Genomic DNA, 90,193 nt, shown 5'->3' with positions numbered 1-90,193 from the left:
CACCGCCCGCGACTCCGGCGGCAGGGTGTCGGCGGTCGCGCAGATGATCCGGCCCGCCTCCCACCGCAGCCTCGCGCCCGCGAGCGCCTCCCGGGTGCGCGGGAGGTCCTCGATCAGCAGTCGCGCGTCCTCCAGATCGCGCGACACCACCCGCTCCGACACCCCGCATCCGACCGCGAGCTCCGCCCGGACCGAGCGCTCCACGAGGTCCGCCGACCCGCCCCGCGGCACACCCCGCGCGAACGCCTCCGGACACGACACCGCCGCTCGATACGCCGCATGCAACTCGACCGCCGCCGAGAGCAGCACCGGCGACGCCGACCGCGCCAACTCACCCGCCCGATCCCCGCGCTCCCGCACCAGCGCGAGCACCTCCACCACTTCTGATCCCGTCATACGAGCACAGAACCAGCCACCACTGACATCCGCTCACGTTCCCCCAACGCGACGAGCGGTTCACGCCAGCGGACGCGCCAAGCGCCGGTTCCGCTCCGGGCCCAGCGCGAGCGAACCCCTCAGGACTCCTGCACAGCCCGGTCCGACTCCTCCACGATCGCGCGCATCGCCGCCTCCGCCGCCGCTCCGTCCCCCTCCGACACCGCCACCGCGACGGCCCGGTGCAGCCGCAGCGCCTCGCTGTCGGCCTCCCGCGGCATCAGGGCGTTGCGCGTGCGCCCCGCCAGCACCTCCGCGACCAGGTCGGCGAGCTGTGCGAGCATCCGATTGCCCGATGCCGACAGCAGGGTGCGGTGGAACGTCGTGTCGGCCGCCAGGTACGCGCCCTGATCGGCGGACCCCGAGTGGGCCGACATCACGCGCACGGCGTCCGTCAGTGCCTCGCGGTGCACCGCCGTCGCGTTCGCCGCGGCCAGCCGAGCGGCCAGCGGCTCGACGCCCAGGCGCAGCTCGCTGAGCTGGTGCAGCTGGCGCTGGCGGTCCGGCCCGTCCAGGCTCCACGCGACGACGCGCGGATCGAGGGCGTTCCACGACTCCGGCGGCTGCACCCGGGTCCCCGCCCGGCGGCGCGAGGTGACCAGGCCGAGCGACTCGAGGACCCGCACCGCCTCGCGCATGACCGAACGGGACACTCCGCGCCGCTCGGCCCGCTCGTCGGCGCTGAACGCGGTCCCCGGGGCGAGCTCCCCGCGCACGATCTGCGAGCCGAGCTCGTCGAGCACCGAGTGGTGCAGGGAGGGCGGCGGCGTCGCGGTCATGGGCCCATCCTCCCAAGCCGACGCTCGACTCCGCGCCATTCATCGGACATACTCGTCGAGAACACCGGTTATGTCGGACATATCGCGCCCCCGCGAGGCATGTCCGCGAGCCGTCGGACCGATCAAGGATGCTCATGACACCGACTCTCCCCTCCCTCCTCCGCGCCGCGGGGGAGGAGGTCGCCACCACCGCCCCGCAGGGGCAGCTGATCCTCGCCGCGATCCTCGGCATCGCCGTGATCGTCGTGCTGATCACCTGGCTGAAGCTGCACCCCTTCGTCTCGCTGCTCATCGGCGCGCTCACCACCGGCCTCGTCGCGGCGATGGCCCCCGCGGACGCCGTCGCCAGCTTCGCGCTCGGCTTCGGCAACACGATGGGAGGCGTCGGCATCCTGATCGGCCTCGGCGCCATGTACGGCAAGCTCCTCGCCGACTCCGGCGGAGCCGACCGCATCGTCGACACCCTCATCGCCCGCTCGAGCACCCGCGCGCTGCCCTGGATGATGGGCTTCGTCGGAGCGCTGATCGGCCTGCCCATGTTCTTCGAGGTCGGCCTCGTCCTCCTCATCCCCGTCGTGATCCTGGTCGCGCGCCGGAGCGGACTGCCGCTGATGACGATCGCGATCCCCACCCTCGCGGGCCTCTCGGTCATGCACGGCCTCGTGCCGCCGCACCCCGGTCCGCTGGTCGCGATCGACGCGCTCGGCGCGAACCTCGGAGTCACGCTCGCGTTCGGCGTCCTCGTCGCGATCCCGACCGTGGTCGTCGCCGGTCCGCTCTTCGGCCGCCTGGCCGCGAAGTGGGCACCCGTCGAGACCCCGCCGCTCTTCGGCGAGGGCGCCGGCGACACCCGCGAGCACCGCCCCGGCTTCGTCGCCGCGGTCGCGAGCATCCTGCTCCCCGTCGTGCTCATGCTCGGCAAGGCCGTCGCCGACATCGCCGCCCCCGAGTCCGAGGCGGCGTGGAAGGCGGTCCTCGACTTCCTCGGCACCCCGACGATCGCCCTGGGCATCGCCCTGCTCGCCGGTCTGGGACTGCTGGGCCGCGGCGGCCGGATGAACCGCTCCGAGCTCCAGGACTCGCTCTCCAGCTCCCTCCCGCCCATCGCGGGCATCCTCCTGATCGTCGGCGCGGGCGGCGGATTCAAGCAGGTCCTCGTCGACACCGGCATCGGCAGCGTCGTGGCCCAGCTGGCGGAGGGCAGCGGGGCGTCCGCGCTCCTCCTCGCCTGGCTCGTCGCGGTAGTGATCCGCATCGCCACCGGCTCCGCGACCGTCGCGACGGTGACGGCCGCAGGAATCCTCCAGCCGCTGACCGAGACGATGGACGGACCGATGGTCGCGCTCATGGTGCTCGCGATCGGCGCAGGCTCGGTGTTCCTCTCGCACGTGAACGACGCCGGGTTCTGGCTCGTCAAGGAGTACCTCGGACTCAGCATCGGCCAGACGCTGAAGACGTGGACGGTGATGGAGTGCCTGGTCTCGGTGACCGGGCTCGCCGGCGTCCTCGTGATCGGCCTGTTCGTAGGAGGACTCTGATGCAGCACCCGACCACCGCCCCCGTCCGCGCGATCGTCGTCATGGGCGTCTCCGGCAGCGGGAAGTCGACCGTCGCCGCCCTGCTCGCCGGCTTCCTGCACTGGAGCTTCCTCGAGGGCGACGATCTGCACCCGCGCGCGAACGTCGAGAAGATGGCGGCGGGCATCCCTCTCGACGACTCCGACCGCGCTCCCTGGCTCGCCGAGATCGCCCGGGTGGTCGACGAGCGGATCGGGAGCGGCCGCCCCGTCGTCGTGACCTGCTCGGCGCTCCGCCGCGCCTACCGCGACATCCTGCGGCGCGACGACCTCGTCTTCGTGCACCTCGCCGGGTCGAAGGAGGTCGTCGCCGGGCGCCTCGCCTCGCGGCTCGACCACTTCATGCCGACGACGCTGCTGGACTCGCAGTTCGGCCTGCTGGAGCCCCTCGGTGACGACGAGCGGCACATCACGGTCGACGTCGGGAACGCCCCGGAGGAGGAGATCGCCGAGATCGTGGAGCGGCTCGGTCTGAGCTGACGCCGTTCCCGGCACGCTCGGGCCCTCGATCAGGGCGGCGCTCCGGCCGCAGAGCGAGGCGGACTTGCACACAGGACCGCGACACGGAACTGTCGTCCCCGGGGAAGAGATCACGGGAGATCCATGGACGACGAGAACCTGCTCGCGGCGCTGCACCGCGGACGCCCGGCCACGATCGTCGAGGCGGCCGAGCTCACCCAGCTCGCCCCCGATCTCCTGCGCTCGAGCGTCCATCGGCTGCGCGAGCGCGGCCTGCTCGGGGGACAGGACGACCTCCTCGCGTACGTCCCTCCCGCGGAGTGGGCGGCCGCGAGCATCGCCCGGCACACCGACGCCGTCCGCCGCGCCACGGAGGAGTCGGTCGAGGGCATCGAGCGCGTCATGGCCGGACTGCCGGGGCTGATGGGCGCCTGGTCGGTCGGCGAGGCGTCGGCCGATCTCGTGCCCACCCTGCTCCGGCACGGACGGCACGCGTCCGAGGATCTCTGGTTCGACCTCGTCCGCCGCGACTCCGGAACGCTCATCGCCGTCCTTCCCGACGTCGAGCGCTTCCTCGATCCGCCCACCGAGCGCGCGATCCGCTTCGGGCAGGCCCTGGCGGCGAAGGACCGCGTCCGCGTGATCATGCCCGCCTCCTGCGTGAGCGACCCGCGCGTCCTCGCCCGCATCGAGGCCTACGAGAAGGCAGGGGTCGAGTACCGTCTGCTCGAGAACCCGCCCAGCTGGTTCTGGGTCGACGGCGAGCACCTGGCGGTGCCGTTCGAGTGGGGCGAGACGCGGCCGACCAGCGTCGTGGGCGTTCGTCACGCCGCCCTCGCGGGTCTGGTCAGCGCGTACTTCGAGGAGCTGTGGCGGCAGGCCGTCCCGGTCGCGGCCGTCGAGGAGTCGTGGACGTCGCTGCTGCGCCTCATGCGGACCGGGATCACCCTCGAGACCGCCTCCCACCGCCTGGGGATCAACCCTCGCACGGGGCGCCGACGCGTCGCGGCGGCGATGGAGCACCACGGAGTCTCGACCCTGTTCGCGCTCGGCACGGCGTGGACCGCGGACAGCGGCGCCGCGCCCGCGAGCGAGTAGCCGTCACTGCCGGCCACTCGCGGAGCACTGCGCGAGTGACCGGCCTTCGCCGACCGGGTGCCCCCAGTGTCGTGACCGTCCTCCGCCGCCCGCAAGAACCTCTAGAGGACACGTCCGGAAGAGGACACGACCGCTCAGCGGCGCTCCCGTCGCAGCGCCAGGAGGAGCGCTGCGGCGCCGAGGCCGAGGCAGAGCAGCGTGAGCACCGCGGTTCCCGGAGGGACGAGGTCGACCCCGTCCGTGCAGAGGATCGCGGTCGGCAGGGAGCGCTGCTCCGCCAGTCCGCCGTGGCCGCCCACCGCGCACTCCTCGTCCGGATCCCAGACCATGCCCGCCGCGACGTTCGAGACCGTGCCGACGACGAGGAGGACGATGCCGAGCACGATCCACGCGGACCGGTCGCCGGGTCCGCCGGCCGCCCCGTGACGCGTCCTCGCGTCGGCGGGCCGGTCCTCGTCGCCGCCGCCGAGGAGAGGTGTCCCGTCCACGCGCGGATCACCGGCTCAGTGCGCACCGTCGTTCCCCATCGCGTGCACGACGGCGCCGTGGCAGCCCGCCCGTGTCCAGTCGTAGGGCCCGTCGGCGTCGTCGCCGTAGAGCGCGATCCACGCGGCACCGCCCGCCTCGGGCAGTCCGGAGCCGTGGCTCTCGGGCGATCGCTCCCACGGGAGCTGGAAGGTGTAGTCGTGTCCCGACTCCGTCATGCACTCCGCGACGAGGAACTGCATGTCGACCCAGGAGCGCATGTGCTCGAGTTCGTCGCCGACCAGGGCCGCGGGGAACTCGATGACCGCGGCCGCGTCCGCATCGCCGTACAGGCGCACGCCCCACTGGTCGTAGCGCGCTCCGTCGGGCGCTGCGGTCGGAGTCGGCTGCTCAGCGGGCTCCCGCGGCTCGCGGGGGAGCGGCTCGTCGGACCGGACGACGCCGGGAACCGCCGCGAGCGCCTCGTACTGCCGCACCGACGCGCTCGCCCCGACGATCAGCGCGGTCCCGATCCCGACGGTCAGGAGCACCCCGGCCACGGTGAGAGCGACGGCCGCGCGGAACCGGGTCCCGCCCTGCTGCCGGGTCACGCCGCCACCACGCCCTCGGGGCGACGACGCTCGATCGACCAGCAGAGGACGGCCGCGAGGAGGATCAGCCCCTGCGCGTTGCCGAGCAGGAGCAGGCCGAGATCGAGCGCGGGGACGGTGGACACGAGCACCGGCACCGTCGCGCTGACGTACCAGAGCGCGTCGACCGCGACCGTGGGCAGCACGCTGACGCCCACCGCGCCCAGGAGCGCACCCGCGATCCTCGTCCTCCTGCCCGCCAGCAGCAGGAGCCCGACCGCCGCGACCAGGGTCGCGACGGGAACGGGCAGCAGGGTCGGGAGCGGCACCGTGCTCTCGGTCGTCACCCGGATGCTCGCCCACCCGCCGACGAGGACGGAGGCGAGCACGAGCAGCAGTGCGATCGCCTGCAGTCCCGCCGAGAGCGAGCCGACGCGCGCGTCGAACAGGGCCTCCGCACTGCCCTCGCGGAGCCGCGCGCGTCGCCAGAGCAGATCGGCGCCCGCTCCCCGCAGGATCCGGGAGCGGATCGCACGAGCGGTCCGCGCGGGGCTCTCCCCGCGCTCCTGCGCCCACAGGGCGTGCTCGTGCAGATCGGAGGCGATCTCGTCCGCCCGATCCGATGCGGCCAGGGGGTCGAGTCCGCGGGTGTAGAAGCGGCACCACCGCAGAGCCGAGAGCGTCGAGCGGCGGACGGCCGAGGATCGGCGGTTCACGCCGTTCCTCCCGCGAGGAGGGGCGACGACGGCGCGGCTCGGGACGCCGCCACCGCGTGCGCGACGGCCCGCCCCTCGCCGGTGACCTCGTAGCAGCGCCGGCGCGGTCGCCCCTGCGCGGTGGCCTCGGCTTTGTCCTCCCACGACGACGTCACCAGGCCGCGCTCCTGCATCCGCCCGAGCGCCTTGTACAGCGTGCCGTGGGCGGTCAGCGCCCCTGGGTCCCGATCGGCGATCGAGGCCGCGAGAGCGAAGCCGTGCACGGGCTCGGCGGCGGCGAGGAGCGCCTCGAGGAGGTCGAGCTCGAGGGGGAGGAGCGTCCCCGGTCTGCGTCTGGGCATGCTCCGAAGAATAGGAAGATAGGGGTCGAGCGTCAAGACGCGCGGCTACGCTCGCTGCATGGGGGCACGGGCGATCTACGTCGAGACGGTCATCGACGCCGATCTCGAGACGGTCTGGGTCGCGACGCAGGATCCCGTCTCGCACGTCCGCTGGGACGTGCGCTTCTCGCGCATCGTGCCCGAGCCGCCCGGCAGCGGAGGGGAGACCCGCTTCACCTACCTGCGGCGCACTCTGCTCCACGACGTCCACGGGACAGGAGTGAGTCTGGGCGAGCGGCGCCGCGCGGACGGCACGTGCACGTCGGCCCTGAGCTTCGCCACCGACGACCGCCTCTCGCCGATCCGCTCCGGTCGCGGCTACTGGCGCTACGTCCCCACCGACGACGGGCGCACCCGCTTCCTCACCGGCTACGACTACGCGCCCGGGTGGGGTCCGCTCGACGTCGTCGTCCGCCCGCTGCTGGGCTGGGCGACCGCGTGGAGCTTCGACCGCCTGCGGATCTGGCTCGAGGGCGGCGCAGAGCCCGAGGACTGGCCGCTGATCAGCGTCCTGCAGGTGTGGCGGAAGGACCGGCCGCGGGCGTCCCGCGTCCTGCGCGCTCCGATCGGCGGTCGGCGCCGCGACGACCACCTGCGCGACGCCCCGAGCACGCTGGCGTCGCTGCCCGCACCCGGGAGCGCGCGGTGACCTCCGTCTTCGAGGCCGCTCTCGGGTCCGACTTCGCCCGCCTGCACCCGCTGATGCAGCGGCGCTTCGGTGTCGGGCTCGACTCGGGCGAGGCCTGCGTCGGCCGCGGCGTGCTGTCGATCCGCCGCGGCCCCTGGTGGACCGTGCCGTTCCTCCAGCTCGGACGGCTCCGACGCATCCTCGTGCCGGACGTCGGCACCGACGTGCCTTTCACCATCGAGAACTACCCGTACCGGGACTCGTTCGGGCGCGAGACCGTCACCTTCGTGCGCACGTACGCGACGCGGCCCGGCCGCAGCGCCCGCTTCGACGCGACCATGGTGCTCGTGGACGGCCGCGTCGTCGACTACCTCGGGACCCACCAGCATCTGGCGGTCGACCTCGATCTCCGCGTCGACGACCGGGGCGGACTCGTCCTGACCTCCGGTGCGCAGCGCTTCTACGAGGGGCCGATCGCCTTCCGCTTCCCGATGCTCCTCAGCGGCCGGGCGACGCTGCACGAGTACTGGTCGGAGGAGGACGAGGCCTTCCACATCAATCTCGAGGTGCGCAACGCCGTGTTCGGCGTCCTCTTCGGCTACACCGGGAGCTTCCGGTGCGAGTGGGTCCCCGCGACCGACGCGCCCGATCGACTGAAGCCCGTGCGGACGGAGGCGCGCACGTGAGCGCTCCCCGGTCGGGACGATCGCAGGCGTACCTGCAGGAGCACCCGTGGGCGCTGGCGCTCGTCAGCGGCCTCTTCGTCGCAGGGATCGTCCTGCTCGCCTCCGACGCCGGCTGGGACCTCACCGCCGACATCGGCGGCAGCCGCCGGCACGCTCCGCTGTGGCTCGTGCTCCTGCTCGGAGTGCCGTTGTTCGGCGCCGGAGTCGTCCTGGGCGTCGTCCAGCAGATCCGGCTGCTGATCCGCCCGCCGGCCCCGCCGCCGCCGTCCGCACCGGACCCCGACGGCCCGGGGTGGCTGAGCCGGGGGAGCGGCGAGGACGACCCGCGTGCATAGGGCGGCCCGCGCCACTCCGGCCGCCGTGGCCGTGGCGCGCCTGCTCGTGTCGGTGGTCGTGCTCGCGGTGCTCGGCTACGCCTACGGCCTGAGGGTGGCGGCGGGCGAGGCGAGTGCCGTCGACTACTTCGGCTACTTCACGAACCAGACCAGCCTGATCCTGAGCGTCGTGCTGCTCGTCTCGGGGGCGATGGCGCTGCTCGGGCGCACGCCCTCGGAGTCGGCGGGCCTCGTCCGGGGGATCGCCACCGCCTACCTCGTCGTCGTCGGAGTCGTCTACAACACCCTCGTGCCGGGCACGGGATCCGCGCCGCCGTGGGTCAGCGCTCTGCTGCACGTCGTCCTGCCCGTGCTCGCCGTCCTCGACTGGACCCTCGTCGCCGACCGGCCGCCTCTGCCGTGGCGAAGGCTCCCGCTGGTCCTGCCCTACCCGGTGGTCTGGCTGGTCGTCGTGCTCGTCCGCGGCCGGACGGACGGCTGGGTCCCCTACGGCTTCCTGCTGCCCGGGAACGGTCTGCCGTCGCTGATCGCGCACGTCCTCGGTCTGATCGCCGCGGTGCTCGCGGCGGGTGCGCTGATCTGGGTCCTCAGTCGGCGCTCCGGCCGCCGAGCAGGTCCTCGACGCGCGTGACCGGCAGGTCGAACGCCTCGGCGACGGCCGCGTTCACGACCTGTCCGTCGTGGGTGCTGAGTCCCCGCGCGAGTGCGGGGTCGCTCCGCAGTGCCGCCTCCCAGCCCTTGTCCGCGAGCGCGACGACGTAGGGCAGCGTCGCGTTGGTCAGCGCCCGCGTGGAGGTCTCGGGCACCGCGCCGGGCATGTTGGCGACGCAGTAGTAGACGCTGTCGTGCACGGCGAACACCGGGTCGTCGTGGGTGGTCGGCCGCGAGCCCTCGAAGCAGCCGCCCTGGTCGATAGCGATGTCCACGAGTACCGAGCCCGCCTTCATCGTCGCCACCATCTCGTCGGTGACGAGCTTCGGCGCCCGGGCGCCGGGGATCAGCACCGAGCCGACGACCAGATCGGCGTCGGCGACCTGCGCCGCGATCTCGTACGTCGACGACGCCCGGGTCTGGATCGCTCCGCCGAACCGGTTCTCGAGCTCGCGCAGCCGGGGGAGCGAGAGGTCGACGATCGTCACGTCGGCTCCCATCCCGAGCGCGTTCGCCGCCGCGTCCTCGCCGGCGACTCCTCCGCCGATCACGACGACCTTCGCCTTCGGAGTGCCGGGCACGCCGCCCAGCAGGGTGCCGCGCCCGCCCGCCGCGCTCATCAGGTGGTACGCGCCGACGGTGATCGACAGGCGCCCCGCGACCTCGCTCATCGGCGAGAGCAGCGGCAGCTGACGGTTCGGCAGCTGCACCGTCTCGTAGGCGATCGCCGTGGTCCCGGAGGCGAGCAGCGCGTCGGTGCACGGGCGGGACGCGGCGAGGTGGAGGTAGGTGAAGAGCACCTGACCCGCGCGCATCCGCGGGTACTCCGCCTCGATCGGCTCCTTCACCTTCAGGACGAGATCGGCCTCGCCCCAGACCTCGTCGGCGTCCGCAGCGAGCCGTGCTCCGGCCGCGGCGAAGTCCTCGTCCGTGAGGCGGGAGCCCAGGCCGGCGCCCGACTGCACGAGCACCTCGTGCCCGCGCCGGACGAGCTCGTGGACGCCCGCGGGCGTCGCGGCGACGCGGCTCTCGTTGTTCTTGATCTCGCTGGGGATCCCGATGCGCATGACGGCTCCTCGATTCGCGGGCGCCCGAGGTGCAGCGCCCGACGGTGGACGCCGATCCTGCGCCGACGTCGCTCCTATCGTGCGAAGATCGTGTTTCCGACGGGTGACGTTCCGCAGGATCGTCGAAGAACGCGCGCAGTTCCGCACGATCGGCGGTACGAGGAGAGGTGGCGGCGATGAGACCGAAGGATCTGCACGACCTCGGCGACCTCGATCCGGTCGATCGCGCTCTGGTGCGGCTGCTGCGAGCGGATGCGCGGACGCCGAACAGCCGCCTCGCCGAGCAGGCGGGCATCGCGCCCTCCACCTGCGTCTCGCGCGTGCGCTCGCTCGTCGAGCGCGGCATCATCACCGGCTTCACCGCCGAGCTCGACCCGGCCGCCCTCGGACTCACGCTGCAGGCGCTGATCAGCGTGAGCATCCGGGTCGGTCAGCGCCAGGCGATCACCCGGTTCGCCGACGAGATCCGGGCGCTGCCCGAGGTCGTGCAGCTCTTCTTCCTCGGCGGCTCCGAGGACTTCATCATCCACGTCGCCGTCCGCGACTCGAACGACGTGCGCGACTTCGTGGTCTCTAACCTGTCGGCTCACCCCGCGGTCGCGTCGACCCGCACCAGCATCGTGTTCGACCACCACCGCAAGGGCCCGGCGGTCCCGGAGTAGGTCAGTGCGCTCCGGGATTCATCTCGCCGTTGCTGCGGTCGGTCAGCCCGGGGATCCGCTTCGCGAGCCCGGGGATGCTCTCCTCCGAGAGCTCGATGCGGGTGTCGCGCAGGCGCTGGCGCAGCAGCGCCTCCGGGTCCTCGTCGGGCCGCAGCTGCAGATCGCCGGCGACCTGCAGCAGGATCCCCCGCAGCTTCTCGTCGAGCACCGCGTCGTCGCTGCCGTGCTGGATCGGGTGGTCCTGGGATGCGTTCGTCATGGCTCCATGCTTCCACCCCCGTGGGGCGTCGGCGACTACTTGCGGCGGGGCGTCCGGGGGAGGATGGAGCCGTGCCCTTCACCCGCGCCCAGCTCGCGTCCTTCCGCGACCGCACTGTCGAGGATCTGCTGGGCCCCGACGTCCGCCTGCTCTTCGTCGGCATCAACCCCGGCCTCTGGACGGCGGCGACGGGCGCGCACTTCGCGCACCCCGGCAACCGCTTCTACCCGGCCCTGCTCGCCGCCGGGATCCTCGAGCGGCCGATGCGCGTGTCGGAGGGGATGAGCGACGAGGACCGCCGCCTGCTGATCGACCGCGGGATCGGCATCACGAACCTCGCGCCGAGGGCCACCTCGCGCGCCGACGAGCTGAGCGACGAGGAGCTGCGCGCCGGGGCGCGGCGGCTGGTCGCGACCGTCGAGCGGGTGCGACCCTCCGCCGTCGCGATGGTCGGCATCACCGCGTACCGCGCGGCGTTCGGTCGGCGCTCGGCGAAGCAGGGGCGTCAGGAGGAGGGGATCGCGGGTGTCCCGCTGTGGGTCCTGCCGAACCCCAGCGGTCTGAACGCGCACGACACCACGGAGTCCCTCGGCCGCGCCTACCGCGAGCCCGCCGTCGCGGCCGGGATCGTCCCGGATCCGCCGCAGGAATAGCCCACGACCTCGGGAGGTTGCAGAAGTCCATGAGTATGCATGAAGTGAAGTTCGGCGTCGACACGTTCGGCGACGTCACCCGCGGCGCCGACGGCGCCCTGCTCCCGCACGGCCAGGTCCTGCGCGACGTCGTCGAGGAGGGCGTGCTCGCCGACGCCGTCGGCATCGACTTCTTCGGGGTGGGCGAGCACCACCGCGCCGACTTCGCGGTGAGCGCCCCCGACGTGGTCCTGGCCGCGATCGCGGGCCGCACCGAGCGCATCCACCTCGGATCCGCCGTCACCGTCCTCTCCTCCGACGACCCCGTCCGCGTCTTCCAGCGCTTCGCGACCCTCGACGGAGTCTCGAACGGGCGCGCGGAGGTCATCCTCGGCCGCGGCTCCTTCACCGAGTCCTTCCCCCTCTTCGGCCTCGACCTCTCGCAGTACGAGCTCCTGTTCGAGGAGAAGCTGGAGCTCTTCCACGCCCTCCTCGAGGGCGGGCCGGTGACCTGGGAGGGCCGCACCCGCGCCGCGCTCACCGAGCAGAGCGTGTTCCCCTCCGTCGAGAACGGGCGCCTGCGCACCTGGATCGGCGTCGGCGGCAGCCCGGAGTCGGTCGTCCGAGCCGCCCGGTTCGGCTTCCCGCTGGTGCTGGCGATCATCGGCGGCTCGCCGGCACGCTTCCGCCCGTACGTCGATCTCTTCGGCCGCGCCCTCGACCAGCTCGAGCAGCCGCGCCTCCCGGTCGCCGTGCACTCGCCCGGCTTCGTCGCCGACACCGACGAGGAGGCGCGCGAGCTGTACTTCCCGCACTACAAAGGGATGGCCGACGCCATCGGCCGCGAGCGCGGCTGGTCTCCGCTCACTCCCGAGCGCTTCGCGGAGGAGGCCGGCCCCGACGGCGCGCTGCACGTCGGCTCGCCCGAGACCGTGGCCCGCAAGATCGCGAACACGGTGGGCGCCCTGGGCATCGACCGCTTCGACCTGAAGTACAGCGCCGGCACCCTGCCGCACGCGGCGATCATGCACAACCTCGAGCTGTACGGCACCCGCGTCATCCCGCTGGTGCGCGAGATGCTCGCCGAGGGCTGAGCCGTCCGGGAGCGCCCACCCGGGTGCTCCCGACCCCGGCGGCTTCCGAGCGCACGCCCTGCGCGCTCCCATCGGCCGCTCGGCCGCCGCCGATATGCTCGAGGGCTCGCACCGCTCCTCGACCCCTCCGGAAGACCATGCCCGACAGCCACGCCGCCCGCACGCCCTACGAGGTCCTCGGCGTCCCCGCCACCGCGTCCGACGACGAGCTGCGGAAGGCCTACCGGCGGCTGCTCCGCGAGACGCACCCCGACACCGGAGGCGACGCCGCCTCGTTCCACGCGGTCCAGCTCGCCTGGGAGCGGATCGGCAGCGCCTCGGCCCGCACCGATTACGACCGCGGTGCTCCGGCCCCGGGCGCGCAGTCCCCGCAGTCGCCCTACACCGGGTCGCCCCGGCCGCAGACCGCCTCGGCCGTCCGCGCCCGCTCCTACGGCCACCCGGGCGGAGCCGCCCGCGAGTACTACCTGCGCCTCGTGCGGGAGTGGCTCGGCCGCGGCGTCGACATCGACGACCCGTTCGATCCGGCGATCGTCCGCTCCGCGCCTCGCGAGGTGCGGCGCTGGCTCGCGAAGGCGCAGGCCGAGGAGGCCACCGCCTCCCTCGTCGCCTCGCTGGGCATCGCCTACACGATCTGGAACGACGTGGCCGTCGGCGACGGCGGGCTCAAGATCGACCACGTCGTCCTCGGCCCGTCCGGGCTGCTCGCCCTGACCTCGGCCGACTGGGGCGACTCGGTGCGCCTGCGCAAGGGCGAGGTCGAGGGCGCCGGAGTCGCCGACGACGAGAAGCCCATCGCGTCGCTCTCGAAGGCGGCGAGGCGTCTGGGCCGCGAGCTCGGCGTGCGCTTCTCGGCGAGCGTCGTCGTCGTGCCCGACGACGGCCTCGAGCAGCCCTACGAGCAGGTCGAGCGCGGCCGGCACCAGGGCGCCGTGCTGATCCGGCGCTCGCTCCTCCCGCAGCTGCTGCGCTCGGGCACCGACGACCGCCTCGGCGGCTATGGAGAGTCCTTCGAGGTCCGCACGCGCGTGCAGAGCCGCGTCCGCTTCGTCTGAGCGCTCCCGCTAGCCCCCGCCGGTCGCCCGTGCAAGGGGTTAGCAGCCGCCCCGACCGCCGCGCACCATGGGACCGTGCCCCCGGGCACGCGACGCCGAGCGAACGAGGAGCGACCATGGTGCGATTCGGATACACCCTGATGACCGAGCAGAGCGGACCCAAGCAGCTGGTCGGCTACGCCGTCGACGCCGAGAGGCACGGCTTCGAGTTCGCCGTCTCGAGCGACCACTACTCGCCCTGGCTGACCGAGCAGGGGCACGCCTCCTACGCCTGGACCCTCCTGGGCGCGGTCGCGCAGGCGACGTCCACGATCGATCTCACCACCTACGTCACGGCCCCGACGATCCGGTACCACCCGGCCGTCGTCGCCCAGAAGGCCGCCACTCTCGCCCTCCTCTCGGACGACCGCTTCACGCTCGGTCTGGGGTCGGGCGAGAACCTCAACGAGCACGTCGTCGGCGAGGGCTGGCCGGCCGTCTCGGTCCGTCAGGACATGCTCGAGGAGGCGGTGCACATCATCCGCGCGCTGCACACCGGCGAGCTGGTGACGTGGGAGGGCGAGTACTTCCGCGTCGACTCCGCGCGCATCTGGGACCTGCCGGAGAAGCCCGTCGAGATCGGCCTGGCCGTCTCGGGCGAGAAGTCGATCGAGCGCTTCGCGCCGCTCGGCGACCACCTGATCACCACCGAGCCCGACGCCGAGCTGATCTCGCAGTGGACGGCCGTCCGCGGAGCCGATGCCGCTCCGTCGCGCACGATCGGGCAGATCCCGATCTGCTGGGCTCCGGACAAGGAGCAGGGTATCGCCCTCGCGCACGAGCAGTTCCGCTGGTTCGCCGGCGGCTGGGCCGTGAACGCCGACCTGCCCACCCCGGCCGGCTTCTCCGGAGCGTCGAAGTTCGTGCGCCCCGAGGACGTCGCGGAGCAGATCGCCTGCGGACCCGACCTCGACGAGCTCGCCGAGAGCTTCGTGCCCTACATCGAGGCCGGATTCACGGACATCGCGCTGGTCCAGGTCGGCGACGAGCTGCAGCAGCGCTTCCTCGACGAGGCGGCCGACGGCCTCCTCGAGCGCCTGCGCGCCCTCGCGCCGTGAGCGATCCCGTGACGCTCAGAAGCCGCGCAGCCGCTCGATCTCGCGGCGGTCGCGCTTGGTCGGCCGTCCGGCACCCCGGTCGCGCTCGATGATCGCGGGTGCCGATTCGCGCGGCGGGGGCGGCGGAGTGAGATCCTCCGCGCACTCCGCGGCGATCGGCGCGCCGACCCGCTTCACGATCAGCCCGCGCACGATCAGGCGCCGGTCGAATCCGGCGATGCGCGCGCGGACCTCGTCGCCGACCTTGACGGTCTGCGCCGCCTTCGCCCGCTCGCCGTTGACGCGGATGTGGCCCGCGCGGGCCGCCGAGGTCGCGGCCGACCGCGTCTTGTACACGCGGACCGCCCACAGCCAGGCGTCCACGCGCACGGCGCCGGTGACCGGGATCTGCATCCGTCCAGTCTACGAACCCGGGAGCCGGGTGGTCCCTCCGGGCCGCTCGGCGGACCCGCACACCCCGCGGTCCCCAGGACCGCCCGACAAGGAGGTCTCCTCATGAGCACCGACCACGGCAACACCGGCTCGAACCCCAACGGCAGCACTTACACCGGTCAGGAGGACGCTCCCGTGGCCGAGGCGACCGCCACGAGCACGGCCGCCGGCACCCCGGGCGACGTCGGCATGAGCACGACGAGCGCGCGCTCCTCCGAGGGCGGCGCCGGCGTCCCGACCCGCGGCGCGCCCCCGCACAGCGGACTGCCGTCCGAGCTGCGCGACACCGCCTTCGAGCACGCGGGCGCCGAGTACGCGCTCGTCCCGTCCGGCCACGAGGAGTGGCAGGTCCGCCACCCCGACGGCCGCGCCGTCGGGAAGCTCGCCGTGATCTCGCACGCGGGCGAGGAGGCGGAGGCCGTCTTCGTCTCGAGCCGCCTCGGCTCCGAGGACGCCGTCGCCGAGGGCACCGACTGGCGCGGACTGGTGTCGGCCGTCATCAACGACGAGGCCGCCGACCAGCGCGAGGGCGTCGACGTCGACCCCGCCGCCGTCCGCGTGCGGGGCGGGCTGATCAGCCGCGAGGCGACCGACGTGACCGACCTCTCCTAGGACGAGGCGCTTCCGGGCGCCGCGTCAGCGTGCGAGCAGCGCCGCGTTGATCCGGGCCGAGAGCTCGGCGTCGACGCGGCGCTCGCTCCCGTCGACGGCGCGGATCGGAGCGGCGTTCCGCGCGCTCGAGACCAGCCAGGCGGCGTCCGCGGCGTCCAGGTCCTCGCGGCGCAGGGCCCGGTAGGCGGTCTGCAGACCGAGTCCGCCCGCCAACGCGAACAGGTCGGCCTGCGTCGTCCCGGGCAGCAGGCCCAGGCTCGGCGGCGGAGTGAGCAGCGCGCCGCCCGTGAGCAGCACGAGGTTCGAGGTCGGCCCCTCCAGCAGGAGCCCGTCGCTCGAGACGAAGAGCGCGTCGTCCGCCCCGCGCCGCACCGCCTCGCGCGACGCCGCGCGGTTGACCGCGTACGAGAGCGTCTTCGCCCCCGCGAGCAGCCAGGGCGAGGTCTCCCGCACGTCCGAGCGCAGCCCCCGGTCCAGCAGCACGATCCGCACTCCGTCCCGCCGCGCGGGGCCGAAGTCCGGACTCGTCTGGACGAACACCACGCCCGTCGGCCGTCCGTCGCCCTCGAGCCCGCGCGTCAGGATCGTCTTCACCATCGCCTCCGGCACCCGCGGATGCGAGGCGACCGCCGTGTCGATCGCGTGTCGCCATGCGGCGCCGTCGGGCTCCGGCAGCTCCAGCATCCGGGCCGAGGCCGCGAAGCGGTCGAGGTGGGCGTCGAGCGCCTGCAGCCGCCCGTCGACGAGGTTGATCGTCTCGAAGACGCCGTCGCCCCGGGTGAAGCCGAGATCGGTGACGTCGATCCCGCCGACGCCCGTCGGATCGACGACCGCCGCCGCGGCGAGGCCGTGGCCCGGTGACGCCTCGGAGGGGCGGTCGAGCAGGACGAGGGTGTCAGCGGGCATGGGCGGTGCGGTCCTTCCGGAGGGAGCGGCGAGCGGAGGAGCGGAGCAGCGCGATCGTCAGCAGCGCGCCCAGGAGCGAGCCGAGTCCGTTCGAGACGAGGTCGCGGACGTCCGAGACGCGCGACGGCAGCCAGAGCAGCTGGATCGTCTCGACGAGCACCGAGACGCCGAGCCCGATCAGGGCGGCGAGCAGACGGCGGCGCGGAGGCAGCTGCGCGGCCAGCAGCGCCCCGAGCGGCACGAGCATGAGCACGTTCGCGGTGAACTCGGCGACGTCGTAGTCGAACCACGAGGTCAGCGGAGTCGAGCCGAGGAAGGCGATGATCGAGCGGACGAGCGTCGACGGCTCCCCGGCCGGGTACGGCGCAGGGGTCAGCGTGATCAGCGCGATGACCGCGAGCCAGAGCACCGTCGCGAGACGGAGGACTCCTGAGCGGCGCATCGTCCGATTCTGCCAGCCACGGGGAGTCGCACCGTCCGGTCGTCCCGGCGCGGTGTGTCAGGCTGGAGGGCATGACGGGCAGCGACAGCGGCGGCGACGCCGCGCTTCCGCGCCACCCCTTCGACGCGTCGCTCGGCGACGGCTGGGTCGAGGTCGGGGACGGGCGCCGGTTCTGGGGCCGTTTCGGCGCGGCCGGTCTGCTCCTGCGCGATCCCGACGGCCGGGTGCTGCTGCAGCACCGCGTCGCCTGGAGCCACTTCGGCGGCACCTGGGGGCTTCCCGGGGGAGCCCGCCACCCCGAGGAGTCGGCCTTCGAGGCCGCCCTGCGCGAGTCGGGGGAGGAGGCGGGCGTCCCGCCCGAGCTCGTCGTTCCCGATGCCGCGAGCATCGTCACCATCGGCCCCTGGAGCTACACCACCGTCCTCGCGCACGCGCTCGAGCACTTCGAGCCCCGCATCGCCGACGCCGAGAGCACCGAGCTGCGGTGGGTCGCCCCCGACGACGTCGAGGCGCTGCCGCTGCATCCCGGCTTCGGCGCCTCCTGGAGCGGGCTGCGCGAGCTCGACGCGGCGATCCCCGTGCTGGTCGTCGACGCCGCGAACGTCGTCGGGTCCCGGCCCGACGGCTGGTGGCGCGACCGCGCGGGAGCCGCCGAGCGACTCCTCGACGGCCTGGCCGCTCTGGCGGTCGCGGGTCTGCCCGGAGAAGTGCTCGGAGTCGCCGCCGACCGCGTCTGGCCGCGGATCGCCGTGGTCCTCGAGGGCGCGGCCCGTGACGCCGACACCACGGCGGCCCTCGCCGCAGCCTCGGCGCGGCGCCTCCGCATCGAGTCCGCGGACGGCTCGGGCGACGACGCGATCGTCGCCCTGGTGCGCGCTCTCGAGGACCCCGCCGCAGTGGCCACCGCCGACCGCGAGCTGATCGCCCGCGTGAGCGCCCTCGGAGCCGCCGCCCTCGGCCCCCGCACCCTGCTCGACCTCCTCGCACTCCGCGACCCGCGCGGGGAATAGCCGGGCGGCCGCCCGGGTTGGAGTCGGCATGGCTACGACCACGATGACCCTCGACTCCCACGACCAGACCGTCTCCGACGGCATCGTCCTCATCGACTTCTGGGCGGCCTGGTGCGGCCCGTGCCGCCAGTTCGCCCCGGTCTTCGAGGCGTCGAGCGACAAGAACGCCGACATCACCTTCGCGAAGGTCGACACGGAGGACCAGCAGCAGCTCGCCGCGAGCTACGGCATCTCCTCCATCCCGACCCTCGTCGTCTACCGCGACGGCATCCCGCTGATGGCTCAGCCCGGCGCGCTGCCCGCCCCCGCCCTCGACAACCTCATCGAGCAGGTGCGCGGTCTCGACATGGTCGAGGTCCGCCGCCAGTACGACGAGGCGAAGGCCGCTCAGGAGGCGGCCGGGACCGAGAAGTTCGCCGACGGCGCCCAGGTCTGACGCTCGCACTACAGAACCCCCGCCGACCACGTGGTCGCGGGGGTTCCGTCGTTCCGGGGCGCGCCCGGATCAGCCCGTGTTCTGCAGGCCGGCGGCGACTCCGTTGACCGCGAGCAGCAGCAGGCGCTGGTTCTGCTCCGTCCCCGAGCCGCCCGGATCCGTGCGCAGCGCGCGGAGCGCCCGCAGCTGCAGCAGCGAGAGCGCGTTGACGTAGGGAGTGCGCAGCCGCACCGCCCGGCCGAGCACGCGGTGTCCGGTGAGCAGGCTCTCCTCGCCCGTGATCGAGAGCACCCAGCGCCGGGTCGCCTCCATCTCGTCGAGGACGAGGGCCGCCAGGTCGTCGCGCGAGTCGAGCGCCAGGTAGCGGCGCGCGATGCCCTCGTCGGTCTTCGCCAGCGACATCTCGACGTTGTCGATCATCGTCGTGAACAGCGGCCACGAGGCGTACGCCGAGCGGAGCAGCTCGAGGTCCCCCACGGCCTCCAGTGCGCTGCCGAGTCCGAACCAGCCGGTCAGGTTGACGCGCGCCTGCGTCCAGGCGAACACCCACGGGATCGCCCGCAGGTCCTCGAGCGACTCGACCGAGAGGCCGCGGCGCGCGGGACGCGAGCCGAGCGCGAGCAGGCCCACCTCCTCCTGCGGGGTGACCCGGGCGAACCAGGGCGCGAAGCCGTCGGCCTTCACCAGCTCGAAGAAGCGCTTGCGCGACTCGCGGTCCATCGTCTCGGCGACCTCGCGGAAGCGGTCGGCCGCCGCGGCGTTGCGCTCGCCCACCGAGGGGGAGGAGGCGAGGAGGGTCGCGCCGGCGACCTGCTCGATGTGCCGGGTCGCGATGTCCGGGTTGCCGTAGCGCGCGAAGATGACCTCGCCCTGCTCGGTCAGTTTGAAGCGGCCGTCGACCGATCCCGGCGGCTGCGCGAGCACCGCGCGGTTGGCGGGTCCGCCGCCGCGCCCCAGCGCGCCTCCGCGGCCGTGGAACAGCGTGAGGACGATGCCCTCGTCGGCCGCCCACTTCGCGATGCGCGCCTGGGCGTCGTAGAGCGCCAGCGTCGCCGAGACGGGCCCGACGTCCTTCGACGAGTCGGAGTAGCCCAGCATCACCTCGAGGCGGTTCCCGGTCTCGTCGAGCCGCTTGCGCACCTGGGGCAGCCGGATCATGTCGGCGAGAATGTCGGTCGACGCGTCGAGGTCGGCGAAGGTCTCGAAGAGCGGGATCGCGTCGATGACCGGAGGGTGCCCCTCCGTCGCCGCGTCCGCGAGCTCGAACACGGTCCGCAGATCGTCCGAGGACTGGGTGAACGAGACGATGTAGCGGCGCGCGGCGGCGACGCCGAAGCGCTCCTGCACGGTCGCGATCGCGCGGAACACCGAGAGCACCTCCTCGCTGCGCTCGTCGAGTGCACCGCCGGCCCGGATCGCCGCGATCGTCTCGCGGTGCACCTTCGAGTGCTGGCGCACCTCGATCTCGGCCAGGTGGAAGCCGAAGGTCTCGACCTGCCAGATCATGTTCTGCAGGTCGCCGTAGGCCGAGCGGGCGTCGCCGGCGGCGAGGAGCGACTCCTGCAGCGTCCGCAGGTCGCCCATCAGCTCGGCGGCGGAGGAGTACGCGAGCGCGGAGCCGTTGCGCGTCGCCGCCAGTCGCTCGGCCGCGAACAGCAGCACGCGTCGGTGCGTCTCGTTGGGGGAGCGGTCGGCGATGTCCTCGGCGAGCTCCGGCGCGCGGGCCGTGCACGCGTCCCAGAGCGCCAGCACCTCGTCCGACGGCGGAGTGGTCGACGCGTCGAGCGTCAGGGCGCGGCCCACGCGGCGCGCGACCCGCTCGAGCCCCATCAGCACGTGCTCGGACGCGATGCCGACGGCCTCGAGGGTCGTCTCGGCGGTGACGAACGGGTTGCCGTCGCGGTCGCCGCCGATCCAGGTGCCCAGCCGCACGAAGGCGGGGGCGATCGGCGCGCGGGTGCCCGACGCCTCGCCCTGGAGAGCGTCGTCGAGACGGCGGTACACGCGGGGGAGGACCGAGAACAGCGACTCGTCGAAGACGCTCATCGCGGTGCGCACCTCGTCCAGCGGCGACGGCTTCGACTCGCGCAGCGGCGCGGTGCGCCAGAGCGTGTCGACGTCGGCGAGCAGGCGTCGGCGGTTCTCGAGCAGGACCACGCCGCCCGTGCGCGGGTCGTCGCGCTGCTCGAGCAGCGCGCTGATGCGCCGGATGGTCGAGGCGACGGCCCGGCGGCGGGCCTCGGTGGGGTGCGCGGTGAGCACGGGGCGGAACTCGAGGCGCGAGAGGCGCTCGAACGCCTCCTCCTCTCCGAGCTCGGCGGTGAGCGTCGCGACCGACGCGGTGATCGAGTCCTCGGGCGACTGCGCGCCGGCATCGGCCTCGCGCCGGCGCAGCACGCGCACGCGGTGGAACTCCTCCGCCACGTTGACCAGGTGGAAGTAGCAGGTGAAGGCGCGCGCCACCTCCTCGGCGCGCTCGGCCGAGAGCGACGCGACGAACTCCTCCGCATCGGCGAGGTCCTCGGGTCGTCCGCCGTCGTACGCGCTGATCGTCAGCGCGCGCAGGCGCTCGACGTCGGTGTAGAGCGTCGGGTCCCCGGATTCGCGGAGGACCTGTCCGAGGAGCTCGCCCAGGAGGTGGACGTCCGCACGGATGCGGTCGTCCAGGGGCGGCGCGACGGTGCCGTCGGCGGAGGTGGGGGCGGGTGCTGCGGTCGCGGCTGGCGCGTCGGAGATCGGAGGCACCTGACAGACATTAGCGGCGCCTCGTATCCGGGAGATGACGCCCGGGTCTCGTTTCGCAATGGAATGATCGGAGGTGTGACCGTGACACCCGCACCCTCCGCTCCCGCCGTCCAGACAGAGCAGGCCGCTCCTCACGTCGTCGTGCTCTTCGGGGCGGTCGGCGATCTCGCGCGGCGCAAGCTCATCCCCGGCATGGCGCATCTGGCGCTGTCCTCGCTCGCGCCCGACGTGCGCATCGTCGGGACCTCGCTCGAGGAGCACGACGACGAGTCGTTCCGCGCCTTCGCGAAGCTCGCGTACGACGAGTTCGGCAGCCGCTCGCTCACCCGCGCGCAGTGGGACGAGTTCGCGTCGAAGCTCTGCTACGTGCCGCAGTCGGCGGGCCCCGCCGCCCTGGCCGAGGCCGTGAAGTCCGCCGAGAAGGAGCTGGGCCCGGACGTCAGCCGCCTCCACTACCTCAGCGTGCCGCCCAGGGCCGCGCTGTCGGTCGTGCGGATGCTCGCCGAGGCGGGCCTCGTCGAGCGCTCCCGCATCATCATGGAGAAGCCCTTCGGCGTCGATCTCGAGAGCGCCGTGGTCCTCAACGCCGAGCTGCACGAGACGTTCGACGAGGAGCAGATCTTCCGGATCGACCACTTCCTCGGCAAGGAGCCGGCGCAGAACATCCTCGCCTTCCGCTTCGCCAACGGCCTCTTCGAGCCGATCTGGAACCGCAACTTCATCGACCACGTCCAGATCGACATCCCCGAGAAGCTGACGCTCGACCGTCGCGCCGAGTTCTACGAGTCCACCGGCGCCTACAAGGACATGGTGGTCACGCACCTGTTCCAGGTCCTCGCCTTCATGGCGATGGAGCCGCCGACCGCGCTCGAGCCGCAGGCGATCAGCGAGGAGAAGAACAAGGTCTTCCGCTCGATGCGGCCGCTGAACCCCGAGAACGTGGTGCGCGGCCAGTACATCGGCTACCGCGAGGAGCCCGGCGTCGCCCCCGACTCCGAGACCGACACCTTCGTCGCGCTGAAGTGCGAGATCGACAACTGGCGCTGGGCGGGCGTGCCGTTCTACCTCCGCACGGGCAAGCGCATGGCGGAGGGGCAGCGCATCATCTCGATCGCCTTCCGCGAGCCCCCGAAGAGCATGTTCCCGCAGGGCTCCGGAGTCGGCGCCCACGGCCCCGACCACCTCACCTTCGATCTCGCCGACGCCTCCAAGGTCTCGCTGTCCTTCTACGGCAAGCGGCCAGGGCCGGGCATGCGCCTGGACAAGCTCAGCATGCAGTTCGCGCTGCAGGAGACCGATCGCGCCGGCGACGCCCTCGAGGCGTACGAGCGGCTGATCCTCGACGCGATGCGCGGCGACCACACGCTCTTCACCACCGCCGAGGGCATCGAGCGCCTCTGGGAGGTCTCGGCGCCGCTGCTGCAGGATCCGCCGCCCGTGCGCCTCTACGCCCCCGGCTCCTGGGGCCCGAACGCGATCCACCAGCTGATCGCGCCGCACGCCTGGCGTCTGCCGTTCGAGCGGGTCTGGCGCGACAAGCGCTGACCCGGCGCGCGGGGCCCGCCCGTAGGCTGAGCGCATGGCGCGCGCGGGGGAGGACCGGATCTGGACGGTCCCGAACGTCCTGAGCATGGTGCGCCTGGCGCTCGTCCCCGTGTTCCTCGTCCTCGTGATCGAGGGGGAGGACGCTCTGGCGCTGCTCACCCTGGTGGTGTCCAGCCTCACCGACTACCTCGACGGCTGGATCGCGCGCCGCTTCGACCAGATGACGCGTCTCGGGCGCATCCTCGATCCGGCCGCCGACCGGCTCTACATCTTCGCCACGGTGCTCGGCCTCGCGTTCCGCGAACTCGTGCCGTGGTGGCTGGTCGCCGTGCTGGTCGCGCGGGATCTGATGCTCGTCGTCCTCGCCGTGATCCTCGCGAACACCGGCTACGGGCCGCTCCCGGTGCACCATCTCGGCAAGTTCGCGACGTTCTGCCTCTTCTACGCCCTGCCGCTGATCATGCTCGGACAGGCCTTCCCCGATCTCGCGTCGGCCTCGCTGCCCATCGCCTGGGCTTTCGCGCTCTGGGGCGCCTTCCTCTACTGGTGGGCCGGGATCGTCTACGCGGTGCAGACGGCCGGTCTCGTCCGGGGTGTCCGCTCGCAGAAGTCCGGGTCCGGCGGGCCCCCGGATTCCGATACGCTGAACGGATAGGAGGTACGTCTTGGCCGAGCCCGTGCGTGGAGCATCATCCACCGAACCGCTGAAGTCCGAGCCCGTCGAGCCCTCGACGGACACGACGCTCACGTTCACCGACGACATCGGTGCGCAGCTCGCTGCGCTCGACAACCGCGCCTCCCGCGACGAGGCCGAGGCGGTCGGCGCGCTGCCGTCCGGATCCGCCCTGCTAGTCGTGCGCCGCGGGCCGAACACCGGAGCGCGCTTCCTCCTCGACACCGACTCGACGACGGTCGGCCGGCACCCCGACGCCGGCATCTTCCTCGACGACGTCACCGTCTCGCGCCGCCACGCGGAGTTCGTCCGCCGCGGCACGGGTTTCGAGGTCCGCGACCTCGGCTCCCTCAACGGCACCTACTTCGACGGCGTGCGCATCGAGTCCGCACTCCTGACCGACGGCTCCGAGGTGCAGGTCGGCAAGTTCCGGCTCACCTTCTACGCGTCCCGCGCCGACCTCGTCGCCGCACCGGACGCGTAGACCGTGGGGCGCTCCACCGCCCGGGCCCTCCCGTCCGGTCCGGCCGCTCTGCTGAGCATCGGACAGGTCCTGTCCCGTCTCACGACCGAGTTCCCCGACGTCACCCCGTCCAAGCTCCGCTTCCTCGAGGAGCAGGGTCTCGTCTCACCCGCTCGCACCGACTCCGGGTACCGCAAGTTCTCCGGAGCGGACGTCGAGCGGCTCCGCATGATCCTCGGGCTGCAGCGCGATCACTACCTGCCGTTGAAGGTCATCCGCGGCTACCTCGACGACGTCGACGCCGGCCGCGAGCCGGTGCTCCCGAGCGGTGTGGGCGGGGCGCCCGCCTCCCTGCTCGCCCCGGCGTCCCGGCTCACCCGCGAGCAGCTCGCGCAGGAGTCCGGAGCGAGCGGCGCGCTCCTCCAGGAGGCGATCGGCGCGGGACTCGTCCGCGGTGGCGAGTTCTACGGCGAGGAGGCCGTGACGACCCTCAAGGCGCTCGTCGAGCTCTCGCGGTCGGGCATCGAGCCGCGCCACCTCCGCCCGCTGCGGGTCGCGGTGGAGCGCGAGATGTCGCTCATCGAGAGCGTCGTCGCATCGAGCGCCCGCCGGGGCGACGTGTCCGGCTCCGCGAGCGCGACCGAGAACGCCATCGGACTGGCCGCGCAGCTCGGAACGATCCGCAGCGCCATGGTCCGCAGCGCCCTCACGCGGATCGCCCGTTCGTGATCCCGCGGCCGCGACGACACGCCGCGGCCGTCGAGCCGATGTCGTTTACTCGGCACCCCCGGGTGAGTACCGTAGGGAGCGCGTTCGGACGATCCGGCGTTCGGATCCGGAAGGCCACGGGATGAGAGAAGTCCGCCGCGACGTCAGCGGCCAGCGCGACCTCGTCCTGTTCACCGACGGACTCCCCGATCTCGACGCCAGCGCGGGCTACCGCGGTGCCGTCGCCGCCCGCGCGGCAGGGATCACCTACCGCCAGCTCGACTACTGGGCCCGCACCGAGCTCGTCGAGCCGACGGTGCGCGGCGCCTCGGGCTCCGGCACGCAACGCCTGTACGGCTTCCGCGACATCCTCGTGCTCAAGCTCGTCAAGCGACTGCTCGACACCGGCATCTCCCTTCAGCAGATCCGCACCGCGGTCACGCAGCTGCGCGAGTCCGGAGTGGACGACCTCGCCCAGACGACGCTGATGAGCGACGGAGCGAGCGTCTACCTCTGCACCTCCAACGACGAGGTCATCGACCTCCTCAGCCGCGGTCAGGGCGTCTTCGGCATCGCCGTCGGCAAGGTCCTCCGCGAGGTCGAGTCCAGCCTCGTCGACCTCGGCAGCCAGTCCGTCGACCCGATGGACGAGCTCGCCCAGCGCCGCGCCTCCCGCAAGGTCGGCTGACCGCCGCTCCGGTCACCTGCAGGCTCCCGCCTGCCCCTGCTGATCCGTGGTTCCGCGGCCTCTGCTGATCGAGTAGCCCGCGCAGCGGGCGTCTCGAGATCCACCAGCGCCAGGAACCGCTGTCGCCGCGCCGACCACCCCGCCCGACGACGACGGCGCCGCAGCCGGAGCTGCGACGCCGTCGTCGAGAAGAGGTCGCCCCTACTTCCCCGCCGGCACCTGCTCGCCGATGCGGCCGGTGCGGATGACCCGGTCGAGCAGCAGGTCGAAGTTGTGCGCCATCTCCTGCGCGCTCTCACCCGGCCAGACGTGCACGGGCTTCGCCGCGCCCTGCGCCTGCTGCAGCGAGGTGCGCTCCGGAAGCTGCGGGCTGAGCACCAGCGGGCCGAACATGTCGCGCAGCTCCTTGATCCGGAACTGGTGCTCGAGCGACTGCACTCGCGCGCGGTTCACGATGATGCCGAGGGGCTGCAGGCGCGGGCTGAGACCGCGGCGGATCTCCTCGATGGCGCGCAGGGCGCGGTCGGCGGCCGCGACCGAGAAGAGCCCGGGCTCGGTGACGACGGCGACGCGGTCGCTCGCCGCCCACGCGGTGCGGGTCAGCGCGTTCAGCGACGGGGCGCAGTCGATCAGCACGAGGTCGTAGTCGGCCTCGACGCTCGCGAGCGCCTCCTCGAGTTTCCAGATGTCGCGGATGCTGGGGTGCGGTCCGTCGAAGTTGATCGCGGACGGGCTGCCGATGAGCACGTCGATGGTGCCGTGGTGCTCCTTCGTCCAGCCGGAGGGGGCGATCGCCGAGCGGACGATCTTCTCCTTCGGCGACGTCAGCACGTCGGCGATGTTGAGGTGGCCGGCGACGTTGATGTCCATGCCGGTGGAGACGTCGGACTGGGGGTCGAGGTCGACGACGAGCGTTCGCAGACCCTTCGAGAACGCTGCGGACGCGAGGCCGAGGGTCACCGTGGTCTTGCCGACGCCGCCCTTGAGGGAGCTCACGCTGAGTACATGCATGGCTGGTTACTTTACTTTCACTAGGGTGGGAGAACCTAACCGTTCCCTGCGCGCCACCCGGCCCGGGATGCGGATACGGGGGCGCGACGTCGCACTCCCGGCTCCCCGTCGCCCGCGGAGGACCGACCCGAAGGACTGCCGTGTTCTCGAAGATCCTTGTGGCCAATCGCGGAGAGATCGCGATCCGGGCGTTCCGCGCCGCGTACGAGCTCGGGGCGCGCACCGTCGCCGTGTTCCCGTACGAGGACCGGAACTCGATGCACCGGTTGAAGGCCGACGAGGCCTACCAGATCGGCGAGAAGGGGCATCCGGTCCGGGCCTACCTCGATGTGGCCGAGATCATCCGGGTCGCCCTCGAGTGCGGTGCCGACGCGATCTACCCCGGCTACGGGTTCCTCTCCGAGAACCCCGAGCTCGCCCGAGCGGCGGCCGACGCCGGCATCGCGTTCATCGGTCCTCCGGCCCGGGTCCTCGAGATGGCGGGCAACAAGGTCACCGCGAAGGAGCACGCGCGGGCGGCCGGCGTCCCGGTGCTCCGGTCCACGCCGGCGTCACGGGATCTCGACGAGCTGCTCGCGGGCGCCGAGGAGATCGGCTTCCCGATCTTCGCCAAGGCGGTCGCCGGAGGAGGCGGTCGCGGCATGCGGCGCGTCGACGCTCCGGAGGACCTCCGCGCGGCCCTCGAGGCCGCCATGCGCGAGGCCGACAGCGCGTTCGGCGATCCGACGATGTTCCTGGAGCAGGCGGTCGTCCGGCCCCGGCACATCGAGGTGCAGATCCTCGCCGACGCCGACGGCGAGACGGTCCACCTGTTCGAGCGCGACTGCTCGGTGCAGCGCCGCCACCAGAAGGTGGTCGAGATCGCGCCCGCGCCGAACCTCGACGAGACGACCCGGCAGGCCATGCACCGCGACGCCATCGCCTTCGCCCGCTCGATCGGGTACGTCAACGCGGGCACGGTGGAGTTCCACCTGGACACGGCGGGGGAGCGGGCGGGCGAGCACGTGTTCATCGAGATGAACCCGCGCATCCAGGTCGAGCACACGGTGACGGAGGAGGTCACCGACGTCGATCTGGTCGCCTCGCAGATGCGGATCGCCGCGGGGGCGACCCTCGCTGAGCTGGGTCTGACCCAGGGCGAGCTGCGACTGCACGGGGCGGCGCTGCAGTGCCGCATCACCACCGAGGACCCGGCGGCCGGCTTCCGTCCGGACACCGGCAAGATCACGACGTACCGCTCGCCGGGCGGCGGCGGGATCCGCCTCGACGGCGGTACGATCAACCCGGGTGCTCAGATCAGCCCGCACTTCGACTCGATGCTCGCGAAGCTCACCTGCCGCGGTCGCGACTTCCCGGCGGCGGTGGCCCGTGCCAAGCGCGCTCTCGCCGAGTTCCGGATCCGCGGCGTCTCGACGAACATCCCGTTCCTGCAGGCCGTGCTGGACGACGCGTCCTTCGCCGCGGGAGACCTCAGCACCTCCTTCATCGACGAGAGGCCGGGGCTGCTCGCCGGACGCGAATCGCGCGACCGCGGCACGAAGCTCCTGACCTGGCTCGCCGAGGTCACGGTGAATCAGCCGCACGGCGCCCGCCCGCCGGGCCTGCCGCCCGTCGACAAGCTGCCGGCCGTCGACCTCGCGGCTCCCGCCCCCGCCGGCTCGCGTCAGCGCCTCCTGGAGCTCGGTCCGAAGGGGTTCGCCGACGCCCTGCGTGCGCAGACCGCCCTCGCGGTCACGGACACGACCTTCCGCGACGCGCACCAGTCGCTCCTCGCGACGCGGGTCCGCTCCCGCGACCTCGTGGCCGTCGCCCCGTCCGTCGCCCGGCTCACTCCGCAGCTGCTGTCGGTCGAGGCCTGGGGAGGCGCGACCTACGACGTCGCGCTCCGCTTCCTCGGCGAGGACCCGTGGGAGCGGCTCGCGGCGCTTCGAGCGGCGCTGCCGAACGTCGCGATCCAGATGCTGCTCCGGGGCCGCAACACCGTCGGCTACACGCCCTACCCGACGGAGGTGACCGACGCGTTCGTCCGCGAGGCCGCCGCCACCGGCGTCGACGTCTTCCGCATCTTCGACGCGCTCAACGACGTGTCGCAGATGCGGCCCGCCATCGACGCCGTGCTCGCGACGGGCACCACCGTCGCCGAGGTGGCGGTCTGCTACACCGGCGATCTGCTCGATCCGGCCGAGGATCTCTACACCCTCGACTACTACCTCCGACTCGCCGAGCAGATCGTCGAGGCGGGAGCGCACGTGCTCGCGATCAAGGACATGGCGGGGCTGCTCCGTCCGTACGCCGCCGCTCGCCTCGTCGAAGCGCTGCGCGGGAGGTTCGACCTGCCGGTGCACGTGCACACCCACGACACTCCCGGCGGTCAGCTCGCCACCCTGCTCGCCGCGGCGGAGGCGGGTGCCGACGCCGTCGACGCCGCGTCCGCGCCGATGGCGGGCACCACGAGCCAGCCCTCGCTCTCGGCCCTGGTCGCCGCGCTCGCGCACACGCCCCGCGACACCGGGCTCGACCTCGACGCGGTCTCGGATCTCGAGCCCTACTGGGAGGCGGTCCGCCGCCTCTACCGCCCGTTCGAGTCCGGGCTGCCCGGACCGACCGGGCGGGTGTACCGCCATGAGATCCCCGGCGGCCAGCTCTCGAACCTGCGCCAGCAGGCGATCGCGCTCGGCCTCGCCGACCGCTTCGAGGTCGTCGAGGACCTCTACGCCGCCGCGAACGGGATCCTCGGACGGGTTCCGAAGGTCACGCCCTCCTCCAAGGTCGTCGGCGACCTCGCACTCCACCTCGCCGCGGTCGACGCCGACCCCGCCGACTTCGCCGAGAACCCGCAGGCGTACGACATCCCCGACTCCGTCGTCGGCTTCATGGCGGGCGAGCTCGGCGAGCTGCCCGGCGGCTGGCCCGAGCCGTTCCGCACCCGGGTGCTCGAGGGCCGCGACGTGCGCATCGGAGTGGCCGACCTCTCGCCCGAGGACCGCGCGGTGCTGCTCGGCGAGGACGCGGGCGCCCGGCGCGCGACCCTGAACCGGCTGCTCTTCCCAGGCCCCGCCCAGCAGTTCCTCGACGTGCGGGAGTCGTACGGCGACGTCTCGGCCCTCGACACGGCCGACTACCTCTACGGACTGCGGCAGGGCGAGGAGCACGTGGTCGAGATAGCCCGCGGTGTCCGCCTCTATGTGGGGCTCGAGGCGATCGGCGACGTCGACGACAAGGGCATGCGGACGGTGATGACCACTCTCAACGGGCAGCTGCGGCCGGTGTTCGTCCGCGACACGACCGTCGCGGTCGACGCGACGAGCGCCGAGAAGGCGGACCGGACCGTGCCCGGCCAGGTCGCCGCTCCGTTCGCGGGGGTCGTGACGCTCAAGGTCGCCGTGGGCGACGTCGTGGCGGCGGGAGCGGCGATCGCGACGATCGAGGCGATGAAGATGGAGGCGGCCATCACGACCCCGGTCGCGGGCACCGTCCGTCGGCTCGCCGTCCCCGTCACGCAGCAGGTCGACGCGGGCGATCTGCTGGTCGTCGTCGAGGCGTCCTAGGACTCGTGTTCACCAGGCCCTAGCAGTCGGAGCCCGGGGGCTCCAAGGCCCGGCGCCCCCGAACGGGCCGCCGGTACACTGACGGCAAGCGGAAGGAGGCTCGTTCGCATGGATGAGCGCAACGACGAACAGCCCGACACCGGCCCCGTGCCCCGCACCGCGCTCGACGCGGTGAGGGACTCGACGCAGTACGTGCCCCGCGAGAGCGACACCGCTCCGACCCGGATCCCCGAGGGCGTGCGGGTCGACCCGCCGCTGCGGCGGCGGTCCACCGCGCCGGCGCCCGTCGAGGACGACTCCGTCGACGTCGGCACGCTCGGCATCCCCTCGGCCCGTCCGTCCCGCTCCTCGCACGTCGCGCCTCCGGAGCCGGACCCCGCCTCGGGCGCCGGACCCGTGTCCGCCGGGTCCGCCTCGCGCGACGAGGTCTCCGTGCTGCCCGAGGAGCCGGGCGAGCGTCCGCGCGGCCGGGGAGAGACTCCCGCCGCGGAGTCCGCCGAGGCCGCCGCGGCCGAGCAGACCCGCAGCGCCACGCGGCGCGACCGTCTGCGGGCCGAGTCCGAGGCGTCGTCCGGTCCGGGATTCTCCTCCGGTTCCGCCTCCGGCCCCGAATCGTCGTCGATGCTGACGGCCGATCGCCTCCTCGAGGTGAACCGCCGCACGCGCCCCGCGCCGACCTCCGGCTGGAACCGCTTCGTCTACACCGTGACGTTCCACACCGTGAACCTCGGCGACTCCGCGAAGGAGCAGGCCTGGAAGGCGATGGGGGAGCGGATCAGCCGTCAGTTCGAGGGCGGCACCCGCTTCGTGCCGGTGATGACCCGCAAGGGCGGCGTCGGCAAGACGACCGTCACGACCCTGCTCGGCATGGCGCTGGCCGACGCCCGCGAGGACCGCATCATCGCGGTCGACGCCAATCCCGACCGGGGCACTCTCGCCGAGCGGGTGCCGAAGCAGACCCGCGCCACCGTCCGCGACGTCGTCAACCGGGCGTCCGGGGTCACCGGCTTCACCGACTTCTCGACGATGGTGTCGCGCGACGAGACCCGACTGGACGTCCTCGCCTCCGACACCGACCCGATGCTGTCCGAGGCGTTCGACGAGGACGACTACAACGTGGTCGCGGACCTCGTGGAGCGGTTCTACTCGATCATGCTCACCGACTGCGGCACCGGCATCGTGCACTCCGTGATGCGTCCGACGCTGCAGCGCGCCGACACGGTCGTCATCGTGTCGGGCGGGAGCATCGACGAGGCGCGCCTCGCCTCCGAGACCCTCACCTGGCTCGATGCGAACGGGCACGGCGCTCTCGTGAAGAACGCCGTCGTCGCGCTGAACACCGCCACGCAGGGGACGAGCCTCGTGAAGCTCGAGGAGATCGAGTCGCACTTCCGCTCGCGGGTGCGCGACATCGTCCGCATCCCGTACGACCCGGTGCTGGCCGCCGGCTCGGTCGTGAAGTGGGAGCACCTGCGTCCGGCCACGAAGGACGCGGCGCGGCTGCTGGCCGCGCTCGTCGTCGAGGGCATGCCGGTCCGGCGTGCCTGAGGCGGCGGTCGACGCCGCCGAGCAGTTCGATCTGATCGTCATCGGGGCCGGCTCCGGCAACTCGATCGTCGGTCCCGAGTACGACGACTCCCGCGTGGCGCTCCTCGACGACGGGGAGTGGTTCGGCGGCACCTGCCTCAACGCGGGCTGCATCCCGACCAAGATGTTCGTGCACGTGGCCGACGTCGTCACCGACGTCGACCAGGGAGCGCCGATCGGTGTGCGAGGAGCCGTCGCGCGGCCCGAGTGGGCGGCCGTCCGCGATCGCGTCTTCGGCCGGACCGACACGATCAGCCGGGCTGGACTCGAGTACCGGGACGAGCGATCCCCGAACGTCACCGTGCTGCGCGAGAGCTTCGGCTTCGAGTCGCTCGGCGACGGTTCCCGTCCGCACGTGCTGGTGAGCGCGAGCGGCACCCGGATCAGCGCGCCCCGCGTCGTCATCGCCGCCGGCTCCCGGCCCCGCCCTCTGCTGGCGGCGTACGCGCCCGATGCGCGCATCCACGACTCGTCCTCGATCATGCGCCTCGACGAGCTCCCCGAGCGGATGGTGATCCTGGGAGGCGGAGCCGTCGCCGTCGAGTTCGCCCACGTCTTCTCCGCCTTCGGCACCGCGGTCACCGTCGCCGTCCGGAGCGACCTCCTCCTCCGCTCGCTCGACGAGGACATCGCGCGGCGGTTCACCACGATCGCCCGCGAGCGCTGGGACGTCCGCACCGGCGTCACCGCCGAGCAGGTCGATGCGGGCGACGGCGGGCTCGTCGTCACGTTCAGCGACGGGTCGAGCGTCGAGACGGACGTCCTGCTCGTCGCCCTCGGACGCGACCCCAACAGCGACACCCTCGCCGCCGCCTCCGTAGGGATCGATCTGCATCCGGACGGACGGGTCGCGGTCGACCTCGAGCAGCGGGTCCTCTCGGGCGGTGCGCCCGTCCCCGGTCTCTACGCGCTCGGAGACGTCTCGTCGGAGTGGCAGCTCAAGCACGTCGCGAACCACGAGGCGCGGATCGTCGCCCACAACCTCCTGCACCCGGACGACCCTCAGCGGAACACGCTCTCGCCCGTGCCCGGAGCGATCTTCGCCCACCCCCAGATCGCCCACTTCGGCATGACGCTGGCCGACGCGGAGGACGCCGGCGTCGCCGCGATCTCGGTCAGTCAGGAGTACGGCTCCACCGCCTTCGGCTGGGCACTCGAGGACGACTCCAGCGTCTGCATCCTGGTCGTCGGGCTCGATGGAGCCCTGCTCGGCGCGCACCTGATGGGCCCGCAGGCGAGTATCCTCATTCAGCCGCTCGTCCAAGCCGCCAGCGTCGGACGCGGCATCCACGGACTCGCCCGCAGCCAGTACTGGCCGCACCCGGCGGCGAGCGAAGTCGTCGAGAACGCCCTCCTGAAAGCGGAGGAGGCCCTGAGGGAGCGCACCACATGACCGAACGCCAGATCCGGATCTTCGGCGATCCCGTCCTGAAGACCCCGTCGGCACCGATCGAGGCGATCGACGACGGGATCCGCGGACTGGTCGAGGACCTCGTCGACAGCGTCCGTCCTCCGGGACGCGCGGGCGTCGCCGCGCCGCAGATCGGCGTGAACCTCCGCGCCTTCAGCTACAACGTGGACGGCGTCATCGGGTACATCCTGAACCCCGAGATCGTCGAGCTGACCGGCGAGCCCCAGCCGGTCGACGAGGGCTGCCTCTCGGTGCCCAACCTCTGGTACCCGGCGATCCGCTACCCGCACGCCAAGGTCCGCGGAACCGACCTCGACGGCAACGAGGTCGTCCTCGAGGGCGACGGCCTGATGGCACAGGCCCTGCAGCACGAGTGCGACCACCTCGACGGCCGCCTCTACCTCGACCGCCTCTCCAAGGAGCACCGCCGCGCCGCCATGAAGGACGTCCGGGAATCCCCCTGGTTCTGAGTCGATTCGGACGCCCGTCCTTGCCGGGCGTCCCGCGGTCGGCTCGCGCGGAGGGGCGCGTTCCGCAGAGCGTCCTGCGTTCGCCGACGGGAAAGCGCTGACACGCGCTTTCCCGGATACGGCTCGACCTTCTGAGGAGCCGGTCCCTGCCCGGCTCCTCGCGGTCGGCTGGTGCAGAGGGCCGCGTTCTGCAGACCGTCCAGCGTTCGCCGTTGGGAAAGCGCTGGGACGCGCATTCCCGGATACGGCTCGACCTTCGGCGGAGCCCGCGGTGGCCGGTCGGATCGAGCTTCTGCTGCTGATCGAGTAGCCCGCGGAGCGGGCGTATCGAGATCCACGTCACTGTGGTCGGTCTCTGACGAGCACAACCTCGGCCAGAAGTGCAGCTCAGCCGCCATCGTCGCTGACCGCCATTCACACCTGCGGCTCTGCATCCGACCGCTCGTCAGACGCAGAACCGCCGCCGCCCGAGCACCGGGCGGCACCGCCGCTCAGCGGAGGCTGATGCCCTCCGTGGCCGGGGCGGCGGAGTACAGCGCGGAGATCGTGTCGGCGTAGTCCGAGAGGATCACGGCGCGCTTGATGCTCATCTTGGGCGTCAGGTGTCCGCTCGCCTCCGTGAACTCCGTCGGCAGGATCACGAACTTGCGGATCGACTCCGCGCGCGAGACGGACCCGTTGGCATGGTCGACGGCTCGCTGGATCTCGGCGAGGACCGCCGGATTGACCGCCGCGTCGTCGAGGGAGAGCGTCGGATCCTGTCCGTTGTTGCCGAGCCACGTCGGCAGCATCTCGCTGTCGAGCGTGACCAGCGCGGCGATGAACGGCCGCTGGTCCCCGACCACCACGACCTGGCCGACCAGCGGATTCGCGCGGATCGGGTCCTCGAGCGCCGCCGGCGCGACGTTCTTGCCGCCGGCCGTGACGATGATCTCCTTCTTGCGGCCGGTGACGCGCAGGTACCCGTCCTCGTCGAGCGAGCCGAGGTCGCCCGTGCGGAACCACTCGCCGTCGAACGACTCCGCCGTCGCCTGCTCGTTGTTCCAGTACCCGCCGAAGACGCAGATGCCCCGCACCTGGATCTCGCCGTCCGCCGCGATCCGGATGGACGCCCCCGGCATCGCCGGTCCGACGGTGCCGATCTTGAACAGCTCGGTCCGGTTCACGCTCGCGGGGGCGGTCGTCTCGGTCAGGCCGTAGCCCTCGAGGATCTTGATCCCGAGGCTGTGGAAGAAGTGCCCGAGCCGGTCGCCGAGCGGCGCCGAGCCCGACACGGCGTACTTCACGTTGCCGCCCATCGCCGCCCGCAGCTTCGAGTAGACCAGGCGGTCGAACAGCAGGTACTGCAGCTTGAGCGCCAGGGGCACCGACCCGGCCTCGACGGCGATCGAGTACGCGACGGCGACGTCCGCGGCGCGGCGGAAGATCGTGCCCTTCCCTCCGGCCTCGGCCTTCTGCTCCGCCGAGTTGTAGACCTTCTCGAACACGCGGGGCACCGCGAGCAGGAAGGTCGGCTTGAACGAGGCGAGCGAGGGGAGGAGCTGCTTGGTATCGGCCTGGTGGCCGACCTTCACTCCGCCGTGCACGCAGAGCACCGAGATGAAGCGGGCGAACACGTGCGCGGTGGTGATGAAGAGGAGCGTCGAGGCGCCCGGCTGATGGATCAGCTCCGTGAGCGCGACGGCCGAGTTGCGGCTGAGCTCGACGAAGTTCGAGTGCCGGATGATGCAGCCCTTGGGCCGGCCGGTCGATCCCGAGGTGTAGATGATCGTGGCGATGTCGGAGCCGGTGGCGAGCGAGCGGCGGCGCTCGATCTCGGCGTCCGGCACGTCGACTCCGCGTGCCGCGAGCTTGTCGAGGTCGCCGAGCCCGATCTGCCAGGCGACGCGGACGTCCGGGACGTCGGCGCGGATCTCGTCGAGCCGCGCGAAGTGGTCCGCCGTCTCGACGATCACGGCGTGGGCACCGGAGTCGATCAGGTTCCACTGCACCTGGGCGGGCGACGAGGTCTCGTAGACCGGGACGAGGATCGCGCCGGCGAACCAGACGGCGAAGTCGATCAGCGTCCACTCGTAGCGCGTCTTGCAGATCAGTCCGATCTTCTCGCCGGGCTCGATGCCGGCGGCGACGAGGCCCTTCGCGAGAGCCGTCACCTGGTCGAGGAACTCCTGCGCGGTGACGTCGCGCCAGCCTCCGCCCTCGGGCAGGGCGAACAGCACGCGGTCGGGGGTCTCGCGGACCCGGTCGAGCAGCAGATCGGCGGCGTTCGCCTGGGGATCTGCGGCCACCACGGCGGGTGAATCGAACTGTTCCACGGCAACTCCTTCGGCACCTGAACGAACGTCGAGCCCACTCTATCGGCGGGATCGAAACTGTGGATCCGTTCAGGGTAACGATCCGGCCGATGGTCGCGATGCCGTCTCCTCCGGCGCCCGGCCCGCCTGAGCCTGCGCGCTGTCCGCGGTCACTACACTCGATCCAGTCGCCGGAGAAGGCGGCTCCACCGGCGCGGATGCGCCGACGGCGGAGGGAAGGCGGTTCGCGTGCACGCGATCGGGATCGACATCGGCGGCACGAAGATCGCAGGGGCGCTGGTCGACGAGTTCGGCGCGATCCTCCGCGAGGACCGCCAGCCGACTCCCGCCGGGCACCCCGAGTTGATCGTCGATGTCGTCGTCGAGATGGTCCAGCGTCTGCGCGAGGGCCTCGAGCCCGGCGACGTCGCCGCGGTCGGAGTGGCCGCCGCCGGGTTCATCGACGCCTCGCAGTCGATCGTCTACTACGCCCCCAACATCAACTGGCGCAACGAGCCCTTCCGCGAGAAGCTCTCGGCGCGGATCGACCTGCCGATCATCATCGAGAACGACGCGAACGCCGCCGGCTGGGCCGAGTTCCGCTACGGCTCCGGCCGCCTGGTCAGCGACATGGTCATGCTCACCATCGGCACGGGCGTCGGCGGTGCGATCGTCATCAACGACCGCCTGCTGCGCGGCGGCTTCGGCGCGGCCGCGGAGGTCGGGCACATGCGCGTCGTCCCCGGCGGGCTGCCGTGCGGCTGCGGCGCCCGCGGCTGCATCGAGCAGTACGGCTCCGGTCGCGCCCTGCAGCGCTTCGCGGGCGAGCTGGCCGACGCCGGCGGCATCGGCCAGGGCATCGCCGACGCCCGCAGCCGGAACGGCGGCGAGCTCAACGGCCACATCATCTCCGACCTCATCGTCGCGGGGGATCTCGGCGCCCTCGCAGCGCTGCGCCAGCTCGGCCACTGGCTGGGCGAGGCCGCGGCCAGCCTGAGCGCGGTCCTCGACCCTCAGCTCTTCGTGATCGGCGGGGGAGTGGCGCAGGCCGGCGACCTGCTGCTGGACCCGATCCGTCAGGCCTACCTCGACAACCTGCCGGCGCGCGGATACCACCCGGAGCCGGAGTTCCGCATCGCGGAGCTCGTCAACGACGCCGGAGTCGTCGGCGCGGCGGATCTCGCCCGCCTCCACGCGAACTCGCTCTGACCCCGCTCCGCCCGCCCCACCCCCGACCCTGCACTCGCTGAGGAGCCGCACGATGTTCTACTGGTTCATGAAGCACATCGTGGCGGGACCGCTCCTGAAGACGATCTTCCGCCCGTGGGTCGTGAACGCCGACCGGGTGCCGCAGACCGGCGGAGTGATCCTCGCGAGCAACCACCTGTCGTTCATCGACTCGGTGTTCCTGCCGCTCGTGATCGACCGCAACATGGTCTTCCTCGCCAAGAGCGACTACTTCACCGGCAAGGGCCTGAAGGGCTGGGCGACGCGCCTGTTCTTCACCGCCACGGGGATGCTGCCCATCGACCGCTCCGGCGGGAAGGCCTCCGAGGCGTCCCTCAACACCGGGCTCCGGGTCCTCGCGCGCGGGGAGGCGCTCGGCATCTATCCGGAGGGCACCCGCAGCCCCGACGGCCGGATGTACCGCGGACGCACCGGTGTCGCGCGGATGGTCCTCGAGGCGCGCGTGCCCGTCGTGCCCGTCGCGATGGTCGACACGGCGCGGATCATGCCGATCGGCAGCCGCCTGCCCAAGCTCGGCCGGATCGGCATCGTCTTCGGCGAGCCGCTCGACTTCAGCCGCTTCGAGGGCATGGAGGGCGACCGCTTCATCCTCCGCTCGATCACCGACGAGATCATGTACGAGCTCCTCGCCCTGAGCGGCCAGGAGTACCTCGACGTCTACGCGACGTCGGTCAAGGAGAAGCGCGCCGCGCTCGTCCGCTGACCGCCGGCTGTGCGCGGGTGCCTCCTCCTCGGAGGCGTCCCGCGAGGCGATAAGCTCGTCAACCGCTGCCGTCCGACCGGGCGGCACCCGCTCGCGCGCCTCCCGGCGCCCGTCAGAACCAGGAACCCCCGTGGTCATCGATCCGAACGAACCGTACGTCCTCGCCGCCCCCTCCGTGGTCGCCGGCCTGGACTATTGGCGCGAGCTCGAGATCAAGCAGCAGCCGCAGTGGCCGGACGCCGAGGCGGTCCGCGCCGCGTCCGCCGAGGTCGCCGCGCTGCCTCCGCTGGTCTTCGCGGGCGAGGTCGACCAGCTCCGCGAGCGCCTCGGTGCCGCGGCGCGAGGCGAGGCGTTCCTGCTCCAGGGCGGCGACTGCGCCGAGACCTTCGCCGGTGCCACGGCCGACCAGATCCGCAACCGCGTCAAGACGGTGCTGCAGATGGCGGTCGTGCTGACCTACGGCGCGAGCATGCCGGTGATCAAGATGGGCCGCATGGCCGGCCAGTTCGCCAAGCCCCGCTCGAGCGATCTCGAGACCCGCGGCGACGTCACGCTGCCCGCCTACCGCGGCGACATCGTGAACGGCTACGACTTCACTCCGGAGTCGCGCACAGCCGACCCGCGCAGGATCGTGCAGGGGTACCACACGGCCGCGTCGACCCTGAACCTCATCCGGGCCTTCACGCAGGGCGGCTTCGCCGATCTGCGGCTCGTGCACTACTGGAACAAGGGGTTCACCGAGAACCCGCAGAACCAGCGCTACGAGCAGCTCGCCCGCGAGATCGATCGCGCAGTGAAGTTCATGGTCGCGTGCGGAGCCGACTTCGAGGGGATGAAGCGCACCGAGTTCTACACGGGCCACGAGGGCCTGCTGATGGACTACGAGCGCCCGATGACCCGGATCGACTCGCGCACCGGCACCCCGTACAACACGTCCAGCCACTTCATCTGGATCGGCGAGCGCACCCGCGAGCTCGACGGCGCCCACGTCGACTTCCTGTCGCGCGTGCGCAACCCGATCGGCGTGAAGCTCGGCCCCTCGACGAGCCCCGAGACGATGCTCGAGCTGATCGACAAGCTCGACCCGGATCGCGAGCCCGGTCGCCTCACCTTCATCACGCGGATGGGAGCGGGCAAGATCCGCGACGCCCTGCCGCCGCTGCTGGAGGCCGTCAAGTCGAGCGACGCCCTGCCGCTCTGGGTCACCGACCCGATGCACGGCAATGGTCTGACGACGCCCACCGGCTACAAGACCCGTCGCTTCGACGACGTGGTCGACGAGGTCAAGGGCTTCTTCGAGGCGCACCGCGCCGCGGGCACCCACCCGGGCGGCATCCATGTGGAGCTCACCGGCGACGACGTCACCGAGTGCCTCGGCGGCTCGGAGCAGATCGACGAGGCCACCCTCGCGACCCGCTACGAGTCGGTCTGCGATCCCCGCCTCAACCACATGCAGTCCCTCGAGCTCGCCTTCCTCGTAGCGGAGGAGCTCCGCGGCTCCGCCGTCTGAGCCCCGTCTCGGCGAGGCGGTCCTCCGGCTGGAGGCCGTGGATCCCGATACGCCCGCTGCGCGCGCTACTCGATCACCAGAAGCCCGCTGGTCGAGTAGCCGCGCAGCGGCATATCGAAACCGGCCCTCCTGGAGTACGTGGATCTCGATCCGCCCTCTGCGAGGGCTACTCGATCAGCGAGGGATGCTGCTGGTCGAGCAACTGCGGAGCGGCCGTCTCGAGCGGTGAAGCCGCTTCGCGGCTCCATGGTTGAGGGAGAAGTCGGCTGCCGCCGACCACGTTGTCACGCAGGTGAGCTGACTTCTCCTCAGAGACCCGCCCCGACCTCAGAAGCAAGGCTCCACGACCCGATTCCGCCGTGTCCGCTCGAAGCTGCGCGCTCAGCCTTCGTTGTGCAGGCGGAGCTGTGCGCAACCGAGGTCAGGAGCCGCTCGGACGACTCGAAGGGACTCGGCAGGCCGCCCCTACCTCGGTTGCGGGCACGACGACGGCTCGGACCGCATAATCAGCCGCGGCGGCGGCCCGTTCCTGCCGGTCGAACAGCCCCGCAGGGGCGTATCGAGCGGCGAAGCCGCTTCGCGTCTCAGTGGTCGAGAGAGAAGTCGGTTGCCGCCGACGACGTCACCACATGAGTGGACTTCTCCTCGGAGACCCACCCTCATGAAAGTCGTGTATCTCGATGCGCCCTCTGCGAGGGCTACTCGATCACCAGGGGCTCGAGTTCGATCGACTCCCAGGCACCCGAATCGTCCCCCTCCTCGAGGCGAACGGGTGGATCGCGTGCGAGCGATCCGCACTAGCCGGTCGCGACCCGCTCTGCAAGACCCGGCCGTCCCGGGAAGCCGACCGCGGCGATCGGGGGAGGGGACCCCGATCGTGGACGGCTACGTCGTGATGGTGATCGACAGCTGGATTGAGGTGCCGCGCTGCACGGCCTCGCCGGCGGGGTCCGACTGCGCGGTGACCCTCGTGATCTCGTTCGGGGCGGCATCGATGAGCGCGCCGAGGGTCGAGAGTGAGTAGCTCCACTTCAGGTCGACGGCGTCGAGGGCCGCCTTGGCCTCGTCGCGGGTCAGACCGACGACGTTCGGCACGGCGACCGGCTCCGGACCCTTGGAGACGACGACCGAGATCGTGCCGCCGGTGGTGGCCGGTGCCTCCGGGTTCGCCTGGATGAGGACGACGCCGGCGGGCACGGTGTCGCTCCAGTCCTCGCCGTTGCGGTCGAGGGCGAGTCCGGCGTCCTTCGCCGCCGCGGTCGCCTCCTCGACGGTCATGCCGACGACGTTCGGGATCGACCCGAGGCTGACGGTCAGGGCGATCGTCGACTGCTCGGCGAGGACGGGCGGGAGCGGCGAGCCGTCGGGGAGGGCGGCCGAGATGACCCGGCCCTCGTCGACGTCCCCGTCGAACACGCGGGTCGTGTCGCCCAGGGCGAACGGGGCTGCGGTGATCGCCGCGGTCGCCTCCTCCTCCGTGAGACCGGTGAGAGCCGGGACCTCGAGCTGCCGGGGGCCGCTGGAGACCACGAGCGTCACGACCGAGTCCTTGTGGATGGCCTGGTCCGGCGCCGGGTTCGAGCTCATCACCGTGCCCGGAGGAACGGTCAGGTCGGGCGCCTGCTCCTGCTCGGCCCGCAGTCCGCTGGACTCGAGCAGCTCGACGGCGTCGTCCTGCGGGAGGCCGACGACGCTCGGAATCGTGCGCAGCGCGCCCGGGCCCTCGCCGAACCAGTAGGCGGTGCCGCCGCCGAGGAGGGCGAGGAGGATCACGGCGACGACCAGGAGCACGCCTCGTCGGCGGCGGACCTTCCGCTTCGCAGCCAGCCGCGCCACAGCGGTCTCGTCGTCGTCCTCGACGACCTCGGCCTCGCTCCCGGGTCCGTCGAGGACGGTCGTCTGGCCCGGAGTCGCCGCATCGAAGAGCGCGGTCGTCGCTGGCGGCGGGGCCGACTCGGGCAGGGGGGTGACGGCCTGGGTGTCGGCGACCCGACGGTCCGTCGGCGTGATGCCCATCAGCCGCTCGGCCTCGAGCAGCTGCGCGAGCATCACCCCGGCGTCGCGCGGACGCATGTCCGGATCGCGCTCCGTCGCCCAGAGCACGAGCTCGTCGAGCGACGTCGGGACGGAGGCGACCTTCGCACTCGGGTAGGGCACCGAGTCGTTGGCGTGCTGGTAGGCGATCTGCATCGGCTGCTCGCCCGTGAAGGGCTGCTCGCCGGTGAGCATCTCGTAGATCATGATGCCGATGGCGTAGATGTCGCTGCGGGTGTCGGCGGTGCCGCGGGTGACGAGCTCGGGGGAGAGGTAGGCGATCGTGCCGAGCAGCGCCTGCCCCGACGCGGTGTTCGCCGACGCGGCCCTGGCGAGTCCGAAGTCGCCGATCTTGATCCGGCCGTCGTCGGCCAGCAGCACGTTCTCGGGCTTGAGGTCGCGGTGCAGGATGCCCGCACGGTGCGCCGCGGCGAGACCCGACAGCACCGAGTGCATGATGTCGACGACCTGCTGGGCGGTCAGCCGTCCGCGCTCCTTGAGCAGATCCCGGAGGGTGATGCCCGGCAGGTACTCCATGACGAGGTACGCCATGTCCGAGTCCTGCCCCTGGTCGAAGACGCTCACGACGTTGGGGTGCGCCAGGCGGGCGGCGGAGCGGGCCTCCTGGACGAAGCGGTTCTTGAAGGTCGCGTCGTCGGAGAGGTGGCCGTGCATCACCTTGATGGCCACGCGCCGCTCGAGGCGCTGATCGGTCGCGAGGTAGACCGTGGCCATGCCTCCGCGGGCGATCCTCGAGCGCACCTCGTAGCGGCCGTCGACGAGACGGCCGAGGAGGGGGTCGAGCTGGCTGGTGGTCACGCGACGAGTCTAGGCAAGACCGTTCGGCGAACCCGTGTGCAACGCGGGAGCGGCGCCTCGCGCGACCCGGACGGGCGTGCTCGGAGGCGCGGGGCGTGGCACTCTTGAGGGGTGACCGACTCGTCCGCCCCCGCCCCGTCCTCGACCGCCTCCGAGATCGAGTGGCTGACCGTTCCCGACCTCGTCGAGCGCACCGGCCTCGGCGTCAGCCGCATCCGCCGGATGCTCGAGGAGCGCTACCTGCTCGCCACGCGCCGCGACGGCAAGCTCGTCGTGCCGTCCGTGTTCCTCCGCGACGGGGAGCCGATGTCCGAGATCCGCGGAACGGCGATCCTGCTGTCCGACTCCGGGTTCTCCGACGACGAGGCCGTCGAGTGGCTGCTCGCCGACGAGGAGAGCCTGGGCACGAGCCCGGTCCTCGCCCTGCAGGCCGGCCGCAAGGCCGAGGTGCGCCGCGTGGCTCAGGCTCTGGCCTGATCGGCTCGGCGGCGGTGTGAGCGCCTCCCGCCTCAGGCCGTCCGGACGCTGACCCGGGCCGCGAGGTCCCGCAGCTCGTCGAGTCCCTCTTCGCGCAGCGGCGATCCCGGTAGCACCGCCAGCGCCGCCTCCACGTCGCGGCCGATCCGCTCCTCGAGCCGGTCCAGGGCCCCGCTCTCGGCGACGATCGTCTGCGCGCGGGCGATGTCCTCGGCGCCGGCGTCGCTGCGACCCACGACGGCGTCGAGCGCGTCGCGCGCCGACGCGGAGGATCCCGCGCGGGCGAGGCCGAGGAGCACGGTGCGCTTCCCCTCGCGCAGGTCGTCGCCCGCGGGCTTGCCGGTGAGGGCCGGATCCCCGAAGACGCCGAGGACGTCGTCGCGCAGCTGGAACGCGATGCCCAGCGGGAGCCCGAACCGCCGGAGGGCGTCGATCTGGGCGTCGTCGCCTCCACCGAGGGAGCCGCCGATCGCGAGCGGCGCCTCGATGCTGTACTTCGCGCTCTTGTAGACGACGACGCGCTCGGCCCGGGCGAGGTGCTCCTGCTCGTCGTGCCCGGCCCAGGCGCTCTCCTCGAGGATGTCGAGGTACTGGCCCAGCGTGACCTCGGTGCGCATCAGGTTGAACTCGGTCCGCGCGCGGGAGGCGCTCGTCCGGTCCTCCAGGGCCCATTCCGCGTCGGCGAAGATCTCGTCCGACCACACCAGGAGCAGGTCCCCGAGCAGGATCGCGGAGGAGCGGCCGAACTCGTCGCCCGAGCCGGCCCAGCCGCCCGCCGAGTGCATCCCGGTGAAGCGGCGGTGCGCCGAGGGGGCGCCCCGGCGGGTGTCGGAGTTGTCGATCACGTCGTCGTGGACCAGGGCCGCGGCGTGGAACAGTTCGAGCCCGGCGCCGACGCTCGCGACGGGGTCGGAGCCGCTCGGATGGGCCTCGCTGGGGACCGCCGAGACGGCCGTCCAGCCGGCCTCGCAGAAGCGCGCGCGGAACCGCTTCCCGCCGCTGAGAAAGTCCCGCGAAAGGTCGCCGAGGGCGGAGACGTCCTCTCCGATGGAGCGCAGAATTGGCGTGCGCCCGGTGAGGAATTCATCGATTCGGAACTGGACGCGATCGACCAGACGAGTGCTGTTGTTCACCCGACCAGCCTATGCATCGACGCCGCCTAGCGCCTGTGCCGGGCTCGGTCTACACTGAAGCGCCACCCGCCCCGTCGACCACACCGTGTCGCCAACCTGGTGTCGTTCCCGAGAGGATCGGCGCCGCACCCTTGAAGGGGTCAAGATGCCGCTTTCCGAGCACGAGCAACGGCTCCTCGACGAGATGGAGCGCAACCTCTATCAGAACGACGCCGATTTCGTGGCGGCGGTCAGCAAGGGGCGCGGCGGCACCAACTACCGGGCCCTCGTGCTCGGCATCCTCCTCTCGCTCCTCGGTCTCGCGATCCTCGTGACCGGCGTCATCGTCCAGGTCCCGCTCGTCGGCGTCGGCGGCTTCGCCGTCATGCTCGCCGGAGTCGTGGTGGCCATGCGCCCGGCCGCCGGGGGAGTGGAGGAGCCCGGACTGCCCGGCGCGGCCCGTCCCGCGAAGCCCCGCTCCACGGGAGCGCGTCCGAACTCCACCTTCATGGATCGTCTGAACGATCGATGGGACAACCGGGGCGACGGTCGCGGCTGACACCCCACTCCGCACCACCCACAGGGTCGATCCTCACGGATCGGCCCTTTTTTCATGCCCGGATCCTCCCTCTGAGCGCTGAGTCCCTCCACTCCGCTCCACCTGTGATCCGCCGCGCGATCCCGCGGATGACCGGGCAGAAACCGAAGCGTCGCCGCGCGCCGCGGGGTTGTGGGTGGGGGGAAGTGGAGTACTGTGGAGGACACACCATCCGGGCCGGAAGAAGTGGGGGGACGTCCGTGTTCCTCGGCACCTATTCCCCCAAGCTCGACGAGAAGGGCCGCGTGATCCTCCCCGCCAAGTTCCGCGACGAGCTCTCCTCCGGAGTCGTCGTCACGCGCGGTCAGGAGCGGTGCCTCTACGTCTTCAGCCAGAGCGAGTTCGAGACGATGCACGAGAAGATCCGCCAGGCGCCGGTCACCAGCAAGCAGGCCCGCGACTTCCTCCGCGTGTTCCTCTCGGGCGCGAGCGCCGAGACGCCCGACAAGCAGAACCGGGTCACGCTGCCGGCTCCGCTGCGCGCCTATGCGGGTCTCGACCGCGACCTCACCGTCATCGGCGCGGGGAACCGGGCCGAGATCTGGGCGCAGGACGCCTGGGACGCGTACCTGACCGAGCAGGAGTCCGTCTTCTCCGACACCCAGGAGGAGGTGATCCCCGGACTGTTCTAGCTCCTGCCGCGCGACTCCCAGCCACTCGGCGCCCGGACGCACCTTCCCCGGTGTCCGGTCGTGAGATGGATGGGGATCGGGCAGCAGGAACAGGACGGCGGGACCGCCATGGCAGACGACACCGAGAAGAAGCAGGTGCGCCCGACCGAGGAGCGCCACCTCCCCGTGCTCCTCGAGCGCTGCGTCGAGCTCCTCGCTCCGGCGATCGAGCGCGACGGCGCGGTGCTGGTGGACGCGACCCTGGGCATGGGCGGGCACTCGCTCGCGATGCTCGAGCGCTTCCCCGGCCTGCACCTCGTCGGTCTCGACCGCGACCCCGAGGCGCTGGCGCTGGCGGGGGAGCGGCTCTCCGCGCACTCCTCGCGGATCGACCTCGTGCACGCCGTCTACGACGAGCTGCCCGACGTGCTCGACGAGCTGGGGATCGACGAGATCGACGGGGCGCTCTTCGACCTCGGCGTCTCCTCGCTGCAGCTCGACGAGACCGAGCGGGGCTTCTCCTACTCCAAGGACGCGCCGCTGGATATGCGGATGGACGCCACGGCGCCGCTCACGGCCGAGACGATCCTGGCCGAGTACGACGAGGGCGCGCTCCGCCGCATCTTCCACGAGTACGGCGAGGAGCGCCTCGCCCAGCGTTACGCCAAGCGCATCGTCGAGGCACGGCGGGAGGCGCCGATCGTGCGCTCCGGCCGACTGGTCGAGATCATCCAGGCCGCGACGCCGGTCGCGATCCAGCGCAACGGCCACCCCGCCAAGCGCGTGTTCCAGGCGCTGCGCATCGAGGTCAACCAGGAGCTGTCGGTCCTCGAGCGCGCGATCCCCGCCGCACTCGACCGCGTCGCCGTCGGCGGCCGGATCGTCGTCGAGGCCTACCAGTCGCTCGAGGACCGCATCGTCAAGCGCGCACTCCAGGCCGCATCGTCCTCGACGGCCCCCGCGGGGCTGCCGATGGAGCTGCCCGAGCACCGACCCGAGTTCCGACTCGTCCTCCGCGGCGCCGAACTGGCGTCCGACGAGGAGAAGGCCCGAAACCCCCGAGCAACACCCGTGCGTCTGCGCGCGGCCGAGAGGATCAGGAGGACCGCGTGAGCGCCACCGCCGTCATCGACCCCGCCGTCATCGAGCACACCCGCCCGGCCCGTCCGGGTGAGCCGTCCGAGAGGCCCCGCATCGAGGCGGTCCCGGCCGCAGCGAGCGCACCGCGCCCCAAGCTCGTCTACGGGATCGTCGCCGTGGCGGGCCTGTTCGCGATCATCGTGGTGCAGCTCCTCGTGAGCGTGGGACTGTCGCAGGGCGCGTACCAGATCGCGGCGCTGCAGACCGAGCAGAAGACGCTCACCCGCAGCAACGCCGAGAAGCAGGACGCGGTCGACACGCTGAGCTCGCCGCAGAACCTCGCCACCGCCGCGCAGGGTCTCGGCATGGTCGCGAACACCGCTCCCGTCTACCTCCGCCTGTCGGACGGCGCCGTGCTGGGAGACCCCGCCTCCGCCTCCGCCAGCGAGGTCGGCACCGCTGGCGCCGCCGCGCTCGTGCCGAACGCCCTGATCCTCCCGGCCGGCGCGGAGGCCGCTCCGGCCGCCGCGAGCGCGTCGTCCGCCGCCGGAGCGGCCTCGGCCGTACCGTTGCAGGGCGAGCTGCCCGCCCCGATCACGCACTGACCGGCCAGGCCTCCCGGCCGCTCCGACCAGCACACGACGAACGGCTCCACCCCGCCCGGACGCAGAAGGACACCGCCGCAGTGAGACAGAACCGCTCCAGCCGACGCCGCACCGCCGTCACGTTCCTCGTGATCGCCGCGGTCGTGGGCCTGTTCATCGGCAAGCTCGTCGACATCCAGATCGTCCGCGCGAACGAGCTGACCGACGCAGCCGCCGAGAGCCAGTCGAGCAGCAGCGTCACCTACGGCACCCGCGGCGCGATCGTCGATCGTGCGGGCGCGGTCCTCGCGGACACGACGACCCGCTACCGGCTGACCACGTCGCCGCGCAACGTCGCCGAGTTCCCCCGCGAGATGCCGGACGGTCGGGAGGTCGTGGTCAGCGTCGAGCAGGCCGCCGCCGAGATCGGCGCGATCACCGGCCAGAGCGTGGAGCAGGTGACGGGCCTCGTCGACGCCGAGCTGGCCGAGAACGCGAAGGCCAACTACCTCGTCCTCGCCGAGGGCCTGGATCTCGAGGCGTTCCAGAAGCTGGTCGCGCTCGACATCCCGTGGCTCTACTTCGAGACGCAGCAGGGGCGGACGTACCCCAACGGCGCGGTGGCCGGCAACCTGATCGGCTACGTCGGCGCCGACGGCGCGGCTCAGGAGGGCGTGGAGTACACCGAGAACTCCTGCCTCGCCGGCAGGAACGGCTCCGAGAGCTTCGAGCGCAGCGCCGACTACGTCCGGATCCCGGGCAGCACCGTCGCCGAGACGCCCGCCGTCGACGGCGGGCAGGTGCAGCTGACCATCGACTCCGATCTTCAGTACTACGCGCAGCAGGTGCTGTCGCAGCGGGTCGCCGAGGTCGGCGGCAGCTACGGCATCGTCGTCGTGCAGGAGGTCGAGACCGGCAAGCTGCTCACCGTCGCCGAGACGCCGACCGTCGACCCCAACGACGTCACGGCCAGCGCCGCGGCCGATCGCGGATCCCGCGCGTTCCAGAGCCCGTTCGAGCCCGGATCGACGTTCAAGCCCATGACGGCCGCGATGCTGATCGACCAGGGTCTCGCGACTCCGACGACCCACGTGGTGACGCCCGACACCTTCGAGAAGAACGGCGTCTCGTTCAGCGACGACTTCGCGCACACGCCGACGAACTACACGCTGACGGGGATCCTCAAGGACTCGTCGAACGTGGGCATCGCCACGATCGGCTCGAAGCTGTCGGCGCAGCAGCGCTACGACTACATGCTGAAGTTCGGGCTCGACGCTCCGACCGCGGTCGGGTTCCCCGCGGAGTCCGGCGGCCTGCTCAGCGACTACCAGGACTGGGACGGCCAGACCAACTACACGACCATGTTCGGCCAGGGCGTCTCCGCCACGGCGATCCAGGTCGCGGGCATCTACCAGACCCTCGGGAACGACGGAGTGCGCCTCCCGGCGCAGCTGGTGGCCGGCTGCACCACGGCCGACGGGACCGTCGTCGACGTCCCGGACGCGACGGGCACGCAGGTCGTCTCGGCCGGAGCCGCGCACGACGTCGTCGACATGCTGCAGACCCATTACACCGACGGCTGGCTCGCCGACTACATCCACGTCGACGGCTACAACATCGCGACGAAGACCGGAACCGCGCAGCAGCCGGACGGCGACGGCGGCTACTCCTCGAGCTACACGGTCTCCCTCGCGGGGCTCGCTCCCGCGGAGGACCCGAAGTACGTCGTGACGGTCACCATCGCCGATCCGGTTAAGATGAACACGTCCCAGGCGACCGCCCCGGTCTTCCAGCAGGTCATGACCCAGGTGCTGAAGACCAACCGGGTGGAGCCGTCGACGGTCCCCGCCGTGAGCTACCCCACGACGTGGTGATCGCACCACCACGAGAGAAAGAGCGGGCATTGCACGTCACTCGCCCGCAGTCCTCCCTCCGACCCGAGCATCCGGTCCCGAGGTCGCTCTCGCAGCTGGTGTCCGAGTTCTCGCTCCGCGCCGTTCCGGGGACGGAGGGCGTCGAGGTGAGCGGAGTGACGCTCGACTCGCGTCAGGTCGAGTCCGGCGACCTCTACGTCGGCGTCGCCGGCCGGAGCGCGCACGGCGCCGCGTTCGCCTCCGACGCCGCCGCCTCGGGCGCCGTGGCGGTGCTGACCGACCCGGAGGGCGCGGCCCTCGCCGCGGCGAGCGGCCTGCCCGTCCTCGTGACCCCCGATCCGCGCGCCGCCCTCGGGGACGTCGCCTCCTGGATCCACCGCACCCGCGAGGACGTGCCCACCCTGTTCGGCGTCACCGGCACGAACGGCAAGACGAGCGTCGTCTACCTGCTCGACGCGCTCCTGCGCCGTCTCGGAGTCGTCTCCGGTCTCAGCTCGACAGCCGAGCGCCGCATCGGCGACGTCGCCGTGCCGAGCTCCCTGACCACCCCCGAGGCGAGCGAGCTGCACGCGCTCCTGGCACGGATGCGCGAGTCCGCGGTTCGCGCCGTGTCGATCGAGGTGTCCGCCCAGGCGCTCACCCGGCACCGCATCGACGGTGTCGTCTTCGACGTCGTCGGCTTCACGAACCTGAGCCACGACCACCTCGACGACTACTCCGACATGGCCCACTACTTCGAGGCCAAGGCCGATCTGTTCCAGCCCGACCGAGCGCGCCGCGGCGTCGTGACGGTCGACAGCGACTGGGGCCGGGAGCTCGCCGAGCGTTCACGGATCCCCGTCGCCACCCTCGCGAGCTCCCCGACGGTCGGAGTGGCCCCCGGCGTCCCCGCGGACTGGACGATGACCGTCGTCGCGGGAACCACCGAGCAGACGACCTTCCGGCTCGACGGGCCCGAGCACCGCTCGGTCGAGGTGACCGTGCCGCTCATCGGCTGGTACATGGCCGCGAACGCCGCACTCGCGATCGTGATGCTGGTCGAGTCCGGCTTCGACCTCGGAGCCATCGCGCACGCCCTCGAGGAGGGCGTCCTCGACGTGTACATCCCGGGTCGCGCCGAGCGGGTCTCGGGCGAGCGCGGTCCGCGCGTCTACGTCGACTACGGCCATACTCCCGACGCGTTCCAGAACGCCCTCGAGGCGCTGCGGGCACTGACGCCCGGTCGCCTGATCATGGTGTTCGGAGCCGACGGCGACCGCGATCCGACCAAGCGCGCCGACATGGGCGCGATCGCCGCCAGGCTGTCGGACATCGTCGTCGTCACCGACTTCCACCCCCGCTGGGAGGACCCCGCCGCGATCCGCGACGTCCTCCTCCGCGCGGCGAGGGAGGCGTCACCCGACCGGGAGATCCACGAGATCCCCGACCCGCGCGCCGCCGTGCGCGTCGCCGTCGCGCTCGCGCGCGAGGGGGATTCGATCCTCTACGCCGGACCCGGCCACGAGGACTACCAGGAGGTTGCAGGAGTGCACATGCCGTATTCGGCCAGGGACGACGTCCGTCTGGCTCTGCGTGAGGCGGGCTGGCTCTAGATGATCGCCCTGACCCTCACCGAGGTCGCCGAGGCCGTCTCCGGACGCCTGCACCTCGCCGGCCCCTCCTCGACGGCGTCGACGCTCGTCGACGGCGCCACCGAGACCGACTCCCGCGAGATCCGCCCCGGCGGGATCTTCGTCGCCAAGCGCGGCGAGCACACCGACGGGCACCTCTTCGCGCCGGCCGCCGTGCAGAACGGCGCCGCCCTCCTGATCGTGGAGCGCCCGCTCGACCTCGACGTGCCGCAGGTGCTCGTCGACGACTCCGTGCAGGCGCTCGGCGCCCTCGCGACGGAGGTCGTCCGGCGCGTCCGTGCGCTCGGCGGGCTGACCGTCGTCGGCGTGACCGGGTCCAACGGCAAGACGACGACGAAGAACCTCCTCCGCACGATCCTCGAGCGCGTCGGCGAGACCGTCGCCCCGCGCGGCTCGTTCAACAACGAGGTCGGTGCGCCGATCACGATGCTGCAGGTGTCGGAGTCGACGCGGTTCCTGGTCGCCGAGATGGGCGCCAGCGCCGTCGGCGAGATCCGGCGCCTGGTGCGCATGGCGAAGCCGGACGTCGGGATCGTCCTCGCGGTGGGTCTCGCGCACGCCGGCGAGTTCGGCGGCATCGAGCGCACCCTCGAGGCGAAGACCGAGATGGTCGCCGACCTCACCGCCGACGACGTCGCGGTGCTCAACTCCGACGACGGCCGGGTGGCCACGATGGCCGGCCGCACCGCCGCGCGCGTGCTCTGGTTCGGCCGCGGCGAGCGGGCCGACGTCCGCGCCGTCGACGTCGAGCCCTCCGCGGAGGGCACCCGGTTCACGATCGTCGTGCGCGAGGGCGAGGGCCGCGAGGCCGGCCGCGCCGAGCTGCTGCTGCGCGTGCTGGGCGAGCACCACGTGATGAACGCCCTGGCCGCGACCGCCGCCGCCCTCACGGTCGGCGTCCCGCTGCGGGAGATCGTCGAGGCGCTCTCGACCGTCACGCTCGCCGAGCGCTGGCGGATGCAGGTGCTCGGCGGGTCCGACGTCGTGGTCGTCAACGACGCCTACAACGCGAGCCCCGACTCCACCGCGGCGGCGCTGCGGACCCTGGCGCAGATCGCGAAGCCCGGAGGCCGCACGGTCGCGGTCCTCGGCGAGATGAGCGAGCTGGGGGAGTGGGCGGATGAGGAGCACGACCGCATCGGTCTGCACGCCGTCCGCCTGAACCTCTCGCAGATCGTCGTCGTGGGCGCCGGAGCACGGCGCATCCACATCGCGGCCGAGCGCGAGGGGTCGTGGAGCGGCGAGTCCGTCTTCGTCGACACGGCCGACGACGCGTACGCGTACCTCGAGGACTACCTGCAGAGCGGCGACACCGTCCTGGTGAAGTCCTCGAACTCGGCCGGGCTGCGATTCCTCGGCGACCGACTGGGAGAGCGACACCGATGAGAGCACTCCTTCTGGCGGGCGCCTTCTCCGGCGCGTTCACCCTCCTCCTGACGCCCCTGTTCATCCGGCTCTTCCACCGGCTGCAGTGGGGCCAGTTCATCCGCGAGGACGGACCGAAGTCGCACCACGTCAAGCACGGCACCGCCACGATGGGCGGCATCGTCATCATCATCGCGACCGTGGCGGGGTACTTCCTCGGCATGCTGTTCGGGAACCGCGCGGTGGCGCCCTCGGCGCTGCTGGTGCTGTTCATGATGGTGGGCCTGGGCCTCGTCGGCTTCCTCGACGACTTCCTGAAGACCCGCAACCAGCGGAGCCTGGGGCTCGGCGGCTGGGCGAAGATCGCCGGCCAGGTGATCGTCGCCGCGGGCTTCGCGGTGATCGCGATCATGGTGCGCGACCAGAACGGGCTGACCCCCGCGTCGACGTCGATCTCGTTCATCCGGGACCTGCCGTTCGACTTCGCCTCGCTCGGCTGGATCGGCATCGGTCTGTTCGTGCTGTGGATCTGCATCATCGTCACGAGCACCTCGAACGGCGTGAACGTCGCCGACGGTCTCGACGGCCTCGCGACGGGGTCCTCGATCCTCGCCATCGGGTCCTACGTCATCATCGGCTTCTGGCAGTCCAACCAGTGGTGCTTCGACGCGCAGCTCAATCCCGAGGTCGCCGACAAGTGCTACACGGTGAGCGATCCGTTCGACCTCGCGATCATCGCGGCGGCCATCTCGGGGGCGCTCGTCGGGTTCCTCTGGTGGAACACCTCGCCGGCGCAGATCTTCATGGGCGACACGGGCTCGCTGGGCCTCGGCGGCGCCCTCGCCGCGCTGGCGATCCTGACCCGCACCGAGCTGCTCGTCATCCTCATCGGCGGCCTCTTCGTCATCGTCACCGGATCGGTGATCGTGCAGCGGATCTACTTCAAGCTGACCCGGGGCAAGCGCATCTTCCTGATGAGCCCGCTCCACCACCACTTCGAGCTCAAGGGGTGGGCCGAGATCACCGTCGTGGTCCGCTTCTGGATCATCGCCGGCATCCTCGTGGCCGCCGGTGTCGGGCTCTTCTACCTCGAATGGCTCTCCCTGGCATGACCGACTCCGCACGCGCCGACCGCCTCGACTCCCTCCGCAGCTGGCACTCCGACTGGCGCGGGCTCCGCGTCGCGGTCCTGGGGCTCGGAGTGACGGGCTTCTCCGTCGCCGACACCCTGACCGAGCTCGGGGCGGAGGTCCTGGTCCTCGCCGACCGTGCTGACGAGGAGCGCGAGCGCCTGCTCGAGGTGATCGGCGCCCGCCTCCACCGCGCCGAGACCCTCGACACCGTGCCCGACGAGCTCGTCGCGTTCGACCCGGAGCTCGTCATCGTCTCGCCCGGCTTCCGGCCGACGCATCCGATCCTCGAGTGGACCGCCTCGAGGGGCACCGCCCTGTGGGGGGACGTCGAGCTCGCCTGGCGCGTGCGCGACAAGGTCGTGCGCGCCGACGGCACCCCGGCCGACTGGGTGCTCGTCACCGGCACGAACGGCAAGACCACCACGGTCCAGCTGACCGCGACGATGCTCGTCGCCGGCGGGCTTCGAGCCGCGCCCTGCGGGAACATCGGCGTCCCGGTCCTCGACGCGGTGCGCGATCCGCAGGGCTTCGACGTGCTCGTCGTCGAGCTCTCGAGCTACCAGCTGCACTACCTCGGCGCGATCGAGCCGATCGCGTCCACCTGCCTCAACATCGCCGAGGACCACCTCGACTGGCACGGCTCGTTCGAGGCGTACCGCGACGCGAAGGCCAAGGTCTACACGAACACGCGGGTGGCCTGCGTGTACAACCGGGCCGATGCCGCCACGGAGCAGATGGTGCTCGACGCGGAGGTGATCGAGGGCGCTCGGGCCATCGGCTTCGGACTCGGCGTGCCCGGGCCGAGCGACTTCGGCATCGTCGACGGGATCCTCTGCGACCGCGCGTTCCTGGAGGACCGGCACAGCAGCGCGATCGAGATCGCGACGGTCGACGAACTGGCCGCCCGCCACCTGGCCGCCCCGCACATCGTGCAGAACGTCCTCGCCGCCGCCGCCCTGTCGCGGGCCTGCGGCATCGAGCCGGGCGCGATCCGCCGCGCCCTGGCGGTCTTCGAGCTCGACGCGCACCGCATCCAGGTCGTCGCCGAGCGCTCCGGAGTGACGTGGATCGACGACTCGAAGGCCACCAATCCGCACGCCGCCGACGCGTCGCTCCGCGCGTACCCGTCGGTCGTCTGGCTGGTCGGCGGCCTGCTCAAGGGCGTCGACGTCGACGCCCTCGTCGCCGCGCACGTCGGCCGCCTCCGGGGCGCCGTGGTGATCGGAGTCGACCGTGTCGCGGTCCTCGAGGCATTCCGGCGACACGCGCCCGAACTCCCCGTCACCGAGGTGGTCCCGGATGACACTGGGGCGGTGATGCAGACGGCCGTCGAGGCCGCCGCGGTGCTCGCCTTCGAGGGCGACGTCGTCCTGCTCGCACCCGCCGCAGCATCCATGGACCAGTTCCGCGACTACGCGGCGCGGGGCCGCTCGTTCGCCGCGGCCGTCGAGACGTATCTGGGAGGAGGGGCCGATGACCGCTCCGACGACGGGCCGCTCCCGCACTGAGACCGGCAGGGCTCCGCAGGGCGCGAAGTCCGAGAGCGGCCGGCCCGCGAAGGAGCGGGGCGGGGTGCGCACCGCGCGCGTCGTCCTCGCGAAGGTCTTCGCCTCCGAGTCGCCGAACTTCTACCTCCTGTTCGGCACCACGCTGTTCCTGGTGCTGTTCGGGCTGACCATGGTCCTCTCCTCCTCCTCGGTGACCTCCTTCCGGTCGAGCGCCGACTCGTTCGGAGGGTTCCTCCGCCAGGGTGTGTTCGCGCTGGCCGGGATCCCGCTGATGCTCCTCGTCTCGCGCGTCCCGCTCACCCTGCTCAAGCGGTCGACACCGTGGCTGCTCGGCGCCGGCTGCGTCCTGCAGCTGCTCGTCGTCGTCTCGCCGCTCGGAGTGGGAACGGGCGGCAACAAGAACTGGCTGAAGCTGGGCGCCTTCACGCTGCAGCCCTCCGAGATCCTCAAGCTCGGCCTCGCCCTCTGGCTCGGCCTGCTGCTCGCTCGGCGCTTCCGAGCGGTGACGGAGTGGAAGAGCGCGCTGGTCCCCGTCCTGCTCGTCGCCGGATCGGCGATCCTGCTGGTGCTCGCGGGAGGAGACCTCGGAACCGTCGTGATCATGGCGGGCATCGTGCTCGCGGCGCTGTTCTACGCCGGGATGCCGATGCGGGTGCTCACCCCGCTCGTGCTCATCGGCGCGGCCGGAGCCGTCCTCTTCGCGATCTCGACCGAGAACCGCCGCACCCGCATCTTCTCCTTCCTCGGCGACTGCTCGGGGCCCGGGCAGTACGAGACGTCCTGCTGGCAGCCCCTGCACGGCACCTGGGCGATGGCCTCCGGCGGCGTGTTCGGCGTCGGGCTGGGGAACTCGAAGGCGAAGTGGTCGTGGCTCCCGGCTGCCGACAACGACTACATCTTCGCGATCATCGGCGAGGAGCTCGGCCTGATCGGCGCGATCGTCGTGCTGGCGTTGTTCGTGGTGCTGTCCGTCGCCTTCTTCCGCATCATCCACGCCGCCACCGACCCCTTCGTGCGCGTCACCACGGCGGCCGTCATGGTCTGGCTGATCGGCCAGGCGTTCGTGAACATCGGAGTGGTGCTCGGGGTCCTCCCGGTCCTGGGCGTGCCCCTCCCGCTCATCTCCTCCGGAGGCACCGCCCTGCTCAGCTCGCTGCTCGCCATCGGGGTCGTGCTCTCGTTCTCCCGCAACCAGACGACCGGGCTGCCGCACCTCGGCGCGCCCCGCCGCTCCAGGAAGGCCGCTGCGAAGTGACCCGCTACCTGCTCGCCGGCGGCGGCACCGCCGGCCACGTGAATCCGCTGCTCGCGACCGCCGACGAGATCCGCGCGCGCGACGCGGATGCCGAGGTACTGGTGCTCGGCACCGCCGAGGGACTCGAGGCCCGTCTCGTCCCGCTCCGCGGCTACGAGCTGTCCGTGATCCCCCGGCTGCCGTTCCCGCGTCGGCCGGACGCCGCAGTGCTGCGCTTCCCCGGCGCGCTCACGTCCGCGATCGACGGCGTCGTGCGCACGATCCGCGACCGCCGGATCGACGTGGTGGTCGGCTACGGCGGCTACGCGGCGGCTCCCGCGTACCTCGCCGCCCGCCGCGCCCGCGTCCCTTACGTCGTGCACGAGGCGAACGCCCGCCCCGGTCTCGCGAATCGGCTCGGCGCCCGCGGCACCCGCTTCGTCGGTGTCGCGTTCGAGGGCACTCCGCTGCCGCACGCGACCGTCGTCGGCATGCCGCTGCGCCGCGAGATCGCGGACCTCGACCGCTCCGCTCGGCGCGACGAGGCGATCGCGGCGTTCGGGCTGGACGCCGCGCGCCCCACCCTGCTCGTGACCGGCGGCTCGCTCGGCGCCCGGCGGATCAACGCCACGGTGCACGCGTCCGCCGCGGTGATCCTCGCCACCGGCGTCCAGATCCTGCACATCACCGGCGACCGCGCCGAGATCTCCGACCCGGGTCTTGCCGGCTACCACCTCCTCCCGTACTGCGACCGGATGGACCTCGCCCTCTCGGCCGCCGACGTCGCCGTCTCGCGGGCCGGAGCCGCCACCGTCAGCGAGCTGAGCGCGCTCGGTCTGCCCGCGGTGTACGTCCCGTACCCCGTCGGCAACGGCGAGCAGCGCTTCAACGCCCGGGGCGTCGTCGAGGCCGGGGGAGCGCTCCTGGTCGAGGACGCCGCCTTCCTCCCCGGCTGGGTGCAGAGCGGGCTCGTCCCGTTGCTGCAGGACCCCGAACGGCTCGAGGCCATGGGCCGCCGTGCCGCCACGGTCGGCGTCCGCGACGGCTCCGAGCGGCTCGTCGACCTCGTCGACTCGGCCCTCGCGGCACGCCGATGACACCCCTCCGCGCGGCTCCCCGAACGCTTCCGCAGCACCGTCTACACTGATCCGGCGCCACGCCCCGGCCCCCTCGCCGCAGCGACTCCCGGCCGCCGAAGACCCGAAAGCGAGACCTCCGTGATCAAGCCCGACCTCGGCATCACCGTCCCCGACGAACTCGGATCGGTGCACTTCATCGGCATCGGCGGATCGGGCATGAGCGGTATCGCGCGCCTCTTCCACCACGCCGGTCACCGGGTCACCGGATCGGACGTGCGCGAGTCGCACCCGATCGAGCAGCTCCGCGAGCTCGGCATCCCGGTCGCCATCGGTCACGACGCGGAGAACCTCGGTGACGCCGAGGCCGTGGTCGTCACCTCCGCCCTCTGGCCGGACAACCCGGAGTACGTCCTCGCGAAGGAGCGGGGCCTGCCCGTCCTGCACCGCTCGCAGGCACTCGCCTGGCTCGTCCGCGGGCACCGCCTCGTCGCGGTGGCCGGCGCGCACGGCAAGACCACCTCGACCGGCATGATCGTGACCGGTCTGCTGGGTCTCGACGCCGATCCGAGCTTCGTGAACGGCGGCATCATCGAGAGCCTGGGCACCTCCTCGGCGGCGGGGTCGAGCGACCTCTTCGTCGTGGAGGCGGACGAGTCGGACGGCAGCTTCCTGCTCTACGACACCGCGGTGACGCTGATCACCAACGTCGATCCCGACCACCTCGACCACTACGGCTCGCTGCAGGCGTTCGAGGACGCGTTCGTCACCTTCGCGTCGAACGCGGGCGAGCTCGTCGTCATCTCCTCCGACGACCCCGGCGCGGTGAAGGTGTCCGAGAAGCTCGAGGGCAAGCGGGTCCTCACCTTCGGCGAGGCGGAGGGCGCCGACGTGCGGGTCGTCGACCTGGAGCTCGTGGGCCCCGTGGGCTTCACCGTCGAGTTCGAAGGGCGCCGCTACTCCGCCCGCCTGCGCATCCCGGGCCGTCACAACGCCGTCAACGCTGCCGGCGCGTTCGCCGTGCTCGTCGGCCTCGGCTTCGATCCCGCCGCCTCGCTCGAGGCCGTGTCGGCCTTCGGAGGGACCGAGCGCCGATTCGAGCTGCACGGCGCGGTCCGCGGCGTCAGCGTCTACGACGACTACGCCCACCACCCGACCGAGGTCGCGGCCGCGCTGTCGGCCGCGCGGACCGTCGTGGGGGAGGGTCGCATCATCGCGGTGCACCAGCCGCACCTGTACAGCAGGACCCGCCTGTTCGCGAAGGAGTTCGCCGAGACGCTCGAGCGCTACGCCGACGAGACGATCGTGCTGGACGTCTACGGCGCCCGCGAGGATCCCGAGCCCGGCGTCACCGGCGCGCTCGTGAGCGGCAAGTTCGCGGACCCGTCGCACGTGTCCTTCCTCGCCGACTGGCAGGAGGCCGCGGAGCAGACCGCGCGCCTCGCGCGCGAGGGCGACTTCGTCATCACGCTGGGCTGCGGCGACGTCTACCGCATCATCCCGCAGCTGCTCGAGTCGCTCGGAGCGAACGAGGACGCCGCGGTCGGTCGATGACCGGATCGGATCGACGGGGGCGACGGGCGTGAAGCGGCCCGAGGGGCGCCGTCCGGCCGTGCCTGTGCGCCCGGGGACGCGCGAGCGGGAGTCCGTACCGGAGTCCAGCGGAGAGCCGACCGAGCCGATCCGCATCGTCCCGGCGACTCGTTCCGCCTCGTCGACTCCGACCGAGGAGCGACCGCCGGAGCGGGCGTCGTCCGGTTCCGGAGAGTCCTCCGCTCCCGCCTCTGCGCGGGGTAGTGCCTCCCGGGCCGCGGCCTCCGCGCGGTCGGCCGTCGCCGGGCTCCGGATGCCCGGTGCCGAGCAGCGCGCCGTCGCGCGGGCCGCCCGCACCCGGCGCCGGTTCGAGCGCGGCGAGGTGCGCCGATTCACCCGGCGCGCCCGCCGTCGCCGCCTGACCGCGCTGGTCGTCGCAGGATCCCTGGTGCTCCTCGCGATCGTCGTCGCGGTCGCGGCGTACTCCCCGCTGATGGCGGTCAGGACCATCGAGATCACCGGCACCTCGCGCATCGACGCGGTCGCGCTCGAGGACTCGCTGTCGGATCAGATCGGGGTCCCGCTGACCCTCGTCGATCGCGAGGCCGTCGGCGACGTGATCGGCGGCTACCCGCTCATCCAGAGCTACTCGCTGCAGACCCGCCCGCCGAGCACGCTGGTCGTGTCCGTCGTCGAGCGGACCCCGGTCGGCGTCCTGCTGAACGGGGACCGCTTCGACCTCGTCGATTCGGCGGGCGTCGTCATCGAGACCTCCGACACGGCCCCGGCCGGGTACCCGACCCTCACCACGCCGTCGGGCGGAGCGACGGGGACGGCGTTCCACTCGCTGGCCCGGGTGCTGCTCACGCTCCCGGCGTCCCTCGACGGGCGGGTCGCCGCGGTGACCGCCACCACGGGCGACGACGTCACGCTCACCCTGGGCGACGGAGCGGTCGTGATGTGGGGCGGGCCCGACCGCTCGGCGCAGAAGGCGGTCGTCCTGGAGAAGCTCATGGCGGCCACGGACCCGGCGGAGGTGTCGTCGTACGACGTGTCCTCGCCCGCCGCGGCCGTCGTCGGCCGTCGCTGAGCCCCGGCCCGGACGGATCCGCTCGGCTCTTTGCCGAATGCGGGCGTGTCTGTCGCGAGCGGGAGCGGACTCCGCCTACCGTCGATCCCACACCCCAAATGCATACTCAGCATAACTTTAAGCCTCAACTACAGGTTTAAGGTTCAGCCCGGAGGCCGGACACGTGACTTCACACCAGAACTACCTCGCCGTGATCAAGGTCGTCGGCATCGGCGGCGGCGGCGTCAACGCCGTCAACCGCATGATCGAGCTCGGCCTTCGCGGCGTCGAGTTCATCGCCATCAACACCGATGCACAGGCGCTCCTCCTCAGCGACGCCGACGTCAAGCTCGACGTCGGCCGCGAGCTCACCCGTGGACTCGGCGCGGGCGCCGACCCCGAGGTCGGCCGACGCGCCGCCGAGGACCACGCCGAGGAGATCGAGGAGGTGCTCGCCGGCGCCGACATGGTCTTCGTGACCGCCGGAGAGGGCGGCGGCACCGGCACCGGCGGCGCGCCCGTCGTCGCGCGCATCGCCAAGTCGATCGGCGCCCTGACGATCGGCGTCGTGACCAAGCCCTTCGGCTTCGAGGGACGTCGTCGCCAGACCCAGGCCGAGGCCGGCGTCGCGACGCTGAAGAACGAGGTCGACACCCTCATCGTCGTCCCGAACGACCGCCTGCTCGAGATCAGCGACCGCGGCATCTCGATGCTCGAGGCGTTCGCCACCGCCGACCAGGTCCTCCTCGCCGGTGTGCAGGGCATCACCGACCTCATCACCACTCCGGGTCTGATCAACCTCGACTTCGCCGACGTCAAGTCCGTCATGCAGGGCGCCGGATCCGCGCTCATGGGCATCGGATCCTCGCGCGGCGCCGATCGCGCGATCAAGGCCGCCGAACTCGCGGTCGCGTCCCCGCTGCTCGAGGCGAGCATCGACGGCGCGCACGGCGTGCTGCTCTCGATCCAGGGCGGATCGAACCTCGGCATCTTCGAGATCAACGACGCCGCCCGCCTGGTCCAGGAGGCGGTGCACGCCGAGGCGAACATCATCTTCGGTGCCGTCATCGACGACACCCTCGGCGACGAGGTGCGCGTCACGGTCATCGCGGCCGGCTTCGACGGCGGAGAGCCGGGCGGGCAGGCTCCCGCGGCGCTCGCCCAGCCCCGCACGCAGCAGAGCGCGGCGTCGGAGTCGTCCGAGCCGGTCCCCGTCGCCGCGGCCGCCCCCGCCGCCGGATCGATCTGGTCGAGCGCGCCCGTCGCGGCTCCCGCGCCGGTCGCCGACCCGTCCTTCGACGACGACGACAGCGACCTCGACATCCCCGACTTCCTCAAGTAGTCGGCCGTGACCGATCCCGAGCTGGCCGCGCGCTGGTCCTCGGTCTCCGAGCGGGTCGCCGACGCGGCCCGCTCGGCCGGTCGCGATCCCGGTGGCATCACCACCATCGTCGTGACCAAGTTCCATCCCGTCGCGCTGATCCGCGATCTGCTCGCACTGGGCGTCGTCGACTTCGGCGAGAACCGGCACCAGGAGGCGCAGGAGAAGGCGGCCGAGCTCGCCGGCACTCCTGCGCGCTGGCATTTCATCGGGCAGCTGCAGAGCAAGAAGGCGCGGCAGGCGCGTCGGTACGCGTCGGCGATCCACTCCGTCGACCGCCTCGCCCTCGTCCCGCTCCTGGACACGGGGGAAGACCTTCTCGACGTCTTCCTGCAGATCAACCTCACCGATGATCCGGACCGCGGAGGCGCGGCACCCGACGACGTCGAGCACCTCGCCGAGGCCCTCGCGAGCGCCGAGCACCTGCGCTTCCGGGGCGTCATGGCGGTCGCTCCGCTCGGCGAGGACCCCCATCCCGCGTTCGCGCGACTGCGCGCGCTCTCGGAGCGCGTGCGCGCCATCGATCCGTCGGCCTCCGCCGTCTCGGCCGGCATGTCGCACGACTTCGCCGAGGCGATCGCGGAGGGCGCGACACACCTGCGAATCGGGTCGGCAATCACCGGCAATCGACCCGCCCGCCCTTAACCTCGACCTGACCCACTAGTGGGAGCAGACACGACACGGAGGACACAGATGGCCAACCCGCTGAAGAAGACGATGGTCTACCTCGGACTCGCCGATGAAGAGGTCGAGTACGAGCGCGCCGACACCGTCGAGGCGGCTCCGACCACGGCCCACCGCGCCCCGGTCTCGCCCGTCCAGCCCGTCCCGCCGGTCGAGCAGACCGCCCCGCAGCAGCCCCGCGCGACGGTCACCCCGCTCCGCAAGCCCACCCCCCAGACTCCGAAGGCGACGGCCCACGCCGAGATGAACGAGATCCTCACCGTCCACCCCAAGCAGTACCGTGACGCGCAGGTCATCGCGGAGAACTTCCGCGACGGCATCCCCGTGATCATCAACCTCTCGCAGATGAGCGATGCGGACGCCCGCCGTCTCATCGACTTCGCGAGCGGCCTCTCGCAGGGCCTCTACGGCCGGATCGAGCGCGTGACGAGCAAGGTCTTCCTGCTCTCGCCGTCGCACATCACGGTCGCCGGCGACTCGGCCTCCGCCGAGAGCGACGCCGACGCGTCGTTCTTCGCGAAGTCCTGACCCCGGGGAGCCCTGGCCCGCGGTGACCTCCGTCGTCTCGCTCCTCGGGAGCGTCCTCTACTTCGTCCTGCTCCTGTACTTCTTCGCCATGTGGGCGAGGTTCGTGCTCGATCTGGTGCGGGTCATCCGCCGTGACTGGCGTCCGCGCGGCGCCGGTCTCGTCGCCGCCGAGACCGTCTACACGGTCACGGACCCGCCCATCTCCTTCTTCCGGCGGCTCATCAAGCCCGTGTCGATCGGTCCGATCGCCCTCGACTTCGGCTGGAGCCTCACCATGCTCTGCGTGATCGTGGGCATGTACATCGCGACCTGGCTCCGCGCCGCCTGATCCGACTCCGGCCTTTCCCGGTGGTCCCTCAGTGAGAGGGTGCACCGGGCGGTGCCGGGATCACTTCCGCTCCCTGTATCGTGGGGGCGTCCTGACGTTCTCCGCGGTGCTCGCACTGCGCCGCGTTCACGAAGTTGCTAGCTTTAGTCGAACGTCGATAAACGTGTACCTACTTGAAATCGAAGGTGGAAAGCCATGGCGCTCACTCCCGAAGATGTTGTCAATAAGCGGTTCCAGCCGACGAAGTTCCGCGAGGGCTACGACCAGGACGAGGTCGACGACTTCCTCGACGAGGTCGTCGTGGAGCTCCGCCGCCTGAACCAGGAGAACGAGGAGCTGCGCCAGAGCCTCGCCTCCGGCGGCTCCGACGCACCGCGCGACGCCGCGCCGGTGACGTCCCCCGCTCCCGTGGTCGACGAGACCCCGGCCCCCGAGCCGGAGCCCGAGCCGACTCCGACGCCCGCGCCCGTCGCCGCTCCCGCCGCGTCGCAGTCGGCCCCGGTCGACGAGGCCGAGTCCTCCAGCGGACTCCTGCAGCTCGCCCGCCGCCTCCACGAGGAGCACGTCCGCGAGGGCGCCGAGAAGCGCGATGCTCTCGTCGCCGAGGGCCGGGCGACCGCCGCTCGCCTCGTCGCCGAGGCCGAGGCGAAGCAGCGCCAGCAGCTCGCGAAGCTCGACGAGGAGCGCGCGACCGTGGAGCACCGCATCGACGAGCTCCGCACTTTCGAGCGCGAGTACCGCCAGAAGCTGAAGAGCTACATCGAGGGTCAGCTCCGCGAGCTCGACGTCCAGCCGGTTCCGGCGGAGTCGTCCTCGTTCCCCGGCTTTGGGGCGTAGCACCACCGCAGCGAACGTCAGGCCGAGGGTGCTCGTCACCCTCGGCCTCGTTGCGCTCGCGGTGTTCGCGATCGATCAGATCGCGAAGCACCTGGTCACGACGACCCTCACGCTCGGCGAGGACGTCCACGTCCTGGGCGACGTCCTGATCCTCCACTACGTGAAGAACCCGGGGGCGGCGTTCTCGCTCGCGAGCGGCTCGACCTGGATCTTCTCGATCATCGCCGCGTGCGTGGTCGTCGCGGTGATCTGGTTCGCCCGGCGCATCCGTTCGGCCGCCTGGGCGCTGTTCTTCGGGCTGCTGCTCGGCGGCACGCTCGGCAACCTGTTCGACCGACTCTTCCGCGAGCCGTCGTTCGGTCTCGGACACGTCGTCGACTTCCTCTACACGCCCTGGCTGCTCCCGGCGATCTACAACATCGCCGACATCGCCATCTGCTCGGCGATGGCGATCTTCGTGATCCTGAGTCTGCGCGGCGTGAACCTCGACGGCACGCGCACGACGAAGGCGAGCGAGGCCGCCGCGGCCGAGGAGCCGTCCGACGCCGCGCGATCGGGCGACGACGCCGACGCACCGCACGGCGAGCCGAGGACCGGCGCCTGATGGCGCAGTCCCGCTCCCTGCCCGTCCCCGACGGGCTCGACGGCCTGCGCACCGACGCCGCCGTGGCCAAGCTCCTGGGCTTCTCGCGCACCTTCGCCGCCGACGTCGCGGAGGCCGGAGGAGTGACGGCCGACGGCCGCGTCCTCGACAAGAGCGACCGGGTCGTCGCCGGTTCGTGGTTGACGGTGGAGTGGTCCCCCCGCGAGGAGCCGCGGATCGTCCCGATCGCGGTCCCCGACCTCGGCATCGTGCACGACGACGACGACATCGTCGTCATCGACAAGCCGGTCGGAGTCGCGGCGCACCCCGCGGTCGGCTGGGAGGGCCCCACGGTCCTGGGCGCCCTCGCCGCGGCCGGCTTCACGGTGTCCACCTCCGGAGCCGCGGAGCGAGCGGGCATCGTGCACCGCCTCGACGCGGGCACGAGCGGACTCATGGTGGTCGCGAAGTCGGAGCGGGCCTACACCCACCTCAAGCGCGCGTTCCACGACCGCACGGTCGAGAAGGTCTACCACGCGGTCGTCCAGGGCCACCCGGACCCGCTCGTCGGCACCATCGACGCGCCGCTCGGACGCCACCCCTCCTCGGACTGGAAGTTCGCGGTCCGGGCCGATGGCAAGCCGTCGGTGACCCATTACGAGACCATCGAGGCCTTCCCGTTCGCCTCGCTGCTCGAGATCCACCTCGAGACCGGCCGCACCCACCAGATCCGGGTGCACATGGCCGCCCAGCGCCATCCGTGCGTCGGCGACGCGATGTACGGGGCCGACCCCACTCTGTCGGCCCGGCTCGGACTCACCCGCCAGTGGCTCGACGCGGTGCGCCTGGGCTTCACCCATCCGGGTTCGGGGGAGTGGGTCGAGTTCCAGGCGTCCTATCCCGACGACCTCGCGCACGCGCTCTCGGTGCTGCGCGGGGAGTGATCCGAGCGATCCGTCGCTCCCCGCCGTCCGGCCGTCCTCGCGCGGTTAGACTTTTCCACCGCGGTCGTTCACGACCCTCCCCGGGTCCCCGGTCCCCTCGCTCGCAGTCCGTCGGAGGCGCATCCTTGCCGAGTAACGATTCCTTCGTCCACCTCCACGTGCACAGCGAGTACTCGATGCTCGACGGAGCCGCGCGGGTGAAGCCGCTCATCGACGCGGCGGTCGAGGAGGGCATGCCCGCGATCGCCGTCACCGACCACGGGAACGTGTTCGGCGCCTTCGACTTCTGGCGCACCGCGACGGCAGCGGGCATCAAGCCGATCATCGGCACCGAGGCGTACCTCACGCCCGGGACCCACCGCTCGGACAAGACCCGGATCCGCTGGGGCGACGGCGGCGGCGACGACGTGTCCGGCTCCGGCGCGTACACCCACATGACGCTGTTGAGCTCGACGACGACGGGGATGCACAACCTCTTCCGGCTGTCCTCGCGGGCGTCGATCGAGGGCTACTACTTCAAGCCCCGGATGGACCGCGAGATCCTCTCGCAGTACTCCGAGGGCCTCATCGGCACGACCGGCTGCCCGAGCGGCGAGGTGCAGACGCGCCTGCGGCTGGGGCAGTACAAGGAGGCCCGCCAGGCGGCGGCGGACTACCGCGACATCTTCGGCAAGGAGAACTTCTTCGCCGAGATCATGGACCACGGCCTCGACATCGAGCGCCGGGTCATCGGCGACGTGATCCGCCTCGCCAAGGACCTCGACCTCCCGCTCGTCGCGACGAACGACCTGCACTACACGCACGCGCACGATGCGACCTCGCACGCGGCGCTGCTGTGCGTGCAGTCGGGGACCACGCTCGACGACCCCAAGCGCTTCAAGTTCGACGCCGACGAGTTCTACCTCAAGTCGCCCCGCGAGATGCGGCAGGTCTTCCGCGATCACCCGGAGGCGTGCGACAACACGCTCCTCATCGCCGAGCGCTGCGACGTGCAGTTCGACACGAGTGCCAACTACATGCCGCGCTTCCCGGTGCCGGAGGGGGAGACCGAGGACACCTGGTTCGTCAAGGAGGTCGAGGCGGGACTCCGCGAGCGCTACCCGGACGGCTTCTCCGACGAGGTCCGCGCCCGGGCCGACTACGAGACGCAGGTCATCCTGCAGATGGGCTTCCCCGGCTACTTCCTCGTCGTCGCCGACTTCATCAACTGGTCCAAGCGCAACGGGATCCGCGTGGGTCCCGGTCGAGGATCCGGCGCCGGCTCGATGGCCGCGTACGCGATGAAGATCACCGACCTCGACCCGCTGCGCCACGGCCTGATCTTCGAGCGGTTCCTGAACCCCGACCGCGTCTCCATGCCCGACTTCGACGTCGACTTCGACGACCGTCGCCGCGGCGAGGTCATCCGGTACGTGACCGACAAGTACGGCGACGAGCGCGTCGCGCAGATCGTCACCTACGGCACCATCAAGGCGAAGCAGGCGCTCAAGGACGCCTCGCGCGTCCTGGGCTTCCCGTTCGGCATGGGGGAGAAGCTGACCAAGGCGATGCCGCCCGCGATCATGGGCAAGGACATCCCCCTCAGCGGCATCAACGACCCCGCGCACGCCCGCTACAAGGAAGCGGTCGACGTCCGGAACGTGATCGCCGAGGACCCGCAGGCCAAGCTCGTCTTCGACACCGCGCTCGGACTCGAGAACCTCAAGCGCCAGTGGGGCGTGCACGCCGCGGGCGTCATCATGTCGAGCGATCCGCTGCTCGACATCATCCCGATCATGAAGCGGGAGCAGGACGGCCAGATCGTCACGCAGTTCGACTACCCCGCGTGCGAGTCCCTCGGTCTGATCAAGATGGACTTCCTGGGGCTACGCAACCTCACGATCATCGACGACGCGCTCGACAACATCCGGGCCAACCGCGGGCAGGACCTCGTGCTCGAGGACCTCGAGCTCGACGACCCCGCGGCCTACGAGCTCCTCGCCCGCGGCGACACCCTCGGCGTGTTCCAGCTCGACGGCGGGCCCATGCGCGGGCTCCTGCGGCTGATGAAGCCCGACAACTTCGAGGACATCTCGGCCGTGCTGGCGCTCTACCGCCCGGGTCCGATGGGCGCCGACTCCCACACGAACTACGCGCTGCGCAAGAACGGCGTCCAGCCGATCACGCCGATCCACCCCGAGCTCGAGGAGCCGCTCGCGGAGGTGCTCGGCGGCACCTACGGCCTGATCGTGTACCAGGAGCAGGTCATGTCGATCGCGCAGAAGCTCGCGGGCTTCACGCTCGCGCAGGCCGACCTGCTGCGGCGCGCGATGGGCAAGAAGAAGAAGTCCGAGCTGGACAAGCAGTTCGAGGGCTTCTCGGGCGGCATGACCGCCAACGGGTACTCCATGGAGGCCGTCAAGACGCTCTGGGACATCCTGCTGCCGTTCTCGGACTACGCCTTCAACAAGGCGCACTCGGCCGCTTACGGCGTCGTCTCGTACTGGACGGCCTACCTCAAGGCGCACTACCCCGCGGAGTACATGGCGGCGCTGCTGACGAGCGTCGGCGACTCGAAGGACAAGATGGCGGCGTACCTCAACGAGTGCCGGCGGATGGGCATCAAGGTGCTGCCGCCGGACGTCAACGAGTCCATCGGGTTCTTCACCGCGGTCGGCACCGACATCCGCTTCGGCCTCGGCGCCGTCCGCAACGTCGGCACCAACGTCGTCGAGGGCATCCGCGCGGCGCGGGAGGAGAAGGGGCGCTTCGAGACGTTCCACGACTTCCTCCGCAAGGTGCCGATGCAGGCGACCAACAAGCGCACCATCGAGTCGCTGATCAAGGCCGGTGCGTTCGACTCGCTCGGGTCCACGCGCCGTGCGCTCGTCGAGATCCACGAGGACGCCGTCGAGGCGGCCGTCGGCGAGAAGCGGAACGAGGCCAACGGACAGGTCGGCTTCGACTTCGACAGCCTCTGGGACGAACCGCAGGCGGCGGTCCAGGTGCCGGAGCGGCCCGAGTGGGCCAAGCGCGACAAGCTCGCCTTCGAGCGGGACATGCTCGGCCTCTACGTGTCCGACCACCCGCTCGCCGGCCTCGAGACGGAACTGGCCAAGCACTACAGCACGACCATCGCCGACCTCCTCGTGTCGGAGACCATCGGCGACGGCGAGACCGTCGTCGTCGCCGGGCTCGTCACGAGCGTCCAGCACCGCATGGCGAAGACCTCGGGCAACCAGTACGGGATGATCCAGGTCGAGGACTTCGGCGGTGAGATCACCTGCATGTTCATGGGCAAGGCGTACCAGGAGTTCGCTCCCGCGCTCACCAACGACTCCATCGTGGTCGTCCGCGGCCGCGTCAGCATGCGCGACGACGGCATGAACCTGCACGCCTTCAGCCTCTTCGCCCCCGAGATGAACCAGGACGGCGATTCCGGGCCGCTGACCGTCTCCCTGCCCGAGTCCCGCGCGACGACCGACACCGTCTCGCAGCTCAGCGACGTGCTCATCCGCCACTCCGGCTCGACCGAGGTGCGGCTGAAGCTCATCAAGGGCGACACGGCCCGCGTCTTCGAAGTGCCGTTCCCGGTCCGCATCACTCCGGACCTGTTCGGAGAGCTGAAGTCGCTGCTGGGGCCCAACTGCCTGTACTGAATTCGATTGCGAGCCGGTCCCTGCCCAGCTCGGCGCGGTCGGCTGTGCTTGACGCGAGCCGGTCCCTGCCCGGCTCGGCGCGGTCGGCTTCGCGACGGGGTGCGGCGGGTGGAGCGGGGTGCGTCCGGCTACGGCGATCCGCTGGGACGCGGATCACCGGTTCGCCTCGGGGGTGCTGCGAGGTGGGGAGGCGCGCCTGCGGCGGCGCGCTCCTTGCGCCTCCCCACACGTACGGCTCGCGGCCGCCCTGCTGGTCGAGTAGCCGCGGAGCGGCGTATCGAGACCCTTGCACCCGCGGAGCGGATTCGAGGAGACCCGATCGTGCGGGTCGAGACGACAGTGCCGTGCTCGCTCCCGGCTGATGATCGGCGCGATGTGCCGGGCGACCGGCCGCAGCCCGAGCGGAGCGGGCCCGCGGCGCCGGAGGGCGGCGGGGGCGGCCGGTAGACTGGGGCGGCCATGATCCAGACTCTCGACCTCCGCGGCCGTCGTCCCTCCGCCGCCGAGCTGCTCGCCCTCGTGCCGCGCAACCCGGGCACCTCCGCCGACGTCGGACCGATCGTCGCCGAGCTCATCGCCGACGTCCGAGCCCGCGGCGCCGAGGCGCTCCTCGACCAGTCCGAGCGACTCGACGGCGTCCGCCAGCCGCACATCCGGGTGCCGGCCGAGCACATCGCGGCCGCCGTCCGCGACCTCGATCCGGCCATCCGCTCCGCTCTCGACGAGGCGATCTCCCGGGTGCGCCGCGCGAGCGCCGCGCAGATCCCGCCGGAGCGCACCACCGTGCTCGACGACGGCGCGACCGTGGTCCAGCGCTGGACTCCGGTCGCCCGCGCCGGCCTCTACGTGCCCGGCGGCAAGGCCGTGTACCCCTCGAGCGTCGTCATGAACGTCGTCCCGGCCCAGGCCGCGGGCGTCGAGTCCATCGCGATCGTCTCCCCGCCGCAGAAGGCGTTCGGCGGCGCCGTCCACCCGACGATCCTCGCGGCAGCCGGTCTGCTCGGCGTCGACGAGGTCTATGCCGCAGGAGGCGCGGGCGCCGTCGCCGCTCTGGCCTACGGTGTCGAGTCGATCGGCCTCGAGCCCGTCGGCATGATCACCGGACCCGGCAACATCTGGGTCACGACCGCGAAGCGCCAGGTGCTCGGCCAGGTCGGGATCGACTCCGAGGCCGGCCCCACGGAGATCCTGGTCATCGCCGACTCCACCGGCGACCCCCGGCTGATCGCGGCCGACCTGGTCAGCCAGGCCGAGCACGACGAGGCGGCCTCGGCCGTGCTGGTCACCGACGACGCCGAGCTGGCCCGCGCGGTCGGCGCGGAGGTCGAGCGTCAGGCCGCGACGACCCACCACTCGGCGCGTGTGGCGATCGCGCTCGACGGTCCTCAGTCGGCACTCGTCATCGTGGACGACCTCGAGACCGCCTGCGCCTTCAGCGACGCCTACGGCCCCGAGCACCTCGAGCTGCACACGAGCGACCCCGAGGCGACCGCCGAACTCATCCACGACGCGGGCGCGATCTTCCTCGGTCCGACGTCGCCGGTCAGCCTCGGCGACTACCTGGCCGGATCCAACCACGTGCTGCCCACGATGGGGCAGGCGCGCTTCTCCTCCGGTCTCGGCGCCTACACGTTCCTGCGCCCGCAGCAGCTCATCAGCTACGACCGCGGCGCCCTCACGCGCGTCGCCCCGCACATCCGCGCGCTCAGCGACGCCGAGGCGCTCCCCGCGCACGGCGACGCCGTCGACGCGCGCTTCGCCTGACCCGAGAGGCACCCTGCGATGTTCTGCCCGTTCTGCCGGCACCCCGACTCCCGGGTGATCGACTCCCGCACCAGCGACGACGGCCTCTCGATCCGCCGTCGGCGCCAGTGCCCCTCGTGCGGCCGCCGCTTCTCGACCACCGAGACCGCCAGCCTCGTGGTGATCAAGCGAAGCGGAGTCGTCGAGCCGTTCAGTCGCGAGAAGATCGTCAGCGGTGTGCGGAAGGCGTGCCAGGGCCGCCCCGTCACGGACTCCGATCTCGCGGTGCTCGCCCAGCGGGTGGAGGAGAGCATCCGCTCCACCGGCGCCTCGCAGATCGACGCGAACGACATCGGTCTCGCGATCCTCGCGCCGCTGCGCGAGCTCGACGAGGTCGCCTACCTGCGCTTCGCGAGCGTCTACCAGGCCTTCGACTCGCTCGACGACTTCGACTCCGCCATCACCCTCCTGCGCGCCGAGCGCACCGGGGCCGCGCGGGACGTCGAGGAGCTCTGATGGCCGCCCTCTACCCGCTGCTGTTCCGCACCGTCCTGCGGCGCATCGATCCGGAGCGCGCGCACCACCTCGCCTTCCCGGTCATCCGAGGCCTCGCCCTCGTCGCTCCTCTTGCGCGCCGCTTCACGATGCCGAAGCACGACGCATCGGTCGAGACCCTCGGGCTGCGGTTCGCCACGCCGTTCGGAGTCGCCGCCGGCTTCGACAAGGACGCCACGGCCGTCCTCGGTCTGGGCGCGCTGGGCTTCGGGCACGTGGAGGTGGGCACGATCACGGCCCGCCCCCAGCCCGGCAACGACCGACCGCGCCTCTTCCGCCTCGTCGCGGACCGCGCCGTCGTCAACCGGATGGGCTTCAACAACCACGGAGCGCGTGCGGCCGCCGGTCGACTGGCCCGACTCCGCGGGGTCCGTGGGCGTCCGGTCATCGGCGTCAACATCGGCAAGAGCCGCGCGGTCGACGTCGACGACGCGATCGAGGACTACCTGATCAGCGCCCGCATGCTGGCGCCTCTCGCCGACTACCTCGTCGTCAACGTGAGCTCGCCGAACACCCCCGGTCTGCGCGGCCTGCAGGAGATCGACAAGCTGGAGCCGCTGCTCGCCGCGGTGAAGGACGCGGCCGACACGACTCCGCTGCTCGTGAAGATCGCCCCCGACCTCTCCGACGACGAGGTCGCCCGCGTCGCCGAGCTCGCCGTGCGCCTCGGGCTCGACGGCGTGATCGCCACGAACACGACGCTCTCCCGCGAGGGCCTCGACACCGCCGCCTCCATCGTCGACGCCGCCGGTGCCGGCGGGCTCTCGGGTGCCCCGCTCGCCGCCCGCTCGCTCGCCGTCCTCCGTGTGATCCGCGCCGTCGTCCCCGCGGAGTTCTGCGTCATCTCGGTCGGAGGTGTCGAGACCGCCGCCGACGTGCAGGAGCGTCTCGCCGCCGGAGCCACGCTCGTCCAGGGCTACACCGCCTTCATCTACGAGGGCCCCCTGTGGGCTGCGCGATTGAATCGCGCGCTGCGCTGATCCCGTGCCGGTCCCTGCCCGCGGTGCTGATCCCCGAACCGGCCCCTGCCCGCGGTGCTGATCCCGAGCCGGTCCCCGCCCGGCTCGCGCAGTCGGCTTCTCGAGGCGGTCGCCTCCTGCAGAGCGTCCTGCGTTCGGCTAGGTCGATTCGCTGACACGCGAATCACCCGTTCGCCTCCAGGGAATCGCCTTGCCGAAAACTGAACTGTGGCGATCGATTGGACATGTGAAGTGCTCCGCAGAGTTCTGCTCTCGGGTTTCGACCGTGAACGCGACCTCGAAGTCGACAGATGTCGGAGGGGCTGCGAGGAAAGCAAAGGGCAGCCGCCCGACGGCTCCATCGCTTCGATGGAGGAGACGGTGGAGATCAGGAAAGCGACGGCATCCCGGTCGGAGGGAGCGACGACCGCCACGAAGCTCGTCGCTCCGTCGTCACTCCCCGTCCGGAGGCCGAGTCACCGCACCACTCGGGCGCGAAAAGACGAACGGTCGATCCGCGTGCCAGCGGATCGACCTAGTCGGAGGCGAGACGCTCCCCGAAACGCGACCGCCCACTCAGCCGACCGCGGCGAGGCGGTAGCCGAGCAAATGAGCACGCGTCTCCCGGAGTGAGCGCGCAGCGCTCACTCCGGGAACTGCCCGCGCTTCACCTGGGGCTTCGGGAGGCGCATGACGCGGAGCTGGAGGGCGCGCATCGCGGCGTACCAGCGGATGCCTTTCTCGACCTTGTCGGCTCCGTAGCGCTCCCCGAGCTTCTTCCGCATGCGCATGCCGAGCAGAACGCAGTCGAGCACGGCGACGAGGAAGAACGCCCAGAGGACGATGAGGGTGACGTACTGGAGCTCGGGCTGCGGGAAGAAGCTCAGCAGCAGGACCACGACCATCACGGGGATGAGGAACTCGCCGAGGCTGAAGCGCGCGTCGACCCAGTCCCGCACGAACTTGCGCTGCGGGCCCTTGTCGCGCAGCGGCAGATAGCGCTGGTCCCCGGCGGCGAGGCCGATCCGAGCCTGCTCGCGCGCCACGGCGGCCTTCTCACGGGCGTCGCGCGCGGCCTGCTTGCGATCGGTCGTCACGAGCGGACGCTGGTTGGCGAGCTCGCGCTCGCGCCGGGTCGGCGTCGGCCGCCCCTTGCCGGTCGACGGGGCCGAGTCGGCGTCGTCGGGCGTGTCGGTTGCGATCGGGTGCTTGGCCACGGTGAACGTCCTTGGAATCGAGGGTCTCTTAAGATTACCTGCATGGCCCACGACGCTCCGACTCCGACGTCCACTCTCCCAGCAGCCGAGGAGGCGGTCCTGGCCGCCGTCCGCGACGACCTGCCGCGCTCGCTCGCGGAGCTCGGGCGCCTCGTCCGCATCCCCTCCGTCTCGTGGGACGGCTTCGACGCCACCCGGGTGGCGGCGAGCGCCGAGGCGATCGCCGAGCTCGCCCGCGAGACCGGGGTCTTCGAGGACGTGTCGATCCGCCGGTCGACGATCGGCGACTCGGGAGTCCTCGGACAGCCGGCAGTCCTCGCCACCCGTGCCGCGCGCAACGGCGCTCCCACGGTCCTCCTCTACGCCCACCACGACGTCCAGCCGCAGGGCGCCGAGTCCGCCTGGGAGACCCCTCCGTTCGAGCCGACCGTGCGCGGCGACCGCCTCTACGGTCGCGGCGCGGCCGACGACAAGGCCGGAGTGGTGTCCCACCTCGCCGCCGTCCGCGCACTGCGCGAAGTGGCCGGTGACGACCACGACCTCGGCCTCGTGCTCTTCATCGAGGGCGAGGAGGAGTTCGGCTCGCGGTCGTTCCCGACCTTCCTCCGCGAGCACCACGACGCCCTGCGCGCCGATGTCATCGTCGTCGCCGACAGCGACAACTGGAACGTGGACACTCCGTCCCTGACCGTGGGCCTGCGCGGCAACGTCACCTTCACGCTCACCGTCCGGACGCTGGAGCACGCCTCCCACTCCGGCATGCTCGGCGGAGCGGTCCCCGATGCGATGCTCGCGACGGTGCGCCTGCTCTCCACGCTCTGGAACGAGGACGGCTCGGTCGCCGTCGACGGTCTGCGCGAGCACGACGGCGCCGTCCCCGAGATCAGCGAGGGCGACCTCCGCCGCGACGCCGGCCTGCTCGACGGCGTCTCGCCGATCGGCTCCGGCCCCTTCCTCTCGCGCATCTGGTCCAAGCCGTCGATCACGGTGACCGGGATCGACGCCCCGAGCGTCGTGGACGCCTCGAACACCCTCAGCCCCTCCGTCCGGGTCAAGATCAGCGCGCGCATCGCGCCCGGGCAGGAGGCGCCCGAGGGCTTCGCCGCGCTCGAGCGCCACCTGCGCAGGCACGCTCCGTTCGGCGCGCACCTCGAGATCGACGACGTCGACACGGGGGAGCCCTTCCTCGTCGACACCTCGGGCTGGGCCGTGGGCCTGGTGAAGCAGGCGATGGCGGACGCGTGGGGCCGCGACGCGCTGGAGACGAGCGCGGGCGGCAGCATCCCCTTCATCGCGGACCTCGTCCGCGAGTTCCCGGCCGCGCAGATCCTGGTGACCGGCGTGGAGGACCCCGACTCGCGCGCGCACAGCCCCAACGAGTCCCTCCACCTCGGCGTCTTCAAGCGGGCGGCCCAGGCGGAGGCGCTCTTCCTGCTGCGCGCGGCGGCGCACCGCGGCTGACGCGCCCGCACGGATCCGGAATACCCGGCTCCACGGGGGAGTTGCCACCGTAGAATCGTGTGGCATCACCGACGGCAGCACGCCGTCCCCCCGACGCCACGCCGTCATCACCGCACCGATCCCCTCGAGGAGTGACATGTCCGACACGACATCGACCGTCGACCAGAAGACCGCGCACGGCGTCTCGATGACCCCCGTCGCCGCCGCGAAGGTCAAGAGCCTCCTCGAGCAGGAGGGTCGCGACGACCTGCGCCTGCGCGTCGCCGTCCAGCCCGGCGGCTGCTCGGGCCTCATCTACCAGCTCTACTTCGACGAGCGCACCCTCGAGGGCGACGCGGCGGTCGAGTTCGAGGGCGTCGGCCTCGTCGTCGACAAGATGAGCGTCCCGTACCTCGACGGCGCCTCGATCGATTTCGAGGACACCATCCAGAAGCAGGGGTTCACCATCGACAACCCCAACGCCGGCGGCAGCTGCGCCTGCGGCGACAGCTTCCACTGATCGGAGGCGGCGACACGCCGCACCAGCACCTCCCGGACGGCGTCCGACGGCTCGCAGAAGCGGGCGGTCGGGCGCCGTCCGTCGTCCTTCGCACCCCCGGCCCCGGAGGTCAAGAGCGGCCGGCGGTGCACTCCGGTCCCGACGGGGAAGGTAGGCTGGAGCCGGTCTAATACAGTTTCGTGTGAACTGGTCCCCAGTCTTCCGAAAGGTCACCGGTGCGCTTCAATCGCCGTCTCCGCAGATGGGTCGCTGCCCCCGTTGCAGGAGCCCTCGCCCTCGTTCTCGCGGGCTGCACGCAGGAGCAGCTCCAGGGCTGGCTCCCCACCGAACCCGGCACGACGAACCACGTCGACCGGGTCATCGGGCTCTGGGTCACCTCCTGGATCGTCCTCCTCGCCGTCGGCGTCGTCACGTGGGGGCTCACGATCTGGGCCGTCGTCGTGTACCGCCGCCGGAAGGGCCAGACGGGCCTCCCGGTGCAGCTGCGCTACAACATGCCGATCGAGATCTTCTACACGATCGTGCCGCTGATCCTGGTGATCGGCTTCTTCGCCTTCACCGCCCGCGATCAGGCGGCGATCGAGGAGCCCTACGAGAACCCCGACGAGACCATCCAGGTCTACGGCAAGCAGTGGGCGTGGGACTTCAACTACGTCGACGAGGACGTGTACTCCGCCGGCATCCAGGGCCAGTACGAGTCCTCCGACGGCGACGCCAACGGCTCGCTCGTCGAGTCCGAGGTGCCCACCCTCTACCTGCCCGTCGGCGAGAAGATCAAGATCCAGCTCGACGCCCGCGACGTCATCCACTCCTTCTGGGTCGTCGACTTCCTCTACAAGAAGGACATGATCCCCGGCAAGACGAACTACATGTACGTCACGCCGCTCAAGGAGGGCACGTACGCCGGCAAGTGCGCCGAGCTCTGCGGCGAGTACCACTCCGCGATGCTCTTCAACGTCGAGGTCGTCGACCGAGACACGTACGACGCCTACATCCAGTCGCTGCGCGACGCGGGCCAGACCGGCCAGCTCGGCGCGGAGTACGACCGCAACAGCAACCTTCCCGGAACCGGTGCGCCGGTCCGCACCGAGAACGAGGAGTAGGGGAGCATGAGCACCGCCACCGCACCCGCCCCGTCGTCCCGCACCTTCGGCACTCCGCCCGTCGAGCGCAAGGCGAACGTCCTCGTTCGCTGGATGACGTCCACCGACCACAAGGTCATCGGGTACATGTACCTGATCACGTCGTTCATCTACTTCTGCATCGCAGGGGTGATGGCGCTGGTGATCCGCGCCCAGCTCTTCCAGCCGGGCCTGGCCGTCGTCGAGACGCGCGAGCAGTACAACCAGCTCTTCACCATGCACGGCACGATCATGCTGCTGATGTTCGCGACGCCGCTGTTCGCCGGCTTCGCCAACGTCCTGATGCCGCTGCAGATCGGCGCCCCCGATGTCGCCTTCCCGCGACTGAACGCCTTCGCCTACTGGCTCTACAGCTTCGGCTCGCTCATCGCGGTCGCCGGCTTCGTGACCCCGCAGGGCGCCGCCTCGTTCGGATGGTTCGCCTACGCGCCGTTGTCGAGCACGACGTTCTCGCCAGGGCTGGGCGGCAATCTCTGGGTCTTCGGCCTGGGCCTGTCCGGCTTCGGCACGATCCTCGGCGCGGTGAACTTCATCACCACGATCATCACGATGCGCGCTCCGGGCATGACCATGTTCCGCATGCCGATCTTCACCTGGAACATCCTCGTGACGTCGATCCTCGTGCTGCTGGCCTTCCCGGTCCTCGCCGCGGCGATGTTCGCCCTCGGTGCCGACCGCGTCTTCGACGCCCACATCTACGACGCGGCCAACGGCGGCGTCCTGCTCTGGCAGCACCTGTTCTGGTTCTTCGGCCACCCCGAGGTGTACATCATCGCGCTGCCGTTCTTCGGCATCGTGTCCGAGGTCTTCCCGGTCTTCAGCCGTAAGCCGATCTTCGGCTACAAGACGCTGATCTATGCGACCATCGCCATCGCGGCGCTGTCCGTCACGGTCTGGGCGCACCACATGTACGTCACCGGCTCGGTGCTCCTGCCGTTCTTCTCGCTGATGACGATGCTCATCGCGGTCCCGACCGGCGTGAAGATCTTCAACTGGATCGGCACCATGTGGCGCGGATCGGTGACCTTCGAGACCCCGATGATCTGGGCGATCGGCTTCCTGATCACCTTCACCTTCGGTGGCCTCACCGGCGTCATCCTCGCGTCCCCGCCGCTCGACTTCCACGTGTCCGACTCGTACTTCGTGGTCGCCCACTTCCACTACGTCGTGTTCGGCACCGTCGTGTTCGCGATGTTCTCGGGCTTCTACTTCTGGTGGCCCAAGTGGACCGGCAAGATGCTGAACGAGACGCTGGGCAAGTGGCACTTCTGGCTGCTGTTCATCGGCTTCCACACCACGTTCCTCATCCAGCACTGGCTCGGCGTCGTGGGCATGCCCCGCCGCTACGCGAGCTACCTCCCCGAGGACGGCTTCACCTGGATGAACCAGCTGTCGACGATCGGAGCGATGATCCTCGCGGTCTCGCTGATCCCGTTCTTCCTCAACGTGTACATCACGGCCCGCAAGGCGCCGAAGGTCACCGTGAACGACCCGTGGGGCTTCTCGCGCTCGCTCGAGTGGGCCACCTCGTGCCCTCCGCCCCGCCACAACTTCACGTCCATCCCGCGCATCCGCAGCGAGGCTCCGGCCTTCGACCTGAACCACCCCGAGGCCGGCATCCCCGTCGGAATCGGTCCGGCGAAGGACGCTCCGGACGCCCCCACGTACGACAAGTCCGAAGGCACGGTGAAGTAGGGCCATGCGCGCCAACGTCAATCTGTTCTGGCTCCTGGCCGGCTTCTTCCTCCTCGCGGCCGTCGCGTACACCGTCTGGTCGCTCATCGACACCGAGCAGGTGGAGTGGGTCGGGACCGTCGGCATCACCCTCTCGGCCGTGCTGGGTGCATTCATCGCGTTCTACGTCGGTCGCGTGCACAAGGCGCAGGGCGCCGAACTGCCCGAGGACCGTCTCGACGCCGACATCGACGACGGGGACCCGGAGCTCGGCTTCTTCAGCCCCTGGAGCTGGTGGCCGCTGATCCTCGGCGGTGCCGCCGCTCTGGCGTTCCTCGGTCTCGCCGTCGGCATCTGGATCACCTACATCGCGGCCGGCATCTTCCTGATCGCGATCACGGGCTGGGTCTACGAGTACTACCGCGGATACTTCGCCCGCTAGGCGGACGGATCCGGCCGAGGGCCGGGTGCACGTGAGCGAGAGCTCGCGGCACCCGGCCCTTTCGCTGTGCCGATCAGGCCTGCACGCACTCAGGGTCGACCGGGACCCCGGCGGCGCGGAGTGGCGGAGGGCGTGCAGAAGATCCGCGGTGCGTGAGGCTGTCGCCTGACAGCCGACAGCGCCTGTTCTCAGCCGACGTTCCGCGATCGGAAATCGCGGCGCTCCGGTGCTCGGGACTGCCGGCTCCGCGCGCGCCGCAGCAGCAGTGACGGCCACGTCCACCGGACCGTTCACAGCCCCGCCGGTGGCTCCCTGCGGCCCTGGGGCCGGTCCGCGCCTCCGCTCGCTCTCCCTGGATCACGGCAGGTTGACCCAGGCCTCTCGAAGCCGCTGGGTGGCTCGAGCACGCCCTGAGCCGTTCCGACCCCGGGCTTCCCTGGTCTTCAGCGACTCGACGGCGGCCGAGCGTTCTCCGGACGCCGTCGATCTCCGGACCTCTGCAGCGGCAGTGCCACTCTGAACCGACCGGCCCGGCGGATGCCCGTGTCGCGTAAGGATCGGGCCGACTCCGAGTCGGCTCCTCGACACGAGCCGCATCCCAGCGCGGGCGCCTCCATCGCGACGTCGGCACCAGCAGACCGCCTCCGTCCGCTACCGATCTGCACGGCGACGGCCGGCTCTCGCCGGTCGGCTGAGCGCATCACCGGGAACACCGTCCTCGGCTCCGGCGGCTCGGGCCGCGCGGACTCTGCACCCGCGGCAGCGGCAGCGACCACGTCACGCGAGACGTCACGCAGACGTCGCACAGTGTCCTCTCGACCGGCTGTGCACGGCAGCGGGGGAGCGGCGCGGAGTACGTCCGAGAGAACGACGAAGGGCCCGGACGACGGATCGTCCGGGCCCCTCGGGGAGAAAAGAGGTCAGTGCTCGCTGTGCGAGCTCTCGAGCTCCTTCTGGGTGACGGGGGTGATGCGGTCCTCAAAGAACCAACGGGAGAGACCGGCACGCACGCGCTGCGGAGCGGTGATGCGTCCACGCGAGTTCGGGCGGATCATCAGCGGCTCGTACTCGTCCTGGCTGACCAGCTTCCAGCGCTCGTACTCGTCGAGCTGCTGGTGCACCTCGATGAACTCGCCGCCGGGGAGGCGGACGATGCGGCCGGACTCGAAGCCGTGCAGGGCGATCTCGCGGTCCTTCTTCTGCAGGGCGAGGCAGATGCGCTTCGTGATGAAGTACGCGACGAAGGGGCCGACTATCAGGCAGAACTGCAGGGCGTGGATGACGCCCTCCATCGTGAGGTGGAAGTGCGTGGCGATGATGTCGGAGGACGCAGCAGCCCAGAGGACCGCGTAGAACGTGACTCCGGCGGCACCGATCGCAGTGCGGGTCGCGGCGTTGCGCGGGCGGTCGAGCAGGTGGTGCTCGCGCTTGTCACCCGTGATCCACGCTTCGAGGAACGGGTAGAGCATGACCGCGACGATGAACAGGCCCAGGCCGACGAGCGGGATGAGGATGTTGAACGACAGCGTGCCGAGTCCCGGGATGGCCCACTCGAGTCCCGGCGGGACGAGGCGCAGGGCGCCGTCCGCGAAGCCGATGTACCAGTCGGGCTGGGTGCCGGCGGACACGGGCGAGGGGTCGTAGGGGCCGTAGTTCCAGATCGGGTTGATCGTGAAGAGCGACGCGATGAGGACGACGACACCGAAGACGATGAAGAAGAATCCACCGGCCTTCGCCGCGTAGACCGGGAGCACCGGGTAGCCGACGACGTTCTGCTCTGTCTTGCCCGCACCGGGGAACTGGGTGTGCTTGTGGACGACCACGAACACGAGGTGCAGGGCGATGAACGCGAGCACGAGGGCCGGCAGCAGCAGGATGTGCAGGGTGTACAGGCGGCCGACGATGTCGGTGCCCGGGAACTCCCCACCGAAGAGGAGGAACGAGATCCAGGTGCCGACGACCGGGATGCCCTTGACCATGCCGTCGATGATGCGGAGGCCGTTGCCCGACAGCAGGTCGTCGGGGAGGGAGTAGCCGGTGAAGCCCTCGGCCATCGCGAGGATGAAGAGGACGAAGCCGATGACCCAGTTGAGCTCGCGCGGCTTGCGGAACGCACCGGTGAAGAAGATGCGCAGCATGTGGAGGCCGATCGAGGCCACGAACAGCAGCGCCGCCCAGTGGTGGATCTGGCGCATCAGCAGGCCGCCGCGGATGTCGAAGGAGATGTCGAGCGACGAGGCCATCGCCGCGGACATCTCGATGCCCTTCATCGGGAGGTAGCTGCCCTCGTAGTGCGTCTCGACCATGGACGCCTGGAAGAAGAAGGTGAGGAACGTGCCCGACAGCAGGATGATGACGAAGCTGTAGAGCGCGACCTCGCCGAGGAGGAAGGACCAGTGGTCGGGGAAGATCTTGCGGCCGAACTCCTTGACGACGGCCGAGATGCTCGTCCGCTCGTCGATGTAGTTCGACGCTGCTCCGACGTAGCCCTTCTGCAGCTTGCCGCTGCCGAGGATGACGCCGTCGTCGTTGCCCTGGGGCGACGACGAGGGTCGTGACGGTGTGGTGGTGGACATGTGAGTCATCGCTCCCAGAAGGACGGTCCGACGGGCTCCGTGAAGTCGCTCTGCGCGACCAGATAGCCCTCGTCGTCGACGGTGATGGGCAGCTGCGGAAGCGGGCGCTTCGCCGGGCCGAAGATGACGGCAGCCTCGTGCTTGATGTCGAACTGCGACTGGTGGCACGGGCACAGCAGGTGGTGGGTCTGCTGCTCGTACAGCGCCACAGGGCAGCCGACGTGCGTGCAGATCTTCGAATAGGCGACGATTCCGTCGTAGTTCCAGGTCTCGCGACCCTCGCTGACGACGAGGTCCTCGGGCTTCAGGCGCATCAGGAGGACGGAGGCCTTGGCCTTCTCCTCGAGCTTGCCCTCGACCTGCTCGAGGCCTTCGGGGATGACGTGGAAGGCGGAGCCCAGGGTGACGTCCGATGCGAGGATCGGGGCACCGGAGGGATCCAGCGTGAGCCGGGTGCCCTCCTTCCACATGGTGGTCTTGAGGAGGGCGACGGGGTTCTGGTCCTGCGGGCCGAGGCCGCGGAACAGGATCACCGCCGGCAGCGGGAAGACGACCAGAGAGGCGATCAGGCTGTTCCGGATGACGGAGCGGCGGCCGAAGCCGGACTCCTTGTCGGACTGGTCGAAGATCTCGAGGGCGCGGGCCCGGGTGTCCTCCGAGGAGCGGACCGGGTGGCGGATGTCGATGCCCTCGTGGTCGGACATCAGCTGCTTGCCCCAGTGGACAGCGGCGATGCCGATCGCGAGCAGGGCGAGGGACATGCCCAGACCGATGAACAGCGTGTTCAGGCGGACGGACTCGATCTCCTCCGTGATGGGGAAGGCCATGTACGCGGCGACCGCGAACAGGGATCCCGCGAAGGAGAGGTAGAAGAGCGTGTACACCGTGCGCTCGGCACGCTTCTCGACCTTGGGGTCGAGATCGGTCATCCGGGGGCGGTGCGGCGGGAGTCCCGGGTCCTGGACCCGGCCCCGTGTGACGACCGCGGTGCCGGCCGGAGCCGAACCGTGCCCGGTGGCCGACGAGGTGGCGAGGTCCGTGCCACCCTCATCGTGCTCTGCCATGGTTCTCCTTTTCACGCCTATCGGCTCCGGTCGGAGCCGTGGGGGTTGTCACGCCCGTCAGGGCGCGGATGTTCACTAGTTCGATCGGGCGGTGATCCACACCGTGAGCGCGACGATGGCGCCGAGGCCGAAGATCCAGAGGAAGAGGCCCTCCGCGACCGGCCCGAGGGAGCCGAGCGCGAATCCGCCCGGGGACGGGTTGGCCTCGATGTACTTGAGGTACGAGATGATGTCGCGCTTGTCCTCGGGCGAGATGTTGAGGTCGTTGAAGACCGGCATGTTCTGCGGGCCGGTGACCATCGCCTCGTAGATGTGCGCCTCGGTCACGCCGCCCAGCGGGGGAGCGAACTTGCCCTCGGTCAGCGCGCCGCCGGCTCCGGCGACGTTGTGGCACATCGCGCAGTTGATGCGGAAGAGCTCGGCACCGCTGGCGGTGTCGCCGTTGCCGTCGAGGACCTCCCCGGTCGGGATGGCGGGGCCGGGCGCGAGGGAGGCGACGTAGGCGGCCAGCTCGGCGACCTGCTCGTCGGTGAACTGCACCGGCTTCTCGAGCGCCTGCGGACCGTGCATCTGCATGGGCATGCGGCCCGTGCCGACCTGGAAGTCGACCGAGGCGGCGCCGACGCCGATGAGCGACGGCGCGTTGTCGGTGCCCGCGGCGTCGAGGCCGTGGCAGGTCGCGCAGTTGGCGGCGAAGAGCTTCGAGCCCTCGTCGATCGTCTGCTGGCTGTTGGCGGACGTCTCTGCGGAGGCCGAGGTGGCGACGCCGACGGCCGCGTAGGTGCCGCCGGTGAGTCCGAGGCCGATGGCGATCAGTGCCAGCGTGGCCAGGGGGTGTCGGCGACCCTTCTTGGCGCGGCTCTTCGTCTTCGGGGAGGCCATCGAGGCAACCTTCCTGCGGGGATCGGGGGTGGAGGGGTTCATCGGGTCGGCACCCATCACTTGAGGAAGTAGATGACCACGAAGAGGCCGACCCAGACGACGTCGACGAAGTGCCAGTAGTACGAGACGACGATGGCGCTCGTCGCCTCCTTGTGACCGAAGTTCTTGACCGCGAACGCGCGGCCGATGACGAGGAGGAAGGCGATGAGCCCGCCGGTGACGTGCAGGGCGTGGAAGCCGGTGGTGATGTAGAACGCGGAGCCGTAGGCGTTGCTCGACAGGCTCACACCCTCGGAGACGAGGGTTGCGTACTCGAAGACCTGGCCGCAGACGAAGATCGCGCCGAGCGCGTAGGTGAGGAAGAACCACTCGACCATGCCCCACTTGAACGGGCTGAGCCCGGTGGAGCGCGCCTGGAGCCGCTCGGCCGCGAACACGCCGAACTGGCACGTGAACGACGAGGCGACGAGGATCACCGTGTTGACGCTCGCGAACGGCACGTTGAGGATGCTCGTCTCGGCCTCCCACAGCTCCGGGGAGGTGCTGCGGAGGGTGAAGTAGATCGCGAACAGGCCCGCGAAGAACATGACCTCGCTGCCCAGCCAGACGATCGTTCCGACCGCGACCGGGTTGGGTCGGTTCACTACGGGCGCGGTGGCCGTGGGGGTAAGAGTGCTGCTCGTCACACAGACCATTATGGACGATGCCCGGAGGGGTGATTCGCACTTCCCGTATGCCGTTCGTACCCGGATAATCTGAGTGCCATGTCGGAAACCCTGTCCTGGCCGCGGATTCTCAGCGCTCTCCTCGAATCCTCCGATCTCAGCGTCTCGGAGGCGACCTGGGCGATGGAGCAGGTGATGCGGGGCGAGGCCACGCCGGCGCAGCTGGCGGGGCTCCTGGTGGCGCTGAGGGCGAAGGGCGAGACGGTCGACGAGATCGTCGGCTTCCGCGACGCGATCCTCGAGCACGCGGTCCCGCTGGACGTGGATCCGATGGCGCTGGACATCGTAGGGACGGGCGGCGACCGCTTCGGCACCGTCAACATCTCCTCGACCGCGTCGATCATCGCGGCGGCCGCCGGCACTCCGGTGATCAAGCACGGGAACCGGGCGGCCTCGTCGTCCTCCGGCTCCTCCGACGTGCTCGGCGCCCTCGGCGTCGACCTGAGCCTGTCGGCCGAGCGCGTGGCCGAGGCGTTCCGGCGCACCGGCATCGCGTTCGTCTTCGCGGCGATGTTCCACCCCGGCTTCCGGCACGCGGGCCCGGTGCGGGCCGAGCTCGGGATCCCGACCGTCTTCAACTTCCTCGGGCCGCTGTGCAATCCGGCGCGACCGGAGGCGTCCGCCGTCGGCGTGGCGCACCTCGACCGCGTGCCGCTGTTCGTCGGCGTGTTCCAGACCCGCGGGGCGACCGCGCTCGTGTTCCGCGGCGACGACGGGCTCGACGAGCTGACGACCACGGGGCACAGCCACATCTGGGAGGTGTCGCGCGGGCTCGTCGTCGAGCACGACCTCGATCCCCGCGATCTGGGCCTGCGCCGCGCGAGCATCGACCAGCTCCGCGGGAAGGACGCCGCGTACAACGCGCAGGTGGTCCGGTCGGTGCTCGCGGGCGACAGCGGTCCGGTGCGCGACATCGTGCTGCTGAATGCGGCGGCCGGGCTCATCGCGTTCGATCTCGCGCGGGATCCGTCGCTGATCCAGACGGCGATCCTCGATCGCTTCCGGAGCGCCATGGAGCGGGCGGCCGACGCGGTCGACTCCGGTGCCGCCACGGCCAAGCTCGACGCCTGGGTCGCGGAGACGCGTCGGCAGGACTGACGCGACGGCAGGACCGACTCGGCGCCGCGACCGACGCGAGGGCACGGACGGCCCTGCCCGCGCAGGGCGTCAGGGCGTAACGTGGGAGCGCTGTCCGCGACGGAGCGGACCGCGATCCACCCCGAGCCGGATCGCCCCGGTCCGCGAGTGGTGGTCGGACCCTGGAGGAGACCTCGATGAAGAAGCTCATCAACGACCCCAAGAATGTCGTCGCCGAGTCCGTGGCCGGTTTCGGCCTCGCCCACGCCGATCTCGTCCGGGTCCAGGCGGACCCGCTGTTCGTCGTGCGCGTCGGCGCGCCGCGAGCGGGGAAGGTCGGGATCGTCAGCGGCGGGGGCAGCGGCCACGAGCCGCTGCACGCTGGATTCGTCGGGTACGGGATGCTCGATGCCGCGGTGCCCGGCGCCGTCTTCACCTCGCCCACTCCCGATCCGATCGTGGCGGCGACGCAGGCGGTCGACGGCGGTGCAGGCGTGCTCCACCTCGTGAAGAACTACACCGGCGACGTGCTGAACTTCGAGACCGCGGCCGACCTCGCGGCGGCGGAGGGCGTCGAGGTCCGCTCGGTCGTCATCGACGACGACGTGGCGGTCAAGGACTCGCTCTACACGGCCGGGCGCCGTGGGGTGGCGGGCACGGTCCTCGTCGAGAAGATCGCGGGCGCGGCCGCCGAGCGCGGCGACTCGCTCGACGAAGTCGCGGCGATCGCCGAGGCCGTGAACGCGAACGTGCGGTCGATGGGAGTCGCGCTCTCGCCCTGCATCGTGCCGCACGCGGGCGAGCCGAGCTTCGAGCTGGGTGAGGACGAGATCGAGATCGGGATCGGGATCCACGGCGAGCCGGGCCGCGAGAAGATCGCGCTCGAGCCGGCGGACCGGATCGTGGACCGCATCCTCGGCCCGATCCTCGAGGACCTGCCCTTCTCCTCCGGCGACAGCGTGCTGCTCTTCGTGAACGGCATGGGCGGCACGCCGCAGATCGAGCTCTACATCGCGTACCGCCGTGCCGCGGAGGTGCTCGCGGAGAAGGGCATCGAGGTGACGCGCAGCCTCGTCGGCAACTACGTCACGTCGCTCGAGATGCAGGGCTTCTCGCTGAGCGTGCTGAAGCTCGATTCGGCGATGACCGAGCTCTGGGACGCCCCGGTCGAGACGGCCGCGCTGCGCTGGGGTCGCTGATCGACGAGGACGGCGCTCGGGCCGCACACGACACGACGGCCGCGGGAGCGGTCGCAGGAGAGGGAACGATGCAGGACGGACGGACGGCGCTCGACGCCGAGTGGGCACTCGCGTGGGTGCGGGCAGCGGCGGAGTCGATCGCGCAGCACCGCGTGGAGCTGATCACGCTCGATCGGGCGATCGGCGACGGCGATCACGGCGAGAACATGGATCGCGGATTCCAGGCGGTGGTCGCGAAGCTCGACACCGCGGGCGGCGGGGCGACTCCCGCCGAGGTGCTCAAGCTGGTCGCGACGACGCTGATCTCGACGGTGGGCGGCGCCTCCGGTCCGCTGTTCGGGACGGCGTTCTTCAAGGCCTCGGCAGCGGTCGCCGGTCTCGAGCAGCTGGACGGGCCTGCGCTGGTGGCGCTGCTGACCGCCGCGCGCGACGGGATCGTGCTCCGGGGCAAGGCGGAGGCGGGGGACAAGACGATGGTCGACGCGTGGATCCCGGCTGTGGAGGCCGCAGAGGCCGCCGTCTCCGCGGGTGCCGCACCGGCCGCGGTGCTGAGCGCTGCGGCGGACGCGGCGCAGGGCGGAGCGGAGTCGACCGATCCGCTCGTCGCCCGCAAGGGCAGGGCCAGCTACCTGGGGGAGCGGGCCATCGGGCACCGCGATCCGGGGAGCGTGTCGACCGTGCTGCTGCTGCGCGCGGCGGCCGAGGCGGCGGCATGAGCGTCGGGCTCGTCCTCGTCTCGCACAGCGCACGGCTCGCGGAGGGACTGGCGGAGCTCGCGGCGCAGATGGCGCCCTCCGTCGCGCTCATCGCCGCGGGCGGCACGGACGACGGCGGGATCGGCACCAGCTTCGATCGGATCACGGCGGCTCTCGCCGAGGCGGACTCGGGCGAGGGCGCCGTGGTGCTCTGCGATCTCGGGTCGGCGATCATGACGGCCGAGACGGCGCTGGAGTTCCTGGACGACGACGCGCGGGACCGCGCGCGCCTGGTCGACGCTCCGCTCGTCGAGGGCGCGGTGGCGGCGGCGGTGGCGGCCGAGACCGGCGCCTCGCTCGACGACGTCGTGCGGGCCGCCGAGTCGGCTCGGGGAGAGGCGGCGTCCGCCCCCCAGGAGCCGCTCGCGGTGGCGCAGGTCCGGCGCAGCGTCGTGCTGATCAACCCGAACGGGCTGCACGCGCGGCCGGCCGCCGAGTTCGTCACGCTGGCGAGCGCGTTCGACGCGCGCATCGACGCGAACGGCAAGGATGCGACCAGCCTGCTCGGCGTGATGTCGCTGGGCTTGAACCGGGGGGACGAGGTCGTGATCTCGGCGACGGGCTCCCAGGCCGACGAGGCCGTGCGACGACTCGGCGACCTGGTCGAGTCGGGCTTCGGCGAGGTCTGACGCACCGGCGCTCCGCCAGGTCGCGGCTCCTAGGCTGTGGCCATGGCCCTGCGCGGAACCCGACCCCCGATCGTCCTCCTCCGCCGCCTCACGGCGCTGCCGCGGGCGGTCCGTCGCGCTGACGCCCGCGCAGCGCGGCGGTTGAACGCTCGACGCGCCTCCCCGGCCCTCGACGGCGCCCTCGTGGGGCTCTCCCGTGCCGCCGATCACGGCGTGCTGTGGTTCGCTCTCGGCGCGGTGCTGCTGGCCGCCGGCCGCCCGCGGGAGGCGGCGCGCGGCGTGCTCTCGCTGAGCGCCGCGAGTGCGGCGGCGAACCTGATCGGCAAGCGCGTCTTCGGCGGCGTCCGCCCGCTGGTCGTCGACGTGCCCGTGGGCCGCAGGCTCGCCCGCGTGCCCACGTCCCCGTCGTTCCCGTCCGGTCATGCGGCGAGCGCCGCCGCCTTCGCCGCGGGCGTGGCTCTCGAGAACCCGAAGGTCGGCGCGGCGGTCGCTCCGCTGGCCGCCGCGGTGGCCTTCTCGCGACTGCACGTGGGCGTGCACTGGCTGTCGGACGTGCTCGGCGGTGCCGCGCTCGGCGCGGTGGTCGCGACCCTGGGCCGGGTGCTGGTGCCGGCGACCCCGCGGCACGTCCCGGTCTCGGAGCGAGCGACGCTGCCCCCGGTCGACACCCGGCCGCTCGGCGACGGCGCGTCACTGCTCGTGGTGCTGAACCCGGGCTCGGGTCGCGACTCCCACCGGCCCGATCCGGAGCCGATGATCCTCGAGCGCTTCCCGAAGGCCCGGATCCACCGCCTGGCGGACGGGGAGGAGCTCGCCGACGTCGTGCGGGCGGCGCGGGCGGGTGGATCTCCCCCGGAGGTGCTCGGCGTCTACGGCGGCGACGGGACGATGTCGGTCGGCGCCGCGCTCGCACGGGCCGAGGGGATGACGCTGCTGGTGCTGCCCGGCGGCACCATGAACCACTTCGCGAAGGCACTGGGGCTGCTGACGATCGAGGACGCCTTCGACGCGGCCGCGCACGGCGAGCGACGGGACGTGGACGTGGCGGAGGTCGTCGCGGGCGACTCCGAGCCGGTGACGGTGCTGAACACGGTCTCGGTCGGCGTCTACCCGGAGTTCGTCGCCGCGCGCGAGAAGCACGAGAAGGTGCTCGGCAAGCCCGTCTCGGCGGTGCTCGCCGCGCTGCGGGTGGTGCGCGGCACCGACCCGTTCGAGTTGCGGCGCGACGGGCGGAGCGAGCTGGTGTGGTCCTTCTTCGTCGGCGTCAATCAGGAGCACCCGCGCACGGCGACCCCCCTCGCGCGTCGCCGCCTCGACGACGGGCAGCTGGACGTTCGCATCCTGCACTCGGGTCGTCGGCCGCGCACCCGCGGCGCGATCTCGCTCGTGCTCGGCCGCACCGCGACTCCGATCGTCGGGCGGGTGCCCGGCTGGCGCGCTCCCGTCGTGGAGTCCTACTCGACCGACCGGCTGACGATCTCGGTGCGCCGACCGGACGGCGAGGACCCGGGCTGGGCGCACGACGGTGAGACCGAGGTCTTCGACGGTGAGCGCGACGGCTACGAGGAGGCGTCGGTGCGGATCGTGCGACTGGCGCTCCGGGTCTACGCGACCGCCGACTGAGGCGCGGCAGTCGCGTCTCCTCCCGGGCCGGCGTGCCGGCTGCCGGCTACGACGACGGCGAGCCGCCCGAGAGTCCCGCCTCGAGCGCGTCGAGGACCGGCAGCTGACCGGCGACGATCCCGCTCCGCGCCTCGGCTGCGCTCATCCAGCGAGCCGTCGCGATCTCGGGGTACTCGCGGACGACTCCCGAGCCGCGCGGCCACTCGAGTTCGAAGGCGTTGCTCGCGACGAAGCGCACGTCGTCGCCCCCTGCGCCCGCGAACACCGTGACGATCTTGCCGGAGGACTGCCGGAACGCGCCGAGGAGACGGTAGTCGAGGTCGGGAGCGGGGACGCCGATCTCCTCCTCGAACTCGCGTCTCGCCGCGTCCAGCGGCGCCTCCTCCTCCGTGTACAGGCCCTTCGGGATCGACCACGCGCGCGGACGCCTCGTCCACAGCGGTCCGCCCATCCGTCCGAGGAACACCTCGAGACCCTCCGGGCCGGTGCGGTGCAGGAGGAGGCCGGCGCTCGTCGGGGCGGTCATCGCGGGCACCTGGTCATCCCGCCATCCTGCCCCTCCCGCGTGGAAGGATCGAGAGGATCGACCGCGACGGCACGGAGTGGACCATGGACAGCACCGAGATCCTGCGCGGACTGCAGGACGCCGTCGGCGAGGCGCTCGTCGTCGCCGGACCGGACTTCGAGGCGGTGCACACCGACAAGTCGGGCTTCACCACGGGGGAGCGCGCGCTCGCGCTGGTGCTCGCGCGCTCCGTCGAGGACGTCCAGGCCGTGCTGCGCCTCGCGACCGCGCACCGCGTGCCGGTCGTCCCGCGGGGAGCCGGCACAGGGCTGGCCGCCGGCGCCGTCGCCACGAGCGGCGCGATCGTGCTCTCGACCGCGCGCATGGACCGGATCCTCGAGATCTCGCTCGAGGACGAGCTGGCCGTCGTGGAGCCGGGCGTGATCAACCAGGCGCTCTCGGACGCCGTCGCCGCCGACGGGCTGGTCTTCTCGCCCGATCCCGCGAGCAAGGCGATCTCGAGCATCGGCGGCAACATCGCCACCAACGCCGGGGGTCTGCTCTGCGCGAAGTACGGGGTGACGCGGGAGGCGGTGCTCGGACTGGCGGTGGTGCTGCCGGACGGGCGGCTGGTGCGCACCGGGCGGCGCAGCGTCAAGGGCGTGACCGGCTACGACCTCACCGCGCTGCTGACCGGGTCGGAGGGGACGCTCGGCGTGATCGTCGAGGCCACCGTGAAGCTGCGTCCCCTCCCGCAGGGGCCGGTCGTGACGATCGGGGCGTACTTCCCGAGCGTGGTCGCCGCCGCAGCGGCCGCCGCGGCCGTGACCGCTGCGCGGCTCCGACCGGCTGTGATGGAGCTGATGGACGAGGCCGCGCTCGCCGCGATCGGCCGCTACACGGGCACGGTGCTCGACCGCGGTGCGGCCTACCTCCTCGTGCAGACCGACGGCGGGGGAGCCCGCGACGAGGCTGAGCGGATCCTCCGGATCGTCCTGGATGCGGGCGGCGACGCGGAGTCCACGGAGGACCGGGCCGCCGGGGAGGCGCTGCTCGCCGTGCGCCGTGCGTTCCATCCCGCACTGGAGGCCGAGGGCGAGGTGCTGATCGAGGACGTCTGCGTGCCCCGCTCCGCGCTGCCGGCGATGTTCGCGGCGATCCGGGGCATCGAGCAGCGGACCGGACTGTCGATCCCCACGGTCGCCCACGCGGGCGACGGCAACCTGCACCCGAACTTCGTGCTGCCCGCGGGTGCGCACGAGGTCGGGGAGGAGATCTGGGAGGCGGCCGCCGAGCTCTTCCGCACGGCGGTGTCGCTCGGAGGCACCCTGACCGGCGAGCACGGCGTGGGGCTCCTCAAGCGGCGATGGCTCGAGGAGGAGCTGGGGGAGGACTCGACGGCGCTGCAGCGGGGGATCAAGGCGGTGTTCGACCCGCTGGGGATCATGAACCCGGGGAAGGTCTTCTGACGCGTCAAGCGGGCAGGAGCTCCGAGACGAGCAGCGCGGCGGTCAGCACCGTCGTCGCGGCCGACATCAGCCAGTACAGGATCGTCTCGCGCCACGAGCCGGCGGAGCCGAGGACCGGCAGCGCGGCGTAGCCGCCCGAGGTCCAGAGCCGCCGGAGGACCGGGATGCGGCGCACCGCCCGGGGCGCCCGGATGCGCAGCGGCCAGAGCCAGTTGATCCCCTCCGTGGTC

Annotated in this window: 85 protein-coding genes (1 of these 85 only partly in view); 63 read left to right on the top strand and 22 right to left on the bottom strand. The window is 71.5% G+C overall.

Features of this window, described 5'->3' with window-relative positions; genetic code table 11:
* Nucleotides 1–515 precede the first annotated feature (515 nt).
* Nucleotides 516–1,214 (bottom strand): FadR/GntR family transcriptional regulator, encoded by a 699-nt coding sequence (locus ASF46_RS09900; protein WP_056867310.1) that lies wholly within the window; start codon nt 1,212–1,214, stop codon nt 516–518.
* Between the two features lie 134 nt (nt 1,215–1,348).
* Between ASF46_RS09900 and ASF46_RS09895 the strand changes: the two genes are divergently transcribed.
* The 3 genes from ASF46_RS09895 (at nt 1,349) to ASF46_RS09885 (ending at nt 4,347) form a co-directional block, all read left to right on the top strand.
* A complete protein-coding gene (locus ASF46_RS09895) occupies nt 1,349–2,752 on the top strand; it encodes a GntP family permease (protein ID WP_056867309.1) in 1,404 nt (467 codons plus the stop codon).
* Nucleotides 2,752–3,270, top strand: a complete 519-nt coding sequence (locus ASF46_RS09890; protein WP_056867308.1) for a gluconokinase — start codon at nt 2,752–2,754, stop codon at nt 3,268–3,270. Before ASF46_RS09895 ends, ASF46_RS09890 begins: the two co-directional genes overlap by 1 nt.
* A gap of 123 nt (nt 3,271–3,393) precedes the next feature.
* Nucleotides 3,394–4,347 (top strand): hypothetical protein, encoded by a 954-nt coding sequence (locus ASF46_RS09885; RefSeq protein ID WP_056867307.1) that lies wholly within the window; start codon nt 3,394–3,396, stop codon nt 4,345–4,347.
* A 134-nt stretch (nt 4,348–4,481) separates the two neighbouring features.
* On the opposite strand, the gene ASF46_RS09880 is transcribed toward ASF46_RS09885, so the two are convergent.
* From ASF46_RS09880 to ASF46_RS09865, 4 genes are read right to left on the bottom strand one after another with little or no spacing between them, the layout of a single operon-like run.
* Entirely contained in the window at nt 4,482–4,835 is a 354-nt protein-coding gene (locus tag ASF46_RS09880; RefSeq protein ID WP_056867306.1) for a hypothetical protein, read from the bottom strand.
* A gap of 15 nt (nt 4,836–4,850) precedes the next feature.
* Nucleotides 4,851–5,423, bottom strand: a complete 573-nt coding sequence (locus tag ASF46_RS09875; RefSeq protein ID WP_056867305.1) for a hypothetical protein — start codon at nt 5,421–5,423, stop codon at nt 4,851–4,853.
* The gene (locus ASF46_RS09870; RefSeq protein ID WP_056867304.1) at nt 5,420–6,118 is read right to left on the bottom strand and encodes a hypothetical protein; all 699 of its coding nucleotides are present in this window, start codon (nt 6,116–6,118) and stop codon (nt 5,420–5,422) included. The genes ASF46_RS09875 and ASF46_RS09870 overlap by 4 nt, the downstream gene beginning before the upstream one ends.
* A complete protein-coding gene (locus ASF46_RS09865; protein WP_056867303.1) occupies nt 6,115–6,459 on the bottom strand; it encodes a PadR family transcriptional regulator in 345 nt (114 codons plus the stop codon). Before ASF46_RS09865 ends, ASF46_RS09870 begins: the two co-directional genes overlap by 4 nt.
* Nucleotides 6,460–6,517: 58 nt before the next feature.
* On the opposite strand from ASF46_RS09865, the gene ASF46_RS09860 reads away from it, so the two are divergent.
* From ASF46_RS09860 to ASF46_RS09845, 4 genes are read left to right on the top strand one after another with little or no spacing between them, the layout of a single operon-like run.
* Nucleotides 6,518–7,147 (top strand): SRPBCC family protein, encoded by a 630-nt coding sequence (locus ASF46_RS09860; RefSeq protein WP_056867302.1) that lies wholly within the window; start codon nt 6,518–6,520, stop codon nt 7,145–7,147.
* The gene (locus tag ASF46_RS09855; RefSeq protein WP_056867301.1) at nt 7,144–7,812 is read left to right on the top strand and encodes a DUF4166 domain-containing protein; all 669 of its coding nucleotides are present in this window, start codon (nt 7,144–7,146) and stop codon (nt 7,810–7,812) included. The genes ASF46_RS09860 and ASF46_RS09855 overlap by 4 nt, the downstream gene beginning before the upstream one ends.
* A complete protein-coding gene (locus ASF46_RS09850; RefSeq protein WP_056867300.1) occupies nt 7,809–8,147 on the top strand; it encodes a hypothetical protein in 339 nt (112 codons plus the stop codon). The genes ASF46_RS09855 and ASF46_RS09850 overlap by 4 nt, the downstream gene beginning before the upstream one ends.
* Nucleotides 8,140–8,778 (top strand): Pr6Pr family membrane protein, encoded by a 639-nt coding sequence (locus tag ASF46_RS09845; RefSeq protein WP_056867299.1) that lies wholly within the window; start codon nt 8,140–8,142, stop codon nt 8,776–8,778. Before ASF46_RS09850 ends, ASF46_RS09845 begins: the two co-directional genes overlap by 8 nt.
* Here the strand turns inward: ASF46_RS09845 and ald are convergent.
* Complete coding sequence (gene ald / locus ASF46_RS09840; RefSeq protein ID WP_056867298.1) at nt 8,735–9,865, bottom strand: alanine dehydrogenase; 1,131 nt, start codon at nt 9,863–9,865, stop codon at nt 8,735–8,737. The two genes, ASF46_RS09845 and ald, sit on opposite strands and share 44 nt — an antisense overlap.
* Before the next feature lie 176 nt (nt 9,866–10,041).
* Between ald and ASF46_RS09835 the strand changes: the two genes are divergently transcribed.
* Entirely contained in the window at nt 10,042–10,527 is a 486-nt protein-coding gene (locus ASF46_RS09835; protein ID WP_056867545.1) for an Lrp/AsnC family transcriptional regulator, read from the top strand.
* A 1-nt stretch (nt 10,528) separates the two neighbouring features.
* On the opposite strand, the gene ASF46_RS09830 is transcribed toward ASF46_RS09835, so the two are convergent.
* The gene (locus tag ASF46_RS09830) at nt 10,529–10,786 is read right to left on the bottom strand and encodes a hypothetical protein (protein ID WP_055794872.1); all 258 of its coding nucleotides are present in this window, start codon (nt 10,784–10,786) and stop codon (nt 10,529–10,531) included.
* A 71-nt stretch (nt 10,787–10,857) separates the two neighbouring features.
* Here ASF46_RS09830 and mug point away from each other — a divergent pair, with 71 nt between their 5' ends.
* The 4 genes from mug to ASF46_RS09810 all read left to right on the top strand — a co-directional run bounded on the left by mug (nt 10,858) and on the right by ASF46_RS09810 (nt 14,664).
* Complete coding sequence (gene mug, locus ASF46_RS09825; RefSeq protein ID WP_056867297.1) at nt 10,858–11,439, top strand: G/U mismatch-specific DNA glycosylase; 582 nt, start codon at nt 10,858–10,860, stop codon at nt 11,437–11,439.
* 35 nt (nt 11,440–11,474) lie between these two features.
* On the top strand, nt 11,475–12,512 hold the full coding sequence (locus ASF46_RS09820; protein ID WP_056867296.1) for an LLM class flavin-dependent oxidoreductase: 1,038 nt from the start codon (nt 11,475–11,477) through the stop codon (nt 12,510–12,512).
* Nucleotides 12,513–12,649: 137 nt separating this feature from the next.
* Nucleotides 12,650–13,567: a J domain-containing protein gene (locus ASF46_RS09815; protein ID WP_056867295.1), complete on the top strand. Its 918-nt coding sequence runs from the start codon at nt 12,650–12,652 to the stop codon at nt 13,565–13,567.
* Nucleotides 13,568–13,683: 116 nt separating this feature from the next.
* Nucleotides 13,684–14,664, top strand: coding sequence for a TIGR03557 family F420-dependent LLM class oxidoreductase (locus tag ASF46_RS09810; protein ID WP_056867294.1), 981 nt, complete (start codon nt 13,684–13,686; stop codon nt 14,662–14,664).
* Nucleotides 14,665–14,679: 15 nt separating this feature from the next.
* Here the strand turns inward: ASF46_RS09810 and ASF46_RS09805 are convergent, their stop codons facing one another.
* The gene (locus tag ASF46_RS09805) at nt 14,680–15,057 is read right to left on the bottom strand and encodes an RNA-binding S4 domain-containing protein (protein ID WP_055794888.1); all 378 of its coding nucleotides are present in this window, start codon (nt 15,055–15,057) and stop codon (nt 14,680–14,682) included.
* A gap of 102 nt (nt 15,058–15,159) precedes the next feature.
* Here ASF46_RS09805 and ASF46_RS09800 point away from each other — a divergent pair, with 102 nt between their 5' ends.
* Complete coding sequence (locus tag ASF46_RS09800) at nt 15,160–15,708, top strand: hypothetical protein (RefSeq protein ID WP_056867293.1); 549 nt, start codon at nt 15,160–15,162, stop codon at nt 15,706–15,708.
* 24 nt (nt 15,709–15,732) lie between these two features.
* Here ASF46_RS09800 and ASF46_RS09795 read toward each other — a convergent pair whose 3' ends face one another.
* The gene (locus tag ASF46_RS09795) at nt 15,733–16,614 is read right to left on the bottom strand and encodes an aminotransferase class IV (protein WP_056867292.1); all 882 of its coding nucleotides are present in this window, start codon (nt 16,612–16,614) and stop codon (nt 15,733–15,735) included.
* The gene (locus ASF46_RS09790; protein WP_056867291.1) at nt 16,604–17,056 is read right to left on the bottom strand and encodes a VanZ family protein; all 453 of its coding nucleotides are present in this window, start codon (nt 17,054–17,056) and stop codon (nt 16,604–16,606) included. The genes ASF46_RS09795 and ASF46_RS09790 overlap by 11 nt, the downstream gene beginning before the upstream one ends.
* Nucleotides 17,057–17,127: 71 nt before the next feature.
* Here ASF46_RS09790 and ASF46_RS09785 point away from each other — a divergent pair, with 71 nt between their 5' ends.
* Nucleotides 17,128–18,066, top strand: a complete 939-nt coding sequence (locus ASF46_RS09785; RefSeq protein WP_056867290.1) for an NUDIX domain-containing protein — start codon at nt 17,128–17,130, stop codon at nt 18,064–18,066.
* 28 nt (nt 18,067–18,094) lie between these two features.
* Nucleotides 18,095–18,502 (top strand): thioredoxin, encoded by a 408-nt coding sequence (trxA, locus tag ASF46_RS09780; protein ID WP_056867289.1) that lies wholly within the window; start codon nt 18,095–18,097, stop codon nt 18,500–18,502.
* A gap of 69 nt (nt 18,503–18,571) precedes the next feature.
* Here the strand turns inward: trxA and ASF46_RS09775 are convergent, their stop codons facing one another.
* Nucleotides 18,572–21,169: a phosphoenolpyruvate carboxylase gene (locus tag ASF46_RS09775; RefSeq protein ID WP_056867544.1), complete on the bottom strand. Its 2,598-nt coding sequence runs from the start codon at nt 21,167–21,169 to the stop codon at nt 18,572–18,574.
* Between the two features lie 159 nt (nt 21,170–21,328).
* Here ASF46_RS09775 and zwf point away from each other — a divergent pair, with 159 nt between their 5' ends.
* From zwf to ASF46_RS09750, 5 genes are all read left to right on the top strand, one after another.
* Nucleotides 21,329–22,792 (top strand): glucose-6-phosphate dehydrogenase, encoded by a 1,464-nt coding sequence (gene zwf, locus ASF46_RS09770; protein WP_056867543.1) that lies wholly within the window; start codon nt 21,329–21,331, stop codon nt 22,790–22,792.
* A 34-nt stretch (nt 22,793–22,826) separates the two neighbouring features.
* On the top strand, nt 22,827–23,447 hold the full coding sequence (locus ASF46_RS09765; RefSeq protein WP_056867288.1) for a CDP-alcohol phosphatidyltransferase family protein: 621 nt from the start codon (nt 22,827–22,829) through the stop codon (nt 23,445–23,447).
* A 49-nt stretch (nt 23,448–23,496) separates the two neighbouring features.
* Entirely contained in the window at nt 23,497–23,949 is a 453-nt protein-coding gene (locus tag ASF46_RS09760) for an FHA domain-containing protein (protein ID WP_230673060.1), read from the top strand.
* 3 nt (nt 23,950–23,952) lie between these two features.
* The gene (locus ASF46_RS09755) at nt 23,953–24,657 is read left to right on the top strand and encodes a MerR family transcriptional regulator (RefSeq protein ID WP_056867287.1); all 705 of its coding nucleotides are present in this window, start codon (nt 23,953–23,955) and stop codon (nt 24,655–24,657) included.
* 121 nt (nt 24,658–24,778) lie between these two features.
* Nucleotides 24,779–25,324: a MerR family transcriptional regulator gene (locus tag ASF46_RS09750; protein WP_056867286.1), complete on the top strand. Its 546-nt coding sequence runs from the start codon at nt 24,779–24,781 to the stop codon at nt 25,322–25,324.
* Nucleotides 25,325–25,525: 201 nt separating this feature from the next.
* Here ASF46_RS09750 and ASF46_RS09745 read toward each other — a convergent pair whose 3' ends face one another.
* Nucleotides 25,526–26,335, bottom strand: a complete 810-nt coding sequence (locus ASF46_RS09745) for a ParA family protein (protein WP_055794914.1) — start codon at nt 26,333–26,335, stop codon at nt 25,526–25,528.
* 140 nt (nt 26,336–26,475) lie between these two features.
* On the opposite strand from ASF46_RS09745, the gene ASF46_RS09740 reads away from it, so the two are divergent.
* The 4 genes from ASF46_RS09740 (at nt 26,476) to def (ending at nt 33,351) form a co-directional block, all read left to right on the top strand.
* Nucleotides 26,476–29,883 (top strand): pyruvate carboxylase, encoded by a 3,408-nt coding sequence (locus tag ASF46_RS09740; RefSeq protein ID WP_056867285.1) that lies wholly within the window; start codon nt 26,476–26,478, stop codon nt 29,881–29,883.
* Between the two features lie 108 nt (nt 29,884–29,991).
* On the top strand, nt 29,992–31,431 hold the full coding sequence (locus tag ASF46_RS19130) for a MinD/ParA family ATP-binding protein (protein ID WP_157602321.1): 1,440 nt from the start codon (nt 29,992–29,994) through the stop codon (nt 31,429–31,431).
* Entirely contained in the window at nt 31,424–32,863 is a 1,440-nt protein-coding gene (locus ASF46_RS09730) for a mycothione reductase (protein ID WP_056867284.1), read from the top strand. The genes ASF46_RS19130 and ASF46_RS09730 overlap by 8 nt, the downstream gene beginning before the upstream one ends.
* Nucleotides 32,860–33,351 carry a peptide deformylase gene (gene def, locus ASF46_RS09725; protein WP_056867283.1) on the top strand — a complete coding sequence of 164 codons (492 nt, stop codon included), beginning with the start codon at nt 32,860–32,862 and terminating at the stop codon, nt 33,349–33,351. The genes ASF46_RS09730 and def overlap by 4 nt, the downstream gene beginning before the upstream one ends.
* Before the next feature lie 491 nt (nt 33,352–33,842).
* Here the strand turns inward: def and ASF46_RS09720 are convergent, their stop codons facing one another.
* A complete protein-coding gene (locus tag ASF46_RS09720) occupies nt 33,843–35,666 on the bottom strand; it encodes an AMP-dependent synthetase/ligase (RefSeq protein WP_056867282.1) in 1,824 nt (607 codons plus the stop codon).
* A gap of 228 nt (nt 35,667–35,894) precedes the next feature.
* On the opposite strand from ASF46_RS09720, the gene ASF46_RS09715 reads away from it, so the two are divergent.
* From ASF46_RS09715 to ASF46_RS09705, 3 genes are all read left to right on the top strand, one after another.
* A complete protein-coding gene (locus ASF46_RS09715) occupies nt 35,895–36,854 on the top strand; it encodes an ROK family glucokinase (protein WP_056867281.1) in 960 nt (319 codons plus the stop codon).
* A 52-nt stretch (nt 36,855–36,906) separates the two neighbouring features.
* Complete coding sequence (locus ASF46_RS09710) at nt 36,907–37,596, top strand: lysophospholipid acyltransferase family protein (protein WP_055794930.1); 690 nt, start codon at nt 36,907–36,909, stop codon at nt 37,594–37,596.
* A gap of 175 nt (nt 37,597–37,771) precedes the next feature.
* Nucleotides 37,772–39,106: a class II 3-deoxy-7-phosphoheptulonate synthase gene (locus ASF46_RS09705; RefSeq protein WP_056867542.1), complete on the top strand. Its 1,335-nt coding sequence runs from the start codon at nt 37,772–37,774 to the stop codon at nt 39,104–39,106.
* An 885-nt stretch (nt 39,107–39,991) separates the two neighbouring features.
* On the opposite strand, the gene pknB is transcribed toward ASF46_RS09705, so the two are convergent.
* Complete coding sequence (pknB, locus tag ASF46_RS09700; protein WP_056867280.1) at nt 39,992–41,959, bottom strand: Stk1 family PASTA domain-containing Ser/Thr kinase; 1,968 nt, start codon at nt 41,957–41,959, stop codon at nt 39,992–39,994.
* Between the two features lie 111 nt (nt 41,960–42,070).
* Here pknB and ASF46_RS09695 point away from each other — a divergent pair, with 111 nt between their 5' ends.
* The gene (locus ASF46_RS09695) at nt 42,071–42,436 is read left to right on the top strand and encodes an Rv2175c family DNA-binding protein (RefSeq protein ID WP_235576894.1); all 366 of its coding nucleotides are present in this window, start codon (nt 42,071–42,073) and stop codon (nt 42,434–42,436) included.
* A gap of 32 nt (nt 42,437–42,468) precedes the next feature.
* On the opposite strand, the gene ASF46_RS09690 is transcribed toward ASF46_RS09695, so the two are convergent.
* Complete coding sequence (locus ASF46_RS09690; RefSeq protein ID WP_056867279.1) at nt 42,469–43,569, bottom strand: polyprenyl synthetase family protein; 1,101 nt, start codon at nt 43,567–43,569, stop codon at nt 42,469–42,471.
* A 145-nt stretch (nt 43,570–43,714) separates the two neighbouring features.
* Here ASF46_RS09690 and ASF46_RS09685 point away from each other — a divergent pair, with 145 nt between their 5' ends.
* From ASF46_RS09685 to ASF46_RS09570, 24 genes are all read left to right on the top strand, one after another.
* On the top strand, nt 43,715–44,107 hold the full coding sequence (locus tag ASF46_RS09685; RefSeq protein ID WP_055794940.1) for a DUF3040 domain-containing protein: 393 nt from the start codon (nt 43,715–43,717) through the stop codon (nt 44,105–44,107).
* Nucleotides 44,108–44,346: 239 nt separating this feature from the next.
* A complete protein-coding gene (gene mraZ, locus ASF46_RS09680) occupies nt 44,347–44,778 on the top strand; it encodes a division/cell wall cluster transcriptional repressor MraZ (RefSeq protein WP_055794943.1) in 432 nt (143 codons plus the stop codon).
* Between the two features lie 108 nt (nt 44,779–44,886).
* Nucleotides 44,887–45,870 (top strand): 16S rRNA (cytosine(1402)-N(4))-methyltransferase RsmH, encoded by a 984-nt coding sequence (gene rsmH / locus ASF46_RS09675; RefSeq protein ID WP_056867278.1) that lies wholly within the window; start codon nt 44,887–44,889, stop codon nt 45,868–45,870.
* Nucleotides 45,867–46,442, top strand: a complete 576-nt coding sequence (locus tag ASF46_RS09670) for a hypothetical protein (RefSeq protein WP_055794949.1) — start codon at nt 45,867–45,869, stop codon at nt 46,440–46,442. Before rsmH ends, ASF46_RS09670 begins: the two co-directional genes overlap by 4 nt.
* Nucleotides 46,443–46,522: 80 nt before the next feature.
* On the top strand, nt 46,523–48,295 hold the full coding sequence (locus ASF46_RS09665; protein ID WP_235576893.1) for a peptidoglycan D,D-transpeptidase FtsI family protein: 1,773 nt from the start codon (nt 46,523–46,525) through the stop codon (nt 48,293–48,295).
* A 29-nt stretch (nt 48,296–48,324) separates the two neighbouring features.
* Nucleotides 48,325–49,887 carry a Mur ligase family protein gene (locus ASF46_RS09660; protein ID WP_056867277.1) on the top strand — a complete coding sequence of 521 codons (1,563 nt, stop codon included), beginning with the start codon at nt 48,325–48,327 and terminating at the stop codon, nt 49,885–49,887.
* Nucleotides 49,888–51,312 (top strand): UDP-N-acetylmuramoyl-tripeptide--D-alanyl-D-alanine ligase, encoded by a 1,425-nt coding sequence (locus ASF46_RS09655; RefSeq protein WP_056867276.1) that lies wholly within the window; start codon nt 49,888–49,890, stop codon nt 51,310–51,312.
* A complete protein-coding gene (mraY, locus tag ASF46_RS09650) occupies nt 51,309–52,403 on the top strand; it encodes a phospho-N-acetylmuramoyl-pentapeptide-transferase (RefSeq protein WP_056867275.1) in 1,095 nt (364 codons plus the stop codon). Before ASF46_RS09655 ends, mraY begins: the two co-directional genes overlap by 4 nt.
* Nucleotides 52,400–53,932 carry a UDP-N-acetylmuramoyl-L-alanine--D-glutamate ligase gene (gene murD / locus ASF46_RS09645; protein ID WP_056867274.1) on the top strand — a complete coding sequence of 511 codons (1,533 nt, stop codon included), beginning with the start codon at nt 52,400–52,402 and terminating at the stop codon, nt 53,930–53,932. The genes mraY and murD overlap by 4 nt, the downstream gene beginning before the upstream one ends.
* A complete protein-coding gene (gene ftsW / locus ASF46_RS09640) occupies nt 53,898–55,187 on the top strand; it encodes a putative lipid II flippase FtsW (RefSeq protein WP_056867273.1) in 1,290 nt (429 codons plus the stop codon). Before murD ends, ftsW begins: the two co-directional genes overlap by 35 nt.
* A complete protein-coding gene (locus ASF46_RS09635) occupies nt 55,184–56,263 on the top strand; it encodes a UDP-N-acetylglucosamine--N-acetylmuramyl-(pentapeptide) pyrophosphoryl-undecaprenol N-acetylglucosamine transferase (protein ID WP_056867272.1) in 1,080 nt (359 codons plus the stop codon). The genes ftsW and ASF46_RS09635 overlap by 4 nt, the downstream gene beginning before the upstream one ends.
* 120 nt (nt 56,264–56,383) lie before the next feature.
* Entirely contained in the window at nt 56,384–57,796 is a 1,413-nt protein-coding gene (gene murC / locus ASF46_RS09630) for a UDP-N-acetylmuramate--L-alanine ligase (protein ID WP_056867271.1), read from the top strand.
* A 292-nt stretch (nt 57,797–58,088) separates the two neighbouring features.
* Nucleotides 58,089–58,865, top strand: a complete 777-nt coding sequence (locus tag ASF46_RS09625; RefSeq protein WP_056867270.1) for a cell division protein FtsQ/DivIB — start codon at nt 58,089–58,091, stop codon at nt 58,863–58,865.
* 163 nt (nt 58,866–59,028) lie between these two features.
* Nucleotides 59,029–60,186 (top strand): cell division protein FtsZ, encoded by a 1,158-nt coding sequence (gene ftsZ, locus ASF46_RS09620; RefSeq protein ID WP_055794975.1) that lies wholly within the window; start codon nt 59,029–59,031, stop codon nt 60,184–60,186.
* A 6-nt stretch (nt 60,187–60,192) separates the two neighbouring features.
* Entirely contained in the window at nt 60,193–60,870 is a 678-nt protein-coding gene (locus ASF46_RS09615) for a YggS family pyridoxal phosphate-dependent enzyme (RefSeq protein WP_056867269.1), read from the top strand.
* A 48-nt stretch (nt 60,871–60,918) separates the two neighbouring features.
* Nucleotides 60,919–61,437 carry a cell division protein SepF gene (locus ASF46_RS09610; protein ID WP_055794981.1) on the top strand — a complete coding sequence of 173 codons (519 nt, stop codon included), beginning with the start codon at nt 60,919–60,921 and terminating at the stop codon, nt 61,435–61,437.
* 22 nt (nt 61,438–61,459) lie between these two features.
* The gene (locus ASF46_RS09605) at nt 61,460–61,765 is read left to right on the top strand and encodes a YggT family protein (RefSeq protein WP_055794987.1); all 306 of its coding nucleotides are present in this window, start codon (nt 61,460–61,462) and stop codon (nt 61,763–61,765) included.
* Between the two features lie 195 nt (nt 61,766–61,960).
* Nucleotides 61,961–62,602 (top strand): DivIVA domain-containing protein, encoded by a 642-nt coding sequence (locus ASF46_RS09600; RefSeq protein WP_056867268.1) that lies wholly within the window; start codon nt 61,961–61,963, stop codon nt 62,600–62,602.
* Between the two features lie 28 nt (nt 62,603–62,630).
* Nucleotides 62,631–63,206 carry a signal peptidase II gene (gene lspA / locus ASF46_RS09595; RefSeq protein ID WP_056867267.1) on the top strand — a complete coding sequence of 192 codons (576 nt, stop codon included), beginning with the start codon at nt 62,631–62,633 and terminating at the stop codon, nt 63,204–63,206.
* Nucleotides 63,206–64,129 (top strand): RluA family pseudouridine synthase, encoded by a 924-nt coding sequence (locus ASF46_RS09590; RefSeq protein ID WP_056867266.1) that lies wholly within the window; start codon nt 63,206–63,208, stop codon nt 64,127–64,129. Before lspA ends, ASF46_RS09590 begins: the two co-directional genes overlap by 1 nt.
* A gap of 176 nt (nt 64,130–64,305) precedes the next feature.
* On the top strand, nt 64,306–67,767 hold the full coding sequence (gene dnaE, locus ASF46_RS09585; RefSeq protein ID WP_056867539.1) for a DNA polymerase III subunit alpha: 3,462 nt from the start codon (nt 64,306–64,308) through the stop codon (nt 67,765–67,767).
* A 459-nt stretch (nt 67,768–68,226) separates the two neighbouring features.
* Nucleotides 68,227–69,531 (top strand): histidinol dehydrogenase, encoded by a 1,305-nt coding sequence (gene hisD, locus ASF46_RS09580; RefSeq protein ID WP_056867265.1) that lies wholly within the window; start codon nt 68,227–68,229, stop codon nt 69,529–69,531.
* Between the two features lie 18 nt (nt 69,532–69,549).
* Nucleotides 69,550–70,026: a transcriptional regulator NrdR gene (nrdR, locus tag ASF46_RS09575; RefSeq protein WP_056867264.1), complete on the top strand. Its 477-nt coding sequence runs from the start codon at nt 69,550–69,552 to the stop codon at nt 70,024–70,026.
* A complete protein-coding gene (locus ASF46_RS09570; RefSeq protein WP_056867263.1) occupies nt 70,026–71,045 on the top strand; it encodes a quinone-dependent dihydroorotate dehydrogenase in 1,020 nt (339 codons plus the stop codon). The genes nrdR and ASF46_RS09570 overlap by 1 nt, the downstream gene beginning before the upstream one ends.
* Nucleotides 71,046–71,668: 623 nt before the next feature.
* Here ASF46_RS09570 and ASF46_RS09565 read toward each other — a convergent pair.
* Nucleotides 71,669–72,241, bottom strand: a complete 573-nt coding sequence (locus ASF46_RS09565; protein ID WP_082485339.1) for a DUF3043 domain-containing protein — start codon at nt 72,239–72,241, stop codon at nt 71,669–71,671.
* 42 nt (nt 72,242–72,283) lie between these two features.
* On the opposite strand from ASF46_RS09565, the gene ASF46_RS09560 reads away from it, so the two are divergent.
* From ASF46_RS09560 to ASF46_RS09540, 5 genes are all read left to right on the top strand, one after another.
* Entirely contained in the window at nt 72,284–73,702 is a 1,419-nt protein-coding gene (locus ASF46_RS09560) for a dipeptidase (RefSeq protein WP_056867262.1), read from the top strand.
* A gap of 136 nt (nt 73,703–73,838) precedes the next feature.
* Nucleotides 73,839–74,201: an iron-sulfur cluster insertion protein ErpA gene (gene erpA, locus ASF46_RS09555; RefSeq protein WP_056867261.1), complete on the top strand. Its 363-nt coding sequence runs from the start codon at nt 73,839–73,841 to the stop codon at nt 74,199–74,201.
* A 215-nt stretch (nt 74,202–74,416) separates the two neighbouring features.
* Nucleotides 74,417–75,304 carry a cytochrome c oxidase subunit II gene (coxB, locus tag ASF46_RS09550; protein WP_056867260.1) on the top strand — a complete coding sequence of 296 codons (888 nt, stop codon included), beginning with the start codon at nt 74,417–74,419 and terminating at the stop codon, nt 75,302–75,304.
* A gap of 6 nt (nt 75,305–75,310) precedes the next feature.
* Nucleotides 75,311–77,038 (top strand): cytochrome c oxidase subunit I, encoded by a 1,728-nt coding sequence (gene ctaD, locus ASF46_RS09545; RefSeq protein ID WP_055791665.1) that lies wholly within the window; start codon nt 75,311–75,313, stop codon nt 77,036–77,038.
* A gap of 4 nt (nt 77,039–77,042) precedes the next feature.
* On the top strand, nt 77,043–77,459 hold the full coding sequence (locus ASF46_RS09540) for a cytochrome c oxidase subunit 4 (protein WP_056867259.1): 417 nt from the start codon (nt 77,043–77,045) through the stop codon (nt 77,457–77,459).
* Nucleotides 77,460–78,379: 920 nt separating this feature from the next.
* Here the strand turns inward: ASF46_RS09540 and ASF46_RS09535 are convergent.
* The 4 genes from ASF46_RS09535 to ASF46_RS09520 form a co-directional block, all read right to left on the bottom strand.
* Nucleotides 78,380–80,035, bottom strand: a complete 1,656-nt coding sequence (locus tag ASF46_RS09535) for a cytochrome b (RefSeq protein WP_055791671.1) — start codon at nt 80,033–80,035, stop codon at nt 78,380–78,382.
* 5 nt (nt 80,036–80,040) lie between these two features.
* Nucleotides 80,041–81,099, bottom strand: a complete 1,059-nt coding sequence (locus ASF46_RS09530) for a ubiquinol-cytochrome c reductase iron-sulfur subunit (RefSeq protein WP_055791673.1) — start codon at nt 81,097–81,099, stop codon at nt 80,041–80,043.
* Between the two features lie 75 nt (nt 81,100–81,174).
* A complete protein-coding gene (locus ASF46_RS09525; protein WP_056867258.1) occupies nt 81,175–81,981 on the bottom strand; it encodes a c-type cytochrome in 807 nt (268 codons plus the stop codon).
* Nucleotides 81,982–82,037: 56 nt separating this feature from the next.
* On the bottom strand, nt 82,038–82,676 hold the full coding sequence (locus ASF46_RS09520; RefSeq protein WP_055791679.1) for a cytochrome c oxidase subunit 3: 639 nt from the start codon (nt 82,674–82,676) through the stop codon (nt 82,038–82,040).
* Nucleotides 82,677–82,745: 69 nt separating this feature from the next.
* Here ASF46_RS09520 and trpD point away from each other — a divergent pair, with 69 nt between their 5' ends.
* The 5 genes from trpD (at nt 82,746) to ASF46_RS09495 (ending at nt 87,989) form a co-directional block, all read left to right on the top strand.
* Complete coding sequence (gene trpD, locus ASF46_RS09515; RefSeq protein WP_056867257.1) at nt 82,746–83,804, top strand: anthranilate phosphoribosyltransferase; 1,059 nt, start codon at nt 82,746–82,748, stop codon at nt 83,802–83,804.
* A gap of 176 nt (nt 83,805–83,980) precedes the next feature.
* Complete coding sequence (dhaK, locus tag ASF46_RS09510; RefSeq protein WP_056867256.1) at nt 83,981–84,982, top strand: dihydroxyacetone kinase subunit DhaK; 1,002 nt, start codon at nt 83,981–83,983, stop codon at nt 84,980–84,982.
* A 68-nt stretch (nt 84,983–85,050) separates the two neighbouring features.
* On the top strand, nt 85,051–85,698 hold the full coding sequence (gene dhaL / locus ASF46_RS09505) for a dihydroxyacetone kinase subunit DhaL (RefSeq protein ID WP_056867255.1): 648 nt from the start codon (nt 85,051–85,053) through the stop codon (nt 85,696–85,698).
* Nucleotides 85,695–86,366 carry a dihydroxyacetone kinase phosphoryl donor subunit DhaM gene (dhaM, locus tag ASF46_RS09500; protein WP_056867254.1) on the top strand — a complete coding sequence of 224 codons (672 nt, stop codon included), beginning with the start codon at nt 85,695–85,697 and terminating at the stop codon, nt 86,364–86,366. Before dhaL ends, dhaM begins: the two co-directional genes overlap by 4 nt.
* A gap of 42 nt (nt 86,367–86,408) precedes the next feature.
* Nucleotides 86,409–87,989 (top strand): bifunctional phosphatase PAP2/diacylglycerol kinase family protein, encoded by a 1,581-nt coding sequence (locus tag ASF46_RS09495; RefSeq protein ID WP_082485338.1) that lies wholly within the window; start codon nt 86,409–86,411, stop codon nt 87,987–87,989.
* A 46-nt stretch (nt 87,990–88,035) separates the two neighbouring features.
* On the opposite strand, the gene ASF46_RS09490 is transcribed toward ASF46_RS09495, so the two are convergent.
* On the bottom strand, nt 88,036–88,515 hold the full coding sequence (locus ASF46_RS09490; protein WP_056867253.1) for an NUDIX domain-containing protein: 480 nt from the start codon (nt 88,513–88,515) through the stop codon (nt 88,036–88,038).
* Nucleotides 88,516–88,598: 83 nt separating this feature from the next.
* On the opposite strand from ASF46_RS09490, the gene ASF46_RS09485 reads away from it, so the two are divergent.
* Entirely contained in the window at nt 88,599–89,963 is a 1,365-nt protein-coding gene (locus tag ASF46_RS09485; RefSeq protein ID WP_056867252.1) for an FAD-binding oxidoreductase, read from the top strand.
* A gap of 4 nt (nt 89,964–89,967) precedes the next feature.
* Here ASF46_RS09485 and ASF46_RS09480 read toward each other — a convergent pair whose 3' ends face one another.
* On the bottom strand, nt 89,968–90,193 hold the final stretch of the coding sequence (locus ASF46_RS09480) for a metal-dependent hydrolase (protein ID WP_157602318.1). 596 nt of this gene lie beyond the right edge of the window; only the last 226 of its 822 coding nucleotides appear in the window; its start codon lies beyond the right edge, outside the window — the gene reads right to left on this strand; it ends in the stop codon at nt 89,968–89,970.

The organism is Rathayibacter sp. Leaf296, from assembly GCF_001423045.1.
In the GTDB taxonomy this organism is placed as follows: domain Bacteria; phylum Actinomycetota; class Actinomycetes; order Actinomycetales; family Microbacteriaceae; genus Rathayibacter; species Rathayibacter caricis.
Note: the sequence above shows the minus strand (reverse complement) of the source record. Positions and strands in the feature narration are given on the sequence as shown.

What these genes read in the sequence shown, in the direction of transcription:
- ASF46_RS09800 (WP_056867293.1), top strand. Translation starts at nt 15,160, where the DNA reads ATGAGCACCGACCACGGCAACACCGGCTCGAACCCCAACGGCAGCACT.
- ctaD (WP_055791665.1), top strand. Translation starts at nt 75,311, where the DNA reads ATGAGCACCGCCACCGCACCCGCCCCGTCGTCCCGCACCTTCGGCACT.
- ASF46_RS09810 (WP_056867294.1), top strand. Translation starts at nt 13,684, where the DNA reads ATGGTGCGATTCGGATACACCCTGATGACCGAGCAGAGCGGACCCAAG.
- ASF46_RS09895 (WP_056867309.1), top strand. Translation starts at nt 1,349, where the DNA reads ATGACACCGACTCTCCCCTCCCTCCTCCGCGCCGCGGGGGAGGAGGTC.
- dhaK (WP_056867256.1), top strand. Translation starts at nt 83,981, where the DNA reads ATGAAGAAGCTCATCAACGACCCCAAGAATGTCGTCGCCGAGTCCGTG.
- murD (WP_056867274.1), top strand. Translation starts at nt 52,400, where the DNA reads ATGACCGACTCCGCACGCGCCGACCGCCTCGACTCCCTCCGCAGCTGG.
- ASF46_RS09525 (WP_056867258.1), bottom strand. Translation starts at nt 81,981, where the DNA reads ATGGCCTCCCCGAAGACGAAGAGCCGCGCCAAGAAGGGTCGCCGACAC.
- ASF46_RS09490 (WP_056867253.1), bottom strand. Translation starts at nt 88,515, where the DNA reads ATGACCGCCCCGACGAGCGCCGGCCTCCTCCTGCACCGCACCGGCCCG.
- ASF46_RS09750 (WP_056867286.1), top strand. Translation starts at nt 24,779, where the DNA reads ATGAGAGAAGTCCGCCGCGACGTCAGCGGCCAGCGCGACCTCGTCCTG.
- ASF46_RS09860 (WP_056867302.1), top strand. Translation starts at nt 6,518, where the DNA reads ATGGGGGCACGGGCGATCTACGTCGAGACGGTCATCGACGCCGATCTC.
- hisD (WP_056867265.1), top strand. Translation starts at nt 68,227, where the DNA reads ATGATCCAGACTCTCGACCTCCGCGGCCGTCGTCCCTCCGCCGCCGAG.
- rsmH (WP_056867278.1), top strand. Translation starts at nt 44,887, where the DNA reads ATGGCAGACGACACCGAGAAGAAGCAGGTGCGCCCGACCGAGGAGCGC.
- def (WP_056867283.1), top strand. Translation starts at nt 32,860, where the DNA reads ATGACCGAACGCCAGATCCGGATCTTCGGCGATCCCGTCCTGAAGACC.
- ASF46_RS09790 (WP_056867291.1), bottom strand. Translation starts at nt 17,056, where the DNA reads ATGCGCCGCTCAGGAGTCCTCCGTCTCGCGACGGTGCTCTGGCTCGCG.
- ASF46_RS09530 (WP_055791673.1), bottom strand. Translation starts at nt 81,099, where the DNA reads ATGGCAGAGCACGATGAGGGTGGCACGGACCTCGCCACCTCGTCGGCC.
- trxA (WP_056867289.1), top strand. Translation starts at nt 18,095, where the DNA reads ATGGCTACGACCACGATGACCCTCGACTCCCACGACCAGACCGTCTCC.
- ASF46_RS09820 (WP_056867296.1), top strand. Translation starts at nt 11,475, where the DNA reads ATGCATGAAGTGAAGTTCGGCGTCGACACGTTCGGCGACGTCACCCGC.
- ASF46_RS09560 (WP_056867262.1), top strand. Translation starts at nt 72,284, where the DNA reads ATGGCCCACGACGCTCCGACTCCGACGTCCACTCTCCCAGCAGCCGAG.
- ASF46_RS09830 (WP_055794872.1), bottom strand. Translation starts at nt 10,786, where the DNA reads ATGACGAACGCATCCCAGGACCACCCGATCCAGCACGGCAGCGACGAC.
- ASF46_RS09765 (WP_056867288.1), top strand. Translation starts at nt 22,827, where the DNA reads ATGGCGCGCGCGGGGGAGGACCGGATCTGGACGGTCCCGAACGTCCTG.
- ASF46_RS09885 (WP_056867307.1), top strand. Translation starts at nt 3,394, where the DNA reads ATGGACGACGAGAACCTGCTCGCGGCGCTGCACCGCGGACGCCCGGCC.
- mraY (WP_056867275.1), top strand. Translation starts at nt 51,309, where the DNA reads ATGAGAGCACTCCTTCTGGCGGGCGCCTTCTCCGGCGCGTTCACCCTC.
- ASF46_RS09520 (WP_055791679.1), bottom strand. Translation starts at nt 82,676, where the DNA reads ATGGTCTGTGTGACGAGCAGCACTCTTACCCCCACGGCCACCGCGCCC.
- ASF46_RS09900 (WP_056867310.1), bottom strand. Translation starts at nt 1,214, where the DNA reads ATGACCGCGACGCCGCCGCCCTCCCTGCACCACTCGGTGCTCGACGAG.
- erpA (WP_056867261.1), top strand. Translation starts at nt 73,839, where the DNA reads ATGTCCGACACGACATCGACCGTCGACCAGAAGACCGCGCACGGCGTC.
- ASF46_RS09865 (WP_056867303.1), bottom strand. Translation starts at nt 6,459, where the DNA reads ATGCCCAGACGCAGACCGGGGACGCTCCTCCCCCTCGAGCTCGACCTC.
- ASF46_RS09835 (WP_056867545.1), top strand. Translation starts at nt 10,042, where the DNA reads ATGAGACCGAAGGATCTGCACGACCTCGGCGACCTCGATCCGGTCGAT.
- ASF46_RS09710 (WP_055794930.1), top strand. Translation starts at nt 36,907, where the DNA reads ATGTTCTACTGGTTCATGAAGCACATCGTGGCGGGACCGCTCCTGAAG.
- ASF46_RS09625 (WP_056867270.1), top strand. Translation starts at nt 58,089, where the DNA reads ATGCCCGGTGCCGAGCAGCGCGCCGTCGCGCGGGCCGCCCGCACCCGG.
- ASF46_RS09535 (WP_055791671.1), bottom strand. Translation starts at nt 80,035, where the DNA reads ATGTCCACCACCACACCGTCACGACCCTCGTCGTCGCCCCAGGGCAAC.
- ASF46_RS09485 (WP_056867252.1), top strand. Translation starts at nt 88,599, where the DNA reads ATGGACAGCACCGAGATCCTGCGCGGACTGCAGGACGCCGTCGGCGAG.
- ASF46_RS09570 (WP_056867263.1), top strand. Translation starts at nt 70,026, where the DNA reads ATGGCCGCCCTCTACCCGCTGCTGTTCCGCACCGTCCTGCGGCGCATC.
- ASF46_RS09495 (WP_082485338.1), top strand. Translation starts at nt 86,409, where the DNA reads ATGGCCCTGCGCGGAACCCGACCCCCGATCGTCCTCCTCCGCCGCCTC.
- ASF46_RS19130 (WP_157602321.1), top strand. Translation starts at nt 29,992, where the DNA reads ATGGATGAGCGCAACGACGAACAGCCCGACACCGGCCCCGTGCCCCGC.
- ASF46_RS09590 (WP_056867266.1), top strand. Translation starts at nt 63,206, where the DNA reads ATGGCGCAGTCCCGCTCCCTGCCCGTCCCCGACGGGCTCGACGGCCTG.
- ASF46_RS09610 (WP_055794981.1), top strand. Translation starts at nt 60,919, where the DNA reads ATGGCCAACCCGCTGAAGAAGACGATGGTCTACCTCGGACTCGCCGAT.
- nrdR (WP_056867264.1), top strand. Translation starts at nt 69,550, where the DNA reads ATGTTCTGCCCGTTCTGCCGGCACCCCGACTCCCGGGTGATCGACTCC.
- ASF46_RS09655 (WP_056867276.1), top strand. Translation starts at nt 49,888, where the DNA reads ATGATCGCCCTGACCCTCACCGAGGTCGCCGAGGCCGTCTCCGGACGC.
- ASF46_RS09600 (WP_056867268.1), top strand. Translation starts at nt 61,961, where the DNA reads ATGGCGCTCACTCCCGAAGATGTTGTCAATAAGCGGTTCCAGCCGACG.
- ASF46_RS09685 (WP_055794940.1), top strand. Translation starts at nt 43,715, where the DNA reads ATGCCGCTTTCCGAGCACGAGCAACGGCTCCTCGACGAGATGGAGCGC.
- ald (WP_056867298.1), bottom strand. Translation starts at nt 9,865, where the DNA reads ATGCGCATCGGGATCCCCAGCGAGATCAAGAACAACGAGAGCCGCGTC.
- ASF46_RS09815 (WP_056867295.1), top strand. Translation starts at nt 12,650, where the DNA reads ATGCCCGACAGCCACGCCGCCCGCACGCCCTACGAGGTCCTCGGCGTC.
- ASF46_RS09890 (WP_056867308.1), top strand. Translation starts at nt 2,752, where the DNA reads ATGCAGCACCCGACCACCGCCCCCGTCCGCGCGATCGTCGTCATGGGC.
- ASF46_RS09785 (WP_056867290.1), top strand. Translation starts at nt 17,128, where the DNA reads ATGACGGGCAGCGACAGCGGCGGCGACGCCGCGCTTCCGCGCCACCCC.
- ASF46_RS09805 (WP_055794888.1), bottom strand. Translation starts at nt 15,057, where the DNA reads ATGCAGATCCCGGTCACCGGCGCCGTGCGCGTGGACGCCTGGCTGTGG.
- ASF46_RS09540 (WP_056867259.1), top strand. Translation starts at nt 77,043, where the DNA reads ATGCGCGCCAACGTCAATCTGTTCTGGCTCCTGGCCGGCTTCTTCCTC.
- dhaL (WP_056867255.1), top strand. Translation starts at nt 85,051, where the DNA reads ATGCAGGACGGACGGACGGCGCTCGACGCCGAGTGGGCACTCGCGTGG.
- ftsW (WP_056867273.1), top strand. Translation starts at nt 53,898, where the DNA reads ATGACCGCTCCGACGACGGGCCGCTCCCGCACTGAGACCGGCAGGGCT.
- trpD (WP_056867257.1), top strand. Translation starts at nt 82,746, where the DNA reads ATGTCGGAAACCCTGTCCTGGCCGCGGATTCTCAGCGCTCTCCTCGAA.
- dhaM (WP_056867254.1), top strand. Translation starts at nt 85,695, where the DNA reads ATGAGCGTCGGGCTCGTCCTCGTCTCGCACAGCGCACGGCTCGCGGAG.
- ASF46_RS09745 (WP_055794914.1), bottom strand. Translation starts at nt 26,335, where the DNA reads ATGCATGTACTCAGCGTGAGCTCCCTCAAGGGCGGCGTCGGCAAGACC.
- ASF46_RS09795 (WP_056867292.1), bottom strand. Translation starts at nt 16,614, where the DNA reads ATGCCCGCTGACACCCTCGTCCTGCTCGACCGCCCCTCCGAGGCGTCA.
- dnaE (WP_056867539.1), top strand. Translation starts at nt 64,306, where the DNA reads ATGCTCGACGGAGCCGCGCGGGTGAAGCCGCTCATCGACGCGGCGGTC.